The sequence below is a fragment of the Prosthecomicrobium sp. N25 genome (genome assembly GCF_037203705.1).
GTDB lineage: Bacteria > Pseudomonadota > Alphaproteobacteria > Rhizobiales > Ancalomicrobiaceae > Prosthecodimorpha.
In genome coordinates this window covers 1-92,498 of record NZ_JBBCAT010000007.1, presented here as the reverse complement: position 1 = coordinate 92,498, position 92,498 = coordinate 1, and the positions used below count along the sequence as shown (strand labels likewise).

Below are 92,498 nucleotides of genomic sequence, written 5' to 3'. Positions count from 1 at the left end.
CTCGGAGCCGACCGCTTCAGTCTTGCGAGAGAAGCTGACCCTCACCGGGCCGCCGAACCCTCAGATAACCACCCGAGAGCCCGGAAACAAGAGCGAAGTAAGCTGCCGCTCGGCAGCGCCCCCGCCCTCGTCGTTGGCCGCTATCTAGTCCCCCACCCCCGCCCCTGTCAACACGGCCTGTCAAAAATCTTTCACGCGGAAGGGGGAATGCCGGCCGGCAATCCGCGAAAATCTACGGGACTCCGGGAGATTTTGGCGACCGTCGGCCGCGTTCGCGCCGGGCCTCAGAACGGCCAGACCCAGAGGATCAGCGGCACGCCGGCGACCACGACCAGGACCGACAGCGGCAGGCCGAGCCGCCAGTAGTCGCCGAAGCGGTAACCGCCCGGGCCCATGACGAGCATGTTGCACTGGTGCCCGATCGGGGTCAGGAAGTCGCAGGCCGCCCCGAGGGCGATCGCCATCAGGTATGGATCGGGACTCTGCCCGAGGCGTTGCGCCAGGCCCGCGGCGATCGGCGCGGCGACCAGGACCGTGGCGGCGTTGTTGAGGAAGGGCGTGATCGCCATGGCGACGACCATCACAAGCGCCAGGGTCCCGGCCGGGGGCAGCAGACCCGCCGCCGCGGACAGCCAGCCGGCGATCACCTCGGTCGCCCCCGTGGTCCGCATGGCCTCGCTGACCGGGATGAGTGCCGCGAGCGTGACAAGCACCGGCCCGTCCAGCGCGTCGTAGGCCTCGCGCATGGTGATCGCCCGGATCGCCGCCATGGACAATGCGGCGCCGAAGAAGGCCACCGGCACGGGCAGGATCTTGGCCGCCATCAGGCCCATGAAGCCGGCCAGGATGAGGATCGGCAGGAGGCTCCGCCGGTTGTCGCCGATCTTGACGTCACGGCTCGCCAGCGGCAGGCAGCCGAGCTCGCCCAGGACCTCGGGCATGATCTTCAGGTTGCCCTTCAGGACGAGGACATCGCCGGCCCGCAGCTTCAGGGCCCTGAGCCGGGTCGCCACCGTCTCGTCGGACCGTCCGACCGCCAGGATCTCCAGCCCGAACCGCTCCGACAGCCGGACCTGCGCGGGCGACCAGTTCACCAGCATGGAGTTGCCGGTCACCACCGCCTCCATGACGCCGATGTCGTCCGGTTCGACGGCCGGGTCCGGCTTCTTCTCGGCCCGCGCGAGCTTCAGCCCGGCGGCCGCCACGAAGCGTTCGAGGTCGGTGGGCTCGCCCTCGAGGATCAGGCGGTCGCCCGGCCGGACCAACTGGGTCTTCGGGCTGCGGAAGCGCTTGTGCTCGTCGCGGATCAGCGCCGCGATCAGCACGTCCGGCCCTCCCGCCGCGGCCACCTCCTCGGCCGAGCGGCCGGCGAGCGGCCATCCCTCCGGGACGATGGCCTCCGTAGCGTAGCCCTTGAAGTTGAAGGCCGCGTCCATGCCGGCCGGGCCGCGCCGGTCGCGCGGCAGGAGCCGGTAGCCGACGATCAGGAAGGCGAGGCCCAGCACCGCGATCGGGAGGCCCACGGGCGTGAAGTCGAACATCCCGAAGGGCTGGCCGGTGATGTCGGCGCGGAGCTTGGAGACGATGATGTTGGGCGACGTGCCGACCAGCGTGACGATCCCGCCGAGGAGCGAGGCGAAGGACATCGGCATCAGGATCAGCGACAGCGACGTGCCGGTCCGCCGCGTGATCTGGATCGCCGGGGGTATGAGCATTGACAGCGCGCCGATGTTCTTCACCAGCGCGGACAGGACCATGACGGTGCCGGCGAGCGCCGCGATCTGCCCGCCCGGACGCTTCAGGCGCCCGCCGACGGCGGAGATCAGGAGATCGGCCACGCCCGACTTGGCGATCGCCGCGGAGGTGACGAGCGCCGAGGCGACGATCACGACGATGTCGTCCGAGAAGCCGCCGAAGGCCTTGTCGGCCGGCACGATGCCGGTCGCGAGGCCGGCCGCCAGCGCCAGGAGCGCCACCAGGTCGTACCGGATCCGTCCCCACACGAAGAGCGCCATCATGGCGGCCACGATGGCGAAGGCCGAGATCTGACCGAAGGTCAAGCGGGTCACCTGTTCAGCGCGAGGCGGGATCGACAAGAATGCCGCACCGGGCGAGAAGTTCCGGCCCGGTCCGGGATTCCGCGTGCGCAGGCCGCGCCGATTGACCTTTCGTTAACCTCGCATCGCTGAGATCGCCCGAGACGTCGCCGCGAAGGAGTCGCCGGAGGCGTCGGGGGGCCGATCGATGGAACACCGCAGCGTCGCAGAAGCAGGGGCCGCTCACGCGCCCGAGGCGATCGAAACCGCCTGCCTCCAGGCGCTCGTGGCAGCCCTTCTGGAGACCGACGATCTCTCCGACATGCTCGACCGGGTCGCCGACAGGGCTGTGGCCCAGCTCAGGGGCATCGCGGCCCTCGGCCGTGCGCAAGTGTGGGGCGACGAGGCCGTCCCGGACGCGGTCGAGACAGCCTGACCGCCTTGACCCACAGCCACGGCGAAACCGGCGGCCCGGGGCGTCGACCGCATGGGGCCGCCGCCCTGCCGGAGCGCTTCGCTCGCCACGCCTGCCTCGGGATCCTGGCCCTCGTCGTGACGGCGCTGGCGGCGTCCGCGGCTCTGGCCGCGAGCCCCGATCCGGCGGTCGAGGCCCGCGTCGAGGCTCTGCTCGCGCGCATGACGCTCGAGGAGAAGCTCGGCCAGCTCACGGTCGAGACCGACGAGGACCGCGACTTTCGCGTCCGCGTCACGGCCGGCCGGCTCGGCAACCTCATCGCCTTCAAGACCGCCACGGCCAATCGCGCCGCCGTCGCGCTCGCGGCCGCGGCGCCGACCCCGGTGCCGTTGCTGCGCGGTCTGGACGTGCTCCAGGGCTACCGGACGCAGTTCATGGTGCCGCTCGGCCAGGCCGCCACCTTCGACCCGGACCTGAACCGGCGCGCCGCCGAGGCCATCGCCCGGGAGGCCGCCGCCCAGGGCGTCAACTGGACCTATGCGCCGATGGTCGACATCGGCCGCGATCCGCGCTGGGGCCGCGTGGTGGAGGGAGCCGGCGAGGATCCTTTCCTCGGCGCCGCGATGGCGCGGGCGCGCGTGTCGGGCTACCGGGCCGGCGGGCTCGTGGCGACCGCCAAGCACTTCGCCGCCTACGGCGCCCCGCGCGCCGGGCTCGACTATGCGCCCGCCGACATGAGCGAGGCGACCCTGCGCGACGTCTACCTGCCGCCCTTCCGCGCCGCCGTCGAGGCCGGCGCCGGCGCCGTGATGCCGGCCCTCAGCGCCCTCAACGGGGTTCCCGCGAGTCTCGACCGCCGCCTTCTGGTCGACGTGCTCCGGGGCGAGTGGGGCTTCCGCGGGTTCGTCGTGTCCGACTGGGGCGCCATCGACCAGCTCGCCAATCACGGTATGGGCCGCGACGCGGCCGCCTTCGCGACCCGCGCCTTCCTGGCCGGCGTCGACATGGACATGGCCTCGCGGACCTATGTGGCGCGCCTGCCCGCGGCGGTGGCGGAGGGGCGGGTCGCCGAGGCCGCCATCGACGAGGCGGTGCGCCGGGTGCTGCGGGTCAAGCTGGAGGCGGGGCTCGACACGCGTCCGCTGCCGACGCCGGCGGAAGCGGAGACCCGCATGCTGCTCCCCGAGACCCGGGCCCTCGCGGTCGAGGTGGCCCGCCGGGGGATCGTGCTCCTGAAGAACGACGGCGACCGGCTGCCGCTCCGCGACATTGGCTCCCTCCTCGTCGTCGGCGGCATCGCGGACAGCCCGGGCGACCACGTGGGTCCCCACGCGGCCGAATGGCGGGCGGGCGAGGTCCATACGATCCGCCGCGCGCTCGAGGACCGGGCCGCCAAGGCAGGGCTCCGCTTCGAGTATCGCGCCGGCTGCGCCCCGGACTGTACCGACCGCGCCGGCTTCGAGGCCGCCGTCGAGGCCGCCCGGCGGGCGGACGTCGTCGTGGCGGTCCTGGGCGAACCCGGCGAGATCGCCGGCGAGGCGGCCTCGCGTGCCGACCTCGGCTTCCCCGGCCTCCAGCAGGACCTGCTCGACCGCCTGGTGGCGACCGGCAAGCCGGTGGTGCTGGTGATCGTCGCGGGCCGGCCGCTGACGGTCGCCAAGGCCTTCGCGGCCGTGCCCTCGGCCGTGATGGCCTGGTATCCGGGGAGCGTCGGATCGCTGGCGCTGGCCGAGATCCTGTTCGGCGACACGGCCCCCTCCGGCAAGCTGCCGATGACCTGGCCGCGGCATGTCGGCCAGATCCCGATCGCGCACGACGACCTCGCCACCGGCCGGCCGCCGACCGCCGGCGAGAAGTTCACCAGCAAGTATGTCGACATCGGCTGGCGGCCACAGTTCCCCTTCGGCCACGGCCTCTCCACCGCGCGCCTCGTCTACGGGCCTCCCTCCGTCGAGGCCGCCCGGGTCGCCATGGACGGGACCGTCGTGGTTTCGGTGCCCGTCCGCAACGAGGGGCCGCAGGCCGCCCGCGCCGTGGTGCAGGCCTATGTGCGCGACCTGGAGGCCTCGCGCGTCCGTCCGGGACGGCAGTTGAAGGGCTTCGCGGCCGTCGAGCTCGCCGCCGGAGAGGCCAGCACCGTCACGCTCCGGATCGCCGTCGGCGACCTCGGCTTCCACGACGAGACGGGAGACTACCGGGTGGAGCCCGGCCGGTTCCGGATCTTCGCCGGGCCGGACGCCGATGCCGAAGCCTCGGTCGACGTGGAGGCGGTCGGAGAGCCCGTGATCAGGCCGACGGCCCGCCGCACCGCGGCCGGCACGCCGTGATCGCGCGTCAGGGGATCGGCTCGACGCCCTCGGCCACCACTGCCCGGCCGTGGATGGCCTCCCGGTAGAAGATCACGAGCCCGCTTGCGACGATGACGAGGTTGCCGATGACGATCGGCCAGGTCGGCACGTCGCCCCAGACCAGCCAGCCGAGGATGCCCGCCCAGACGATCGCCGCGTACTGGAACGGGGCCAGCACGGACGCCGGGGTGCGCGCCAGCGCCATCGTGATGCAGATGAAGCAGGCGATCGCCACGATGCCGAGCAGGAACAGGAGCCCGAGGTCGACGAGACTCGGCGTGACCCAGCCGAAGGGGGCGGTCATCGAACCGATCAGCCCCGCTCCCGCGAACTGCCAGGCCACGAGCTGGAGCCAGTGGGTGTCCCGGAGGCGCCGCGTGACCGTCACGGCGAGTGCGTACATGACGGACCCGAACAGCGCGATCACCGCGTGGATCGAGAAGGCGGCGCTGGTCGGCTGCAGCGCGATGAGCACACCGATGAACCCGACGCTCACCGCCGCCCAGCGGAACGGCCCGACCGCCTCGCCGAGGAACGGCACCGACAGGGCCGTGATGATCAGCGGCGCGGCCATGTAGTAGGTCATCACGTCGGCGAGCGGCAGGTAGCGCGTGGAGTAGTAGAACGCGTAGGTGTCGGCCGCCATGAACAGGATGCGGGCGACCTGCAGGCCCATCTGGTCCCGCCGGACCAGCGAGGCACCGGCGGTCCAGATCAGCGGGGCGAGGATCAGCACCGCGCCGACCGTGCGCAGCAGCATGAGCTGCCCGACCGTGTACTCGGCGACGAGCCATTTGCCGAGCGCGTCGTTGAGCGCGAAGAAGAACACGCCGAGCGAATAGAGAAGGATGCCGGTCGTCGTCGAAGCCTGCTGCGCGCTGACCATGATGCGGGAAGGCTCCAGGGGAGATCGCGACGGATCTGCTCAAATCGAAGGCGGTTCCTATTCCAGATCCGCGGTCGGGCCGCAAGCGATGGGCCCGCAAAATGCTGGCGATGCCGAGTTTTTCCGGTGTCGGCCCACTTTGCGCCACCCCGGCGATGCGCTAGCTTCGGGCCGACCGGGCGTGTCCGCAGTTTCCCGAGGTACGGGGCGCGGGGCGCGCGGGCAGAGGCCGGCGCGCGCCGCCTCCGCCGCCGGACCAGGGAGGATGAGTAGTATGCAGAATCGTCGTGAACTCCTGATCGGCACTGCCGCCGCGGCCGGCGTCGCCGCGCTGCCCTTCACCGTCGGGCCGGCGGCGGCCCAGGGCGTCGCACTCAAGCTCTTCGTTCCCGCGGCCCCCGGCGGCGGCTGGGACCAGACCGCCCGCACCATGGAGCAGGTGCTCCGCGCCAACAACCAGGTCTCCTCCGTCCAGATCACCAACGTCGGCGGCGCCGGCGGCACGGTCGGGCTGCCCCAGTTCGTCAACCAGTGGAAGGGCCAGTCCGGTGCCCTGATGGTCGGCGGCATGGTCATGGTCGGGGCCATCATCGCCAACAAGTCTCCCGTGAAGCTGACGCAGACGATCCCGATCGCGCGGCTGACCGGCGAATCCCTCGCCGTCGTGGTCCCGGCCGCCTCGCCCTTCAAGACGGTCAAGGATCTCGTGGCGGCCCTGAAGGCCGACCCCGCCAAGGTTCCGATCGCGGGCGGCTCGGCCGGCGGCACGGACCACATTCTCGCGGGCCTGCTCGCCAAGTCGGTCGGCGTCGACCCCACCAAGGTCTCGTACGTCGCCTTCGCGGGCGGCGGCCCGGCGACTGCCGCCATCCTCGGCAATCAGGTGGCGGCCGGCATCTCGGGCTACGGCGAGTTCGCCGAGCAGATCAAGGCCGGCAAGATGCGCTGCCTCGCCATCTCGGCCGACGCGCGCGAGGAGGGCGTCGACGCCCCGACCCTCAAGGAGGGCGGCGTCGACCTCGTGCTCTTCAACTGGCGCGGCGTCTTCGCTCCTCCGGGCCTCTCGGCCCAGCAGGTCGCCGACATCACCAAGCTGGTCGAGGACATGACCAAGTCGGCCGCCTGGGCCGAGGCCTGCAAGGCCAAGGGCTGGGTGCAGATCACCCAGGTCGGCAAGGCCTACGAAGAGTACGTCGCCTCCGAGACGACGCGCATCGAGGGCATCCTGAAGGATCTCGGCCTCGCCTGAGGCCGGGTGGCCGGAGGCGGCACGCCCGCCTCCGGCCTTCGCATCCGACCGGGCCCTCGGGGAGGGCCGGGGTAGAGCCGGGGGGGCTCATGACCGACCGATCGACGGGGCCGTCGCCGGCCCGCATCGCGCTTGCCTGGGGCGAGGCCCTGATCGCGCTCGGCGTGATCGCGCTGGCGCTGCTCGCCTGGTGGCAGACGACCATCATCCCGGTCTCGCCCCTCTACGCCAAGGTCGGCCCGACGGTCGCCCCGCAGATCGGCGCCGCCGGGCTCTCGGTGTTCGGCCTCGCGCTCCTCTACGCGGCGATCCGCGGCGGCTGGCAGGCGGAGGAGGAGAAGGAGACGCCGACCGACCGCGCGGCGCTCGCCTGGGTGGTCGCCGGCCTCCTCGTCAACGTGGTCCTCATCGGCCCGGCCGGCTTCACCCTCGCGTCCGTGCTGATGTTCATGGCGATCGCCCGCGGCTTCGGCTCGAACAGGCCCGTCCGCGACGCCGGCATCGCGATCCTGTTCGCGCTCATCGCCTATTTCGGCTTCGCCCAGGCGCTCGGCATCGACATCGGCCGCGGTGTCGTCGAAAACGCCATCTTCTCCCTCTTCGGCGCGTCCACCTGAATCCCGCGAGGCCGGCATGGAGTCCTTCACGAACCTGATGGCGGGCTTCGCGGTCGCGCTGACGCCCGCGAACCTGCTCTGGAGCCTCGCCGGCGTCACGCTCGGCACCGCGATCGGCGTCCTGCCCGGGCTCGGACCGGGCCTGACCATCGCGCTCCTGCTGCCGATCACCTTCAAGGTCGACGCTACCGCCGCCTTCATCCTCTTCGCCGGCATCTACTACGGCGCCATGTACGGCGGCTCGACCACGTCGATCCTGCTCAACACGCCCGGCGAGAGCGCCACGATCGTGACCGCGCTGGAGGGCAACAAGATGGCCCGCGCGGGCCGCGGCGGCGCGGCGCTCGCCACAGCCGCCATCGGCTCCTTCGTGGCCGGCACGATCGGCACGATGGGAATCACGTTCCTCGCCCCCGTGGTGGTCGACTTCGCGCTCGCCTTCGGGCCGGCCGACTACTTCGCCCTGATGATCCTCGCCTTCGTCACCGTCTCGGCCGTGCTCGGCTCGTCGGCGGTGCGCGGCCTGACCGCCCTCTTCCTCGGGATTCTGCTCGGCTTCGTCGGCGTCGACCTGCAGACCGGCCAGCCGCGCTTCACCTTCGGCATCCCCGAACTGCTCGACGGCATCAACGTGATCGTCGTCGCGGTCGGCCTCTTCGCCGTCGGCGAGACCCTCTACATGGCGTCCCGGTACCGCTACGGGAAGGACGAGATCGTGCCCCTGCGCGGCTCGATCTGGATGACGCGGGATGAGTGGAAGCGCTCCTGGAAGCCGTGGATCCGCGGCACGATCCTGGGCTTCCCGATCGGCGCCATGCCGGCGGGCGGCGCCGAGATCCCGACCTTCCTCAGCTATTACCTCGAGCGCAAGCTGACGAAATACCCGGAGGAGTTCGGCAAGGGCGCCATCGAGGGCGTCGCCGGGCCGGAGGCCGCCAACAACGCCTCCACGGCGGGCGTTCTGGTCCCGATGCTGACGCTCGGCCTGCCCACCTCGGCCACCGCCGCGATCATGCTCTCCGCCTTCCAGAGCTACGGCATCAACCCGGGCCCGCTCCTCTTCCAGACCCAGCCGCAGCTGGTCTGGGGCCTGATCGCCTCGCTCTTCATCGGCAACACGATGCTCCTCGTGCTGAACCTGCCGATGATCGCCCTCTGGGTGAAGATGCTGAAGATCCCGGCGCCGCTGCTCTATGCCGGCGTGCTGGTCTTCGCGACCATCGGCACCTACGGGATCAGCCAGTCCCCGGTCGACCTCATCCTGCTCTACCTCGTCGGCGGCGCCGGCTACCTGATGCGGCGCTACGACTTCCCGACCGCGCCCGTGATCATCGGCATGATCCTCGGGCCGCTCGCCGAGCAGAACCTGCGCCAGGCCCTGACCATCTCGGCCGGCGACTGGTCGGTCTTCGTCTCGCGCCCCCTGTCCGCCTCGCTGCTCGCGCTGGCGGCGATCGCCGTGGTCGCCCCGCACCTCTACGAGCTGATGCGCCGGCCCCGGCCCGACAACGTGCCCGGCGACGCCTGACCGCGGCGGGCGGCCCGCGCGGCCGCCCGCCACGGTCGACCGAACTCACCAACAACAAAAGCGAGAGGAGATCCCCATGGCGGCCCCCTATGCCGGCGTCTTTCCCGTGGCGCCGACCCCGTTCCACGACAACGGCGACGTCGATCTCGACGGCATGCGCCGGGTGCTCGACTGCATGGTCGACCAGGGCGTCGACGGCCTCTGCATCTTGGCGAACTTCTCCGAGCAGTTCCTGCTGACCGACGAGGAGCGCAGCGCGCTGCTGACGCTGTCGCTGGAGCACGTCGCCGGCCGGGTGCCGGTGATCGTCACCTGCAGCCACTATTCCACCCGGATCGCCGCCGCCCGCGCCAAGGCCGCCGCCGAGGCCGGCGCCGCCATGATCATGCTGATGCCGCCCTACCACGGCGCCACCCTGCGGGCCGACGAGGGCCCGATGATCGAGCACTTCCAGCGCATCGGCGAGGCGGCCCGCATTCCCCTCATGCTGCAGGACGCGCCGCTGTCCGGCGTGGCGCTGTCCGTGCCCACGATCCTGCGCCTCGCCCAGGCGGTGCCGCTCCTCCAGTATTTCAAGATCGAGACGCCCGGCACCGCCGCCAAGCTGCGCGGACTGCTTGCCGCGGGCGGCGCCACCATCGTCGGCCCCTTCGACGGCGAGGAATCCATCACCTTGATGGCCGACCTCGACGCCGGCGCCACCGGCACCATGTCGAGCGCGCTCCTGCCCGACCTGATCCGTCCCGTGGTGGTCGCCCACCGCGAAGGGCGCCGCGCGGAGGCGATGGCGGCTTATGCCCGCATCCTGCCCCTGATCAACTTCGAGAACCGGCAGTGCGGCCTGCGCGCCTGCAAGACGGTCATGCAGGAGGGCGGCGTGATCCGGTCCGACGCGGTCCGCCATCCGCTTGAGCCGCTGCATCCGGCGACCCGCGCCGGCCTCCTGGAACTCGCCCGCGAGGTCGAGCCGCTGGCGCTGCGCTGGGGCCGCTGACGGTCGGCCGAGGGGGAGGGCCCCGGGGAACCGGAGGGCACCACCGGGCGTTGTCGACGCGGCCACGCCCGAGGCGCCCTCCGCGCCTATCCTGGAGCCCCGACCATGACCTTCGATTCCGGCGTCCTCGGTACCGACATCGTCCGCCGCGCGGTCGAGCCGTTCTCCGCGTGGCTCGGCCTCGGCCCCGCCGATCTCGCCCCTGCGGCGCCCGATCCGATCGAGGCCGGGGAGTTCGAACCCGGCGCCCGCGACGCCGTCCTGATGCGCTTCGTCGCCGAGGCCCGCAGCGCCGGCCTGCTCTGACCGCCCGATACCCGTTCACGAAGACCTAACCGGCTCGCCGGCTCTTCATGTCTGTCATGCCCGGGCTTGTCCCGGGCATCCAGGACGAGCGCTCGGTCTTTCGTGGCCTGGATTGCCGGGACGAGCCCAGCAATGACCGATCGAAAGGTAGGAACTTGGCGGGTCCGGTATCAGCCGTTCCCGTCCATGAAGCCGTCGCCGCGCGTGGCGCGTTCCCGGAGCAGCCGCGAGGGCTCCGAGCCCGGGCCGTCGGCGGCGGCCATAGCCTCCAGGCGGGCCAGGAGCACGGGGAGCCCCGTCCTGTCGGCCTGGAACATGGGCCCGCCCTTGTGGGCCGGGAAGCCGTAGCCGTTGATCATCACGAGGTCGATGTCGCTCGCCCGCACCGCGATGCCCTCCTCCAGGAGCCGCGCACCCTCGTTGGCCATGGCGGCGAGCAGGGTGGCGACGATCTCGTCGGCCGTGAAGCTGCGCGGAACGATGCCCTTCTCGGCCCGCGCGGCGGCGATCAGGGCCTCGGTCTCCGGGTCCACCTCCCGCTTGCCGTCCCGGTATGAATACCAACCCCGCCCGGTCTTCTGGCCGAAGCGGCCGGCCTCGCAGAGCCGGTCCGGGATCGCCACGTAGCGGGCGCGAGGGTCGCGGGTCGCGGCGGCGCGCTTGCGCTTGGCCCAGGCGATCTCCAGCCCGGCCATGTCGAAGACCGCGAAGGGCCCCATGGCGAAGCCCCAGGCCTCCAGGGCCGCGTCGACCGCCTGCGGCGACGCCCCGTCCTCGACCAGGAACTCGGCCTGCCGGCGATAGGCCGAGAAGACCCGGTTGCCGATGAAGCCCTCGCATACGCCGCAGACGATCGGCAGCTTGCCGAGCCTTCGGGCGACCGCGAGCCCGGTCGCCAGCACGTCCGGGGCCGTCCGGGCGCAGCGCACGACCTCGACGAGCCGCATCACGTTGGCGGGCGAGAAGAAATGGAGGCCGACCACCCGCTCCGGGTGCGCCGTCGCCGCCGCGATCGTGTCCGGGTCCAGGTAGCTCGTGTTCGTCGCCAGGATGCAGTCCGGCCGGACGATGCCGTCGAGCCGGACGAAGAGCTCCGTCTTGACCGCCAGGTCGTCGAAGACCGCCTCCACGACGAGGTCCGCCGCGGCGAGCGCGCCGGCCTCCGCGGTGACGTCCAGCCGCGCGAGCCGGTCCGCGCGCCCGGCCTCGTCGAGGCGGCCGGACTTCACGGCGCGGGCCAGGAGGCCGTCGATCCGCTCGCGCCCGCGCGCCGCGGCCTCCGCGGTCTGCTCGACCCCGATCACCCGGTAGCCAGCGTCGAGCGCCGCCACCGCGATGCCCGAGCCCATCAGCCCGGTGCCGACCACCCCGATTGTCTCGACCTTGCGCGGCGAAACCCCTTCCAGGCCGCTCACCTTCGCGGCGGCCCGCTCGGCGAAGAAGACGTGCCGGAGCGCCGCCGCCTCGGCGCTGTCGCGAAGGCGGACGAAGGTCGCCCGCTCCTCCGCCATCCCGTCGGCGAGCGGCAGCGTCCCGGCGAGCCGCACGACCCGGACGGCCTCGGCCGGCGCCGCCTGTCCGCGCGAGCGCGCCAGGGCCTTGGCGGCCGCAGCCTCGACGGCGTCCTCGGCCGCCGGGGGCACCGGCAGGCTGCCGGTCCGGCGCGGCGGCCGCCCCACCAGGTCGAGCGCCGCGCGGATCGCCTCCGCCTCGAGGTCTCCTTCGACCAACCGGTCCGCGATCCCGAGCGCCGCCGCCTCGGCGGCGCCGAGGATGCGCCCGGTGGCGATCATCTCCACCGCGGTCGGGATGCCGACGAGCCGCGGCAGGCGCTGCGTGCCGCCCGCGCCCGGGATGATGCCGAGCTTCACCTCCGGCAGGCCGAACCTGGCGCCGGGCACCGCCAGCCGCAGGTGGCAGGCCAGCGCGATCTCGCATCCGCCCCCGAGCGCGACCCCGTTCACGGCCGCCACCACCGGCTTCTCCAGGTCCTCGAGCGCGGCGAGCACCAGGGGCAGGGCGGGCTCGGCGGCCGGCTTGCCGAATTCCCGGATGTCGGCGCCGCCCACGAAGGCGGAGCCCGCTCCCCGGATCACCACCGCCCTCAAGGCGGCCTCTCCGGCCGCATGCCGCGCCGCCGCCAGGAGCCCGGCCCTGACCTCCGCGCCGCTCGCATTGACGGGCGGGTTGTCGATGGTGACGAGCAGCACGCCGTCCCGGATCGCGCCGCGGACGGTGGGCGAGAAGGCGATGGTGTCGGTCATGGGCGTCGATCCGGGCTCGCGGTCAGGTGCGTCGCGCCGGGTATCGGATGCCGCGGCGGCGCGGTCAACCGGCCCGGCCGGACGACGGACGGCGGGGGCCGGCCGTCAGCGGATCAGCGCGACGTTGCGCACCCCGGCGAGATGCAGCACCGCGCGGACCGACAGGAGCGCCACGACCACCACGGCCATGATGCAGACCGAGAAGGCGGCCGCCTGATTGTAGGCGCCCCGGTCGGAAAGCTGGAGGACCGACACGGCGGCCACCTGCGTCGAGGGCGTGATGAGGAAGATGACGGCCGACAGGGAGACCATGCTGCGCATGAAGTAGAAGACCGCGACGCCCAGCATGGTCGGCCAGAGGAGCGGGATCGTCACGCTGCGCAAGGTCTTCAGCACGCCCGCCCCGAGCGTCGTCGCCGCCTCGTCGAAGGACGAGGCGATTTGCTTGATGCTGGTCGAGACCACCAGGAAGCCCTGGGCGTGATTGTAGTAGACGTTCAGGATGACGATGATCGCGAAGGTGCCGTAGAGCGCGTTGAGCGGGGTCGAAGGGTCGTTGAAGACCAGGATGTAGCCGAGCCCGAGCACCATGCCGGGCACGGCGGCGGGCAGCACGGCCAGGAGCGCCAGCACGGGGGTCAGCGGCGTGCGGAACTTGTGCAGCACGATGGCGGCGAGGGAGGTCGCCACCACCCCCGCCATCGCGGCGAAGAGGCTGACCATGATCGAGTTCCAGATCGGCTCGGTGCCGTTCTGCACGTCGAACTCGTAGTGCTTCCAGGTCAGCGCCATGTTGTAGGGCCAGAGCGTCACGAAGCTCGCCCAGAACACGATGCCGATGACGGCCACGAAGGCCGAGGCGACCAGCACCGCGTAGGCCGTGAAGGCGAGGTCGCGCCCGAGGCTCGGCTCCACGACGAGCGGCTTGGAATGGGCGGTGACGAGCGCGAACTGGCGGCGCGTCAGCCATTTCTCCGCGAATTTCAGGATCGCGGCCGGGACCAGGAGGACGATCCCGATGACGGCGCCGCGCTCGAACTGCGCCTGACCGATCACCTGGTTGTAGACCTCGGTGGCGAGGACGTTGAAGTCGCCGCCGATGACCATGGGGTTGCCGAAGTCCGTCACGATGAGCGTCGTGCAGACGAAGACCGCGGCCACGATCCCGAACTTCGCGCCCGGCAGCGTGATGTCGCGGAACATCCTGAAGCCGGAGGCCCCGAGCGTGCGGGCGCTCTCGTAGAGCCGCTGGTCGGCGACCGCGAGGGCCGCGGAGAGGATCAGGAAGGCATACGGGAAGGCGTAGAGCACGTTGGCGACGATGACGCCGACCATGCCGTAGATGTCGAAGCCGAGCCCGAACTGCCGATTGACCAGCCCGTTGCGGCCGAGGAGCAGCAGGAGGCCCTGGCCCTGGACCAGGGATGGCGCGAAGAGCGGCAGCAGCGCGACGATGCGGAACACCGGCTTCAGCGGCACCGCCGTGCGCTGTAGCGCATAGGCGTAGCCGAAGGCGAGCACCACGGTGGCGGAGACCGAGATCCCGGCCATCACCAGCGTGTTCCAGAGCAGGTTCGCGAAGCGGCGGGTCCCGAAGGCGGCCGAGAAGTTGTCGAGGCCCCAGCCGGTCGGCGTCGACAGGGACCGGCCGAGGATCTGGACGACGGGGTAGAGGAAGAAGATCACCAGGGGCACCGCGACGGCGAGCGTCAGGAGCCAGATCACCGGCTTGTCGAAATCCGTCCGGGCTGGTGCGGCCGCCGGCTTCGCGTTCAAGGGAGCCTCGACGGCGCTCACCCGAGCACCCGCAGATGCTCGGCCGGCAGCCGCAGGCCGACCTTGGCGCCGACGGGCAGGATCTCGGGGCCGACCTGACGCTCGATCATGAGGGCCGGGGCAGGGCCCGGCCCCTCGGGCTGCACCATGTGGCGGACGATGTTGCCGAGGAAGATGGTCTCCGTGACGGTCCCGGACAGCCGGTTCTCGCCGGGAGCCTCGCCGGTCGCGAGTTCGATCTCCTCCGGCCGGATGCCGATCAGCCGGGATGCGCCCGCGCCCGCGACCGCGAGCGGCACGCCCGCGAAGACGGCGCGGCCGTCCGGCCGCCGCTCGGTCTCGATCAGGTTCATGCGGCCGATGAAGCCGGCCACGAAGGCGGTCGCGGGACGGGCGTAGAGCTCGGTCGGCGTGCCGATCTGCTCGATGCCGCCGTCGCGCATGACCACGACCGTGTCGGCCATGGTGAGCGCCTCCTCCTGGTCGTGGGTGACCATGATGGTGGTGATGCCGAGCCGGCGCTGCAGGGCCCGGATCTCGCCGCGCAGGTCCTCGCGGACCTTGGCGTCGAGAGCGGAGAGCGGCTCGTCGAGGAGGAGCAGCGCCGGGTCGATGGCGAGCGCCCGGGCCAGCGCCACACGCTGCTGCTGCCCGCCCGAGAGCTGGCTCGGCAGCTTGTGGGCCTGGTCGGACAGGTGCACCAGCTTCAGCATGGCCGTCGCGCGGTCGGCGATCTCGGCCTTGGGTCGGCCGCGGCATTCCAGGCCGTAGCCGACGTTGCGGGCGGCCGTCATGTTGGGGAAGAGCGAGTAGGACTGGAACACCATCCCGAAGTCGCGCAGCCGCGCCGGCACGGCCGACAGGTCGCGGCCGCCGAGGACGACGGACCCGGAATCCGCCGCCTCGAGCCCGGCGATCACGCGCAAGAGCGTCGTCTTCCCGCAGCCCGAGGGCCCCAGGAAGCAGAAGAAGTCGCCCGCCGGGATGTCGAGCGACACGCCCCTCAACGCCTGCACGGGCCCGAAGGTCTTCACGACGTCGCGGATGGCCAGGTCCATGGAGCGGTCTCGCAGCAGACGATCGAAGGCCCCGTGGGCGGGATCAGGCGGACCCGCCCGGTCCGGGCGCGGCCGGCCCGGGTCCGGGGAGGAGGCTGCGGCACGGTGGTGCCGCAGCGGCGGACGGAAGGCGCCGGGGGGAAGAGCCCCGGCCGGAGCCGGTCAGCGCTCCAGCTCCTTCTGCCACTTCGCCAGGATCGCCTGGCGGTTGGCGGCCGATGCCGCGAAGTCCATCTTCCACATCACCGAGGCGATGTCCGCCGGCATGCCGGCCTTGACGAACTTCTCGGGCATGGCGCCGCCCGGGATCGTCACGATCTCCTTCCAGTTGTAGTATTCCTTGACGGCGTTCGGGCTCAGCGTCCAGTCGAGGAAGCGCTTGGCGGCGTCCTTCTTCTTCGACCCGGCCACCAACGCGTTGGCCTCGAGCTCGTTGCCGGCACCCTCCGAGGGGATCACCATGGTGATCGGATAGCCCTCGGCGACGTTCTTGATGGCCCTGAGCGCGAAGGAGGCGCCGATCGCGAATTCGCCCGCGGAGGCCGAGTTGCAGGGCTTCGAGCCCGACTTGATGTATTGCGCGATGTTGGCGTCGAGGTCCTTCAGGTACTTCCAGCCGGCCTCCTCGCCCTTCATCTGCAGGATCGAGGCGATCTGCAGGTAGCCGGTGCCCGACGAGGCCGGGTTCGGCATCACGACCTCGCCCTTGTAGACCGGGTTCGTCAGGTCCGCCCAGGACTTCGGCATGGGCAGGTTCTTCTGCTTCAGCCGGTCGTTGTTGACGCAGAAGGCCGCCATGTAGCCCGTCACCGCGAACCACTTCCCGGCGGGGTCGCGGAACTGCTCCTTCACGGTCTCGATGGCCTTCGGCTTGTAGGGCTCGAGCAGCGCCAGGATGCGCGGGTCGACCATGTTGGTGACGGCCCAGCCCCACACCACGTCGTGCTGCGGATTGGCCGCCTCGGCCAGGATGCGCGCTGCGAGATCGCCGGTCGACAGGCGCAGGACCTTGACGTCGAGGTCGGGCATGTCCGCCTTGGCGACCTTCAGGAAGGCCGCGATCTCGTCCTCCTCGTAGGAGGTGTAGACCGTGATCGTCTCGGCCGAGGCGGCCCCGACCTGGACCAGGCCCAACGGCAGCGCGAGAAGGAGAGCGCGAGAGAGTCTTTCGGCGATGTTCATGTCCTGCCTCCCGGCGGTCCGTTCGACGGACCTGCCCCATGATGTTGTGACGATCCGGAGACTAGATCGCCACGGCGCGGCAGAGAAAGCCTTTTTCGCCAAGCCGGCTCACAGGGAGGCGGTTTTCAGGCCCGGTTGACCATGTGCCCGGCGAGCGCCTCGACCTGCGGCAGCACCAGGGCGGCGACTTCGCCGTCCGGCATGGTCTCCGCCCAGGCCTGCCGGAAGCAGGCGAGCCAGCCGTCCCGCTCCTCGGCCCCGATCGCGGCGACGAAGTGGCGGCGCCGCAGCATGGGCGCGCCGCGCCGCTCCACGAAGAGCGGCGGCCCGCCGAGCCAGCCGGTCAGGTACCAGAAGAGCTTCTCCTCGCTGCCCGCGAGCGACGGCGGATGGACGGCCCGGCACGCGGCCGCCTCCGGCAGCATTTCCATCAGCTCGTAGAAGCGCCGCGTGAACCGCCGGACGGCCGCCTCGCCGCCGAGGCGGTCGTAAAGGGAGGGGGCGGGATCCGGCTGCTCGGTCATCGTCGTCCTTTTCGCGTCACAGGGGCTCGGGGTGCGCCCGGCGCGGCACCATGCCCCGGCCGGTCCGGCCCGGCCAATCCGCAATCCCCCGGACCCTCGCTTGCCGCCCCGGATGCGGCTGTTATCGTGGGGGGATTTCGAACGCGGTGCCGGCATGCTTCATATCAGCACGAAGGTCGTTCTTCTCCTGCAGATCGTCGTGGTCGTCGGCCTGCCGCTCTTCATGTGGCGCTTCCTGCGGCTCGGCCGCCTGCTGCCGCTGCCGATCGTCCAGATCTTCGCCGGGGTCATCCTCGGCCCCTCCATCTGCGGCGCCCTCTTTCCCGCCGCCTTCGAGTTACTGTTCCGCAAGGAGGTGCTCGCCGGGGTCGACACCCTGGCGAACGTCGCCGTCGTGCTCTTCGTCTTCCTGGCCGGCTGCGAGGCCGACCGCACCATCATCCGCGGTGCCGCCGGCATGGTCCTGCGCATCGGCCTGACGGGCATCGCGGCGCCCTGGATCCTCGGCGGGCTCACGGCCTGGATCATGGTCACGCACGGGTTCGGGCCGGAGACCGCCGCGCGCCTCATCGGCCCCGGCGCCGACCCGACCCTCTACGCCGTCGCGTTCGGCCTGGCGATGTCGGTCACCGCCCTGCCGGTCCTCGTCGTCATCCTGCGCGAGCTCGGCTTCATCGAGAAGCCGATCGGCACCATCGCGCTCGCCATCGGGGGCCTCGACGACATGGTCCTGTGGGGCTCGATCGGCGTGCTCCTGCCCTTCGCGGCCGGCGGCGGCTACTGGGCCGCCCTGGCGCTGGCGATCGGCGGGGGCCTCGTCACCATCGCGTCGATGGCCCGGGTGGTCGCCCCCCTGCTCGAGCGCATGATCGCCCAGGAGGCACCCGAACGCTTCCTGATGTCGCTCGTGATCCTCAGCCTCTTCGCCTCCGCGGTGATCACCGAGGCGACGGGCCTGCATGCGGTGGTCGGCGCCTTCATCTGCGGCCTGCTGCTGCCGGAGAAGCTGCGCGAGCTTTCCGAGCATCGCTTCGACGTGCCGGTGAGCCTCCTGCTGCTCCCCTTCTTCTTCCTGTCGACCGGCCTCAAGACCACGTTCGACTTCGGGGACCCGACCATCTGGGCGGTCGTGGCGATCGCCTTCGTGGTCTGCATCGGCGGCAAGGTCGCGGGCATCACCGTGCCGTCCATCCTGAGCGGCCAGAGCCCCGCCTTCTCGCTGACCCTCGGCGTCCTGATGCAGTGCAAGGGGCTGATGGAAATCGTGGTCGTCACGGTCCTGTACCAGCGCGGTATCGTCGGCGAGCTCACCTTCTCGGCGCTCGTGCTCGTGGCGCTGATCTCCACCGTGATCACCGCCCCGCTCGCCCGTCTCTGCGTGCGCGTCTTCGGCGAGGCCGCGACCCAGACCGCCGAGGCCCGCGCCGCCGAGCCGGTCCCGGAGGCCGAGGGGCCCGAGGTGCTCGTCCCCTGCCTGGTGCTCGAGGACGGCGAGGTCCGCGCGCTGGGCAAGAGCGAGGTGGTGATCGGCCGCCATTCCGGCGACGACGTGAGCATCAAGGACGTGCGCGTGTCCCGCCACCACGCCCGGATCCGCGAGGCGGCACCGGGACGCTGGGAGATCCGCAACCTCACCGCGGACCGCTCCGAGCCGAATCCCATGCAGGTGAACGGCGTCGAGAAGGAGCGGGCCGAGATCCGCAACGGGGACCGGATCACCCTCGGCGGGGTCGGCTTCGTGTTCCGCCTGCCGCGCCACCGCGCGGTGGCCTGACCGTCCCCTTCAGCGGCGGCCGACGACCAGCGGCAGGACCGCGAAGACGAGCGGCAGCCCAAAGCCCGCAAGCCCCTCCGCCAGGCCGCCGCCCGTCCACTTGGCGAAGATCGACGTGCCCTCCAAGGCGCGCGTCACCGCGTCCTCCCCCGCCAGCAGCGCGGCGAGGGCGACGAGGCCCATGGCGGCCCGTTCGCCCCGGCCGAACGGCGGCGCACGGCGGGCGAGAAGGGCGCGCGCGGCGAGGAACGAGGCCCCGAGGATGAGTGGCGCGTCCGCGAGCAGGCCGATCGGCCGACCCCAGCGCGGCACGATCAGGAGTTCGCGCAGGGGCCCGAGCATCCAGCCGGCCGCGAAGGCGGCTGCGAAATAGAGGAGCCCCGCCCGGACGGCCCGCGCGGTCACGCCGGTCCCCGCGCCCCGCCCGCATCTTGCCGGTGCCGGCCCCGGCCCGCCCGTAGCACCGCCCGGGCGATCGGCCTCAGAGGTACCACGCCGCCGCCGGCGCGGCCGAAGAGCATGCGGTCGAGCGCCGCCAGCCCCGCGGCCGCGTCGCCGGCCGGCGTCACCCCGCGCAGGGCGAGGTAGCGGCGGGCCGCCTGGCGGAACCGCGGCGCGTCGCCCCGCCACGCGGCGATCCGGAGCGCCAGGGCGTCCGGATCCGGCAGCCATCGCGCCAGCCGGCCCGCCAGTTCGCGGCGCGACCGGAACCGCAGTCCCGGCAGGAGCAGCGCCGCCCCGCCCGCGAAGCCGAGCGCCAGCCCGAGGGGCACCGCGGCGCGGACCATCGGTCCGGGCTCCTGCGGTCCCGCCTCCGCGGCGGCGATGGCCGGGGCGATGCGCGCCGGGGCGAGTTCGAGGACGCGGGCCTGACGGGCGCCCGTATCGAACCAGGGGATGCGGACCGGCTGCAGGACGGCCGGCTCCGTGGTCATCGAGCGCACGCGCCAGCGCCAGCGGACGGTGGACACCGGACCCTGCGGGGTGAGCCGCATCACCCGCTCCTCGGGCTCCGGGAAGGCGACCACGCCCGGCGAGCGGAGGGTCGGAACCGGGGGCAGGAGCTCGGCGCTGACGCCCTCGGCCTCCAGCATCACGGTGCGCAGGGCCGTCTCGCCCGGCGGTAGCCGGTCCGGCGGCCGGTCCCACTGGTCGCTGACCTTGATCGACCGGGCCGGCAGCCACCAGCCCTGGGCGGCGGGCTTGGGCGCCACATCGATGGAGACGGCCTGCGTGGAGGCCGTGTGCTGGAAGCGCACGCCGTCCCGGCCCATGATGGTCAGCCGGTGCTGGAACGGCTCGACCGTCAGGCGCCCCGCCTTCTTGGGGAAGAGCGCCATGGTGCGCTCGTATCCCCGCATCTGCCGGCCGCTCACGGTGGTGGAGAACCAGCGATCCCGACCGAGTTGCATCCAGCCGAAGTCGGCGAGCGCCGGCTGGTCCAAGACTTCCAGCGTGATCGGCACGGCATAGTGCCCGCGCAGTTTCAGGAGCACCATCTCCTGCTCGTAGGGCGGGCCGGACACGACCTCGAAGGCGGCCTCGATTCCCGCGTCGTCCGGGTCGACCTCCTCGGCGCCCGCCCGCGGCGGCGCGGCGACGAGCGCGGCGACCAGGCAGGCCAGCATCGGAATCCCGCCGCCCAGCCTCACCATGGATCGCCCCCCGGCGGCACGGCGAGGCCCTTCTCGGCCCGCTGCTCCCGCTCAACCTGCAACCTGAGCTTCAGGAACCGTCCCGGATCGTCGGGCAGCGTCGCCAACCACTGCCGGCTCGCCACGATGGACTTGTTGTCGAAGGGCTTGTTGACCAGCGCCTGCCGGATCGCGGCCTGCTCGAAGGCCTTGGCGAGCGCCGCCGCGCCGCCGGAGCGCCCCGCGCCCTCGCTGTCGGTCGCCGACCCGCGCGCCTGCCCCTCGCCGGATTCGGTGGTGGCCTGCTCGGCCGCCCCCTTGCGCGCCGCCTTGGAGCCGCCGGGCGCCGTCGAGGCGGTGCCGGTCTCCCGGTCGCCCGCCATGCCGTCGCCGGTCGATTCCTCGCCCTCCTGGCCGGAATTCGGGTCGGCCCCGGTCGACTTCTTCTCCCGCGACGCCGAAGCGTTGGCGGCGCTGCCCCCGCCGCTCGGCGCGAGCGCCTCTGCCTCGACGAGCGCCTGCACGATCGCCCGGTTCACCCGCGCATCCTCGTCCGAGGGCCGGACCGCCAGGGCCTGGTCGTAGGCCACCACGGCCTCCTTGTAGGCGCCGGACCGCGCCAGGGCGTTGCCGCGGGCGAAGGCGGCCTGCGGCCCGGCGGCCCGGAAGGCCTCGACGGCCTCGCCGTAGCGCCCTGCCCGGTAGAGGGCCGTGCCGCGCCAGACGGGGTCCTCCAGCAGGCGGGCGGCCCCGTCGCCCCATCCGGCCGCCAGCGCGAGACGGCCGAACGGCTCCGGTCCGCCGAGCGCGACGGCCGTGCCGGCGGCGGCGACCGCCGCCAGAAGCACGAGCGCCGCCCTCATGCGCGCCTCCGGAACAGCATCAGCGCGGGCACGAGCGCGAGGACGAGCAGCAGGCGCCCGTAGTCCCGCCAGATCAGCACGGCGAAGCCGGTCTCGGCGAGCCGGCTCGCCCGCCGCCCTCCGACCGCGTCGGCGACCGGCCGCGGGTCGGCGATGTCCCCCGACGCGCCGCCGCCGGCGCGCGCCAGCGCCTCCAGGAGTCCCCGTCCCACCGAGGGCTCGGCGCCGCCGCTGGCCGCCACCGGGCTGCCCGGCACGGCGAGCGCGTGCACCCGGCCGCCACGGGCCGCGATCGCCTCGGCCTCGCGCAACGCCGCCGCCCCGAGCCCGCCGCCGTCGCCGACCAGAACCACGTCGCCGGCGATCACGTCCGCCTCCTCGAGGGTCCGGCGGGCGAGCGCGAGGGCCCGCTCCGGCCGGCTTCCCGGATCCGGCACGGTCTCGCCGTCCAGCACCGCGATGGTCGTGCCGAGCGACTCCGCGTCGGTGGTGAAGCTCGAGGCCACGTAGGCGTCGCCGGCGAAGACCACCAGCGCCACCGGCCGCGATCCCGCCTGCTCCGCCACGATCCGGGCCGCGGTCAGCGCCTCCGGGAGACGCCCGCCGGTCGCCACCGACCGCGACAGGTCGAGGGCGAGCACGACGCCGTCGAGGTTGCGGAAGGTGCCGTCGTCCGTTCGTTCCACGGCCGGGCCGGCGAGCGCCAGGGCGAGGAGCACCGCGGTCGCGGCGAGCGCGCGGTCGGCCCGCCCGGAGCCTGGCACGACCCGGCCCATGCGCTCCAGCGCCGCCCGGAGCGGGCCGTCGATCGCCGTCTCCCAACCGGCGAGCCCGAGGCCGCGCCGGCCGAACAGGGCCGCGACCGCGATCACGGCGGGGATCGCCAGCAGGAACCACGGGCGGAGCAGGGCGAAGCCGGCGGCCTCGATCATGCCCGCCTCCGGTCGATCATCAGGAGGAGCGCGAGCGCCAGGGCGAGGCCGGCCGGCCAGGGCCAGAGGTCGCGGTGCACCTCGGCGACGGGGGCGGCCGTGCGGCTCGTCTCCAGACGGTCGATGGCGGCGCCGACGGCCTTCAGGTCCTGGGTCGTCTTCACCCGGAACGCCTCCCCGCCGCTCGCCTCGGCCACCTGCCGGAGCGTGCCGGCATCGACCACGTCCGGGTCGCCGTCGCCCTCGCCGAGATCGCGGGGCCCGAGCGCGATGGTGTGGACCCGGATGCCGAGTTCGCGCGCCAGCCCGGCCGCCTCCATGGGCTTGACGGTGCCGGCGTTGTTGACGCCGTCGCTCATGAGGATGACGACCCGCGACGCCGCCGTCGACGGCTCCAGCCGCTTCAGCGCCAGGCCCAGCCCGTCACTGATCGCCGTCGACCGGCCCGCGATGCCGATCTCAGCCCCCTCGATGGCCCGCACCACCGCGGCGAGGTCGTGGGTCGGCGGCGCCGCCACGTAGGCCTGTTCGGCGAAGATCACCAGGCCGACCCGGTCGCCGCCGCGGCCGCGGACGAAGTCCGCCGCCACCGCCTTGACGGCGTCGAGCCGCCGGACCTGCCGGCCGTCGAGCAGGAAATCGCGCCGATCCATGCTGCCGGAGAGGTCGAGGGTGAGCAGGATGTCCCGACCCGAGGCGGGCAGGGCAGGGGCCGGCAGCACGGCGCGGGGCCCGGCGAGCGCCACGACCAGCGCCGCCCAAAGGAGCCAGGGGACGAGCCGCCGCCCGGCCGCCGCCAGCCCGCTGCCGCGCGCCTCGGCGAAGCCGGCCGCCACCGTCTCGGGCACGACCAGCGCCGCCGAGGCGCCGCGCGCCGGCGGCAGGAGTCGGGCCGCGAGAAGGGGCAGCGGCAGGAGTAGCAGCGCGAGCGGCGTCGCGAATCCGGTCATGCCGTCCCCCGGGTGTCCGCGGCTGGGGCGGGCCGGACGGGGATGTCTCCCCCGGCGGCCCGGCGGCCGGGGCCTACCCGCGGGATCCGCGGGGCCCGGGCGGCGAGCCGCCGGAGGGCGGCGTCCAGCCGGTCCGGGTCGATCCGGAGCCCCGGACGGTAGAGGTCCGCGAGCCCAGCCGCCTCGCCACGGGTGAAGACATCCGTGCCGAAGCGCCGGTCGAGGGCGGCGAGCCAGGCCTGGCCTTCCCCGGGCTCCAGGTCCTTCAGAAGCCGCACCTGCGCGAGGAGCCGCTCCTCGGCCGGCAGGCTCCGGGCCGCCGCGAGCCCCACACGGAGCCGCGCCCGCCAGTCCGGCGGGCGTCGGGCCAGGAGACGCGCCGCGCCGGCGAGGAGGAGCGCCGCCGCGAGCCCGAGGGAGAGCGCGGCCGCCCCGTCCGGCAGGGCGGCGGCCGGCTCGGCGTCCGGCGTCCGGATCTCGCGCAGGCCGGCGAGAAGGGTCCCGGGTTCAGACATCGAAGCCTCCGAGCGCCGTCGCGGTGACGTCCGGGGCCGCGGAGGCTTCCACCACCAGCCAGGGCACGCCGAGGCGGTCGAGCCGGCCGGTCCGCTCGGCGAGCGAGGCCAAGCCGCCCCCGTGCGGGCTCGTCCCGCCCCGAGGGCTCGTCCAGCCGCGCCGTCCCGCCGCCGTGGCATAGGGATAGCGTCCGGCGGGCGGCGCCGTCTCGAAGCCGTCCGCGATCAGCAGCACGGAGAGGCGCGCGCGACGCGCCAGCGCCGGCACCATCGTGTCGAAATGCTCACCCGGCCGGTCGAGCCCGGTGGCGAGGACGACCGACGCCCCCTTCGGTGCAACGGCCGCGGTCTGCTCCAGGATCCCGTCGAGCGGTGGGTCCATGGCGTCGGGCGCGGAAAGGGCCCGGCGCTGCGCCGCAGCCAGCCCGCCGACAACGGCCACCATGCCCCGGTCCCGCCCGCGCGCCGGGACGTAGGCCGGCTCCCCGGCCCCGAAGGCCGCGAGCCCGATCCGCGCCCCGCCGTCGACCGCCCGCCAGCCGACCATCGCCAGCGCCTCCGCGGCCGCCGCCGACCGGAAGGCGCGCCGGGTGCCCCACAGCATCGAGGGCCGGAGGTCCGCCACCAGGATGAGCGTGCGCTCCCGTTCGTCCCGGAAGGTGCGCACGTGCTGGATGCCGGTCCGCGCCGTCGTGTTGCGGTCGATGTGGCGCACGTCGTCGCCCTCGGCGTAGACGCGGATGTCGTCGGTCTCAAGCCCCCGGCCGCGCCGGCGGCTGACGAAGCCGCCCGGCCGCGCCGTCAGCCCGCTGGTCGTATCGCGCAGGCGGCGGACCATGTGCCGGAGCCTCAGGAGCGTCTCCGTGTCGGCCATCACGCCGGGGCTGGCGACCGCGTCCATGGGATCGCCTCAGAGCGGCCGGACGCGGTCAACGAGGCGCCGGACCAGCCCGCGCGCCGTCTCGCCCTCCGCCGCCGCCCGCCAGGTGAGGACCATCCGGTGGGCGAGCGCGTCGGCGGCGAGATCCGCCACGTCCTCCGGCACGGCGTGGTCCCGGCCGGCCAGGTAGGCCTTCGCCTTGGCGGCCAGCGCCAGCCCGATGGTGCCGCGCGGGCTCACCGGATGCTCGATCGCCTTGCGGACCTCCGGCGCGATCCCGTCCTCGCGCGTCGCGGTGACGAGGCGGACGATATAGTCCTTGAGCGCCGGGGCGAGATGGACCCGCATGGCCTGCTCGCGCGCCGCCGCCAGGTCGGAGGCCGCCAGCCGCGGCAGCGGGGCCTCGGCGTGCTCGGCCGTCTCCTTCTCGACGAGGTCGAGGATGCGCCGCTCGTCGTCCGCGCCGGGTAGCTCGACGAGGACATGCAGCAGGAAGCGGTCGAGCTGCGCCTCGGGCAGGGGGAACGTTCCCTCGTGCTCGATCGGGTTCTGGGTCGCGACCACCATGAAGGGTGTGGGGAGAGGGTAGGTCGTGCCGCCTGCCGTGACCTGACCTTCCGCCATCGCCTCGAGAAGCGCCGACTGGACCTTCGGGGGCGCCCTGTTGATCTCGTCGACCAGGATCAGCGAGTGGAACACCGGCCCCTCGACGAACTCGAAGACCCCACGGTCCGGCCGCCAGACCGGCGTGCCCGTGAGATCGGCGGGCATCAGGTCCGGGGTGCACTGGATGCGCGCGAAGGACACCTCGAGCCCGGAGGCGAGCCGCTTCACCGCCCGCGTCTTGGCGAGGCCCGGCGCGCCTTCCACCAGAACGTGGCCGCCCGCCACCAGTGCGACCAAGAGCCGCTCGACGAGATTGCCCCGGCCGATCAGCCCGGCGCCCAGTGACGCCGCGAGAGCCGCCATGCGGGACTGCGGATCGGGGCCGACGGGCGGCTCGATGTCCTTCATCGCGATCGTCACCAGCGCCTCCCGGGCCTTCCAGTTCAGTCCGGCTTTCCGCCGGATTGCGCGGCTTTCGCGACCGCGGGCCGGCCCCGCCGGGGCGCCGGTCCCGCCAGTATACGGAGGCGGGGCGGCTTTGCGAGTATCGGGTCCCGGACGGGACGCGCCGCACGCATGCGGGATGGCATCTGGATCGGCGAGCCTAGTTCGTGTTAGACAGGTCCGAGCTTGTCAGACAAATCCGCCGACCCAAAGGAGGCCGGCGCGGAGGAGACACATGGCCCTCATCCACGAAGACCGCCTCTTCCCGGCGGAGCCCGCCACGCGGGACCTGGCCCGCCGGCTCTACGCGACCGTCCGCGACCTGCCGATCGTCTCCCCGCACGGCCATACCGATCCGCGCTGGTACGCCGAGAACGAGCCCTTCCCGGACCCGGCGAAGCTCTTCGTGATCCCCGACCATTACGTCACGCGCATGCTCTACAGCCAGGGCGTTCCCCTCGAGGCCCTCGGCATTCCGACCCGCGACGGCAGCCCGACCGAGACCGATCCCCGCAAGATCTGGCGGCGCTTCGCGGAGAACTACTTCCTCTTCCGCGGCACGCCTTCGCGGATGTGGCTCGATCATTCCTTCGAGACGCTCTTCGGCCTGACGAAGCGGCTCTCCGCGGAGACCGCCGACCTCTACTACGACACCATCGCGGAGCATCTGGCCCGCCCGGACTACCGGCCGCGCGCCCTGTTCGAGCGCTTCAACATCGAAGTCATCGCCACGACCGAGAGCCCGCTCGACGACCTGCGCCACCACCGCGCCGTGCGCGAGTCCGGCTGGTCCGGCCGCGTGGTGACCGCCTACCGACCCGACCCGGTCTGCGACCCCGACTTCCCCGGCTTCGCCGAGAACCTGCGCGCCTTCGGGGAGATCGCCGGCGTCGACGTCGGCACCTGGACCGGATACCTGGAGGCGCACCGCCGCCGCCGCGCCTATTTCAAGAGCTTCGGCGCGACCTCGACCGATCACGGCCACCCCAGCGCCCAGACCGCCGATCTCTCCCGCGCAGAGGCCGAGGCCCTCTACGACCGCGTCCGCAAGGGCGGCGCCTCGGCGGCCGACGCCGAGCTGTTCCGCGCCCAGTGCCTGACCGAGATGGCCGGCATGAGCCTGGAGGACGGGCTCGTCATGCAGATCCACCCGGGCTCGCGCCGGAACCACAACCCGAAGGTCTTCGCCCGCTTCGGCGCCGACAAGGGCGCCGACATCCCGGGGCGCACCGACTACGTCTCCGCCCTGAAGCCGCTCCTCGACCGGTACGGCAACGAGGCGGCGCTGACCGTCATCCTGTTCACCCTCGACGAGACCAGCTATTCGCGCGAACTGGCGCCGCTCGCCGGGCACTATCCGTGCCTGAAGCTCGGCCCGGCCTGGTGGTTCTACGACAGCCCGGAGGGGATGCTGCGCTACCGCGAGCTGACCACCGAGACCGCCGGCTTCTACAACACGGTCGGGTTCAACGACGACACGCGCGCCTTCACGTCGATCCCGGCCCGCCACGACGTCGCCCGCCGGGTCGACTGCGCCTACCTGGCGAACCTGGTCACGACCCATCGGCTGGACGAGGACGAGGCCTTCACGGTCGCCCGCGACCTCGCCTACGACCTGGCCCGCAAGGCCTACAAGCTGGATTGACGCCCATGCGCCGAATCGGGATCGCCGTCGTCGGCCTCGGAGCCGCCGTCACGCCGCATGCCAGGAGCCTCGTCGACCTCGCCGACCGTGTCGACGTGGTCTGGGCCGCCTCGCGCTCCGAGGAGAAGACCCGGGCCTTCGCGGCCCGCTTCCCCTTCCCGGTCACGACCGACGTCGACGCCGCGATCGCCGATCCGCGCGTCGAGGCCGTCATGGTCCTGACCCCGCCCGCCGCCCATCTCGAGGTCGCCGGGAAGGCGTTCGCGGCCGGCCGGCACGTTCTCGTCGAGAAGCCGCTGGAGCTGACCACCGCCAAGGCCGAGCGGCTGGTCGCCGCCGGCCGCGCGGCCGGCAAGCGCCTCGCCGTCACGCTGCAGCACCGCTTCCGCCCCGCCTCGCGGCGCCTCGCGGTCCTCGTCGCCGACGGCAGCCTCGGGCCGATCGAGGCCGCGCTCGCGATCGTTCCCTGGTGGCGCCCGCAGGGCTACTACGACGAGCCGGGCCGCGGCACGCTCGCCCGCGACGGCGGCGGCGTGCTGCTGACCCAGGCGATCCACACGCTCGACCTGTTCCGGGCCCTGGTCGGCGGCGTCGAGCGGGTCGAGGCCGCCCAGGTCGCGACCACCGGCATCCACCGGATGGAGACGGAGGACTGGGCGAGCGCCCTGTTGCGGCTTCGGAACGGCGCGCCCGCCACGGTGATCGCCACCACGGCGGCCTATCCGGGCACGACGGAGCGCATCGAGATCCTGGCCCGCCACGGCTCCGCGCGCATCGAAGGCGGCAGCCTGACGGTCGCCTGGCACGACGGGCGCACCGAGGCGGTGAAGGACACGGCGGAGGTCGGTGCCGGCGCGGCCTTCATGGACTTCCCCAACGACGCGCATCGGGCGTTGCTCGCCGACTTCCTCGACGCCATCGAGGAGGACCGCGACCCGCTCGTCCCGGGCGAGGATGCGCTCGCCACGCAACAGCTCGTCGACGCCATCCTGGCCGCCGGCGCCCGGACGCGGAACGGCGCTTGACGGAAACCACCGACGGGCGGCATCACGGCGACGAGCCGTCGCTCCGAAGGAGGCCTGAGCGGATGATCGAGGTGGAACCCGGACTGAACCTCCGTTTTCCCCGGCGGAGCGCCGAGTTCCTGGAGGGCGTCGAGATCGGCATCCTGGCCGCGACCCTCGCCTCGGCCGGCGCCGACGTGGTGCGTCCGGTCGGCCGGACGGCCCTCGAGCAGGCGCGCGACCTGGCCGCCGGCCTCGGGTTCGCGGCGATCGAGCAGGCGGACCTCGGCGACCGCGTGCTCGTCTGCTTCACGAAGCGGAGACGCCGTCAGCATCTCCGCCTCGTCTCGTGCCCGGACTGAAGGATCGCCTCAGCGGTTGAAGCGGGTCCCGTCGGGCCGGAGCGCCGAGCGCTCGTCGTCGACCTCGACCTCGGTCTTGCGAACCGTGTCGGACACGCGCCGCTGCTCTTCCTGGACGTCCTTCCTCAGCGAGACCTCCTCGACCACGCGGGCGTCCTTGGAGACCACGGCCTCCTCGGCGCGTTCGCTGGCCTCGATGGTGCGCTCGCGGAACAGGTCCGCGGAGGCATCGGCCGGGCGATCGACGGGCCGGCGCTCGACCTGGACATGCTCGCTGCGCAGGCCGACCGAGGTCTCGACCGGCTCCTCGACCACGTAGCTGCGCACCCGCACGCGGCCGTGCTCCACGTCGCGCTTGCCGACCCGGAGCTCCTCCTGGATCACCGGGATCGAGTCCCGGTCGGTGCCGGAAATCGAATCCGCGCGGTCCGACCAGGCCGAGGTGCCGGTGCGTGTCGCGCCGGAGTCTGTCCCGAGGCCGGAGGTGCCGGACAGGCCCGTGGTTCCGCCCGCGCCCGCTCCGGTCCCGGTCCGATCGGCTTCGTAGGACGAACCGGACCAGGACGAGCCGGACCCGAGGCGGTCACCGCTCGCGGTGTCGCGGCCCGCATAGTCCCGGCCCGTCGGGTCGATGCCCGCGTAGGTACCGGTCCAGCCTTCGGAGCGCCACGTGGACGAACGCTCCTCCATGTCGACGGTGCCTTCGTCGTCCATGATGTCGAGCGCGGTGTCGTAGAGCGTGCCTTGCGTGGTGACGGTCAAGAGATAGCCGCCGCGGGAGAGGCCCTCCGCGTAGGTGTGCCGGTCCTCGTCGGGCAGGAACAGGTCCGCCAGGCTCTCCCAGAAGCCCGGCTCACGGTCGCGGGTGGTGTCGACGCTGGTCTCGGCCATGCCGGGGCGGGTGCCCTGCACGAGCCGCATGTCGGACTCCGCGATGCCCGCGCTGCGCAGGCGCGACATCGCCTCTTCGGCGTGGCTCATGCGGTCGTAGAAGGCCGTGAGCGTCCGGCGCCCCGACCCGGTTGTGGACTCCATCATGCTATCCTCCTGAAGTGTCCGGTTCCTCTCCCTCCCGCTCGATCACCGCCTTCTGGCGGCGCAGGCGGACGGGGACTTCCACGCGTTCACGGGACGTATGCCGGGTGATGCGGATCTCGCGCAGGAGCACGAGCTGCCGTTCGACCACGAGCCGCTCCTCGAAGATCGGGATGATGGTGGTGTCGCCTTCCGTCCGGACCTGCGGCACGGACGTCACGACTTCTCCAACCTCCGTCTCGGAGATCTCGACGGTCTCCCGGGCCAGATCCGCGCGTGCGATCTCCTCGGTGACGTCCGTTTCGGTCGAGACCCTGACCTTGCCGATCGTCCTGACGACCTTGTCGACCCGCATTTCTTCTTCGGCGACCGGAATCTTGACCGTAGCCTGCCGCCGTTCGTCCGAAGTGCCGTCGGTCTCGTCGCTCATGGGCCACCAACGTGAGCCACCGAGTCCGGTTCCTTGGCGAGCGCCGGCTCCGCAGTTTCTCCGATGTCCTTCGACCCTCGCCTGCGTCGGGTCGACGTGGCCCATGCGCCCGGCACGCGGGCCAGCCGGGCTGGACAGCGGCCGCCGCGCCTGCTGTTCTGGCCCGGGTCGGCCGCAGAAGCCGGCCGGGGAGGACCACGCATGCGCAGGAGCGCCCTCGTCACGGGGGGAACCCGCGGAATCGGCGAGGGGATCGTCCGCGCCCTGGCGGCCGATGGCTGGCGGGTGGTCGCCTGCGGGCTGACCGAGGCCGAGATCGCCGCCTTCCGGCCGGACCCGGCGGTCGAGACCCGGCGGCTCGACGTCACCGACCAGGCCTCCGCGGAGGCCGCGCTCGCCGGCCTCGAACGTCTCGACCTTCTCGTCAACTGCGCCGGGATCATCCAGCGCGGCGGCCGCGAGTTCGACATCGACGGCTTTCGCAACACCCTCGAGGTCAACCTGGTGGGCACGATGCGGATGTGCCTCGCGGCCCGCCCGCTGCTCGCCGCCGCCCGGGGATCGATCGTCAACACCGCCTCGATGCTGAGCTTCCAGGGCTCGCCCTTCGTGCCCGGCTACTCCGCCTCGAAGGGCGGCGTCGCGCAGTTGACCAGGAGCCTCGCCGCCGCCTGGGCCGCCGAGGGCATCCGGGTCAACGCCGTCGCGCCCGGCTGGATCGAGACCGATCTGACCCGTCCGCTGGTCGAGGACCCGGCCCGCTCGGCGCCGATCCTGGCCCGCACGCCCCTCGGCCGCTGGGGCCGCCCCGACGATCTCGGCGGGGTGGTGGTCTTCCTGGCCTCCGACGCGGCGCGTTTCATCACCGGCACCGTGCTGCCGGTCGACGGCGGCTATCTCGCCGTCTGACAAGGGAGTTGCCCATGACCGCCCCCGTGCCCCCCTCGAGCGACAAGTGGCTCCCCTACCGCCACCCGATGCCGAAGGAGTCTCCGCCCGAACTGGTCGTGCCCGACGTCATCCCGGAGGACGAGCGGATCTGGGTGCCGGTCGACGACAATGTCTGGTTCCGCCCTCTCTGCATGGTGGCGTCGCGCGGCTACTGGATGAACCTCCTGCGCGTCCGCCGCGCCGGCGTCCTGTCGCGCCACCGCCACCCCCAGCCCGTCCACGGCTATGTGATCCGCGGCGAATGGCGCTACCTCGAGCACGACTGGGTCGCCCGCGAGGGCTCCTACGTGTACGAGGCGCCGGGCGAGACGCACACGCTCGTGGTCGACCCGCATGTCGAGGAGATGATCACCCTCTTCCAGGTCAACGGCGCGATGATCTACGTCGATCCGGACGGCGCCTGCACGGGCTACGACGACGTCTTCACCCGCATCGACAAGTGCCGCCGGCACTACACGGCGGTCGGCCTCGGCGAGGGCTACATCGATCAGTTCATCCGCTGACCGGTGCCGCGGGATGCGGTCCTCCAGCGCATGGCGCTGCGGACCGGCCCTGATCCGCCGGCCGCCGCCTGATCTTTGTCAAGGTCTTTCCTGCCGGGCCGGCTAGGTTACATTCAATAATCGCCAGGGCTACGCTCCCGCAGCCCGCCCCTGTGCCGTTCCGGAGACCCGCATGCTGAACCGCCGTGTCCTCCTCGCTGGCCTGCTGGCTTTCGGCGCCGCTCCGGCTCGGGCCGCCGTCGGAAAGAAGCCGCTCGTGATCGTCGAGAAGGACCCGTCCTGCGGCTGCTGCAACGCTTGGGTCGAGCACCTGAGGGCGGCCGGCTTTCCGGTCCGCGTGATCGAGAACGACCGGCTCGAGCCGGTAAAGAAGGCGCGCGGGATTCCCCGGGATCTCTGGTCCTGCCACACGGCGGTGGTCGACGGCTACGTGATCGAGGGCCATGTCCCGGCCGCCGAGATCGAGCGCCTGCTCGCCGACCGCCCGAAGGCCGTCGGCCTCGCCGTCCCCGGCATGCCGATCGGATCGCCTGGGATGGAGGTGGCGAACATGGCCCCGGAGGCCTACGAGGTCGTCGCCTTCGGGCCTTCCGGCACCACGCCCTTCGCCCGCTATCTCGGCGACAAGCCCGTCTAGACCGGACGCACGAAGGTCCGACTTTCGTGTCGCCAGCATGAGGCTGCGCCTCCGTCTCAGGACAGGACGGCGCCGGGGCCGGGCAGGGGCGCGGGGGTGCGGTCGACCAGGCGATCGGCCACAGCGGCGCCGGTCCACATGGCCAAGAGGGTGACCCAGGCGACCGTCGCGAAGACGGCGGCGCCGGAGACGCCGGCCCCGACGGCGCAGCCACCCGCCAACATACCGCCGAAACCCATCATGACCGCGCCGGCGATCGAGCGGCGCATGGACTGGCCGTCGCGGAAGCCCTCGAGCTTCAGGTCGCCCCCGACGAGGCCGCCCAGGAGGGCGCCGAGGAAGACGCCCGGGACCAGCGCGGTGTCGAACTCGAGCCCGCGGCCGGGCGGGCTCAGCACGAACATCAGGGTGTTGGCCGACGGGCCCGTGAAGGAGAGGCTGCGGACCGGGGTCGGATCGAAGCTCGCGGCCGCCAGGCTGTCGGTGAAGACCCAGCCGGCCGCGACCGTCGCCCCCACGCCGACGGCGCCGAGCCATTCGGTCGCCGACAGGCGGCTTCGGACGGCGAAGAGGAGACCCGCGGCGAGCCACAGGAGGCCGACGAGGGCGGACCCGGACCGGTCGAGCCCGAGGGCCGCCGCGGCGTCCATGACGCCCGGGTCGTCGACGGTCCACAGTGCCGCGAGCCGGTCTCGCAGCGGCGAGAGGATGCCGCGCAGGGCGGCCTGGGCCGACACCGCGAAGACGAGGCCGGACAGCAGGGAACGCAAGTTGCCGGTGGCGCAGAGGACGAGCAGCCGGCTGGCGCAGCCGCGCGCCAGCACCATGCCGGCCCCGAACAGGGCTCCGCCGATGATGGCGCCGGACAGGCTGATGCGGCTGGTCAGCTGGCGGATGCCGCTCGTCCCGAGGAGCCCGAGCGCGAGGGCGGCCTGGGTCATGAGGACCGCGGTCGAAAAGGCCAGGAGCCAGACGGCGAGCCGGCGGCCGAAGTCGCCGCGAACGAAATCGAGCACGGCCGCCCGCAGGCAGAAGCGGCTGCGCTCGGCCGCGAAGCCGAACACCACGCCGAGGACGAGGGCACCGAGCGCGGCCGCGGGACCCTCGCCGATGCGCTCGACGAGCCAATCCAACGGCATGTCGATCTCCCGAACTTCTATATCAGAGAACGCGAATATAGTTCGGAGGCGGCGGCCGGGCCTTGATCGGCGTCAATCGGCGCGGTCAGGGCTGCGTGCGGCGGAAAACACGTGGGAAGGTGTCCCGCAGCGCGTCGGAGAGGCGGCCTTCCAGGACGAAGTAGATGCCGAGGCGCGCGCCGAGGAAGATGCCCGCCAGCGCGACGGGCCAGCTGAGGGCGAGCAGCGATCCGGCCGTCAGCCCTTGCCCGATGGTGCAGCCCCCGGCCGCGACACCGCCGAAGCCCATCAGGGCGGCCCCGAGCAGATGGCGGCGCATCTCGCGCGGGTCGTCGAAGGCCTCCCAGTGGAACTGCCGGCCCCGGACGGCCGCGAGGCCGGACCCGGCCACGACACCGAAGACGCTCGCCACGCCAAAGTCAGCGAGGCTGTCGGTGGCCGCGACAATCCCGAAGAGGGCCCGCGCGACCGGCCCGACGAAGGTCAGGCTCTGGGGTCTCGGTGTGGCGAACTCGTCGACCAGGACGCCCGTGGCCACCCAGCCGGCCACCACGCCCAGGCCGAGCGCCGCGCCGGCGCCGACGAGCCGCGGCGTGCGGGCGAGGCGCCGGTCGGAGAGGGCCCAGGCGGCGAGGCCGAGCAGCAGCGCCCCGGCCAGCGCCGGGCGCCCGAGCGGTCCGATGGCGGCCTGCGCCATGTCGGCGAGGTCTGCGCGCCGACCGTCCGGCAGGGGAACCTGGATGGCCTCGAGGGTGCCGATCCTGAAACCCGACAGGATGCCGCGCAGGCTCGCGTAGGCGACCGCGCCGAAGACGAGGATCACCACCAGGCTGCGCAGGTCGCCGCCGCCGAGCCGGACCAGGGAACCGATGCCGCAGGTGCCGATCAGCGACATGCCGATCCCGAACAGGAGGCCGCCGAGGGCGATCGAGAGGAGCGGCAGCGCGGCCGGCACGTAGGTGGTCGCCGCCGGATCGAGGAGGCCGGCGAGGACGAGCCCCTGGGTTCCCGCCAGCGCGATGGCGAGCCCGAGGGCGAAGACCTTGAGGCGGCGGGTGTCGCCCGCCGTCACCCAGTCCTCGATGGCGCCGAAGGTGCAGAGCCGGCCGCGCCGCAAGGCGAAGCCGCAGACCGCGCCGGTGGCGAAGCCGGAAAGTCCGACGGCCCATTCGGGGTGCACCATGGCGGGCGTCCTCCGGCGCCGGGCCAGCCGTCAGCGGCCCGCGGGCGCCTTCTCGGACCGGTCGAAGGCGGGGTGGCAGAAGATGGAGTAGACGAGGGCGATGACGCGCCGGACGTCGTCGTTGGCGAGGCTGTAGTAGATGGTGTTGCCGTCCCGGCGGGTGGTGACGAGCTCGTCCTCGCGCAGGCGGGCGAGCTGCTGGGAGATCGTCGGCTGGCGGAGCGACAGGATGCGCTCGAGGTCGGAGACGGAGCGCTCCTTCTCGGACAGGAGGCACAGGACGATCAGCCGGCTCTCGTGCGAGATCGCCTTCAGGAAATCGCTGGCGTCGCGGGCGCGCCGCATGAGCTGCTCGAGTTCCGGAGAGAACTCGGCGCCGCCCTCCAGCTCGCGCTCGATGCGTTCCGATACGATCCTGGTCATCGGGTCCTCGCGATCCTCCTCGCCTAGCCGGCGCCGCCGGCGTGCTTCCTCAGGAGCGAGCCGAGCAGGCCCCAGAACATGGACTCGTCAGCGTAGCCCGTGATGCGTCCGATCTCGCGGCCGTCGTCGACCAGGATGAAGGTCGGGGTGAACACGACCGGGCCGGCCAGGCTGAGGTCCTCCGGCATCCGGTCGAGATCGGCGCGGCGCAGGGGCGCGGTCCGCCCCTCGTCTGTCTTCGGGTAGACGGGCCCGACCTGGGCTCGCCAGCGCTCGCACCAGGCACAGCCGGTCCGCTCCACCATCAGGAGCTCGGCGGCTCTCGCCTCGGCACCCGCGAGAAGGAGCACCGCGGCGAACCCGATCATCGTCAGACGCACGTGCATGTGCTCGCCCCTGCGGCCCGGCATCCCGCGGCCCCTATCTTTATCATGGAAAGTGAATATAGTTGAGGATCGCGCGCGGCGCCAGTGTCGGCGGCGCCCGGCCGCGGTCAATCTCCCAGAGGACCCGATGGATTTCGACGTGTCCCTGCCCGCAGCCTTCGCGGCCGGCCTCGCGTCGTTCCTGTCGCCCTGCGTGCTGCCGCTGGTCCCGCCCTATCTGTGCTTCCTGGCCGGGATGGGCATGGAGCAACTCGCCGGTTCGGAGCGGGAGGGCACCGCGCGGCTGCGTCTCTTGACGGTCGCCGTCGCGTTCGTGCTCGGCTTCGGAACGGTGTTCGTCGCGCTCGGGGCCACCGCCAGTCAGGTGGGCCGGCTCCTGGCGGAGCACCTGCGTCTCCTCACCATCCTGTCGGGCGTCGCCGTGGGGGTGATGGGTCTGCATTTCCTCGGCGTGCTGCGCATCGGGCTGCTCCATCGCGAGGCCCGCCTGCAGGTGGATCGCAGGCCCGCGGGCCTCGCCGGGGCCTATCTGGTCGGCCTTGCCTTCGGGTTCGGGTGGACACCCTGCGTCGGGCCCGTGCTGACCACGATCCTGTTGGTCGCGGCCCAGTCGGACGGGGCCGCGAAGGGGGCGGGGCTGCTCGCCGTCTATGCCGCCGGGATCGGTCTGCCGTTCATGGCTGCCGCGGCCTTCGCGGGGCCGTTCCTGCGGCTCGCGGGGCGGTTCCGGCGGTACCTCGGCGTGGTCGAGAAGGCGACCGGCGGCGTGCTCGTGGTGACCGGCCTTCTCTTCGTGACCGGGAGCATGCCGACCGTCGGGCAGTGGCTCCTCGACACATTTCCCGCGCTCGGACGGATCGGCTGACAAGACAAAAGGGAGGACTTCGATGATTTCCCGCCGCCATCTTCTCGCCGCGACCGGCGCCACCGTCCTGGCCGGCCGGCCCGCTCCGGCCGGGGCCGCGCCCGTCCCGGACGAGTCCGGGCTCTACCAGCTGCCGTGGTTCCTGGAGAGCTTCCTCGACCTGTCGGAGGATCTCGCCCAGGCGACGCAGGACGGCAAGCGCTTCGCGGTCCTGTGGGGGCTGAAGGGATGCCCGTATTGCAAGGAGCTGCATACGGTGAACTTCGCCGACCCGGCCATCGAGGGCTACGTCCGGGATAATTTCGTCATCCTCCACCTCAACCACATCGGCGCGCGCGAGGTGACGGACTTCGACGGCGAGAGGCTCGGCGAGAAGGCCTTCGGGGAGAAGTATGCGGTCCGCTTCACGCCGACGGTCCAGTTCTTCCCCGAAGCCGCCGAGGGCCTGAAGGGCAAGGCTCCGCAGGTGCGCGAGGTCGCCCGCATTCCCGGCTACCTGAAGCCGGAGCCGTTCCTGGCGATGTTCAGGTTCGTCCGGGAGAAGGGCTACGAGGCCGGCAGCTTCCAGGACTGGCTGCGCAAGCGGGGGGCCTGAGCCCCCCGCTGCGGCGTGCGTCTACTTGTTGACCGGCGACTCCGGGTCGAACAGGGCCGCGACCGCGTCCTTGATCTGCGCCTCGCTCAGGAATTTCGACGGCCCGAAGCGGGGCATGTTCGAACAGGCCAGCGTCGTGTGCGAGTTGTAGATCTTCGCGTAGGCGTCCCGGGCGGCCGCGGCGGCGTAGCCCTTGGCCTTGCCGTAGCCGGTCAGGCTCGGGCCGAGGGTGCCGAAGCTGACCTCCTTCGGGTCCATCTGGTGGCACGCATAGCAGTTGCCGCCGTTCACCGTGTCGGGACCGTCGGAGAACTGGCCCCCGCGGCCGTTGTTGGCGAGCGCCAGGCCCTTCTTCCAGTCGCCGACGACCTTGCCGTCGGCAGGATAGACCACGCCCGCCGCGGCGGCGGCCTGGATCTTGGCGGCGACGTCCGGTGGCGGCGCATTGCGGTAGAGGTTGCAGAGCGCCTGGACCTCGTCGGTCTCCAGGCGGGTCTTCCACTCGTCGGGCTGCACCTTCGACCAGCTCGACTTCATCATGGCGGCGAGGGCCGCCGGCTCCGGATGAGTCTTGGCCTTGTCGTCCGCGACGGCGCCGGCGGCGATCGAGACGACGGCGGCGGCCGCGACGGCGGCGGCCGGGATGAGGCGTGTCTTCATGGCGTCGTCCTCAGCGCTTGATGGAGGGGACCAGGATCTCGCCGCCGTCGGCGCGGGCGACGAGGTACAGGGACAGCGCCGTCACGATGTCGGAGCCGTAGTCGACGGAAGGCAGCCGCTGCTGGCGGAAGCAGTCCCAGAGCCGGTTCTGCATGGTGCGCAAGGCCGTCTGCGACACGCGGTAGGTCGGCCAGGAGCCCATGGATTCCTGGGCCGTCTTGCCGGGCTTGGCGAAGTCCGGGAGGTTGGTGGTGCGGATGCGCAGGCCGGTCTCGCCGTGGCAGGTGGCGCAGGAGAAGTCCATCACGCCGGACCGGCGGAAGAACATGGCCTCGCCGGCCTCGAACATCTCCTTCTCTCGGGGATGCTTCAGCTGGGCCTCGTATTTCATCCCGCTCGACTTGTTGGCGACGTAGGCGGTCAGGTCCTCCAGGTCGGAGGCGACGCCGGGCCGGGAGAAGCGGCGTGCGACGACCTCCTTGGTGTCGAGGCCCTGGATCTTGTCCATGCACCACAGGAGCCGGACCTCCAGGTCCATGACCTTGTCGGCGTCGGCGAAGTAGCGCGGCAGGCGCGCGAAGGCGCCTTCCAGCTTGCCGGGTCCCTCGCCGAGATCGCAAGTCTCCAGGCTGGCGTCCTTCGTGCCGCGCTTGGTCGACCACAGGACCTCGCCCCGGTCGACGGCCAGGAAGCCCGGGTTCGACATCGGGTCGCTGATCATGTCGCGATAGCGCTGGATCTCCGCCTCGCTCGACCCGGCCTCCTGGGCCCGGCCCGCGCCGGACGGCATCAGGGCCACCGCCAGGGCCAGCGCCGCGGCGGTTCTCATCACGTGCTGCTTCATGCTTCCTCCCACGCCCCTCTGCCGAGGGCACCTCTTGCGGATATCCCGGGGAAGGCCGACCATCGCCCCCTGCGGCGGGCCCCGGAGACGGGGGCCGGCGGGAGGCTTTATGATCCCCCTTGAATATTCCGAAACCATCATATAGTTCTTGAACCGATTTGAAAAGCGCGTCTTTGGGCGGCGTCGGAAGCCCGGGAACGACGGCAACGGGAGGAGACCGGACATGGAGTTCAAGGAAGCGCGGTGGACACGCCGCCAGACTCTCGCCGCCGGGGCCATCGCGGCCTTCGCGGCCGCGCTCGCCCCCCGGCTGGCTCTCGCCACCGAGGCCGACGTCGCCGGAGAACTGAAGAAGCTCTATGGCGACAAGAGCTTCGCGGAGGGCCGCATCAAGCTCGACATTCCGCAGATCGCCGAGAACGGGCTGGTGGTGCCGCTCAACATCGACGTGGAAAGCCCCATGACGGAGGCGGACCATGTCAAGGCCGTGCATGTCTTCGCGGACGGCAACCCGCTGCCGCAGGTGCTGACCTACCAGTTCACGCCCGAGAGCGGGAAGGCCTCGGCGTCGACCCGCATCCGCCTCGCCCAGACGCAGAACGTGATCTGCGTCGCCGAGATGTCGGACGGCAAGCTCTTCACCGCCAAGGCGAACGTGAAGGTCACCATCGGCGGCTGCGGCGGCTGAAGGCGCGCCCGACGCGCCCCGTCACGATCGCAAGAGGCAAAGGACAAGACCATGACCACCAAAGCTCAGCCGCGCGTGCGCGTCCCGGCCCAGGCCAAGGCCGGCGAGATCATCGAGATCAAGAGCCTGATCTCCCACGAGATGGAATCCGGCCAGCGCAAGGACGCCGAGGGCAAGCAGATCCCGCGCAAGATCCTGAACACCTTCCAGGCGTCCTTCGACGGCAAGCCCTTCTTCACGGCGTCCTGGTTTCCGTCGATCTCGGCCAACCCCTACCAGTCGTTCTTCTTCAAGGCGACCCGGTCGGGCGAGTTCAAGTTCACCTGGCGCGACGACGACGGGTCCATCGCCGAGCATGTCGCCAAGCTGACGGTGGCCTGAGCCGCCGGCACCGATCCGCGGCGGCGGCGAGCCGCCGTCCCCCTCGCGAGCGGCCGCCCCGGCGTGCTGCGCCGATCCCGTCGAACGCCCGAGCCCCGCTCGCGGCGCAGCGCCCCCGTGCGTCCCGACCTCCGGGAGACCGAATCCAATGATCTCGCGTCGTGAATTCCTGCAGGCGGCTGCCGCCGCCTCGACCATCGCCGGGGCCTCCGGGCTCGGGCCGCTCGGGCGGGCGGCGGCGCAGCAGCGGCTCTCCCAGGCGGCGCTGACCGCCTTCGAGCCGCTCGGCAACGTCACCCTCCTGCATGTGACGGACATCCACGCCCAGCTGATGCCGCTTCACTTCCGCGAGCCGTCGGTCAACCTCGGGGTCGGGGAGGCCAACGGCCGGCCGCCGCACCTGACCGAGGCAGCGTTCCGGGCGTGGTTCAAGATCCCGGCCGGGAGCCCTGAGGCCTTCGCGCTGACCAGCGAGGACTTCGTCGCGCTCGCCCGGCAATATGGCCGGATGGGCGGCATGGACCGGGTCGCGGCGGTGGTGAAGCAGATCCGCGCGGAGCGGGGCGCGGACCGGACGCTGCTCCTCGACGGCGGCGACACCTGGCAGGGCAGCTGGACGGCGCTGCAGACCAAGGCCCAGGACATGGTCGAGGTCATGACCGCCCTCGGCACCGACGCCATGACGAGCCATTGGGAATTCACCTACGGCGAGGAGCGGGTGAAGGAGATCGTCGACGCGCTCCCCTTCGCGTTCCTGGCGCAGAACGTGCGCGACAACGAATGGCAGGAGAAGGTCTTCGAGGGCACGAAGATCTTCGAAAAGGGCGGCGCGAAGATCGCCGTCATCGGCCAGGCCTTCCCGCGCACGCCGATCGCCAATCCGCGCTGGATGATCCCGAAATGGGAGTTCGGCATCCGGGACGACGATCTGCAGAAGGAGGTCGACGCGGCGCGGGCGGCCGGGGCGGACGCGGTCATCGTGCTGTCCCACAACGGCTACGACGTCGACGTGAAGATGGCGGGCCGGGTCAGGGGCATCGACGTAATCCTGGCGGCGCACACGCACGACGCCATGCCGGGGGTCATGAAGGTCGGCGACACGATCCTGGTCGCCAGCGGCTCGCACGGGAAGTTCGTCTCGCGCCTCGACCTCGACTGCGGCGGCGGCAAGGTCCGGGGCTACCGGTACAAGCTGATCCCGATCTTCGCGGACGCGATCGCGCCCGATCCGGAGATGGCGGCGCTCGTCGCCCGGATCCGTGCGCCATACGGGGAGGTGCTCGGCCGCGAGCTGGGCCGGACCGAATCCCTGCTCTACCGGCGCGGCAACTTCAACGGCACCTTCGACGACCTGATCGCCCAGGCGATGCTCGCCGAGCGGGACGCCGAGATCGCGCTGTCGCCCGGGTTCCGGTGGGGCGGCACGCTGGTGCCGGGCGACGCGATCACGTTCGAGGCGCTCGCCAACGCCACCGCTATGACGTACCCGGCCTGCTACCGGACGGAGATGACCGGCGAGATGCTGAAGACGATCCTCGAGGACGTCGCCGACAACATCTTCCACCCTGACCCGTATTTCCAGGGCGGGGGCGACATGGTGCGGGTGGCCGGCATGGGATACCGCATCGACGTCGGCAGGCCGATGGGCAGCCGCATCTCGGAGCTGACACACCTCAAGTCCGGCCAGCCGATCGAGCCGTCGCGCAAGTACGTGGTCGCCGGCTGGGCGAGCGTGAACCAGGGCACCGAGGGGCCGCCGATCTGGGACGTGGTCGGGCGGCACATCGAGCGGGAGAGGACGATCCGCGTCGAGCCGAACCGGTCCGTCAAGGTCGTGGCGAGCTGAGCGGGAGGGGAACATGAGCGAGGGAGCGACCAAGGGCATGAGCCGCCGCGGACTGCTCGCGGGGCTCGGGGCCGGGGCGGTGGCGGCCGGCGCGGCCGGCGCCGCGCGGGCGGGGGGCACGCCGGATCCGGCGATCGTGGAGAAGCAGGACTGGCAGCAGTTCCTCGGCGACGGCGTGGCGTCCCGGCCCTACGGGAAGCCTTCCCGGTACGAGGCCCACGTGGTCAAGCGCGACGTCGAATGGCTGACCGCGGGCCGGGAATCCTCGGTCAACTTCACGCCGCTGCACGAACTCGACGGCATCATCACGCCGAACGGGCTCTGCTTCGAGCGCCACCACGCCGGCATCGCGGAGATCGATCCGGCGAAGCACCGGCTGATGATCAACGGCCTCGTCGAGAAGCCGCTCGTCTTCACCATGGACGACATCAGGCGGATGCCGCGCACCAACCGGATCCACTTCCTGGAATGCGCGGCCAATTCCGGCATGGAGTGGCGCGGCGCGCAGCTCAACGGATGCCAGTTCACCCACGGCATGATCCACAACGTGATGTACACGGGCGTGCCCCTGAAGGTCCTGCTCGACGAGGCGGGGCTGAGGCCCGCCGCGCGGTGGATCATGGTGGAGGGCGGTGACGCCTCGGCGATGAACCGCTCCATCCCGATCGAAAAGGCGCTCGACGACTGCCTGATCGCGTTCAAGATGAACGGCGAGGCGCTCCGGCCCGAGCAGGGCTACCCGCTCAGGATCGTGGTGCCGGGCTGGGAAGGCAACATGTGGGTGAAGTGGCTGCGTCGCATCGAAGTCGGCGACCAGCCCTGGCATGCGCGTGAGGAGACGTCGAAATACACCGACCTCCTCGCCGACGGCCGGTCGCGCCGCTTTACCTGGATCATGGACGCCAAGTCGGTGGTGACCAATCCCAGCCCGCAGGCGCCCCTCCGGTTCCGGGGACCGAACGTTCTCACGGGCATCGCGTGGTCAGGGCGGGGCGCGATCAAGCGCGTCGACGTCACCCTGGACGGGGGGCGGAACTGGCGGCCGGCCCGTCTCGACGGCCCGGTCCTGCCGCGGTCGGTCGCGCGCTTCTACGTCGACTTCGACTGGCAGGGGGAGGAGATGCTGGTCCAGTCCCGGGCGGTCGACGACACCGGCTACGTGCAGCCGACCAAGGCGGAGCTGCGCGCCGTGCGCGGCGTCAACTCGATCTACCACAACAACGGCATCCAGACCTGGCTGGTGCGGGGCAACGGGGAGACGGAGAATGTCGAGATTTCGTAGCGCCGCCGTCGCCGCCACGCTCGTCCTCCTGGCGGGCACGGGGGCCGAGGCCGGCAAGCTCGGGCTCGGCCGCGAGGCGCTGCCCGAGGAGGTCGCCGCCTGGGACATCGACGTGCGCCCGGACGGGCAGGGGCTGCCGCCCGGTCGGGGCTCCGTCAGGCAAGGCGAGGCGATCTTCCTGGAGAAATGCGCGATCTGCCACGGCGAATTCGGCGAGGGCGCCGGCCGCTGGCCGGTGCTGGCCGGCGGACAAGGCACGCTCAAGGGCGCGAGCCCGGAGAAGACGATCGGCAGCTTCTGGCCCTTCGCGTCCACCGTCTTCGACTACATCCGCCGGGCCATGCCGTTCGGCCAGGCGCAGTCGCTGACGGACGACGAGGTCTACGCCCTGACGGCGTTCCTGCTGTCGATGAACGACGTGGTCAAGGACGACTTCGTGCTCTCGCGAGAGACCTTCAGGTCGGTGAAGCTGCCCAACGAGGGCGCCTTCTACATGGACGACCGGGAGACCACCGAACGGAGCTTCTGGAAGGCCGATCCCTGCATGACGAACTGCAAGCAGACGGTCGAGATCGTCGGCCGGGCCCGGGTCATCGACGTGACGCCCGACGACAAGGACAAGAGCCTCAAGGTCGAGTAGATCTCGGGCGATCCGTCCTGCGGGGAGGAGCGGAGAGGAGGCCGATCCCGATGCGCAAGCCGGTCCTGGCGCGATTTCTCGGAGCCGCGGCGACGGGCGCGGTGCTCGCGGGCGAACCGGCGCTCGGGGGCGAGCCGGCCGTCGCCCCCCCGCGGAGCCCGATGGTTCGCTCGATCGAGGGCGATCCCGCGCTCGGCGAATATCTCTCGGGGGAATGCGTCACCTGCCATCAGCTCTCGGGCAACCAGGACGGCATCCCGTCGATCGTGGGGTGGCCCGCGGCCTGGATGGTGGAGGCCCTGACCGAGTTCAAGGCCCACAAGCGGCCGAACCCCACCATGCAGACCATCGCATCCCGCCTCTCCGACGAGGAGATCGCGGCGCTGGCAGTCTATTTCGAGAGCGTCATCAAGCACCCGCCGCGGTGAGGCCGACGCTCAGGCCGTCCGGGGCGCGAGCGCGTCCGCGGCGAGCCCGTAGACCACCACGGGCCGGCTGCGGCCGCGAACCTGCAAGGGGCCGAGGTCCTGCAACTCGCCCGGGCGCGCGCCCGCCGCCGTGGCCGCCGCATCGGAGAGCAGGATTTCCCGGTCGAGCGCCCGGGTGGCCGCCTCGATGCGGCTCGCCACGTTGACGGTGTCGCCGAGGATCGTGAACTCGAGCCGGTCCTCGTCGCCGATCACGCCGGAGAAGATCTCGCCGCGGTGGAGCCCGATGCCGATCCTCACCGGGTCCTCCGCGAGGTCCCGGTTCCAGTCCGCGATCCTGCGGCTGAGGTCGCGCGCGAAGGCGAGGGCCCGGGCGGCATCGTCGGCGAGCGGGAGCGGCGCGCCGAAGACGATCAGGGCACCGTCCCCGATATACTTGTCCACGATCCCGCCCGCGCCGGCGGCGGCCTCGGCGATCCGGCGACGGAAGCTGGTCAGGAAGCGGGACAGGGTGGCGGGGTCCATGCTCTCGGCGCGGGCCGTGAAGCCGCGGATGTCGACGAAGACCACGGTTGCGACGCCGCGCCGGCCGGTGCGCAGGCCGCCGTTCTCGTCGCGCGACAGGTCGGACGCGACCTCGCGCGGCAGGAAGCGCTCCAGCCGCGCCCGGCGGCGGGCGTCCTCGATGGCCCGGTGCACCAGCCGGGTGGCGCGGCGTCCCGAGACGGCGGCGACCACGCCGACCATGACCAGCATGATGGTCCGCGCCACCATGGAGATCGTGTCGAAGTAGCGGGCCGGCGGCGCCACGACGCCCGGGTCGGCGAAGAGCGAGGCGGCGAGCGAGAGGCCGATCACGACCGCGACCAGGAGCCCCACGGAGAAGAGGCGGACCGCGGCGTCGAGGCGCAGCGCACCCAGGGCGAGCGCGACCGGCAGGAAGAAGGAGGCCGGCACGGCGTAGACCATCGCGGGGGGCAAGCCGGCGGTGGTGGTGGAGAGCAGCAGGATCCCGGCGACCAGGATCATGTCGCCGGCCGCGAACAGGAAGGCGTAGGCGCGCCGCCAGCGCGCGGGGGTCGCCACCCACAGGGATGCGGCCCCCGCCGCCAGCATCAGGACGATGAAGGCGATCAGGACCGGGACGAGCCGGTGGGCCGCATCGGGGGGCGCGACGTCGAGGAGGTTGCGGGCGACCACGACCGTGGCGAGAAGGACGCCCGCCACGGAGAGGCGGACCCAGGCGATCAGCCGCTCGGCCTCGATCTCGTGCCCGCGCAGGAGGGACCGGACGGACTCGCCATTCTCGTTCAAGCCGGGTCTCCCTCGATGCGGACCTGCCGGTCCCGGCCGCTCAGAGCGCCGCGCGGGGGTCGCGGCGGGCGAGGCGGGCGAGCAGGTAGTCGACCTCCTGGCGGGCGGTCGCGCTCAGGGCCGCGCCGGGCTTGCGCTGGGCGTCGTGCGCGATGGCGCCGCGCTTCTGCAGCACGTATTTGCGCACCGCCAGTCCGATGCCCTGCTGCTGCTCGTAGCGGATCAGGGGCAGGTGGGCGTCGAAGAGGTCGTGCGCGGCGTCCCGCTCGCCGGCCCGCGCCAGGCGCACGGTATCGGCCAGCATGTCCGGGAAGGCGTAGCCGGTCATGGCGCCGTCGGCACCGCGGTCCATCTCGAAATCCAGGAAGAGGCCGCCGTTGCCGCACAGGATCGAGAGCGGACGCAGCCTGCCCTCGGCCTGCATGCGGCGCAGCGCCGAGATCTTCTCGAGCCCCGGCCAGTCCTCGTGCTTCAGCATCACGCAGGAGTCCGAAGCCATGACGATCCGGCGGATCACATCGGGCGTCATGACGACCGACAGGGTCAGCGGATAATCCTGCAGCACCCAGGGGATGTCTTCGCCGATGGCCTCCACGGCCTGGCCGAAATAGGTGACGATCTGGTCGTCGGTCCGCAGCGAGGGCGTCGGGGCGATCATCACGCCGGCCGCCCCGGCGTCCATGGAGGCGCGGGCGAGGGAGCGCATGGCGGCGAAGCCGGGGGCCGAGACCCCGACGATCACCGGCACGCCGGCCCGGGCGACGACCTGGCGGACGATCGCCAGCGATTCCTCCGGCTCCAGCTTCGGGGCCTCGCCCATGATGCCCAGGATGGTCAGCCCGGTGACGCCGCAGGCCTTGTAGAAGTCCGTCATGCGGTCGATCGACGGGCGGTCGAGGGCGCCGTCCGGGGTGAAGGGCGTGGCGGCGATGGCATAGACGCCGGCCGCGGTGTGGTCCAATCGCATTCCAGGCCTCCTCGGGAGACGGCATCCGCGTCCGCTCCCGGGAGAGGGTGCGCCGTCGGTTGCCCACCCTCTCGGCAGAATTCCGGGCTTGTCAATCGCGCCGGAGGCAGGGCGGCCCGGCGTGACCGGCGGAGGTGCGTGCGGCCGGCGACCGCGTCAGGCGCGCGGCATGCCCGTCGGGCGGGCCAGGCGGCGCTGCGCGGCGGTCCGGAACGGGGCGTTGGGCGCGCCGTAGCCGTCGTAGCCGCCCTGCCGCTCGACCACCTCGAAGAAGAGGCCGCCGCTCTGACTGCGGCTGTAGAGCTGCAGGAAGGTGCCGCGCGCGTCGCGGTCCATCATGATGCGCGCCGCCTTGAGGCGGGCCAGCAGGTCGGGGTCGAGGCCCAGGCGGGCGTCGAGGTCGTCGTAGTAGTTCGCCCCGAACTCGAGCACCTGGAAGCCGCGGCGGGCGAGCGCCTCGGCGGTGGCGAAGATGTCGCCGGTCGCGAAAGCAATGTGCTGCACGGCTGACCCGAAGCTCTCGGCGATGAAGCGGGCGGCCTGGGTGCGGCCCGTCTCGGCGCCGTTCAGGGTCACCCGGAGCGCCTTGCCGGGGGTCGCGACGGCCTGGCTGCGGACGAGCCCGTCGGGATCGGCGACGTCGACCATCGGAGACTTCCCGGCGTCGAAGATCGCCTGGTAGAAGAGCGCCCAGCTCAGCATCTCGCCGTACGGCATGGTCTGTCCGATGTGGTCGATCCGGGTCAGGCCGACGCCGGGGCGCGGGCCCGGGCGCTCGATGCGGAAATCCACCTCCCACAGGCGGCCGAGATCGGTGCGGCCGTCGACGAAGCGCAGGACGCTGCCGCCGACGCCGCGCACGCCGGGGATCTGGAGTTCGCCGGGCGCGATCGCCTGCTCGAAGGGTTCGGAGCCGAGGGCGACCGCGCGGGCCATGGCGGCGGCAGCGTCGCCGACCCTCAGCGCGATCTCGCTGACGGTCGTGCCGTGGGTCACGTAGGCCGAATGGGCGAAGCCGGTCGTCTCGGTGTTGACGAGCAGGTTGACATCGCCCTGGCGCCAGAGCGTGACGGCCTTCGACACGTGCCTGCCGGCGCGCTCGAAGCCGAGCGTGGCCAGGAGTTCCTCGAGCGGCGGGGCCTCGGCGGCGCTGGTGGCGAATTCGACGAACTCCACCGCCTCGACCCTGGAGGGGGCGGGGATCTGCGGGAGGGCGGAGGCCACCGCGGGCTCGGCGGTCCGCACGCGGTCCATCAGGTTGACCAGGGCGCGATGACCGTCGGTGGCGACCATGCGGGGCAGGGCGCTGCGGTACTGGTCGTTGAAGATCTCAAGGCTCCACGGCCCGTCGTAGCCCGTCGCCATGACGGCGCGCGTGAAGCCGACCACGTCGAGGTCGCCCTCCCCGGGCATATTGCGGAAGTGGCGGGACCAGTAGAGGAGGTCCATCTCGATGGCCGGGGCGTCGGCGAGCTGCAGGAAGAAGATGCGGTCGCCCGGGATGCGGCGGATCGTGTCGACCGGAATGCGGCGGGCGAGGCTGTGGAAGCTGTCGAGGATGAGGCCGACGGCGGGGTGGTCGGCGCGGCGGACGATCTCCCAGGCATCGCGGTGGTCGTCGACGATGCGGCCCCAGCAGAGCGCCTCGTAGCCGACCCTGAGGCCGCGCTTCGCGGCCCGCTCGCCGAGTTCGCGGAAGTCGGCCGCGGCCCGGTCGACGCCGCCTAGGGCCTCCGGATGCACGGAGGAGCAGACCAGCATCAGGTCCGTGCCGAGGTCCTGCATGAGGTCGAACTTGCGCTCCGCCCGGGCGAAGGCGCGCGTGCGGTGGGGCTCGGGCAGGCCCTCGAAGTCGCGGAAGGGCTGGAACAGCAGGATCTCCAGGCCGTGGTCGCGGACCATGGCGCCGACTTCGCGGGGGGTGAGGTCGGAGGCGATGAAATCCTGCTCGAAGATCTCGATGCCGTCGAAGCCGGCGGCCGCGATGGCCTTCAGCTTGTCGCGGAAGTCGCCCGCGATCGACACGGTGGCGGTGGATGTCTTCATGCGACGTCTCCTCCTCGCGTCGACGCGCCCGCGCCCGGTCGGAACGCCGGCGGGCCTAAAGGCTGGCGAAGTGGCGGAGCATGCGCTCCGCATCGGGCTCGAGGCCGGTGAACAGGCGGAACGCGCCGACGGCCTGGAAGACCGCCATGCCGCCGCCCGAGAGCGTCCGGCAGCCGGTCCGGCGGGCCACGCGCAGGAGTTCGGTCTCGAGGGGGAAGTAGACCACGTCGGCGACCCAGAGGTCCGACCGCAGGAGATCGGCGGGGACGACCATGCCGGGATACTTCGCCATGCCGACCGGGGTGGTGTTGACGAGGCCGTCGGCGGCGCGGACCGCCTCGGCGACCGGCGGGCCGGCGAGGGCGCGGCCCCGGCCGAAGCGGTTGCACAGGTCGTCGGCGAGCCGGGCCGCGCGGTCCCGGTCCTGGTCGATGATGGCCACCTCGCCGGCCCCGAGGGTCAGGAGGGCATGCGCGACCGCGGAGCCGGCCCCGCCGGCGCCGAACTGGACCACCCGGCGGCGCGGGGCGTCGGGAAGCTCCCGACGGAAGCTCTCCGCGAAGCCCCACCAGTCGGTGTTGTGGCCGACGCGGCGGCCATCGCGCAGCACCACCGTGTTGACGGCGCCGAGCGCCGCGGCCTCCGGCGAGAGCTCGTCGAGGAGCGGGATCACGGACTGCTTGCAGGGGTGGGTGATGTTGAGCCCCTGGAAGCCCATGCGGCCGGCGGCCGTGAGGAGGTCCGGCAGGGCTGCGGCATCGAGACCGAGCCCCTCGAGGTCGATGAGCTTGTAGATGTAGCGCAGGCCCTGTTCGGCCCCCTCGCGCTCGTGCATGGCGGGCGTTCGCGAAGCCTGGATGGCGGCGCCGATCAGGCCGACCAGCACGGAAGGGCCGAGGATGGGGCCCGGCGACGGGGGCCTGGCGGGGTCGGTCGGCACGGACGGGTCTCCCTGTGGCGGGCCGATCATAGACGGAAGGGCCGCGGGGCGACCAGCCGGGTCGGTGGGCCGGGAGGCTCCCGGTCGAGTGCGGGCAGGGAAGCGGCGCGGATCGGCGGACGAGAGGGTGGCGGATGCGCATCGACGCGATGAACTGGATGCAGGTCGAGGCCTATCTCGCGGCGGACGACCGCTGCGTCGTGCCGCTCGGCTCCACGGAGCAGCACGCGCAGCTCAGCCTCGCGGTCGATTCCATCCTCTCCGAGCGGGTGGCGGTCGAGGCCGCGGAGCCGCTCGGGGTGCCCGTCTTCCCGGTGCAGGCCTACGGGGTGACGCCCTCGTTCCTCGCCTATCCCGGAACGGTGTCGCTGCGGCTTTCGACCTACGCGGCGCTGATCCGGGACGTGCTCGACAGCCTGCGGCGGGCCGGCTTCAGGCGCATCCTGTTCTGCAACGGGCACGGCGGCAACGCGCCGGCGCAGACGGTCTGCCTGGAATGGATGGGCGACAACCCGGGCACCTCCGTGCGCTTCCACAACTGGTGGAACGCGCCCCGGACCTTCGCGAAGGTGCAGGCGATCGATCCGGTCGCGTCGCACGCCTCCTGGATGGAGAACTTCCCCTGGACGCGGCTGCCCAACATCCGGGGGCCCGAGCACCGGAAGCCCATGACCGACCTGGACTTCATGCGCGTGCAAGGGCCGGAGGGCGTGCGGGCCCTGCTGGGCGACGGGAATTTCGGTGGGCTCTACCAGCGCAGCGACGAGGACATGCTGGCGATCTGGGCGGTGGCGGTGGAGGAGACGCGGGCGCTGATCGAGGGTCCCTGGGCATGATCGCCCGGCGCGCGGGGCCGGCGCGGCCTATTTCGAGTCGAGCCGGGTGACGCCGTCGAAGACGGCCGGCGGCGAGATGGCGAAGGTGCGGCAGCGTTCCTCGTAGAGCGCGTAGAGGCCCGAGAGGCCCGGCAGGCCGGTCCGGGCCAGGGCGGCGGCCGCCTCGGCGGCGGGCAGGAAGCGTCCGGCGCGATAGTCGTCGAGGAGCGCCGCGTGAGCGGTCCTGGCGGCCGCGAAGGCGGCGGAGGCGGCGAACTCCTCGTCGCCGACGAGCGTGAAGAGGCGCGAGACGGCGGTGCGGCCCTTCACCTGGGTGAGGTCGACCTCGATCCAGGCGTAGCCGGGCGCCAGCGCGGCCGTGCGCTCGTCGGCGAGGACGGGGACCCGGTAGGCGCGGGTGGCGCCCTCGAGGCGGGAGGCGAGGTTCACGGTGTCGCCCATGGCGGAGTAGTCGAAATGCTGGGCCGACCCGAAATTGCCGACGCTGCAGGGCCCGGTCGCGAGCCCGATCCCCGCGCGGACCTCGACGAAGGTGCGGCCCTTGGCGGCGGCCTCCCCGCGGAGCACGTCGTTGAAGGCCTTGAGGGCCTCGAACATGCCGAGCACCGCCTCGGCGGCGTGGCGGGCATGGTCGCGGTCGTCGAGCGGGGCGTTCCAGAAGGCGACGATCGCATCCCCGATGTACTTGTCGATGGTGCCGCTCGACTTCAGCACCAGGTCGGTCATCGGCGTGAAGTAGCGGTTCATGAAGCTCGTCAGTTCCTGCGGGTCCATCGGCTCCGTGATGGTGGTGAAGTTGCGCAGGTCGCTGAACATGACCGTCAGGGTCCGCTCCTCGCCGCCGAGCACCAGCCTGTCGGGGTCGGACACCAGGCGTTCGATCACGGCGGGGGAGACGAAGCGGCCGAAGGCCTCGCGCACCCATTTGCGCTGGCGCTGCTCCGACCAGTAGAGCGCGATGGTGCCGGACAGGTAGACGGCGCTCGCCGGCAGCCAGGGGGCGATCGGATCGAGGAGCAGGCCCTGCCGGTCGAAGGCGAGCCAGCTCGCGGCGAAGATGCCGAGGGTGGCGGCGCCGCCGATCAGCGCGCCGCCGACGGGACCCGCCCGCGCAAGGAGCAGGGCGAGGGCGATGGCGAGGACGACGCCGGCCGCCCGTTCGGCGCCCGGGGCCCAGTCGGGTCGCACCAGCCGAATGCCGGCGAGCAGGTTCTCGATGATCTGCGCATGGACGTCGACGCCCGGGACCGCGGCGTCGAGAGGGGTCGCGCGCATGTCCAGGAGGCCCGCGGCGCTGGTCCCGACCAGCACCACGCGGCCCTCGAGTTCGCGGGCGTCGTAGTCGTCCGAGACCACGCGCCAGAAGGGGATGAAGAGCCGCGGGTCGGACTTGCGGTAGCGGACGCGCAGGTCGCCGTTGGCCCCGGTCTCGGCGTCGATGGCGCCGATCCGGACCGCGGTGACGCCGGTCCTGGCGCCGAAGCCCGTCTCGCCCGACGCGTTCGAGCCCTTGATCACGAAGGTCGAGGCACCCTGGGCGATGCGCAGGCTCTCGGCCGCCAGGCTCGGGACGAGCTGGGTCCCGCGCCGCACGAAGAGGGGCACGCGGCGGACGATCTGGTCCTGGTCGGGCAGCCAGTTGACGGCGCCGAAGCCGGCCGCCGCGGCGGTTAGGGCCGGGATCGGCAGCAGGGCGCCCTCGAAGGCGGGAATGAAGGGGCGGGGGTCGTCGCCCGCGAACGCGAAGCCGGCGCGCTCCGGGATCTCGGCCGGGCCGGTCGCGGTCTGGGTCAGGACCACGCCCATCACCACCGGCGCCGCCGCGATCGCATCGGCGAAGGCCGCGTCCGGGCCCGGGTCGTCCGCGAGCGCCTGCCTTAGGGCTTCCCGGCCCGGGCCCTCGGGGACGCGCTTGAGGAGCGCGTCGCCCGCGGTCCGATCCGGCTCCGCGAAGGCGATGTCGAAGGCGATCACGGCCGCGCCGGCATCCAGAACCTTGCGCACCATCCGGGCCATCTCGCTGCGCGGCCAGGGCCATTGGCCGAGGGTCGCGATGGAGACGTCGTCGATGTCGACGATCCGGACGGGCATCTCGGGATCGGGGGTGCGGGGCCGCAGCACCTGGTAGACGTCGAAGAGATCGGTGCGCGCGCGCTCGATGACGGAGACCTGTCCCCAGACCAGACCCAGAGCGACGAGGCCGGCCGCCGAAACCGCGAGCGAATAGATGGCGCGCAAGGAAATGCCCCGTTCCGGCGCGCAGGGGCAGACCGGCACGCCGGCTCCACGCTGCCCGCCCGTGCTGAAATGTCAAGCGGTCCGCCGGACCGGGCGGCGGCGTCGACAAGAACCTTCCCTGCGGTCAATTCCGCGTCATCGGCCGCAACCGGAACGAAAAAGGCGCAGGTCCAGCTCTCCGGAGGGCTTCGAAAGTTGCATGCAATCTGATATCTTAATGAGTGGTGAAGGGTCGGGGCCGGGGCTGGCCTTCGATTTGAGCAAGGATTGGGCCGTGCGGCATCTCCGGCGCGGCGAAAGCTGTCGTCCCCGCATTTTGGCGACTCCCCCCTGTCGATCGTCTGGAGGCGCATCCATGGCATTCCTTTATCGCGTTCTGGCCACGGGCCTCCTGATCGCGCTCGGCGCCAGCCTCGGCAACGGCGCGCAGGCGATCGAGGCGAGCGGCACCACGGTGGCGGTCAACCCGGCGGCCGCGGCCCAGGGCAGCACCGGCCGCCGGATCCTCAAGGTGGACGGCCCGGTCTTCATGGGCGACAAGGTGCAGACGGGGCCGCAGGGCGAGGCCCAGATCGAATTCCGCGACAACACCAAGCTGGTGGTCGGCCAGAACTCGTTCCTCACCATCGATGCCTTCGTGTTCAACGACGACAATTCGGCCCGCAACATCACGGTCAATGCCGGCAAGGGCGTGTTCCGGTTCATCACGGGCACGAGCGAGCACCAAGCCTATTCCATCAAGACTCCGACGGCGACCATCGGCGTGCGCGGCACGCGGTTCGACTTCGCGGTCGGGCAGGGCGGCGAACTGACCCTGGCGCTCTTCGACGGCGCCGTGAAGCTCTGCTCCCAGGGGAAGTGCGAGATGGTGGTCGGCACCTGCGCGATCGCCCTGGTGCCGTCGCGCGGTAAGGTCGAGAAGGTGGCGGCCGAGGAGACCCGGCAGAAGCTGATCGCCCAGCGGCTTCCCTACGTCGTCTCGCAGGCCTCGCTGGCCGCCCGGTTCCGGGTCGACGCGAGCGGATGCCGCGGCAGCCGGGATGCCCGCGTCGCGCCGAGCCGCGGGCAGGTCGCGGCGTCGACGCCCAAGGTGGCGGCGGCCCGGGCGGCCGCGGTCGGGGGCGGCGGGACCGTCGATCCGGGCCCGCGCGGCGGCGGTGGCAAGGACAAGGGCGGCAAGGGCGGCGGCGAATCCGGCGGCGGCGAAGGCAGCGGCACCGGCGGGACCGGCGGCACGGGCGGAACGTCCGGCGGCGGCACCGGCGGCAGCGGCGGCGGCGGTGGCGCCGAGGGCGGCGGCGGCACGGGCGGCGGCGGCGGCACGGGCGGCAGCACCGGCGGCACCGGCGGGACGCGGGGAACGCGTGGCGGCGGCGAGGGCGGCCGGGGCGGCGGCTGACGGTCGGAAGGGCCTCACGGCCCGGCCGTCAGTCGGTCCGATTGCAGAAGCTGGCGTTGCCGAGCCCCGTCCCGACGGACGGGACGGCCCAGGACTCGACATCCTTCATCGCGGGACCTCTCGGACAATCCCTGCAGGACGGAGTCGTCGTGAAGAACGATGGCCGGCTCCGCGCCGCCGAGGCGGGCGGAGAACTCGCGCGGCAGGTTGAAGCGCGTGCTCGACCGGTTGCCGGGGAGGTTCTGGGCGCCGCGGTCGATGGAGAGTCCAGCTCGATCACGCCCGGGCAGACCCCGTCACGGACGGCAGGCGGCGTCCGCCGTGCTGCGCCAGGATCCCCTCCGGCCCGACCTTGCTGGCGTCCACTGGACGTCCTCCCCCCGCAAACACGCGGGAACCAACGCGTAAGGGGGACGGGAGGGCCGTTCTGCGGCCCGGCACCGGCGCCCGCGGGGGCGGCGAAGCGCGGGCGGGGGCCGAGATGACTTTTGCCTCACAGGTTTACCGAGATGGCGGAAAGGACTCTCTCCTAGGCCCCGCAAAATGCTAGGGTCCTGGACAATCAACCATGCATTAACCATCTGCGGCTCGAAACCATTTCCCCTCCACGTTCCGCTCCCGGGTTTCCGCCTGGAGCGGCCACCCGGACAGTCAGGCAACGATGCAAGTCGGCCAACCGAATCCGATGGGCAGGGCCCGTCCCCTCGCCTTCCTCCGGACCCGGCTCGTCCTCGGCCTGGGCGCGATCAGCATCGCGGTCAACATGCTGTATCTCACCGGCTCGCTCTTCATGCTGGAGATCTACGACCGCGTGATCCCGAGCCGGAGCGTGCCCACGCTGATCGGCCTCTGCGTGATCGCCGGCGTGCTCTACGCGTTCCAGGGCCTGCTCGACGCCTGCCGGGGCCGGGCTCTCGTGCGCATCGGCACCGCCTTCGACGCCACGCTCGCCCCGAAGGTTTTCAGGGCGATCGGCCGCGCGTCGATGAGCGGACAGAACTCGGCCGACGGGCTGATGCCCTTGCGCGACCTGGAGACCGTCCGGGGCTTCATCTCGGGGTCCGGGCCGCTCGCCTTCTTCGACCTTCCCTGGATCCCGGTCTACATCGTCATCTGCTACGCCTTCCATCCGCTGATCGGCTTTCTGGTCGTGTTCGGCGCGGTCCTGCTCGGGGGCCTCGCGCTCGCCTCGGAGCTCCTCGGCCGCGGGCCCGCCCGCAAGGCGGCGGGCCAGGCCTCGCAGCGGATCGTCCAGGCCGAGGCCATGCGGCGCAACGCCGAGGTGGCGCTCGTGCTCGGCATGCGCTCCCGCCTGCTCGCCCGCTGGGAGAAGGGCAACCGCGACTACCGCGAGGCGCACCAGCGCGCCGCCGACCTGACCATGGACCTCGGCAGCATCTCGAAGGTCGTGCGCTACGGGCTGCAGTCCGCCGTGCTGGCGCTCGGCGCCTGGCTGGTCATCGAGCAGCACGTGACGGGCGGCATCATGATCGCGGCGTCGATCCTGACCTCCCGGGCGCTCGCGCCGGTCGAGCTGGCGATCGCCAACTGGAAGAACTTCGTCAACTCCCGGCAGGCCTGGGAGCGCCTTTCCACGGTGCTCGCCCGCGTGCCCGAGGCCGATCCGCCCATGGCGCTGCCGGCGCCGACGCAGGGCATCGCGGCCTCCGCCCTCGTCGGCGGGCCGCCCGCCTCCCAGCGGATCGCGGTCGCGGACGTCACCTTTGCGCTCCGGGCCGGGCAGGGCCTCGGCATCATCGGGCCGAGCGGTTCGGGCAAGTCCTCGCTCGTGCGCCTGCTGGTCGGCGTCTGGACGCCGCTGCGGGGCAAGGTGCGGATCGACGGCGCGGCACTCGACCAGTGGGACGGGGATTCGCTCGGCCGCCACATCGGCTACCTGCCGCAGGACGTCGAGCTCTTCTCCGGCACGGTGGCGGAAAACATCGCCCGCTTCGACCCGCAGGCGAAGCCGGAGGCCGTCGTGGCGGCCGCCAAGGCGGCTGGCGTGCACAACCTGGTCCTCACCCTGCCGCTCGGCTACCAGACGCCGATCGGGGAGGGGGGCGCGGTGCTGTCCGCCGGGCAGAGGCAGCGGGTGGCGCTGGCGCGGGCGCTCTACGGCGACCCCTTCCTGGTCGTGCTCGACGAGCCGAACTCCAACCTGGACTCCGAAGGCGAGCAGGCGCTGACCGAGGCGATCCTCGGGGTGCGAGCCCGTGGCGGCGTCTGCATCGTGGTGGCGCACAGGCCGCGGGCGCTCGCCGCCGTCGACCTGGTCATGACCATGAGCGAGGGCCGCATGGTGGCGTTCGGGCCGAAGGAGGAGGTGCTCGCCAAGGTGCTGGCCCCGGCGCCCTCGCCGGTCGCCCGTCCCGCCGCCGCGGCCGGGGCTGGTAGCGGGATCGTCGCCGCCGGCGCCGCGGGTCCGTCGGCCGCGGCTGCCGCGGCCGCCGATCAGAACCGGTCCTTCGTGGTCCATCGGGGAAACAAGTGATGGTCGCTCTCTCACCCGAGGCCGCCGGTGCCGGACTGGGCGATGACGCGCAGCGTGCGCTCCGCTCCGTCTCGCGCCACCTCTCCCTCGGCGGCGTCTTCGTGGTCCTGCTGTTCGGGTTCGCGGGCGGCTGGGCCGCGACCACGGAGTTCTCCGGCGCGGTCATCGCGCCTGGCACGCTCGTGGTCGACAGCAGCGTCAAGAAGGTGCAGCACCCGGTCGGCGGCGTCGTCGGCGAACTCAGGGTGCGCGACGGCGACCGCGTGCAGTCCGGCGAGATTCTGATCCGTCTCGACGAGACGGTGACGCGCGCCAACCTGTCGATCGTCACCAAGAGCCTGGACGAGCTCTATGCGCGTCTCGCGCGGCTCGAGGCCGAGCGCGACGGAGCGCACGAGGTCGTGTTCCCCCCGGAGCTGACGTCCCGCGCCGACCAGCCCGAGATCCAGCGCCTCATGGCCGCAGAGAGCGGGCTTTTCCGGCTCCGGGCGGTGGCGCGCGACGGCCTCAAGGCGCAGCTCTCCGAGCGGGTCGCCCAGCTCAAGGAGGAGATCTCCGGCCTCACCTTCCAGATCGACGCCAAGCAGATCGAGCTCAACCTGATCGACGTCGAGCTGCAGGGGGTCAACGAGCTCTACAAGCAGAAGCTCACCACGCTCGCCCGGGTCAACCAGCTCGAACGCAACGTGGCGCAGCTCAAGGGCGACCGCGGCCGCCTCATCTCGGCGACCGCGCAGACAAAGGGCAAGATCGTCGAGACCGAGCTGCAGATCCTGCAGGTCGACCAGGATCTCCGCGGCGAGGTGGCCAAGGAGATGCGCGAGATCCAGGCGAAGATCGCCGAACTCGTCGAGCGCAAGGTCGCCGCCGAGGACCAGCTGAAGCGCATCGAACTGCGCGCGCCGCAGGACGGCGTGGTGCACCAACTGTCGATCCACACGGTCGGCGGGGTCATCGGCCCGGGCGAGCAGATCATGCTGATCGTGCCGGACTCGGACCGGTTGACCATCGAGGCCCGGATCGCGCCGCAGAACATCGACGACGTCCGGGTGGGCCAGGCCGCGACCCTGAAGTTCTCGGCCTTCAACGCGCGCACGACGCCGGAGGTGCAGGGCGAAGTGCAGCGGGTCTCGCCGGACCTGTCGGTCGACCAACGGACCGGTGCGGGATACTACACGGCGCGCATCTCGATCCTGCCGGACCGGCGCGTCGAGACCCTTCGCCTGATCCCGGGCATGCCGGTGGAGACCTTCATCCAGACCGCGCCGCGCACGGTCCTCTCCTACTTCACCAAGCCGCTGACCGACCAGCTGTTCAAGGCCTTCCGGGAGAAGTGATCAGTCGACATAGGCGAGGTCGCGCCCCGTTCCGGGGTCGCTCAGCCATTCGAGCTCGTCGGAGGGCACGACGATCGCGCCATAGGCCTCCACCCGATTGCGGCCGTTTGCCTTGGCGGCGTAGAGGGCCGCGTCGGCCTGGACCAGCATGGCTTCCACGGAGCCCGCGCGCGACAATTCCTGCACGCCGAAGCTCGCCGACACCACGATGGTCAGCCCGTCGTGCTGGACCGGCGTCCGCGCGACGGCCTCCCTCAGGCGTTCGGCGGTCTCCCAGCCGGCCTCGAGGCCGCAGCCGGGAAGGAGGATCATGAACTCCTCCCCGCCGACGCGGCCGATCTGGTCGTCGCGGCGGATCTCCGCCGACATGGTCTCGGCCACGGCGCGCAGGACGGCGTCGCCGCCGGCGTGCCCGTGGCTGTCGTTGACGTGCTTGAAATGGTCGAGGTCCATGGCGACCACGCAGAGCGGCTCGTCGTTCGAGGCGGCCCTCCGGCCGGCTTCCCGGGCCGCGAGGTCGAGCCCGCGGCGGTTGAGCGCGCCGGTGAGTTCGTCGACCATGGAGATGCGGCGGAGCTCGGATTCCAGGATGCGGCGGGCCTGGATCTCGGCGGCCAGCTCGGCCCGCGCGGTCTCGGCGCTGCGCTTCTCGACCTCGAGCTGGATGAGCGCGTCGTGGACCGCGGTGGTGTCGCTGAAGACGAGCAGGAAGCCGTCGCCGAGCGGAGCGGCCTTGACGTTGAACCAGCGGTAGGAGGCGGTGTCGAAATAATCGAAGTCGTCGGTCGTGCGCGCGACCATGACCCTCAGGTAGCGCTTCCAGACGCCCTTGGCGACGAGAGTCGGGTAGATGCCGAGCAGGCTCTTATTGACCACGTCGGCGGCGCGGCGGCCCGTGAAGGTTTCCGCCTTCGGGTTCATGGTGCTGACGCTCGCGTCGACGATCTCGCCGGTCGTGTTTCGGATCGCCTGGAAGGTGACGATCCCGACGGGGCTCGCCAGCATCACGGCGTTGAGGAGATCCTTCAGCATCTCCCGGGGGCGCGCCATGATGGCGAGGCGTAGGCTTCCGTCCTCGGCCAGGACCGGCAGGACCAGGCGCTCCCAGTGGTGCACCTCCACGGCGTAGCTCGCCCGGTGGACGGCGAGGGCGGGGCGGCGCTTGCGCACCACGAGGTCGTAGAGCTTGTTGAGGACCCCGCGGACGTCCGGCTCGAGGGTGCGGGTGGTCTGGCCGGTCATGTCGATGCCGAAGGCCGCCGCGACGGCCTCGCCGAAATAGTCGTAGTAGAACTCCTCGTCGGAGAGCGGGCGCAGGATGACCCAATAGTCGGGTCCGCCGGTCGCCCGCCGGGCCCAGAGGTCGGCGAGGCGGGGGAGGCGGTCTCCATCGGCGAGTGAGGTCCAGAGCATGTAGCAGAGGCGAGCCTCCGCACTCATGTCCCGGGTGTCCAGGTCGTCCAGAAAGGTCTCGCAGTACATGGGTCGAAACTCTCCCCCGCCTGGAGAGCTTCGCCTGCAAAAGTAAAAATTCCGAAGTCCACGGCCCCTGGACGGGCTCCAGATGATAAAAAATCCGAAGGCGGTCGGCGGAAGCGCCTCAGAGTTCGAAGCGGACCGGCTGGGCGCCCTGCCACAGGCAGGCCTTGCCGAGCGCCGGAAGGTTCTCGAGGCCGGAGGTGAGGGTGATGAAGTGGTTGCCCGCGAGTTGGCCCATCTTGCTGGCGAAGTGGACGCCCCCGTAGGCGAGCAGGATCTCGGTCTCCGAGATGCCGCCCGGATACAGGATGATCTGGCCGGGGGACGGATAACTCGTGTGGTTCTCGTAGCCGACGCCGAAATCGAGGTCGCCGAGCGGGACCCAGACTCCCTCGCCGCTCCAGCGAACGTGCACCAGCTTGCTCTCGAAGGGCATGTGCTTCTCGAAGGCCGCGACCGTCTTGGGCGCGAGGGCGCGTTCGAACCTGGCCTCGAAGCGGAAGGGGCCGGCATGGACGATGAGATCGGGCACGGAAGCGGTCTCCAGGGAGCGAGGGACGGTCGCCGCAGGGCGTAGCTCACGACGGGGCGGACGGCAAGCCGGCGGCCAGTCAGCAGAAGTCGAAGTCGCAGCCCTCGTCGGCCTGCAGCACGCTGCGCAGGTAGAGAGCCCGATAGCCGCGGGCCGGCTCGGAGAGGTGCGCGGGAGGGCTCCAGAGCGCCGCGCGCGCGGCCAGCTCCGCCTCGTCGACGAGGAGGTCGATGCGGCGGGCGGGAACGTCGAGACGGATCCGGTCGCCGGTGCGCACGAGGGCGAGCGGGGAGCCGAGGGCGGCCTCCGGGGTGACGTGCAGCACGATGGTGCCGAAGGCCGTGCCGCTCATCCGGGCGTCCGAGATGCGGACCATGTCCTTCACGCCCGCGCGGGCGAGCTTCTGCGGGATCGGCAGGTAGCCGGCCTCGGGCATGCCGGGCGCGCCTTTCGGGCCGGCGTTGCGGAGCACGAGCACGTCGTCGGCGGTCACGTCCAGGTCGGGATCGTCGATGCGGGCGACGAGGTCCGGCACGCTGTCGAACACGACCGCCCGGCCTTCGTGGACGAGGAGGCCGGGGGTGGCGGCGGCGTGCTTGATGACCGCGCCGCCGGGCGCCAGCGTCCCGCGCAGGACCGCCATGCCGCCGTCCGGGCGAACCGGGTCGGCGCGCGAGCGGATGATGGTCTGGCGGGTGTCCTCGACGGGGGTCCCGGCGATCTCGCCGATGGTCAGGCCGGCGACCGTCGGCGCCCCGAGGGCCAGGTGCTCGCGCAGTTCCCGGAGAAGGCGGGGAACGCCGCCGGCCCAGTGGAAGTGCTCCATGTAGTGCGAGCCGCTCGGCTTCAGGTCGACCAGGACCGGCACCTCGCGGCCGATGCGGTCGAAGGTCTCGAGGTCGAGCGACAGGCCGCGGCGGCGGGCGATGGCGGCGAGGTGGACGAGGCCGTTGGTCGAGCCGCCGATCGCCTGCAGCACCACCATGGCGTTGCGGAACGCCGCCTCGGTGAGGAGGTCGGATGGCCGGGGGCCGCCGGCGGCCAGGGCTACGGCGCGCCGGCCGCTCGCCTCGGCGGCCCGGATGCGGTCGGCGTGGGTGGCCGGGATCGAGCCGCTGTGGGGCAGGGCGAGGCCGAGCGCCTCGGCGAGGCAGCCCATGGTGCTCGCCGTGCCCATGACCATGCAGGTGCCCTCGGTGGGGGCGAGGCGGCCGGAGACGGTCTCGATCTCGTCGGCGCCGAGGCGGCCGGCGCGGTGCTCGCCCCAGAGCCGGCGGCAGTCCGTGCAGGCGCCGAGCACCTCGCCCTTGTGGTGGCCGACCAGCATCGGGCCGGTGATCAGCTGGATCGCGGGCAGGTCGACGCTGGCGGCGGCCATCAGCTGGGCCGGCACGGTCTTGTCGCAGCCGCCGACGAGGACGACGGCGTCCATGGGCTGGGCGCGGATCATCTCCTCGGTGTCGAGCGCCATCAGGTTGCGAAGGTACATGCTGGTCGGGTCGGCGAAGGACTCGTGGATCGAGATGGTCGGGAACTCCATCGGGAGCCCGCCGGCCAGGAGGACGCCGCGCTTCACCGCCTCGATCAGGCGGGGCACGTTGCCGTGGCAGGGGTTGTAGTCGCTGAAGGTGTTGGTGATGCCGACGATGGGGCGGTCGAGCGCGTCGTCCGAGAAGCCGGCGGCCTTGATGAAGGCCTTGCGCAGGAAGAGCGAGAAGCCCGGATCGCCGTAGGAGGTCAGTCCCTTGCGCAAGCCCTTCGCCATGCCGTCCCCCTCCTGGCGCCGCCGAACGACATCGATAGGCGTCCGGCCGCGGCGAGACAAGGGCGCAGGGCAGGCGCTTCGCGGAGGCGATCCGAGCCGCTAAGCTCGGGCACGACCAGGAGGTGACCGGCATGATGCTGATCGGGCAATACGACTCCCCCTTCGTGCGGCGCGTCGGGATCGCGCTCCGGCTCGCGGGGCTCGACTTCGAGCACAAGCCCTGGTCGACCTTCGGGGACGCCGACAAGGTGCGTCAGTACAACCCGCTCGGGCGGGTCCCGGCGCTCGTGCTCGACGACGGCGACGTGCTGATCGAGAGCCATGCCATCCTGGACTGGCTGGACGGGTCGGTGCCGGCGGGCCGGGCGCTCTTCCCGCGGGAGGAGCCGCTGCGGCGCCGGGCCCTCAAGGTCGCGGCGCTCGGCACCGGCATCGCCGACAAGGCGGTGTCGCTCTTTTACGAGAGACGGCTGCACGACCCGGCCTCAGAGGTCTGGGTGCAGCGTTGCCGGGCCCAAATCCTGGGCGCCATGGCGACGCTCGAGGACGACCGCGGGGCGCGGCGGACGCGGTGGTGGTTCGGAGAGGCGATCGGTCACGCCGACATCGCGGTCGCGGCGGCGCTGCGCTTCGTACGCGAGGCCCATCCCGGGCTGGTCGACTGGTCGGTCTTCCCCGAACTCGACGAGCACTGCGGCCGTGCCGAGGCCCTGCCCGTGTTCCAGGAGATCCAGCAGCCCTTCATCCCGCCGACGTGAGGCAGCCGTCAGGCCGTGCGCGCCTCGGCGACGCGACGGTCGATCTCGGCCCGGAGCGCCGGGTCGAGGCCGAGCTTGCCGGCGAGTTCGGCCAGGTAGGCGATCTCGGAATTCTTGTCGGGCGCGATCGCGAGGCAGGAGGCGGCGTAGATCTGGGTGGCGATCTCCGGGGAGGTGGCGCCGGCCACGACCTTCTCGATGTCGAGGGGCGAGGACATCTCGGCCTCCAGGAAGGCGCTCGCCTCCGGGTCGATGCCCGCCTCCGCGGCCTTGCCCGCGATGGTGCGGTACTCCTTCGGGTCGATGATGCCGTCCGCCTTGGCGGCGGCGATCATGGCGACGATGAGGGTCCGGGCGAGCGCCTGCTGGTCGGACTCGGGCAGGGCGGCCGGCGCGTCGGGGCCGGTGCCGGCGGCGCCGGGCTGGCTCGCCTGCCAGTTCTGGTAGGCCTTCCAGGCGAGGCCCCCGACGGCGGCGAGGGTGCCGAGCTTCAGCCCGGCGCCGGCCACGCTGCGGCCCGTCTTCGTGCCGACCAGCAGGCCCAGAAGGCCGCCCGCCGCGCCGGCGATCAGGGTCTCGGCATTGCCCTTGACGTAGTCCTGGGCGCGGTCGACCGCCTCGTTGCCGAAGACGTCGGTCGCCCCGCGGCGCGCCGCGTCGAGGCCGCGGCCGAGCACCTGGTCGGCGCGCTGCGCGCCCTCGGGGCCGACGAGCGCATCCAGCAGCTTCTTGGCGTCGAACATGTGAGCCTCCCTGTGCGCCTCGGGCGGGCGCGCTTGGGCGAAGCTTCGCATTCACGACAGGCTAGGGGAAGAGCGTGAGAAACCTCAGCCCCGGGCGAGGGCCGCCGCCTCGCGGGCGAGGGTCTCGATCCGGCCCCAGTCGCGCGCCTTGACGGCGTCGGCCGGCACCACCCAGGAGCCGCCGACGCACATGACGTTCGGCAGGGCGAGGTATTTCGGCGCCTTCTCGAGCGTGACGCCGCCCGTCGGGCAGAACTTCACCTGCGGCAGGGGCGAGGCCAGGGCTTTCAGGTATTCGGCGCCGCCGGCCGGCTCGGCGGGGAAGAACTTCATGCGGCGGTAGCCGCGCTCCATCAGGGTCATGGCCTCCCCGGCCGTGGCGACGCCCGGGAGCAGGGGGGCGCGCGCGGAGGCGGCCGCATCCATCAGCCGCGGGGAGGCGCCGGGGGAGACCAGGAAGTTGGCCCCCGCCGAGACCGCCGCTTCCATCTGACCGGCGTCCAAGACCGTGCCGGCCCCGACGACGGCGCCCTCGATGGTGCGGCAAGCGCGGATGCAGTCGAGGGCGGCGGGGGTGCGCAGGGTGATCTCCAGGGCCGGCAGGCCGCCGGCCACGAGGGCGCGGCCGATCGCGACGGCGCTCTCCGGATCCTCGAAGACGAGGACCGGAATCACGGGGGCGCGGGCCACGATGGCGTCGAGGGTGGCGATGTCCTGGGTCATGCCAGCCGGGATAGCCGATCGGGGCCGCGGAGGGAACCCTTTTCACCGGCCGGGCCCGGGACTAGACAGAGACTCGTGTCCTTCGCTCCCGTCCTGGCCTCCTGGCTCACCAGCTTCCTGCCCGGCCGCGAGGCCCACTTCGTCGTGGTGCCGCGGCTGAGGCTCGTCTACGCGCGGGTGCCGAAGGTGGCCAACACGGCGGTGCGCAGCCTGCTCGCGGATCATGTCGACCGGACCGCCGGTCCCGCGCCGCCGCCCAACAAGGACAGCTTCTGGCGGGGTGACGGGGCGGTGGACGGCCGCATCGTGTCGGGGGCGGAGGTGCTCGGACGCTACGGCGACCATCTCTGCTTCACGATCGTGCGCGATCCGTTCGACCGGCTGGTCTCCTGCTGGTCGGACATGATCGCCCGGCCGGCCGCGATCCTGCCCAATCTAGACCGGCTCGGCTTCCGGCGCGGGATGGAGTTCGGCGACTTCGTCGAGCGGGTCGCGCGCATCCCGGACCGGGCGGCGGACCTGCATTTCCGCAGCCAGGCCTCGATCGTCTCGGCGCGCGGGCGCGTCGTGCCGAGCCTCGTCGGGCGGATGGAGACGATCGGCACGGACTGGGAGCGGGTGAGGGCGGCGGTGCTCGAGCGGACGGGGACCGATCTCGGATCGCTGCCGCAGAAGAACGTCCGCCGGCGCGACCGGTCGGACGTGCAGCGCCTCTTCGCCGACGGTCGCCTGGTCGACCGGGTGCGCGTCCGCTACGCCGACGACTTCCGCCTCTTCTACCCCGGACGGGAGGCGCCCGAGCCCGCCGGCGAGGCCGGTCCGACGGTCGCGTGAGGGGGCGGCCCCGATCCGTCAAGCACCGGGAATAACCTGCTGATTCGAAATCGCACCGGCGCCGCACGGTTTCGGGCCGCGTGCGGCCGGAGACTTGCCGGCTATTTGATTTCGGCCTGTCTGGACAGCCGTTTCGTCATCTGGAATGATCCCCGACGGGAACCGATCCGCAGTCCTTGCTGTTTCGGATGCGTTCGGGTTTCGCTGCGCCGGCGCGACGGTTTCGCGCGCTACCGCCGGTCTCGGCCCGGTCGCCTGGAGTTCCACCATGTCCGCGCCGACCCTCGTGCTCGTCGACCTGCTCGGCGCCTCGGCGCTCCTCCTGTGGGGGCTCCGGACGGTGAAGTCGGGCGTCTCGGCGGCGTTCGGCGACCGGCTCCGGCACGGGCTGGCCCTTTGGACGCGTCGACGGATCGGGGCGCTCCTGGCCGGCATCGGGGTGACGCTGGCGCTGCAGTCGAGCACCGCGACCGCGCTCATCGCCGGGGCCTTCGCGGGGCGCGACATCCTCTCCGGCGCGAGCGCGCAGGCGGTCATGCTGGGCGCCAATATCGGCACGGCGATCGTCGCCAAGGTGCTGGCGGTCGGCTTGGAGGGGCTCGCGCCCTTCCTGGTGTTCGCCGGGGTCGTGGCGGCCACTGGCGGCAGCGGGCGCCGTCGCGGGCTCGGGCAGGCGATCGTCGGCCTCGGGCTGATGCTCCTCGCCCTGCGGCTCCTCGGCACCGCCACCGAGCCCCTGCGCCACTCCGAGGTGATCCGCAGCGTGCTCGGCGCGCTCGCCGAGGCGCCGGTCCTCGCCTTCCTGTCCGGCGGCATCCTGGCCTTCCTGGCGTCGTCGAGCCTGGCGGTCGTGCTCCTCGTCCTGTCCATGGCGACGGCCGGCGGCCTGGAGCCGCCGCTGGTGCTGGCTTTGGTGCTGGGCGCCAACGTGGGCGGCGCGGTTCCGCCTGTCGTGGCGACCCTCGGGCAGAGCGCGGCGGCGCGGCGGCTGACCATCGGCAACCTGGGGACCAGGGCGGCGGGCGCGCTGGTGCTCCTGCCGCTGCTCGGGCCGGCCACGGACGCGATCCTGGCCGTCACGGGCCAGCCAGAGCGGCTGGCGGTCGACGCGCACCTCGCCTTCAGCCTGGCCCTGACCGTCGTCGCGTGGCCCTTCATCGGCGCCATCGCGCGCGCCACCGCGAGCCTCGTGCCGGAGCCGCCCGCCTCGCGGTCGGGGCCGCGCTACCTGGACGACACGGTGCTCGACACGCCGGCCGCCGCGCTCGGCTGCGCGGCGCGCGAGACCTTGCGCGTCGGCGACCTCGTGGAATCCATGCTGGTGCGCAGCTTCGAGGCGTTCCGGGTCGACGACGCGGACCTCCTCGAGGACATCGCCCGGCTCGACGACGAGGTCGACCGGCTGCAGCAGGCCGTCAAGCTGTACATCGCCCGGCTCGACCCGGAGTCGCTCGACGAGGCCGGTCAGGCGCGTGCGGCGGAGATCATCGACTACGTGGTCAACCTCGAGCATATCGGCGACATCGTCGAAAAGGGGCTCGCCGGCGCGGTTTCGAAGAAGATCCGCAACGGCCTGCAGCTCTCGACGGACGGGTCGGCGGAGATCGTCGCCCTGCACGAGGCGACCCTCGACAACTTCCGGCGCGCCCAGAGCCTCTTCGTCAGCCGCGACCTGGCGCTCGCCCGCAGCCTCTTCGCCGCCAAGGTGGAGATCCGCCGTCTCGAGAAGGTGTCGGCGGAGCGCCATTTCGAGCGGCTTCGCGCCGGGCGCCTGGAAAGCCTCCGGACGAGTTCGCTCCACCTCGACATCCTGCGCGACCTGAAGCGCATCAACGCCCATGTGGCCTCGGTGGCGCAGCCGATCCTGGACGCGCACGGGGACCTGACGGCGAGCCGCCTGCGCGACAGCGGGGCACCGCCGGGCCCGGCCGCGCCGAACGCCGCCTGAGCGGCGGCGAGAGACGGCGAAGAGCGCGAAGGCGGACCCGGCCGCCGTCGCCAAGGCCGGACACGACGCCGCGGTGCAGTGCAGCGACCATGTTCCCGCCCCCCTTTTCGGCCAAGCTCCAGGCGGCTCACCGGCGTCATGCCGGCGAGCGCCCTGGCGTCGCTGTCGGGATCACGTGAGACGGAGTTTCGTCCGGAACCTGACGGGAACGGAAGGGGGCTGTTGTTCGTTGTCAAGCATCGTCTCATATAGAGGCATCGCCGTGGGGGCGTTCAGTGTGCGTGACCGGCGGATCCCGCCGGCAGCCGAAGAAGAAGAAGGACATCGGCTCATGAGATCCATCGCTCTCACCATGGCGGCGGCCGCCGTCGTCGTCTTCGCCGCGGGGCCCGCCTCGGCCCAGCGGGAAAGGGACGACATGAAGTTGCCGCAGATGGACAGGAACGATTCCGGCGGCGGACGGAACATCGACCGGGGGTCCGGGAACGTCGATCGCGGCAACGAACGGTCCTTCGACCGCGGCAACGACAACCGCGGCTTCCGCGAGCCTCAGCAGCGCGACAACGATGTCCGCCGGTCCATGCGCGACGGCGTCGACGGGCGACAGCCCACCGTGGAGCGGCGCATCCAGCGCGACCGCGAGGACAACGACCGCCGCGTCCAGCGCGACACCGACACCCGGCGCACCATGCGCGAAAGCGAAGACCGTCGGACCCAGCGGGAGCTGGAGGATCAGCGCCGCCGCGCCGAGCGGGACCGTGACCGGAACCGCAACCGGGACGTGGTGATCCGCGACCGCGATCACCATGACCGGGATCGCGACCATCGGCGTTGGAAGCGCTGGCGGCCGGGCCTCTCCTACGACGTCGTGGTCCTGCCGGCCTACTGGTACGGATCGGAGATCGGCTGGTGCCATTTCCATCGCTATCCGGGCCCGGGCATGCGGTTCCACCGCAACGTGCAGTGCCATGTGCACGGGGCCTGGCGGGATCCGAGCATCGCCTATGTGGCGGTGTACTGACCGGCCTTGCGAGCCCATGGACGAGACCGAGGGGCCCCGCCAAACCGGCGGGGTCTTTCGCGTCAGGGGAAGGGCAAAGGGACGGTCCGGGCAGGCGGTCAACAGCACAGGATGCCGGGCACCGCCGCGAAGGCCGCCTCGGCCCCGAGCGGGCGGCTGCGGCATGGCGCAACAGCGGGACGGCTGCATGTCCGGCTGAGAGCAGCCTCGCGAGCGCGGCGGAGCCGATCAGCCCCGAGGCGTCGGGTAGCAGGATCTTCAAGAATGCTCTCCAGGTTGGACGGGGTCGGCTCGACTGTCGGCGTGAGGAACCGGGGGCGGGCCGGGCGGGTTCCCATGCAGGAGCCTCGGCGGTCAGGCTCTTGAAAGCTCGGGCCGGACGACCATCTCCTAACGGTACGGCCGGGGCGCATCCATCCACGAAAAGGCATTTCCAGGATCCATGGATACCGATCGGACGCTCGATCTCACCCCCCGTTCCGCCGCCGCCGAACTCCCCCCGGTCGCGGTGCCGCGCGCGCAGGCGTCCGGCCGCCTCGCCGCCATCGTCAACGGGCTCGAGAGCGACCGGATTCCCCTCGGCGAGATCGTCGACCGGATGGGCCAGGCCGGCTTCGGGCTGGCGCTCCTGCTCATCACGCTGATCGTGCTCATTCCCATCCCGGGCCCGCTCGGCATGGTGTTCGGCACGGTCATCGTGTTCCTGTCGCTGCAACTTCTGACCGGCGCGCGCCGACTCTGGCTGCCCGGCTTCATGCGCCGCGCGCAGATCCCGATGCCGACGCTCCGGCGCTTCCTCGACCGCGTCCTGCCCTGGCTCGCCTGGCTGGAGCTCCGGCTGAAGCCGCGGCGCTGGACGCCCCTGTCCGGGCGGACCGCGCGGATCGTGCTGGTCCTGCCGCTCGCCGCGCTCGGGGCCGCGATCACCCTGCCGATCCCGCTCGGCAACTTCATGCCGGCGCTCGCCCTCATGGTCTTCGCGCTCGGGCTCATCGCGCGCGACGGGCTCGCCATCGTGATCGGCTCGCTCCTCACCGTCCTGGCGCTCGCCTGGACGGCCGCGCTGGTCTTCGCCGGCGCCGAGATCCTCGACTTCGCCTTCGGGTGGCTCCGGTCATGACCCTGCAGGCCGGACATCCGCGCCGGCCGCGGCGGGCGCTGCTGCTCGTCAACCCGATGAGCCGGGGCGGTGCCGGGCCGCTGACGGACGCCCTGGAGCGGCTCGACGAGGCCGGCGTGCAGCTCGTCTCCGTGCGCACGCGTTCGCCGACGGAAGTGACCCCGGTGATCCGGGAATGCCGGGGCGACGTCGAGGCGGTGATCGCGGCGGGGGGCGACGGCACCCTCAACGCCGCGGCCCAGGGGCTCGTCGAAACGGGGCTGCCGCTCGGCATCCTGCCGGTCGGCACGGCCAACGACCTCGCGCGCACGCTCGGGCTGCCCACTGACCTCGCCGCCGCCGCCGCGGTGATCGCGGGCGGTCATGCGCGGGCCATCGACGTGGGCGACGTCAACGGCCATCTCTTCTTCAACGTGGCGAGCCTCGGCCTCAGCGCGGAACTCGCCGGAACGCTGACGCGCGAACACAAGCGGCGCTGGGGCCGGCTCTCCTACGCGATCGCGGCGGCGCGGGTGCTCCTTCGCGCGCGGCCCTTCACGGCGGAGATCGTCGACCAGGACGGGTCGAAGACGGTGAAGACGCTGCAGATCGCGGTCGGCAACGGGCGCTACTACGGTGGCGGCAACGCGGTGGCCGAGGAGGCACGCATCGACGACCACCATCTCGACCTCTACAGCCTGGAATTCTCGGCCGTCTGGAAGCTGGCCCTGCTCGCCCGCGGCTTCCGGGCCGGGCGGCACGGGCTGTGGAGCGAGGTGCGCACGGCGCGCGACACCAACTTCGAGATCCGCACCCGCAAGCCGCGGCCGATCAACACGGACGGGGAGCTCGTCACCTTCACGCCGGCCCGGTTCCGGGTGCATCCGGGGGCCGTGACGGTCTTCACCCCGGCCGAGCCCGCGACGGCGGGGCTCGGCGCGGCGGCGGCCGTGGCGAGCCGGGTTTCCTGACGGCGCCGGGCCGCGCTACAGAGGGGCATGACCCCGATCCGCATCGACGACCCTGACGATCCGCGCATCGCCGCCTTCCGAGACATCCGCGAGCGAGACATGGTCGGCCGCGAAGGGCTCTTCGTGGCGGAGGGCGAGGTCGTCCTGCGGGTGCTGGCGCGGGCCGCGGAGGTCGAGCCGGTGTCGGTGCTCATCGCCGAGAACCGGGCGGCGGGACTTCGGGACGTGCTGGAGGCTCTCGACGGCGTTCCGGTGCATGTCGCGCCCCAGCCGGTGCTCGAGAGGATCGCGGGCTTCCCGCTGCACCGGGGCATCCTGGCTCTGGGGCGGCGCCGGGCGACGCACGAGGGCGGCGCGCTCCTGGCCGGGCTCTCCGGGCCGGCGGTCGTGCTCGTCCTCTGCGGGATCGCAAACCACGACAACATGGGCGGGATCTTCCGGAACGCGGCGGCCTTCGGCGCGGCGGCGGTCCTGGTCGACGCCGACTGCTGCGACCCGCTCTACCGCAAGGCGATCCGGGTCTCGGTCGGCGGCGCGCTCCTGGTGCCGACGGCGCGGCTCGGGCGCGGGCAGGATCCGCTCGCGCTCGTGGAGGCGGCGGGCTTCCGGGCTGCGGCGCTGTCGCCGGGCGGGGAGACCGACGTGGCCGACTGGCGGCCGCCGGCCCGTGTGGCGCTGTTCCTGGGAGCGGAAGGGCCCGGGCTCGCGCCGGACCTGATGGCGCGGATGACGACGCTCCGCATCCCCATGGCGGGCGGCTTCGACAGCCTCAACGTGGCGACGACGTCCGGCATCGTGCTGCATCACGCGACCCGTCGGCGGGCCTGAACGGGTGGAGAGCTTTCACGGAAACGGCCCCGCCGAGGGGCGGGGCCGCTGCCTATCGGATGCCGCGCGGGCGCGGTCAGGTGTTGCGCGAGCCGCTGCCCGGGTTGTTCACCTTCGGGCGCCAGTCGTCGCCGAGCTCGGTCGAGCCGGAGGCGGACTGGGTGCCGGTCTTCGGCGTCGAGGTGACGCCGCCGGACGTGCCCGCGCCGGAGGGGCCGGCGCCCGAGGAGCCGGTCGGGCCGGAGCCCGTGGTCGACGAGCCGGGCGAGGCGGAGCCCGTCGTGGAGGCGCTGGTGGTGCCGGTCCGCGGCGCGCCCGTTCCTCCCGTCTGGCCGTACTGGCCGGCCGAGCTCCCGGACGTCGGCGAGGAGGAACCGGCGGTGCCGGATCCGGTCCGCGGCTGGCCGGACTGGCCCGGTTGCCCGGACGGCTCCGAGCCGGCGCCCACCATGCTGTCCATGGTCGAGGCCACCTTCTCGCCGACCGACGAGATCGTCTCCTCGGCCCGTTCGGCCCAGTCGGACGCGGTCTCGCGCGCCGCCTGCCGGGCCCTCTCGGCCTGTTCGGCGGCGACGTCCATGGCCTGGTCGCGCAGGCGGTCGGCGGTCTCGCCGAAGAGGCGGTTCTCGGCCCGGGTGTTGGGCAGGGCAGCGCCGAGGGCGGCGCCGACCGCGAGGCCGATGGCGCCCATGATCAGCGGCTGCTCCTCCATGACGTGCTGCAGGTTCGAGCCCATGCGGCCGGCCTGGCGGCCGACGCGACGGGCCGCGTAGCGACCGCTCTCGGCCCACTCGCCGGCCATGTCGGTGGCCGAGCCGGCGTACTCGCCCGCCTGGCCCGCCATGCCGCCGGCCCGGTCGGCGACCATGTGCGCGCCGTCCGAGAGGCCGCGAGCGGTGCCGACGACCGCATCCCGGACCGCGCCGGCGACGCCCGTGACGGCGTCATAGGCCGTCGAGACGATCGAGGCCGCGCCGGAGGCGGTCGACGAGGCGACGTCATAGGCCGTCGACGCGACCGTGCCGACGCCGGAGGCCGTCGCGGTAGCGGCATCGGCGGCCATGCGGGCGCCGGAGGCGATCCCCGAAGCCGCGCCGGAGACGGCCGAGCCGGCCCCGGAGACGGCGGACCGCACGCCGGAGCCGACCCCGCCCATGGCCGCGCCGGCCGCGTGCATGGCCGAGCCGGCGGTGTCCATGGCCGAGCCCATCATGCCGCCCATGCCGGAGCCCTGGGCGTCCTGGTAGGAGCGCGGGCCGGGCGTCGCCCAGCGTTCGTGCTCGGAGCCGGCGTAGCTGCCCACGTAACCGGGCTGGGCCGCGCCGCGGCGCTCGCCGGCCATGAGCCAGGCGATGCCGGCGCCGATCAGCATGACCGGCAGGGGGTTGTCGCGGACCGTGCGGCCGAGGTTGCGGGTGAAGTCGCCGCCGCCCGAGCCGCGGGCGTAGTCCATCAGCTGGTCGACGACCTGGCCGGGGGACATGCGGTCCCGCAGCTCGTCGAGGGTCTCGCGGACCCGGTAGCGGGTGTCCTCGACCTCGCGCTCGATTTCGTCGGAAGACTTCGAGCGGCTGCCGTTGGTGCGGCCCCGCATGGCCGCCTCGTCGATATTGCTCATCGGACCTGCTCCTTGACCACGGCCGCATCGCGCTGCAGCTGCTCGGTCGTCCTAACGGGGGTGAGGTTGGTGGCCTTCATTTCGTTCTTGCCGCGGTTCAGCATGAGGTAGCCGCCGGCGCCGACCAGGATCGCGACGATGAGGAAGCCCCATCGCGGATCGAGGCCTGCGTAGTCGAGCCAAGCCACGACCGCGTGCAGGAAGAAGAGCAGCGCCGCCAGCAGCAGCACGCCGCCGACGCCGACCTGGGCGGCGCCTCCGGCGAACTGGCCCGCCTTCTCGGTCATCTCCGTCTTGGCGAGCTGGATCTCCTTGCGGAACAGCGTCGACATCTGATCGACGAGATCGCCGAAGAGGTCGATCACGGACCTTTGGGTGTCCATGGGTCAGTCCTCCTTGGGCGGCGTCTTGCCCGAGCCGAGCGGGCCCGTGCCGGTGGGATCGCCGCCGGAGCGGTTCTCGGTTCCGGTGCGCAGGCCGTTGGCGGCGCTGGTCGCCCCCGTCGAGCCCGGCGTGCCGGTGCTTCCGGTTCCGGTCGAGCCGGAGAGGCCGGTCCTGCCGCCGGCGGAACCGCTCGAGCCGTGGCCCGTGCCGCCCGTCGTGCTGCCGGAGCCGCCGATGCCGGAGGTGCTGGCGCCGAGGCCGGATGAGCCGCTGCCGGACGATCCGCCGGTCATCGAGCCCGTGCCGGAACTGCCCGTACCGGAGCCAAGCCCGGAGCCGGTGGACCCGGACGAGCCGGTGCCGTGGCCGAGGCTGTCGAGGTGGCGGCTGTGCTCGGTGGCGCCGGAGCCGGTGGTGCCGCCGAGGGTGGTGGAGCCGGCGCCGATGCCGGCGCCGGTCGTCGAAGCGCCCGCGGTGCGGCCGGCGGAGCCCATGCCGCCGGTCGACGAGCCGCCCGTGGAGGACCCGCCGCGGCCGACGCCGCTCTCGTGGCCGTAGCCCGAGCCGCCCGGCGAGGAACCGCTGCGCGCGCCGTAGGTCTCGGTCGAGGACCCGCCCATACCACCGCGGCCCGCGCCGCTGTCGCGGCCGGCGTAGCTGTCGTTGCGGGCGCCGTAGCGGCGGTTCTCGTTGGAGGACATGCCGCCCGTATAATCGGAGCTGCCGCCCATGCCGCGATGCATGCCCGCGGACGGGCTGCGGCCGTAGTCGGTCTCGCCGTAGCCGGAGCGTCCGGCGGAACCCTGGCCGTAGGAGCCCTGGCCGCGGCCCATCTCGCTCATCCGGCGGTCGTGACGCGCGGTGCTCGACAGGAAGCGCGAGACCGCGAAGCCGGCGGCGAGCGTCATGCCGAAGAAGGCGAGAGGCTCGCGGCGGGCGAAGTCGTCGACGTCGCGGATGAGGCCGCGCAGGCCGCGGTTCTTCATCGAGTCGGCGAAGTCGTCGACGGCCTGGGCGGCGTCGCGGGCGTAGCTCGCGAGCTCGGGGGACGTGCGCTCCAGCTCGTCGGCCGCCTTGTGGACGGCGCGGGTCGCATGATGCACCGTCTCGGCGCCCGACTGGATGTAGTCGCGGGCATACTCGTCCGCCTTGCGGGTGGCCGCGTCGGCGTATTCGCTGCCCTTCTGGTAGGCCGTGTCGGCGAGTTCGCTCGCCTTCTGGCGGGCGGCCTCGGACATGGTGCCGAGATCCTCGCGCATGTCTTTGCTGACGGAGGCGAGCCTCTCGTCGGCGCCGGTGCCGGACGTGCGTCCGGTCGCATCCCGCGCGGCCGACCCGGGGTCGTGGCGGTTGCCCATTGAAGTGTCCATCTTGGATTCCTCCCTCGCGCAGGAGACCTGCTGTCGGTCCGGAAAAGGTGTGAAGCCGGCCGGTCCTTCCGCTTGGGGGATCGGCAGAAAGCGCGACCGGTGCCGATAAAGCGAACCCGTCTCAGGCGCGATTGTTCCGAGGCGCCGCGGGGTTCCGCGCCGGTTCCTGCAAGGCCGGGGCGGTCAGGTCCGGCCGAGGGTGAGCCAGGTGGGGTCGAACCACAGGTCGGCGGGCCCGTCATAGGGCAGGCGCGTGATGTCCCAGTGGCGGATGAAGGGGGCGTAGGCACGCCAGACCGCCCCGCCGCCGCCGATGTAGACGCAGCGGCCGCGGTGGCGGGCGATCGTCTCGGCCGGGTCCATGTGGGAGCGGATGCCGATGATGGTCCGCTCCGCATAGGCCTCGGCCGGGATGGACGCCATGGTGCGCGGGCCGACCAGCAGCACGGCCCCGCGGGTCGCGGCCCAGAAGCGCTCCACGTCGGCGCGGTATTCGGGACCCGTCTCGCCCTCCCAGGGCATGTGGCCGTCGAGGCCGAGTTGGCCCCGCCTGCCGATGGCGCACATCGCTCGCACGTCCGACATCGCCCGTACTCCCTCGCCTCGCGCGACCGTGATCAGAGGAACCCGCGAGCCGGCCGGTAAGTTCAGCGGCGGCCCATGACGAACCGGAGCGTGACGACGATGACCGAGACCTCACCGCGCCGGCTCCTGGCGACGCTCCTCCTCGCGGTGGCCGTGCTCCTGCCGGCCGGCCAGGGGGTGCGGGCGCAGGGCGAGCCGGCGGCCGAGAGCGGCGACCAGCAGGGCCGCCGCGGCGGTCCCGGGCCGGGCGCCCAGGCGCGCGTCGCCGCCGAGCCGGTGCCCGGGGAGCTGCCGGCCGCCTCGACCACGACCCATCGGGTCGGGGACCTGACCTTCACGGCGGTGGCCGGCGCGATCCGGCTCACGGAGGAGCGCGGAACGGTCCTGGCGGACATTGCCCAGACAACCTACCGGGTCGACGGCGCCGACCCGCGGCGACGGCCCGTCACCTTCGTGGTCAACGGGGGGCCGGGGGCCTCCTCGGCCTGGCTGCAGTTCGGCGCGCTCGGACCCTGGCGCCTGCCCCTCGACCGCGCCGCCGTGCCGCCGTCGACGCCGCCCGACCTCGCCCCCAACCCGGAGACCTGGCTGCCCTTCACGGATCTCGTCTTCCTCGACCCGGTCGGCACCGGCTACAGCCGCCTTGTCGCCACCGGCGACGACGTCCGGCGGACGTTCTTCTCCATCGACGGCGACATCGAGATGCTGGCCGCCACGATCAGGCGCTGGGTGGAGGAGAACCGGCGCGAAGCCTCGCCGAAATTCTTCGTGGGCGAGAGCTACGGCGGCTTCCGCGGCCCGCTCCTCGCCCGCAAGCTGGCGAACGATCACGGGATCGGGCTGAAGGGGCTCGTGCTGGTTTCGCCCGTCCTCGATTTCCGCATGCGCGACGGCCGCAACCCGATCGCGGCGGCGGCGACCTTCCCCAGCATGGTGGCGGCGGCGCGGGCGCTCGACCCGGCGCTCGGCGATCCGGGCGACCTGGCGGCCGTGGAGCGCTACGCCACAGGGGACTACCTGGCGGATCTGCTCCGCGGCCCGCGCGACAGCACGGCCCGGAACCGCCTGGCCGCCGAAGTGGCGCGGCTGACCGGGCTCGACCCGGCACTGGTGGCGCGGCAGGGCGGGCGGATCGACGCGGGCACCTTCGTGAGCGAGGTCGAGCGCCGGTCGGGCCGGATCGCGAGCCTCTACGACGCGACCGCGCTCGGCCTCGACCCCTCGCCCTTCGACGAGGGCCACGGTTCCGATCCGGTGCTCGACGCCTTGCGGGCTCCCCTGACCTCGGCCGCGCGCGAGCTCTATGCGGGTCGGCTGAACTGGCCGGTGCGGCGGCGATACGAGGTGCTGTCCAACCAGGTCAACCGGCAGTGGGATTGGGGACGGCCCCTCGGGGCGCCGCAATCGGCCTCCGCGCTCGCCGAGGCCCTGGCGGCCGACCCGACCCTGACCGTGACGGTGGTGCACGGCCGCGCCGACCTGGTGACTCCCTACATGGCGAGCAGGCTGGTGCTCGACCAGATCGCGGTCCCTGAGGTCGGCCAGCGTTTGCGCCTGGAGGTCTATCCCGGCGGACACATGTTCTACTTCGACGCCGGCGCGCGGGCGGCGTTCCGGGACGCGGGGCGGCGGGTCATCGAGGGCCCCTGACCCGCGTCGCGCCGGCGGCCGGCGGCTCGTGCCCGGTCTCAGGAACAAGCCGGCCGGGGCCACGTTCCGGTCCAGGGCGACATCCGGGGAGCAGGTGGGATGGCCGGGCGGGAGCGCGAACGGCGCGAGATGGTCGAGCGGCAGCTCGTCGGGCGCGGCATCCGCGACCCTGGGGTGCTCGAGGTGTTCCGAGCGGTCCCGCGCGAGGCCTTCGTGCCCGCCGCAATGGCCGAGGCCGCCTATCGGGACGGGCCGCTGGAAATCGGCGAGGGGCAGACGATCTCGCAGCCCTTCGTGGTGGCGCTGATGATGGAGAGCGCCCGGATCGGCCCGCGGGACAGCCTGCTGGAGGTCGGGGCCGGGTCCGGCTATGCGGCCGCGATCGCGTCGCGGCTCGCCGGCCGGGTGGTCTCGATCGAGCGCATCCCGAGCCTCGCCGCCGTGGCGCGGGCGAACCTCTCGGCGGCCGGGATCGAGGGCGTCACGATCGTGGAGGGCGACGGCTCGACGCCGCCCGGGGCGGAGGCCTTCGACGTGATCCTGGTCGCCGCCGCGGGGCCTCGGGTTCCCGAGGCGCTCGCGGCGCGGCTGGCGCCCGGAGGGCGGCTTGTCATGCCGGTCGGTCCTGGCCGGGACGAGCAGGTTCTGCTGCGCGTCACCCGGCAGGGCGACGGGCGACTCCTCGAGGAGGCGATCGACCGCGTGTCCTTCGTGCCGCTGATCGGGCGGGAGGCCTGGCCGGAGCGCTGACGCCCGACCCGGCCTCCGGGGTCCGCGTCACGGCGTGGCGGGGGCGGCCGGGCGGGACCGCGCGCGGGCGACGAGCCAGTCGCGGATGGTGGCGATTTCCTTCTCCTGCGCGGCGATGATCTCCTCGGCGAGCTTGCGGACGGCCGGGTCCTTGCCGTGCTCCAGCACGGCCTCGGCCATCTCCACCGCGCCGCGGTGGTGGGCCATCATGCCGCGCATGAAGTCCTCGTCCGGATCGCCGCTGGCGGGCTGGTTCATGCCCTGGTGCATGCGCTCGTTGGCGAGCGCCATGGCGCGCTCGTAGGGCGAAAGCGCGACGCGGTCCTGTCCGCCCATCCCCATCATGCCCCCGCCCATGCCTTGCATGCCCATGCCCCGCATGCCCATGCCCTGCATCCCCATGCCGCCCATGCCCATGCCGCCGCCCATGCCGCCGCCCATGCGGCCCATCCCCATGCCGCCCATACGGCCCATGCCCATACCCATACCGCCACCCATCCCGGGGTGGTGCATCATGCCGTGCATCGGCATGTCGCGCATGCCGGAGTGGGGCATGCGGCCTTCGTCCCTGTCGCCTCCCATGCCCATCATGCCGCCGCCGGCCATGCCGCACATGGAGCACATCCCGCCGGGGCCGCCCTGCATGCGCTCGCGGCCGGCCATCCCGGGCATGTTCATGCCTCCAGGCATGTTCATGCCGCCGCCCATGCCGGGCATCCCCATGCCCCGCATCCCCATGCCGCCCATGCCCGTTCCGGGGGCGGGCTCGGCCGCGCCTGGTTGCGGCATGCCGGGGCGGTCCTCGGCCATGCGGTCGGTCCCCATCCGGTTCGCGCCGGCGCCCATGCCGTTCATGGGCGGCACCGGCGACGGCTGCATGCCCGCCGCGGGCGGACCGCCCGCGTCCGGAGTCGCGCCGGGCTGCTTCGGCTCGGCCGCGGTGCCGGCGCCGGTCGGGGCGCCGCCAGGGTGATGAAGCTCGTGGTCCGCGGCCGGCGGTGGGGCCTGCTGGGCCTGCGACGGGCCGGCGGCAAGGACGAGGCTCGCCAGAAGGAGCGAGGGAACGGTGATCCTGTCGAGCGTCATGGCTGTCTCCTGCGGGGCCCGCGTGGCCGGTCCGGAACCGGCCGCGGGGGCATCAGGTTCCGAATTTCCGGCTCACACTAATATTATAGCGCAGGACGAGCCGGCGGGCTTACGAAAGCTGACGAGGCCGGAGGGCGCGGGACGGGACTGCCGCCGGGCGGACCTTCAGAACTCCCCGTGCGGATCGGCGCCCACGAAGGCGATGCGCAGCATGTTGGTGGAGCCGGGGGTGCCGAAGGGGACGCCGCCGGAGATGATGATGCGCTGGCCGGGGCGGGCGAAGCCCTCCTGGAAGGCGATGCGGGTGGCGCGCGCCACCATGTCGTCGACGTCGTGGGCGTCCTCGGAGATGACGCTGTGCAGGCCCCAGACCAGGGTCAGCCGGCGCGCCATGTCGGGGTCCGGCGAGAGGGCGATCAGGGGCGGGAAGGGCCGCTCGCGGGCGATCCTGAGGCCGGTCGACCCCGACATGGTGAAGCACACGATGGCGGCGAGGTTGAGGGTCTCGCCGATCTGGCGGGCGGCGGCCGAGATGGCGTCGGCCCCCGTCGCCTCCGGCTCGGCGCGCTGGGCGGCGACGATGCCCCGGTAGGTCGGGTCCTTCTCGACCTCCTGGGCGATCGAATCCATCATGGCGACGGCCTCGACCGGGTACTTGCCGGCCGCGGATTCGGCGGAAAGCATGATCGCGTCGGCGCCCTCGAAGACGGCGATCGAGACGTCGGAAACCTCCGCGCGGGTCGGCACCGGCGAGGAGATCATGCTCTCCAGCATCTGGGTGGCGACGACGACCGGCTTGCCGGCGCGCCGGCAGGCGCGGGTCATCTGCTTCTGCAGGCCCGGGACGCGTTCGACCGGCATCTCCACGCCGAGGTCGCCGCGCGCCACCATGACGGCGTCGGAGAGCTCGACGATCTCGGCGAGGCGATCGATCGCCTGCGGCTTCTCGATCTTGGCCATCAGGCCGACCCGGTTGCGGGTCACCTTGCGGGCCTCGGCGAGGTCCTCCGGGCGCTGCACGAAGGAGAGGGCGATCCAGTCGACCCCGGTCTTGAGCGCGGCGTCGAGGTCGGCGCGGTCCTTCTCGGTCATCGCCCCGATCGGGATCGTGGTGTCGGGCAGGCTGACGCCCTTGCGGTCGGAGACGCGCCCGGCGACCTCCACGACCGTGTGGACGGCCCGCTCGCCGTCCTTGGAGACGCAGCGCAGGCGGACCTTGCCGTCGTCGACCAGGAGGCGGTGGCCGGGTTCGACGGCACTCAGGATCTCCGGGTGGGGCAGGTGCACGCGCGTGGCGTCGCCCGGCGCGAGGTCGGAATCGAGCGTGAAGGATTCGCCGGCCTTCAGGTCGTAGCCGCCGGCCGCGAAGGACCCGAGCCGGAGCTTCGGACCCTGCAGGTCGGCCAGGATGCCGATCGGCCTGCCGACCGCGCGCTCGGTGTCGCGGATCATCGCCACGAGCTCGGCGAGTCGGGCATGGTTGGTGTGGCTCATGTTGATGCGGAAGACATCGGCGCCGGCGCGGAAGAGCTTCTCGATCGTCTCCCGGTTGCCCGAGGCGGGGCCGAGCGTCGCCACGATCTTCACACGTCTCTTCCGGCGCATCGTTCCCGTCCTTCCCTGGCCCGGCCCGCGGGCGCGCCAGGGTGCGCCCGGGACGGGAGAACCTCCGGCCCGCCCGCATCCTGCGGCGGCGCGGGTGTCCAGCGCATGGTGAACGGTTCCCCCGCGCCTGTCTTGCGGCAGGACCCGGCGTTCGCGCAAGGGCTTGCAGGCGTGGGGCGAACGACTGCGGCGCCGCGCCGCGATCCGGCGGGGCGCGCTACTGGCCGGCCGCGGCGCCGAGGCCCGCGCGGCCGGGCTCGGTCAGCTGGACCGTCCAGCTGCGCTGTTCGCCGGTGTCGATCTCGAAGAAGCCCGTGCGCTCGAAGCCGCGCTTGATGCAGTCCTCGATGCCCTTGATGGTGAAGGTCTTTTCCTGGGTGCACATGAACGAGCGCCCGCTCCACTCGCCGCCCCGGTCGTAGTCGATCGCATAGATGTAGTAGTAGCGGGAGACCAGCGGCCCGGAGAGCAGGGTCTCACAGGTCGAGGCGGGGAGGTTCCACCAGCCCTCGGTCGTCCAGGCGGCCTCGTCCTTGTAGCCGACCGCGATTCCGATCCGGCTCGAGGTCTTGTTGCAGATGCGCAGATCCGCGGCGGCTTCGGTGGCGGTGGCGAGGGCCGCGGCGGCGAGGACTCCCAGTCCGGTCGCGGTCGCGGCGATGGCCCCTCGAACGCGCCGCAGGGGCCGCAGACCTGTGTCGTTCTTCGACTTCATCGCATCCGTATCGGAATGGGCCTGACTTCGGCGGCGCGAGCCACGAAGCGCGGCCATGGCGATTGCGGGTGCGGAGAATGCACGCCCGGCGGAACCGTGTCCAGCCAGCCGCCACCCCCCGTCGGCGAGCGGTTAGGAATGCTCCGAGAAATGCGGCAGGAAAGGGGCCGGCCGGGCACAAAGCGCTGACTCGGCCGTCCTCACCCCTCGCGCGGCCGCGCCACCCAGATGCCGACGAGGATGCCGGCGCCGCCGAGGAGCTCCCAGGTGCCGAGCGTCTCGCCGAACAGCAGGTAGCCGAAGACGGCCGCCGCCAGGGCCTCCATGAAGATGACCAGCGACGAGAAGGCCGCCGACAGGTGGCCGAGCGCGTAGGCGAGGAGGCCCTGGCCGCCGACGTGGCTGACCCAGGCCATCAGCAGGAGCGCGACGACGCCTGAGAGGCCGGCGGGCAGCCAGGCGTTCTCGGCGACGGCCGCCACGAGGCCGAGCACCGCGGCGGTCACGATGGTCGAGCGGTAGAGGACGAGGCCCGGCCGCGCCTCGCGGCGGGCGACCCGCATGGCCAGGAAGTAGAGCCCGAAGAAGAGCGAGGTGCCGACCCCGTAGAGGTCGCCGACGAAACGGGAGGGGTCGAGCAGCGAGCTCGCGCCGATCAGGAGCCCGGCGCCGGCGACGCAGAGGGCGAGGCCGGCGAGCATCGGCCGCGTGACCGGCTCGCCGATGAAGAGGCTCGAGAAGGCCATCACCCAGACGGGCGCCATGGTGGCGAGGAGCGTGGCGTTGGCGATCGTGGTCTTGAGCACCGAGAGGTGCCAGAAAAAGAGATCGCCGGCGAAGAAGAGGCCGGTCAGCACGATCGCCCGCGTCCAGCCGGGGTCGGGCCGCGTGTCGCCGCCGCGTTCGAGCGAGGCCCAGAGGGCGAGGAGGGGCAGGGCCAGGAAGACGCGGTAGAAGGCGCTCGTGAAGGGTCCGACCTCGGCCCAGCGGACGAAGGCCGGCGAGATCGCCATGGCGACGGCACCGAGCACGAGGGCGGCGACGGCGACGAGCACGGTGCGGGACCGGGCGGCAGTGTCGGGGACGGTGGTCATGGAGGTCCTGCAGGCGGCACCGCGGGCCGGGGCTGGCGGTCGGGGCGGGGGCTCACTATCATCCCGCCGACCTCGCGCCCATGGTTTTCTTCATGCCGCCATCCCCGCCTTCGTCCGTGACGGAGGACGCCTACGAGATCATCCCCGGCGATCCCGCCGCCGGCCTCGTGATCCTCGCCGACCACGCCACCAACCGGATCCCGGCCGAGTACGACGCGCTCGGGCTGCCGGCGGAGCAACTCGGCCGGCACATCGCCTACGACATCGGGATCGCCTGGATGACGCGCCGGCTCGCGGCCCTGACCGGGGCGCCGGCGGTGCTGTCGCGCTTCTCGCGGCTCCTGATCGACCCCAACCGGGGCGACGACGACCCGACGCTGGTCATGCGCCTGTCGGACGGCGCGATCGTGCCCGGCAACGCGCGCATCGGGCCGGAGGAGCGGGAGGCCCGCATCGCCCGGTTCTGGCGGCCCTACGACGAAGCCATCGGACGGACCGTCGAGGCGTCGCTCGCCAGCGGGACGGTGCCGACGATCCTGTCGCTGCACAGTTTCACGCCGGTCTGGCGCGGGCGGCCGCGGCCGTGGCACTGCGGGGTGCTGTGGGACCGCGATCCGCGCCTGCCGCACCTGCTGCTCGCGGCCCTCGGCGAGGATCCGGCGCTCGTCGTCGGCGACAACGAGCCCTATAGCGGGATCCTGAAGGGCGACACCATGTATCGGCATGCGACCCGGCGCGGGCTCGCCCATGCGATCCTGGAGGTCCGGCAGGACCTGATCGCCGACCAGGCGGACGCGGAGGCCTGGGCGGCGCGCGTGGCACGGATCTGGGACGGGCTCGCGGGTCGCGCCGAACTGCACCGGATCGAGAGGCACGGGTCCTGGAGCGGCCCGGTCGAGTGACAGCAAAGGAGGCCGCGATGGCCGAACTGGACGAGAAGACCCGCACCGAACTCGAGGCCGCCGCGTTCCGGCGGCTCGTCGATCACCTCAACGGCCGCCCGGACGTGCAGAACATCGACCTCATGAACCTTGCCGGCTTCTGCCGCAATTGCCTCTCGAACTGGTATCGGGAGGCGGCCGAGGCGCGCGGACTGCCGATGACCAAGGACGAGAGCAGGGTGGCGATCTACGGCATGCCGTACGAGGAGTGGAAGGCCAGGCACCAGGGTTCGGCCAGCGCCGAGCAACTCGCCGCCTTCGACAAGAACCGGCCGCAGCACTGAGGGGCGGCCGCCCGGGAGGGGTCCATGGAGGGGCGGAGCTGCGGCAGCTGCACGCTGTGCTGCAAGCTGATGGGCGTGCGCGAGATGGACAAGGGCCGGGGCCAATGGTGCCCCGAGTGCCTGAAGGGGACCGGCTGCCGCATCTACGCGACGCGCCCGCAAAGCTGCCGCGACTTCGCCTGCGCGTGGCTGGAGGCGCCGCCCGGCCCCGCCCGGCAGGCGCTCGGGGACGCGCTCCGGCCGGACCGTTGCCGCGTCATCTTCCTGCCGGGCGAGACCGGCTCCGGGCTCTGCGCCGAGACAGACCCGGCCACCCCGACCGCCTGGCAGCGGCCGGACATCCTCGCCATCCTGCAGCGCACCGCGGCGCGCGGCCAGAAGGCCCTGGCCAGGGCCGGCGCGCGGCGCTGGATCGTGGCGCCGGACGGGACCTTTTCGGAGCTGCCGCCTGCGTCCGATTCGGTCGGATGACCGTGGCGGCGGCGCCGCTGTCGCGTGCGGCGCGATGCCGTCCCCGTTCTCCACAGGGGCCTGGGGTTGCGGGGGCGCGGCGACTTGACCCTCGGCGCGCCGGAGGCTTCACTCCCGCGCCGCCAGACCGCCCTGCCCGAAGGAGAGCCCCTTGTCATCACCCGCCGGCTTCGCCGCCGACCAGCTGAAGTCCTTCGTCGAGCGCATCGAGCGGCTCGAGGAGGAGAAGCAGACGATCCAGGACGACATCAAGGACGTCTATGCCGAGGCCAAGGGGACGGGCTTCGACGTCAAGATCCTCCGGCAGGTGATTCGAATCCGCAAGCAGGACAAGTCCGAGCGGGAGGAACAGGAGGCCGTCCTCGACCTCTACCTGCAGGCGCTCGGCATGAGCTTCGGCGGCGGGCCGGAAGAGGAGTGAGGCCGGCCACGGCCGCATTCCCCTGCGGAACAGGATCGGCATTTCTGACTTCTTAGGAGTTGCCGGTGTACCGTCCGTCGTGGCCACTTTTGCCGTGACACGGACATTTCCCGCATGAAAGCCTCCCTGGTCGACCTGGCACGCGAAAACTCGAGCGAGAAGCGCCGCGAACTCCTGCAGGAGGTCTCCGACCTCTTCGTGGAGGGCGCGGAGGCGCATTCGGACCGGGAAACGATGCTGTTCGGCGACGTTCTCGGCAAGCTGCTCGACCAGGCGCCCCTGGACGACAGGGTGACGGTCTCGTCCAAGGTGGCGGCCCTCGTCCAGACCCCGCGCGAACTGGCCCTGCAGCTGGCCAACGACGACTCCGCCGTGGCCGCGCCGGTGCTGCGCCATTCGCCGGTCCTCACCGATTCGGACCTGGTCGACCTGGCGAAGCGCAAGAGCCTGGATCACCTGCAGGCCATCTCGCAGCGTGCCACGCTGTCCGAGGCGGTCACGGACGTGCTGGTCGACCGGGGCGATTCCGCCGTCCTCAACACGGTCACCCGCAACCTGGGCGCCCGCTTCTCGGATCAGGGTTTCGAGACACTGGCGGCGAAGTCGGAAGGGGACAACGACCTCGGCGAAGCCTTGTCGTTCCGGGCCGACATGCCGCCCGGCGTGGCGCAGGGGCTCGTCGCCCGCCTCAACCCGGCGGCGCGCCAGCGGCTCGAGCACCTGATGAGCCAGAACTGGGATGCGGTCGACGAGATCATCGACCAGGCCCGCCGGGAGATGGAGGGCTCGCGGACGGACCATCGCCGCAGCCGGCTGGAGAGCAAGGTGATGGTCGCCGACGTGCGCGAGGGCAAGCGCAGCGTCAACGACGTGCTCGACCAGCTGATCATGAAGAAGCGGATCCTGGACGCCGCCTACGTGCTGTCGGAGCTCGCCTCGGTACCCGAGGCGCACGTCAACAACGTGCTGCACAAGGTCAACCCCACCGGCATCGCGGTGGTGTGCCGCAGCCTCGACATCGCGGAGACGACCTACGACCGGCTGACCCGGGTGCGCTGCGAGAAGCTAAAGCTCAACGCCGCGCAGGTCGAACCGATGGTGCGGGATTACCGCGCGCTCGACAAGGCGACGGCGGAGCGCGCCATCCGGTTCCACAAGGTCCGTTCCACGGTCTCGCGGGTCGGCTGAGCCTCAGGGCAGACCCAGCGAGGCGCGGGTCAGGCGGCCCATGGTGGCGATCAGCACATAGGCCTGGTAGTCGCGCTCGAACCCGGCCAGGACGCGGCCGATCTGGGCGGAGACCAGTTCCTCCTGGGCATCGAGTTCGTCCATGACGGTGCGCTGGCCGGCAGCCGCCTCCTTGCGGACGCCGAAGACGGCTGCGGCGGCCGCCTTCACCTGCCGGTCGAGCCGCTCGATGCGGCGGATCGCGGCCCGGTGGCGCTCGAAGCTCGCCTCCGCGGCGGCGCTGACGCCGACCTTGGTGTCGATCGCCTCGTAGCGCTTCTGGCTCGCGACCGCCTTGGCCTCCTCGATGCGGGGGAGGAGCCCGGGGGTGACGAGGGGGATGCGCACGCCGAGGCGGACGCGGACGTCCTCGCGCCGCGCGATGGCCGACGAGTACTGGTACTGGTCGAGCCGCGAGATCTCGAGGTTCACGGTCGGGGCGAGGTCGCTCGCCGCGGATTTTGCCGCGAAGGCGGCGGCGTCCGCGGTCAGGGCCGCGGCCAGGAGCTTGGGGTTGGCATCCCGGGCGCCGGCAACGGCTTCGCCGGCGGACCGCGGCAGCAGGGCGGTGGGGACCGTCGGCTTGTTCAGGGCCTCGGGCTTCGCGCCGGTCATCTTCTCGAAGTCGACACGGCTGGCGGCGAGCTCGCCGCGGGCGCGCTCCAGATCCGCCTTGGCGAGTTCCAGGCGGGACTCCGCCTGCGCGATGTCGGTCTTCGTCGTTTCGCCTCCGCCGAAGCGGGCGCGGGCGGAGGCGACGATGCCGGCGACGAGCTCGACGTTGCGCTGGCGCAGGGCGACGACCTCGCGGTCGCGGACGACCGCCAGGTAGGCGGCGGCGGCATCGAGCAGCACGGACTGCTCGGTGTCGGTCAGGAGGTGGCGGCCGGCACGCTCGGCCGCCTTGGCGCGGTCGAGATCGTTCATCCGCTTCATGCCGTCGAAGATCGGCTGGGTCAGGGTTATGCCGGCGCTGTAGGGCTCCGTCGGGCCGGTCGGCTGGGCCGGCCGCACGTAGGTCTCGCCGTGCAGGGTTCGGTCGATGGAGGCGGTGACGGTCGGCAGGAAGGCCGATCGCGCGGCGTTCACGCCCTCCACGGCCGCCTTCTGCCGCTCCATGTCGGCCTTCAGCCGCGCGCTCTCCCGCATCGCGGCCGCGAGCGCGTCGTCGAGGTTGTCGGCCGCCGCCGGCGAGGCCGCCAGGACGACCGCCCACACCGCCAGGGCGGCGCGCGACCATCGGCGCATCGTGGAATGGGAGGCTCGGGCTCGGCGCATGCGACCTTGTCTCGCCGGCGGGGGGCGCCGGGATCTCGCCGAGTATCGATTTGTTAAGGTTAACGCTTCGTAAAGGCGGGGCAAACCGGGTCGCGCCGGGTCAGCGTTCCGAGAAGGCGAGGTCGACGGACCGGAAAATCGGCTTCAGGAGATAGCGCAGGACGGACTTCTCGCCGGTGACGATCTCGGCGCGGGCGACCATGCCGGGGAGGATCTGATGGGTCTCCCGGCCCCGCGTCACGGTGGTGTGGGAGAGGGAGAGGGTCGCCTTGTAGAACGGGACACCCTTGTCGTTGGTGAAGGTGGTCGGGGAGATGTCGACGACGGTGCCCTGGATCGGTCCGAAGGCCTCCGGGTCGAAGGCCGTCAGCTTGATGCGGGCGGGGTGGCCGATGCGGACGTAGCCGGAATCCTGCGGATCGAGCCGGGTCTCGACCAGCAGCCGTCCGTCGAGGGGGACGATGTGGGCGGCAGGCTCCCCGGGCTTCAGCACGTCGCCGGGCGACTTCGGCACGAGGTCCTGGACGATGCCGCGCACGGGGGCCCGCACGAAAAGACGATCGACGCGGTCGCGGGTCTTGGCGATCATCTGCTCGACCTCGGCGAGTTCCGCCGTGGTCTTGGCGAGCTCGGTCGACCACTCGACGTGCTTGGTCGCCTCCGCCTCGGCGCGCTGGCTCTTCGCCTCGGCGACCGCGCCGCGGCCCGCCGTGATCTGGCCCTCGACCTGGGCCATGCGGGCGCGCACCTGTTCCACCTGGACCTGGGCGTCCAGGTAGGCATTGCGGGACGCGTAGCCCTCGCGCATGAGTTGCTCGCGCAGCCGCAGGCGCTCGGCATTGGCGGCGAGCTGGGTCTGCAGGCTCTTCAGCTCGGATTCGGCGGCGGCCAGGGTGGCGCTGCGCTGGACGACGCGGCTGTCATGCGTCTCGGTGATCTTGGCGAGCGCGTCGCGTTCCCGGCGGTAGAGGGCCGTGTTCTCGACCACCGCCGAATCCGTGGCGGCCCCGGCGGCCTCGAAATCCGGAGCCGTCCCGGCGAGGAGGGCCTTCAGCCGGATGACGGCGGCGAGATGGCCGGCGCGGCGGGCGGCGAGCTGCCCCAGGTCGCTGGACGCGGCCGTCGGTTCCATGCGCAGGATCGGCTGGTCGGCCTCCACCACGGTGCCGGCCTTGACCAGGACCGCCGCCACGATGCCGCCCTCCAGATGGTGGACCGGCAGGGTCGACCCCTCCGGTACGACCTGGCCCTCGGCGACCGACAGCTCCTTGATGGGCGCGACGGCGAACAGGACGAGGAGAATGCCGACCGCGGAGGTGACGCTGATCATCAGGCCGCGAAAGAGCGCAGGCCATCGTCCCGCCTCGATCTCCAAAGGGAGCGCGAGGTGGTCGACGGCGGGGCGGTCGATCGGGAAAAGGACCCGCTTCGCCGAGAGGAGAGCGTCTGCTGTTGCCAAGTCAAGCGCCCGCGTTCGGATGCGGCCTGTTCACGCTGCGGCAATCATCCTGCAGCTTGGTAAACAGGGCCTTGACGATCGCCGCTTTTTTGCTGCTGTGCGGAAGGTTCCGGGCGGCCGTCGGCGACGATGAGGCCGCGTTCAAGGCGGATCACCCGGTCGCAGGCGCGCATGTGGCTCGGCCGGTTGGTCACCAAGATCACGGTCGCCTTGCCGCGCAGCTCGTTCAGCCGCGCCACGAAGGCGGCGTCGCCGTCGCGGTCGAGGTAGGCGCCGGGGTCGTCGAAGAGGTAGATCGACGGATCGCGCACGTAGGCGCGGGCGAGCGCCAGGCGGGTCAGCGTGCCTTCCGAGAAATCCTGCAGGCGCGAGGTCCGGATGCGGGTCTCCAGACCGTCAGGGAAGCGGCTCTCGATATCCTCGATGCCGGCCGCCCGGAGGGCCTCGATCAGGCGGGCCTCGTCGGCGGCGGGGTCCGACATGCGCAGGTTCTGGGCGAGGGTGCCGAAGAAGAAGACCGGGTCCTGGGGCACGTAGCCGATGCCGACGCGGGTCTCGCCGGGATCGAGCTGCTGCAGGTTCAGCCCGTCCAGGTAGATGGTGCCCGCCGCGGCGGGGTAGAAGCCGAGGATCACCTTCAGGAGCGTCGACTTGCCCGAGCCCGCCGGCCCGCTGATGGCGACGATCTGGCCCGCGGGGATCACCAGCGAGACGTTGCGAAGGGCCGGCTCGGCGCGACCCGGATAGCGGTACGCGACCCCGTCGAGCAACATGCGGCCGCGGAAGGACCGGCTGAGGACGGGCGTGCGGGCCGGGTTCCGCTCGGCGGCCAGACGCATGAGGAGATTGACCTGCCGAATGGAGTCGGCGAACTGGCCGAGGTTGTTGATGGCCAGGAAGGCCGTCTGCAGCGGGGCCAGCAGGCGCCAGATGAGCATCATCACGGCGATCAGGCCGCCGAGCGACAGGTTCCCCTCCATGACCAGGATCGAGCCGACCGCGAGCGTGCCGACGCCGGCCAGCTGGGACAGCGACTGGGTGGCGGCCTGCAGGGCGCTGTCGAAGAACTGGGCGCGGAACTTGTTGAGGATCGCGTCGCGCGCGATCGAGCCGTAGCGGGCGGCCCAGAGCCGCTCCGCGCCGAGGTGCCGGATCGTGTCGATCTTGGAGAGGCTTTCGACCAGGAAGGTCTGGCTGCGGGAGACCGCGGTCCCGGTCGCGGCCACGTTGCGGCGCGTGACCGGGATCGTGATGGTGGCGAGCACGCCGAAGAGGACGACGAGGCCGATCGGGATCAGGACGAAGAGGCCCCCGACGAGCCCCAGCGCGGTCAGGAAGATGATCGTGAAGGGGAGGTCCAGCAGGGCGTTGACGAGGTGCCCGGTGAAGAACATCCGGATCCCCTCGAACTGCCGGAAGCGGGAGATCTGGGACGCCACCGAGGACTGCTCGACCATCTGGATGGGCAGCAGCAGCACCTTCTCGAAGGCCGCGTTGGCGAGCGCCGCGTGGAAGCGTGCGCCCACGTAGGCGACCAGCCCGGCACGCATGTGGCGCAGGTGGAACTCGAAGGCGACCAGGAAGGAGATCGCGGCGCAGAAATAGACAAGACTCTCGAGAGCCTGCGTGGAGATGACGTGGTTGTAGACGTTGGCCACGTAGACCGGGGTCGTCATGGCGAGAAGGTTGGTCAGGAAAGTCAGGGCGACGACCGCGGCGATCGGGCGCTTGACGTGCCACATCGCATTCCAGAACCAGGTGCCGCGAATGCCCTTCTGCGGTTCCTGGTCGGCGGAGGCCGGGTTGACGAGCGTGACGGTCTCCAGGCGCGAAGTCGGCGGTTCGTAACGGTAGGACGCGGTGGTGCCGTCGTAGACGAGGAAGCCGTTCTCCGGATCGCGGGCGAGCAGGACGGCCGGCCCCTCGTCTCGCTCCAGGAGCGCCGGCAGGCTCTCGTGCGCGAGGCGGGCGAGCGGAAGCCTCGCCCGGCGGGTGCGGTAGCCGAGCCGGTAGAGCACAGCGCAGAACTCGCCGAGGTCGGCGACCGGCTCGAGATGGGGCATCACCTCGAACAGGCGCCGATGGTCGCCCGGCCAGCCGAGCGTCTCCAGGAGGGGGCGCAGGCAGGCTTCCAGCGGCGTGCGCGGGGCGTGTTCGGGGGCCAGCCGCGGTCGCGCCTCGAAAACCTGCGCGAGCAGGTGCTGGAGGCCGCGCACCCCCTCGGCCGTCCCGCCGGTCCCGATGGGTGCGGCCGGCCCGGCGCCGTCGCCCGGCCCCGTCTGCGACGGCCCGCTCATGGGCTCGTCTCCGGCCGGGACGCGGGCGGAACGGCGGGCGGGGTCGCGGGTGCGCCCGGAGGCGGCGGGGCGGGACGCTCCACGCGCGCCAGCCGGCCTGCCTCGCAGTGCCAGATCTCGGTGGCGGCGGCGGCGTAGGACGGCCGGCTCGAGGTCATCAGCACCGTGACGTGGCCGGCCAGCCGGGCGATCGATTCGATGAGGCGCTTGTCCGCCTCCGTGTCCAGGAAGGCCTGCGGCTCGTCGAGGATCAGGAGGCGCGGTCCGAGGGCGAGCGCCCGGGCGATCGACAGGCGCTTCAGGAAGCCGAGCGGCAGGGTCTCGGAGATGCCTTCGCCGAGGCGGGTGTCGTAGCCGAGCGGCAGGCGGTCGATTTCCTTCTCGAGGTCGATCAGGCGCGTGGCGCGACGGACCTGGTCGGGGGTGGGGCCGCCGCCGAAGAGCGTCAGATTCTCCAGGATCGAGCCGCGGAAGAAGCTCGGGTTCTGCGGGACCAGGACCACGGCGCCGACCCGGGTCGCCCGGAACGCCTGGGCGTCGATCCCCCCGACCGTGGCGGTCCCGACGTGCGGTGTCGTCTCGCCGGCCGCCAGGCGCAGGAGGTTGCTCTTGCCGCTCCCGTCCGGGCCCACGAGCAGCGCGACGGCGCCCGCCTCGACCGCCCAGTCCAGGTTCTCGAAGAGCGTTCCGCTGGCCGTCGTGAGAGACACGGAGCGGAACGCGACCGCGACCGGGCCGTCGGCCTCGTCCTGTTCCACGAGGGCCGGACGCTGCAGGGCGAAGACCTGCTCGATGCTCTCCAGGCCCAGGCGCATCTTCTGCACCTCGTTCCAGAGCGAGGCGGCGCCGAGAATCGGCTGGATGACCCGGCCGGACAGGAGCGTGCAGGCGGAGAGCATGCCGATGGTCAGCCGGCCGTCCACGGCGAGCCAGGCGCCGAAGGTGACCATCGCGATCATGGTGACGTTGCCGAGGGTCGTGACGGTCGATTCGGCCAGCAGGGCGGCCTCGATGGAGCGGTAGTCGATCTGGGCCGCGCTCGCCTGCAGCCGCTCGAAGCGGCGCAGCATCAGGGCCTCCATGGCGAGGCCCTTCAGGGTGGTGATGCCGGACAGGCTGTCGGAGATGAAGTCGTAGATCTTGGCGTCCTGCTGGTCGCGGCTCTCGAGCATCGCCTTGAGGGTGCGGCCGAGCCGCATGGTGACGACCGCGAAGACGAGCAGGACCGCGAGGGCCACCACGACCAGCCAGCCGCCGATCATGGCGATCATGACCAGGAAGATCCCCACGAAGGGCAGGTCCAGCACGAGAAGCCGGGACCGTCCCCCGAAGAAGTCGCCGAGCCGCTGGACGGAGCTCATCATCTGCATCAGCCGCGCAGGCGGATGGGCGGCGTGCAACTCGCGCGGGGCGAAGAGGATGCGCGAATAGGCCTCGATCATGGAGACCTGGCTGAAGCGCGCCGCCGACCAGGCCACCACGTAGCCGCGCCCCACCCGCAGGCCCGCCTCGATCAGGGCCACCACGAAGAGGGCGACCACCAGGGCCAGCAAGGTCTCGGTCGAGCGGTGCGGGATGATGCGGTCGTAGACCTGCAGGATCCCGAGCGGCATGGCCAGCCCGAGGATGTTGATGGCCACGGAGGCGAGGACGACGCTCGTCGGCAGGCCGAGGAACTGGGTCTGCGGCAGGCCCAGGCGGTCGAGCTCCGCCCGGCCGATCCCGAACTGGGCCGGCAGCGACGTTCGGCGCTCCCCGATCTCTGCCGTGCTCATCCGACCTGCAACGCCCCTTGCCGACCCGATCCGGCGGCTCCGCAGCGGATCCCGCCTTCCTGCGGGCATTGTGACGCCGAGGGGTTTGCGAACCGTTAACCATCTGCGCGCACTGACCGTTAAGCACGGATTCGAGAAGGGGTACGGCAGGTTCCCGCAGGGGGCGTGTCGGGTATTCGATTCAAGCTTTCGTTACCGCGGGGCGTGAGGGTCGAACGGGGTATCGGGTCTTCCCGACAGCACCCCCCGTCCCCGACTGCCGGATTCCTCGTGATGAGCAAATCGCCCGCTTCCGCACCGCCCGCCGCCGCCGCACCGGCCGCGAGCGTCGCAGCCTCGCACGAGGACGAGCTCGCCCGGCGGGTGAAGGAGTTCCTGCTGGCGGAGACGCCGGTCGAGCGCAGCGACATCGTCAATGCGAACCTGCATTTCGGTTCGAAGGGCCCGGACGGCATCGCGGATGCGATACCCGCAGGGTCGCCAGGCGGGGCCGGCGCGTCCCCGACGAGCCCTCAGGACGTCGCGGCCCTGCCCGGGCACGGCCCTTCGGGCATGGCGCAAGGCCGGCACGCCACGGGGCTCGGGGATCCCGAGACGACCCCGCCCCCAGCCGCGACGCCCTCCGGCCATTCCGACCCCGCCACCGCGGGACACGCGGGCAGGGCGGGCGCGGCCATGGCGCCGGAGTCCTCCCTGACCGCCGCCGCCGCCGGCAGCGAACCGGGCACGCCCATCCCGGTCGCGTCGGCCACGCCGGCCGTCGCCCCCGGCCTGGCACCCGCCGCGATGCCGGCCGGGCCGGGCACCGCGGAGGCCGCCCCACCCTCCGCCCCGCCGCCCAACGCCGCGCCGACCGACATGACGCTCGACCGCACCGGAACCGTCGCGGAGACGGCCGGCACCGGCGCCGCGGTCGCCACCGTGTCGGTGCAGGACCCGGACGGGGCGGACGGCTTCACCTTCTCGCTGGTGGACGATGCCGGCGGCCGCTTCACCATCGACCCCGCGACCGGCGCCATCGCGGTGGCGCCCGGCGCCGTCCTCGACCACGAGACCGAGCCCAGCCTGTCGATCACGGTCCGGGTCACGGACAGCGCCGGCCACCAGTTCACCCGCAGCTTCACGATCGCGGTCGAGGACCGCAACGACGAGACCCCGAGCGACATCGTCGTGACCGGCGGCACGATCGCGGAGAACAGTGCGGGCGGGGCGGTGGTTGCTACGCTCTCAACGGTCGACGCCGATACCGGGGAGACCTTCACCTACAGCCTTGCCGGCACGGATGCCGCGAGCTTCGTGGTCGTCGGCAACGAGATCCGAGTCGCGCCCGGGGCGGTGCTCGACTTCGAGGCGGGGGGCACGCGGACCTTCGACCTGACGGTCACGGACGCGGCCGGGCACAGCCGGACCGAGACGGTCACGGTCGACCTGACCGACGTCAACGACAACGGGCCGAGCGACATCCTGGTCTCGGGCGGCACCATCGCCGAGAACAGCGCCGGCGGCAC

86 protein-coding genes are annotated in these 92,498 nt (G+C 72.2%); 41 read left to right on the top strand and 45 right to left on the bottom strand.

From position 1 onward, the window contains the following. Positions 1-284: 284 nt before the first annotated feature. Positions 285-2,060 (bottom strand): SLC13 family permease, encoded by a 1,776-nt coding sequence (locus tag WBG79_RS27425; RefSeq protein WP_443147526.1) that lies wholly within the window; start codon positions 2,058-2,060, stop codon positions 285-287. 184 nt (positions 2,061-2,244) lie between these two features. Between WBG79_RS27425 and WBG79_RS27420 the strand changes: the two genes are divergently transcribed. Together WBG79_RS27420 and WBG79_RS27415 are read left to right on the top strand one after the other, a co-directional pair. Next, a complete protein-coding gene (locus WBG79_RS27420) occupies positions 2,245-2,472 on the top strand; it encodes a hypothetical protein (RefSeq protein WP_337360441.1) in 228 nt (75 codons plus the stop codon). Positions 2,473-2,477: 5 nt separating this feature from the next. Continuing rightward, the gene (locus WBG79_RS27415) at positions 2,478-4,778 is read left to right on the top strand and encodes a glycoside hydrolase family 3 N-terminal domain-containing protein (RefSeq protein WP_337360440.1); all 2,301 of its coding nucleotides are present in this window, start codon (positions 2,478-2,480) and stop codon (positions 4,776-4,778) included. Positions 4,779-4,785: 7 nt separating this feature from the next. On the opposite strand, the gene WBG79_RS27410 is transcribed toward WBG79_RS27415, so the two are convergent. Continuing rightward, the gene (locus WBG79_RS27410; RefSeq protein WP_337360439.1) at positions 4,786-5,685 is read right to left on the bottom strand and encodes a DMT family transporter; all 900 of its coding nucleotides are present in this window, start codon (positions 5,683-5,685) and stop codon (positions 4,786-4,788) included. A 274-nt stretch (positions 5,686-5,959) separates the two neighbouring features. Between WBG79_RS27410 and WBG79_RS27405 the strand changes: the two genes are divergently transcribed. The 5 genes from WBG79_RS27405 to WBG79_RS27385 all read left to right on the top strand — a co-directional run bounded on the left by WBG79_RS27405 (position 5,960) and on the right by WBG79_RS27385 (position 10,379). Then, complete coding sequence (locus WBG79_RS27405) at positions 5,960-6,934, top strand: Bug family tripartite tricarboxylate transporter substrate binding protein (protein WP_337360438.1); 975 nt, start codon at positions 5,960-5,962, stop codon at positions 6,932-6,934. 89 nt (positions 6,935-7,023) lie between these two features. Next, positions 7,024-7,551 carry a tripartite tricarboxylate transporter TctB family protein gene (locus WBG79_RS27400; protein WP_337360437.1) on the top strand — a complete coding sequence of 176 codons (528 nt, stop codon included), beginning with the start codon at positions 7,024-7,026 and terminating at the stop codon, positions 7,549-7,551. Between the two features lie 16 nt (positions 7,552-7,567). Next, on the top strand, positions 7,568-9,079 hold the full coding sequence (locus WBG79_RS27395) for a tripartite tricarboxylate transporter permease (protein WP_337360436.1): 1,512 nt from the start codon (positions 7,568-7,570) through the stop codon (positions 9,077-9,079). 76 nt (positions 9,080-9,155) lie between these two features. After that, positions 9,156-10,073: a dihydrodipicolinate synthase family protein gene (locus WBG79_RS27390; protein WP_337360435.1), complete on the top strand. Its 918-nt coding sequence runs from the start codon at positions 9,156-9,158 to the stop codon at positions 10,071-10,073. A 105-nt stretch (positions 10,074-10,178) separates the two neighbouring features. Next, on the top strand, positions 10,179-10,379 hold the full coding sequence (locus tag WBG79_RS27385; protein ID WP_337360434.1) for a hypothetical protein: 201 nt from the start codon (positions 10,179-10,181) through the stop codon (positions 10,377-10,379). Between the two features lie 170 nt (positions 10,380-10,549). Here WBG79_RS27385 and WBG79_RS27380 read toward each other — a convergent pair whose 3' ends face one another. The 5 genes from WBG79_RS27380 to WBG79_RS27360 form a co-directional block, all read right to left on the bottom strand. Beyond that, positions 10,550-12,643 carry a 3-hydroxyacyl-CoA dehydrogenase NAD-binding domain-containing protein gene (locus WBG79_RS27380; RefSeq protein WP_337360433.1) on the bottom strand — a complete coding sequence of 698 codons (2,094 nt, stop codon included), beginning with the start codon at positions 12,641-12,643 and terminating at the stop codon, positions 10,550-10,552. Positions 12,644-12,748: 105 nt separating this feature from the next. Then, positions 12,749-14,419, bottom strand: a complete 1,671-nt coding sequence (locus WBG79_RS27375; RefSeq protein WP_337360432.1) for an ABC transporter permease subunit — start codon at positions 14,417-14,419, stop codon at positions 12,749-12,751. 17 nt (positions 14,420-14,436) lie between these two features. Further along, positions 14,437-15,477, bottom strand: a complete 1,041-nt coding sequence (locus tag WBG79_RS27370; protein ID WP_337360431.1) for an ABC transporter ATP-binding protein — start codon at positions 15,475-15,477, stop codon at positions 14,437-14,439. A gap of 162 nt (positions 15,478-15,639) precedes the next feature. After that, the gene (locus WBG79_RS27365; RefSeq protein ID WP_337360430.1) at positions 15,640-16,659 is read right to left on the bottom strand and encodes an ABC transporter substrate-binding protein; all 1,020 of its coding nucleotides are present in this window, start codon (positions 16,657-16,659) and stop codon (positions 15,640-15,642) included. Positions 16,660-16,784: 125 nt separating this feature from the next. Next, positions 16,785-17,183 (bottom strand): group II truncated hemoglobin, encoded by a 399-nt coding sequence (locus WBG79_RS27360; protein WP_337360429.1) that lies wholly within the window; start codon positions 17,181-17,183, stop codon positions 16,785-16,787. A gap of 154 nt (positions 17,184-17,337) precedes the next feature. Here WBG79_RS27360 and WBG79_RS27355 point away from each other — a divergent pair, with 154 nt between their 5' ends. Further along, a complete protein-coding gene (locus tag WBG79_RS27355; protein ID WP_337360428.1) occupies positions 17,338-18,957 on the top strand; it encodes a cation:proton antiporter domain-containing protein in 1,620 nt (539 codons plus the stop codon). A 9-nt stretch (positions 18,958-18,966) separates the two neighbouring features. Here WBG79_RS27355 and WBG79_RS27350 read toward each other — a convergent pair whose 3' ends face one another. Genes WBG79_RS27350 through WBG79_RS27315 form a run of 8 tightly spaced genes read right to left on the bottom strand, consistent with a single transcriptional unit; the run spans position 18,967 to position 25,700 of the window. Further along, a complete protein-coding gene (locus WBG79_RS27350; RefSeq protein WP_337360427.1) occupies positions 18,967-19,362 on the bottom strand; it encodes a hypothetical protein in 396 nt (131 codons plus the stop codon). Continuing rightward, a complete protein-coding gene (locus tag WBG79_RS27345; RefSeq protein ID WP_337360426.1) occupies positions 19,359-20,612 on the bottom strand; it encodes a hypothetical protein in 1,254 nt (417 codons plus the stop codon). The genes WBG79_RS27350 and WBG79_RS27345 overlap by 4 nt, the downstream gene beginning before the upstream one ends. Further along, on the bottom strand, positions 20,606-21,454 hold the full coding sequence (locus tag WBG79_RS27340; protein WP_337360425.1) for a tetratricopeptide repeat protein: 849 nt from the start codon (positions 21,452-21,454) through the stop codon (positions 20,606-20,608). Before WBG79_RS27340 ends, WBG79_RS27345 begins: the two co-directional genes overlap by 7 nt. Next, complete coding sequence (locus tag WBG79_RS27335; RefSeq protein WP_337360424.1) at positions 21,451-22,386, bottom strand: VWA domain-containing protein; 936 nt, start codon at positions 22,384-22,386, stop codon at positions 21,451-21,453. The genes WBG79_RS27340 and WBG79_RS27335 overlap by 4 nt, the downstream gene beginning before the upstream one ends. Further along, complete coding sequence (locus tag WBG79_RS27330; protein ID WP_337360423.1) at positions 22,383-23,336, bottom strand: VWA domain-containing protein; 954 nt, start codon at positions 23,334-23,336, stop codon at positions 22,383-22,385. The genes WBG79_RS27335 and WBG79_RS27330 overlap by 4 nt, the downstream gene beginning before the upstream one ends. Then, positions 23,333-23,851: a hypothetical protein gene (locus WBG79_RS27325; protein WP_337360422.1), complete on the bottom strand. Its 519-nt coding sequence runs from the start codon at positions 23,849-23,851 to the stop codon at positions 23,333-23,335. Before WBG79_RS27325 ends, WBG79_RS27330 begins: the two co-directional genes overlap by 4 nt. Next, positions 23,844-24,752 carry a DUF58 domain-containing protein gene (locus WBG79_RS27320; protein WP_337360421.1) on the bottom strand — a complete coding sequence of 303 codons (909 nt, stop codon included), beginning with the start codon at positions 24,750-24,752 and terminating at the stop codon, positions 23,844-23,846. Before WBG79_RS27320 ends, WBG79_RS27325 begins: the two co-directional genes overlap by 8 nt. Before the next feature lie 9 nt (positions 24,753-24,761). Beyond that, the gene (locus WBG79_RS27315) at positions 24,762-25,700 is read right to left on the bottom strand and encodes an AAA family ATPase (protein ID WP_337360442.1); all 939 of its coding nucleotides are present in this window, start codon (positions 25,698-25,700) and stop codon (positions 24,762-24,764) included. A 316-nt stretch (positions 25,701-26,016) separates the two neighbouring features. On the opposite strand from WBG79_RS27315, the gene uxaC reads away from it, so the two are divergent. The 3 genes from uxaC to WBG79_RS27300 all read left to right on the top strand — a co-directional run bounded on the left by uxaC (position 26,017) and on the right by WBG79_RS27300 (position 28,792). Beyond that, positions 26,017-27,426 carry a glucuronate isomerase gene (gene uxaC, locus WBG79_RS27310; RefSeq protein ID WP_337360420.1) on the top strand — a complete coding sequence of 470 codons (1,410 nt, stop codon included), beginning with the start codon at positions 26,017-26,019 and terminating at the stop codon, positions 27,424-27,426. A gap of 5 nt (positions 27,427-27,431) precedes the next feature. After that, positions 27,432-28,451: a Gfo/Idh/MocA family protein gene (locus WBG79_RS27305; RefSeq protein WP_337360419.1), complete on the top strand. Its 1,020-nt coding sequence runs from the start codon at positions 27,432-27,434 to the stop codon at positions 28,449-28,451. Positions 28,452-28,513: 62 nt separating this feature from the next. Further along, positions 28,514-28,792: a hypothetical protein gene (locus WBG79_RS27300; protein WP_337360418.1), complete on the top strand. Its 279-nt coding sequence runs from the start codon at positions 28,514-28,516 to the stop codon at positions 28,790-28,792. Between the two features lie 9 nt (positions 28,793-28,801). Here WBG79_RS27300 and WBG79_RS27295 read toward each other — a convergent pair whose 3' ends face one another. Further along, a complete protein-coding gene (locus WBG79_RS27295) occupies positions 28,802-29,830 on the bottom strand; it encodes a YsnF/AvaK domain-containing protein (RefSeq protein WP_337360417.1) in 1,029 nt (342 codons plus the stop codon). A gap of 1 nt (position 29,831) precedes the next feature. Further along, positions 29,832-30,257 carry a DUF2382 domain-containing protein gene (locus WBG79_RS27290; RefSeq protein ID WP_337360416.1) on the bottom strand — a complete coding sequence of 142 codons (426 nt, stop codon included), beginning with the start codon at positions 30,255-30,257 and terminating at the stop codon, positions 29,832-29,834. Positions 30,258-30,458: 201 nt separating this feature from the next. Between WBG79_RS27290 and WBG79_RS27285 the strand changes: the two genes are divergently transcribed. The 3 genes from WBG79_RS27285 (at position 30,459) to WBG79_RS27275 (ending at position 32,348) form a co-directional block, all read left to right on the top strand. Then, positions 30,459-31,166 (top strand): SDR family NAD(P)-dependent oxidoreductase, encoded by a 708-nt coding sequence (locus WBG79_RS27285; protein WP_337360415.1) that lies wholly within the window; start codon positions 30,459-30,461, stop codon positions 31,164-31,166. Positions 31,167-31,180: 14 nt separating this feature from the next. Further along, positions 31,181-31,711 carry a 2,4'-dihydroxyacetophenone dioxygenase family protein gene (locus WBG79_RS27280; RefSeq protein WP_337360414.1) on the top strand — a complete coding sequence of 177 codons (531 nt, stop codon included), beginning with the start codon at positions 31,181-31,183 and terminating at the stop codon, positions 31,709-31,711. Between the two features lie 172 nt (positions 31,712-31,883). Beyond that, positions 31,884-32,348 (top strand): DUF411 domain-containing protein, encoded by a 465-nt coding sequence (locus WBG79_RS27275; protein ID WP_337360413.1) that lies wholly within the window; start codon positions 31,884-31,886, stop codon positions 32,346-32,348. A gap of 56 nt (positions 32,349-32,404) precedes the next feature. Here WBG79_RS27275 and WBG79_RS27270 read toward each other — a convergent pair whose 3' ends face one another. The 4 genes from WBG79_RS27270 to WBG79_RS27255 form a co-directional block, all read right to left on the bottom strand. Then, positions 32,405-33,487, bottom strand: coding sequence for a YeeE/YedE family protein (locus WBG79_RS27270; RefSeq protein WP_337360412.1), 1,083 nt, complete (start codon positions 33,485-33,487; stop codon positions 32,405-32,407). Positions 33,488-33,572: 85 nt separating this feature from the next. Next, positions 33,573-34,670 (bottom strand): YeeE/YedE family protein, encoded by a 1,098-nt coding sequence (locus WBG79_RS27265; protein WP_337360411.1) that lies wholly within the window; start codon positions 34,668-34,670, stop codon positions 33,573-33,575. A gap of 30 nt (positions 34,671-34,700) precedes the next feature. Beyond that, complete coding sequence (locus WBG79_RS27260) at positions 34,701-35,093, bottom strand: ArsR/SmtB family transcription factor (RefSeq protein WP_337360410.1); 393 nt, start codon at positions 35,091-35,093, stop codon at positions 34,701-34,703. A 23-nt stretch (positions 35,094-35,116) separates the two neighbouring features. Next, a complete protein-coding gene (locus tag WBG79_RS27255) occupies positions 35,117-35,503 on the bottom strand; it encodes a hypothetical protein (protein ID WP_337360409.1) in 387 nt (128 codons plus the stop codon). Between the two features lie 103 nt (positions 35,504-35,606). On the opposite strand from WBG79_RS27255, the gene WBG79_RS27250 reads away from it, so the two are divergent. Both WBG79_RS27250 and WBG79_RS27245 read left to right on the top strand, forming a co-directional pair. Further along, positions 35,607-36,344 (top strand): cytochrome c biogenesis CcdA family protein, encoded by a 738-nt coding sequence (locus WBG79_RS27250; RefSeq protein ID WP_337360408.1) that lies wholly within the window; start codon positions 35,607-35,609, stop codon positions 36,342-36,344. Positions 36,345-36,366: 22 nt separating this feature from the next. Then, a complete protein-coding gene (locus WBG79_RS27245; RefSeq protein ID WP_337360407.1) occupies positions 36,367-36,939 on the top strand; it encodes a thioredoxin family protein in 573 nt (190 codons plus the stop codon). A gap of 21 nt (positions 36,940-36,960) precedes the next feature. Here the strand turns inward: WBG79_RS27245 and soxX are convergent, their stop codons facing one another. Further along, the gene (gene soxX, locus WBG79_RS27240) at positions 36,961-37,599 is read right to left on the bottom strand and encodes a sulfur oxidation c-type cytochrome SoxX (RefSeq protein WP_337360406.1); all 639 of its coding nucleotides are present in this window, start codon (positions 37,597-37,599) and stop codon (positions 36,961-36,963) included. Between the two features lie 10 nt (positions 37,600-37,609). Further along, positions 37,610-38,443: a sulfur oxidation c-type cytochrome SoxA gene (gene soxA, locus WBG79_RS27235; protein WP_337360405.1), complete on the bottom strand. Its 834-nt coding sequence runs from the start codon at positions 38,441-38,443 to the stop codon at positions 37,610-37,612. Between the two features lie 223 nt (positions 38,444-38,666). Between soxA and soxY the strand changes: the two genes are divergently transcribed. From soxY to WBG79_RS27205, 6 genes are all read left to right on the top strand, one after another. Then, the gene (gene soxY / locus WBG79_RS27230; protein ID WP_337360404.1) at positions 38,667-39,131 is read left to right on the top strand and encodes a thiosulfate oxidation carrier protein SoxY; all 465 of its coding nucleotides are present in this window, start codon (positions 38,667-38,669) and stop codon (positions 39,129-39,131) included. Between the two features lie 51 nt (positions 39,132-39,182). Next, positions 39,183-39,512 (top strand): thiosulfate oxidation carrier complex protein SoxZ, encoded by a 330-nt coding sequence (gene soxZ / locus WBG79_RS27225; protein WP_337360403.1) that lies wholly within the window; start codon positions 39,183-39,185, stop codon positions 39,510-39,512. 148 nt (positions 39,513-39,660) lie between these two features. After that, entirely contained in the window at positions 39,661-41,358 is a 1,698-nt protein-coding gene (gene soxB, locus WBG79_RS27220; protein ID WP_337360402.1) for a thiosulfohydrolase SoxB, read from the top strand. Positions 41,359-41,371: 13 nt separating this feature from the next. After that, positions 41,372-42,640 carry a sulfite dehydrogenase gene (gene soxC / locus WBG79_RS27215; RefSeq protein ID WP_337360401.1) on the top strand — a complete coding sequence of 423 codons (1,269 nt, stop codon included), beginning with the start codon at positions 41,372-41,374 and terminating at the stop codon, positions 42,638-42,640. Further along, positions 42,624-43,280 (top strand): c-type cytochrome, encoded by a 657-nt coding sequence (locus WBG79_RS27210; RefSeq protein ID WP_337360400.1) that lies wholly within the window; start codon positions 42,624-42,626, stop codon positions 43,278-43,280. The genes soxC and WBG79_RS27210 overlap by 17 nt, the downstream gene beginning before the upstream one ends. A 50-nt stretch (positions 43,281-43,330) precedes the next feature. Next, positions 43,331-43,708 (top strand): c-type cytochrome, encoded by a 378-nt coding sequence (locus WBG79_RS27205; protein ID WP_337360399.1) that lies wholly within the window; start codon positions 43,331-43,333, stop codon positions 43,706-43,708. 9 nt (positions 43,709-43,717) lie between these two features. Here WBG79_RS27205 and WBG79_RS27200 read toward each other — a convergent pair whose 3' ends face one another. The 4 genes from WBG79_RS27200 to WBG79_RS27185 all read right to left on the bottom strand — a co-directional run bounded on the left by WBG79_RS27200 (position 43,718) and on the right by WBG79_RS27185 (position 48,975). Continuing rightward, positions 43,718-45,022: an adenylate/guanylate cyclase domain-containing protein gene (locus tag WBG79_RS27200; protein ID WP_337360398.1), complete on the bottom strand. Its 1,305-nt coding sequence runs from the start codon at positions 45,020-45,022 to the stop codon at positions 43,718-43,720. Between the two features lie 40 nt (positions 45,023-45,062). Beyond that, positions 45,063-45,989, bottom strand: coding sequence for a dihydrodipicolinate synthase family protein (locus WBG79_RS27195; protein ID WP_337360397.1), 927 nt, complete (start codon positions 45,987-45,989; stop codon positions 45,063-45,065). 156 nt (positions 45,990-46,145) lie between these two features. Continuing rightward, entirely contained in the window at positions 46,146-48,035 is a 1,890-nt protein-coding gene (locus WBG79_RS27190) for a bifunctional sugar phosphate isomerase/epimerase/4-hydroxyphenylpyruvate dioxygenase family protein (RefSeq protein ID WP_337360396.1), read from the bottom strand. 55 nt (positions 48,036-48,090) lie between these two features. Continuing rightward, positions 48,091-48,975: a shikimate dehydrogenase gene (locus tag WBG79_RS27185; RefSeq protein WP_337360395.1), complete on the bottom strand. Its 885-nt coding sequence runs from the start codon at positions 48,973-48,975 to the stop codon at positions 48,091-48,093. Between the two features lie 134 nt (positions 48,976-49,109). Here WBG79_RS27185 and WBG79_RS27180 point away from each other — a divergent pair, with 134 nt between their 5' ends. Then, positions 49,110-49,811, top strand: coding sequence for a creatininase family protein (locus WBG79_RS27180; RefSeq protein ID WP_337360394.1), 702 nt, complete (start codon positions 49,110-49,112; stop codon positions 49,809-49,811). A gap of 27 nt (positions 49,812-49,838) precedes the next feature. On the opposite strand, the gene WBG79_RS27175 is transcribed toward WBG79_RS27180, so the two are convergent. After that, a complete protein-coding gene (locus WBG79_RS27175) occupies positions 49,839-52,049 on the bottom strand; it encodes a CHASE2 domain-containing protein (protein ID WP_337360393.1) in 2,211 nt (736 codons plus the stop codon). A gap of 355 nt (positions 52,050-52,404) precedes the next feature. Here WBG79_RS27175 and WBG79_RS27170 point away from each other — a divergent pair, with 355 nt between their 5' ends. The 3 genes from WBG79_RS27170 (at position 52,405) to WBG79_RS27160 (ending at position 57,279) form a co-directional block, all read left to right on the top strand. Further along, positions 52,405-53,448, top strand: a complete 1,044-nt coding sequence (locus WBG79_RS27170) for a FecR family protein (RefSeq protein WP_337360392.1) — start codon at positions 52,405-52,407, stop codon at positions 53,446-53,448. Positions 53,449-54,133: 685 nt separating this feature from the next. Next, positions 54,134-55,942: a type I secretion system permease/ATPase gene (locus tag WBG79_RS27165; protein WP_337360391.1), complete on the top strand. Its 1,809-nt coding sequence runs from the start codon at positions 54,134-54,136 to the stop codon at positions 55,940-55,942. Further along, positions 55,942-57,279, top strand: a complete 1,338-nt coding sequence (locus WBG79_RS27160; RefSeq protein ID WP_337360390.1) for an HlyD family type I secretion periplasmic adaptor subunit — start codon at positions 55,942-55,944, stop codon at positions 57,277-57,279. The genes WBG79_RS27165 and WBG79_RS27160 overlap by 1 nt, the downstream gene beginning before the upstream one ends. Here WBG79_RS27160 and WBG79_RS27155 read toward each other — a convergent pair whose 3' ends face one another. The 3 genes from WBG79_RS27155 to WBG79_RS27145 form a co-directional block, all read right to left on the bottom strand. Beyond that, on the bottom strand, positions 57,280-58,761 hold the full coding sequence (locus tag WBG79_RS27155) for a sensor domain-containing diguanylate cyclase (protein ID WP_337360389.1): 1,482 nt from the start codon (positions 58,759-58,761) through the stop codon (positions 57,280-57,282). 118 nt (positions 58,762-58,879) lie between these two features. Beyond that, positions 58,880-59,290, bottom strand: coding sequence for a DUF3830 family protein (locus WBG79_RS27150; protein WP_337360388.1), 411 nt, complete (start codon positions 59,288-59,290; stop codon positions 58,880-58,882). 79 nt (positions 59,291-59,369) lie between these two features. Next, entirely contained in the window at positions 59,370-61,055 is a 1,686-nt protein-coding gene (locus WBG79_RS27145) for an IlvD/Edd family dehydratase (RefSeq protein WP_337360387.1), read from the bottom strand. A 131-nt stretch (positions 61,056-61,186) separates the two neighbouring features. On the opposite strand from WBG79_RS27145, the gene WBG79_RS27140 reads away from it, so the two are divergent. After that, the gene (locus tag WBG79_RS27140; RefSeq protein ID WP_337360386.1) at positions 61,187-61,813 is read left to right on the top strand and encodes a glutathione S-transferase family protein; all 627 of its coding nucleotides are present in this window, start codon (positions 61,187-61,189) and stop codon (positions 61,811-61,813) included. Between the two features lie 8 nt (positions 61,814-61,821). Here WBG79_RS27140 and WBG79_RS27135 read toward each other — a convergent pair whose 3' ends face one another. Together WBG79_RS27135 and eda are read right to left on the bottom strand one after the other, a co-directional pair. Continuing rightward, a complete protein-coding gene (locus tag WBG79_RS27135; RefSeq protein ID WP_337360385.1) occupies positions 61,822-62,556 on the bottom strand; it encodes a tellurite resistance TerB family protein in 735 nt (244 codons plus the stop codon). A gap of 84 nt (positions 62,557-62,640) precedes the next feature. Next, positions 62,641-63,279, bottom strand: coding sequence for a bifunctional 4-hydroxy-2-oxoglutarate aldolase/2-dehydro-3-deoxy-phosphogluconate aldolase (gene eda / locus WBG79_RS27130; RefSeq protein WP_337360384.1), 639 nt, complete (start codon positions 63,277-63,279; stop codon positions 62,641-62,643). 75 nt (positions 63,280-63,354) lie between these two features. Here eda and WBG79_RS27125 point away from each other — a divergent pair, with 75 nt between their 5' ends. The 6 genes from WBG79_RS27125 (at position 63,355) to WBG79_RS27100 (ending at position 69,980) form a co-directional block, all read left to right on the top strand. Continuing rightward, positions 63,355-64,113 (top strand): sulfotransferase family 2 domain-containing protein, encoded by a 759-nt coding sequence (locus WBG79_RS27125; protein WP_337360383.1) that lies wholly within the window; start codon positions 63,355-63,357, stop codon positions 64,111-64,113. Between the two features lie 268 nt (positions 64,114-64,381). Then, complete coding sequence (locus WBG79_RS27120) at positions 64,382-66,061, top strand: Na/Pi cotransporter family protein (RefSeq protein ID WP_337360382.1); 1,680 nt, start codon at positions 64,382-64,384, stop codon at positions 66,059-66,061. 331 nt (positions 66,062-66,392) lie between these two features. Beyond that, a complete protein-coding gene (locus tag WBG79_RS27115; protein ID WP_337360381.1) occupies positions 66,393-67,082 on the top strand; it encodes a hypothetical protein in 690 nt (229 codons plus the stop codon). 442 nt (positions 67,083-67,524) lie between these two features. Then, on the top strand, positions 67,525-68,202 hold the full coding sequence (locus tag WBG79_RS27110) for an exopolysaccharide biosynthesis protein (protein WP_337360380.1): 678 nt from the start codon (positions 67,525-67,527) through the stop codon (positions 68,200-68,202). After that, positions 68,199-69,152: a lipid kinase gene (locus WBG79_RS27105; protein WP_337360379.1), complete on the top strand. Its 954-nt coding sequence runs from the start codon at positions 68,199-68,201 to the stop codon at positions 69,150-69,152. Before WBG79_RS27110 ends, WBG79_RS27105 begins: the two co-directional genes overlap by 4 nt. A gap of 27 nt (positions 69,153-69,179) precedes the next feature. Then, positions 69,180-69,980, top strand: coding sequence for a TrmH family RNA methyltransferase (locus tag WBG79_RS27100; protein WP_337360378.1), 801 nt, complete (start codon positions 69,180-69,182; stop codon positions 69,978-69,980). A 76-nt stretch (positions 69,981-70,056) separates the two neighbouring features. On the opposite strand, the gene WBG79_RS27095 is transcribed toward WBG79_RS27100, so the two are convergent. The 4 genes from WBG79_RS27095 to WBG79_RS27080 form a co-directional block, all read right to left on the bottom strand. After that, entirely contained in the window at positions 70,057-71,598 is a 1,542-nt protein-coding gene (locus tag WBG79_RS27095) for a DUF3618 domain-containing protein (RefSeq protein WP_337360377.1), read from the bottom strand. Next, positions 71,595-71,981: a phage holin family protein gene (locus tag WBG79_RS27090; protein WP_337360376.1), complete on the bottom strand. Its 387-nt coding sequence runs from the start codon at positions 71,979-71,981 to the stop codon at positions 71,595-71,597. The genes WBG79_RS27095 and WBG79_RS27090 overlap by 4 nt, the downstream gene beginning before the upstream one ends. Positions 71,982-71,984: 3 nt before the next feature. Beyond that, complete coding sequence (locus tag WBG79_RS27085) at positions 71,985-73,352, bottom strand: YtxH domain-containing protein (protein ID WP_337360375.1); 1,368 nt, start codon at positions 73,350-73,352, stop codon at positions 71,985-71,987. Between the two features lie 183 nt (positions 73,353-73,535). After that, entirely contained in the window at positions 73,536-73,937 is a 402-nt protein-coding gene (locus WBG79_RS27080) for a dihydrofolate reductase (RefSeq protein WP_337360374.1), read from the bottom strand. Between the two features lie 99 nt (positions 73,938-74,036). Here WBG79_RS27080 and WBG79_RS27075 point away from each other — a divergent pair, with 99 nt between their 5' ends. Together WBG79_RS27075 and WBG79_RS27070 are read left to right on the top strand one after the other, a co-directional pair. Next, entirely contained in the window at positions 74,037-75,587 is a 1,551-nt protein-coding gene (locus WBG79_RS27075) for a S10 family peptidase (RefSeq protein WP_337360373.1), read from the top strand. A gap of 99 nt (positions 75,588-75,686) precedes the next feature. Then, a complete protein-coding gene (locus WBG79_RS27070) occupies positions 75,687-76,337 on the top strand; it encodes a protein-L-isoaspartate(D-aspartate) O-methyltransferase (protein WP_337360372.1) in 651 nt (216 codons plus the stop codon). 27 nt (positions 76,338-76,364) lie between these two features. On the opposite strand, the gene copM is transcribed toward WBG79_RS27070, so the two are convergent. The 4 genes from copM to WBG79_RS27050 form a co-directional block, all read right to left on the bottom strand. After that, the gene (gene copM, locus WBG79_RS27065) at positions 76,365-77,423 is read right to left on the bottom strand and encodes a CopM family metallochaperone (RefSeq protein ID WP_337360371.1); all 1,059 of its coding nucleotides are present in this window, start codon (positions 77,421-77,423) and stop codon (positions 76,365-76,367) included. 165 nt (positions 77,424-77,588) lie between these two features. Further along, positions 77,589-79,028: a pyruvate kinase gene (gene pyk, locus WBG79_RS27060; RefSeq protein WP_337360370.1), complete on the bottom strand. Its 1,440-nt coding sequence runs from the start codon at positions 79,026-79,028 to the stop codon at positions 77,589-77,591. A gap of 217 nt (positions 79,029-79,245) precedes the next feature. After that, a complete protein-coding gene (locus WBG79_RS27055; RefSeq protein ID WP_337360369.1) occupies positions 79,246-79,743 on the bottom strand; it encodes a DUF1036 domain-containing protein in 498 nt (165 codons plus the stop codon). A gap of 200 nt (positions 79,744-79,943) precedes the next feature. Then, positions 79,944-80,837: a DMT family transporter gene (locus tag WBG79_RS27050; protein WP_337360368.1), complete on the bottom strand. Its 894-nt coding sequence runs from the start codon at positions 80,835-80,837 to the stop codon at positions 79,944-79,946. Positions 80,838-80,917: 80 nt separating this feature from the next. On the opposite strand from WBG79_RS27050, the gene WBG79_RS27045 reads away from it, so the two are divergent. The 5 genes from WBG79_RS27045 (at position 80,918) to WBG79_RS27025 (ending at position 84,142) form a co-directional block, all read left to right on the top strand. Then, complete coding sequence (locus WBG79_RS27045) at positions 80,918-81,739, top strand: N-formylglutamate amidohydrolase (protein WP_337360367.1); 822 nt, start codon at positions 80,918-80,920, stop codon at positions 81,737-81,739. A 17-nt stretch (positions 81,740-81,756) separates the two neighbouring features. Further along, positions 81,757-82,062 (top strand): DUF1244 domain-containing protein, encoded by a 306-nt coding sequence (locus tag WBG79_RS27040; RefSeq protein ID WP_337360366.1) that lies wholly within the window; start codon positions 81,757-81,759, stop codon positions 82,060-82,062. Positions 82,063-82,086: 24 nt separating this feature from the next. Beyond that, positions 82,087-82,533, top strand: a complete 447-nt coding sequence (locus WBG79_RS27035) for a hypothetical protein (RefSeq protein WP_337360365.1) — start codon at positions 82,087-82,089, stop codon at positions 82,531-82,533. A 151-nt stretch (positions 82,534-82,684) separates the two neighbouring features. Next, the gene (locus WBG79_RS27030) at positions 82,685-82,954 is read left to right on the top strand and encodes a DUF2312 domain-containing protein (RefSeq protein WP_337360364.1); all 270 of its coding nucleotides are present in this window, start codon (positions 82,685-82,687) and stop codon (positions 82,952-82,954) included. Between the two features lie 114 nt (positions 82,955-83,068). After that, positions 83,069-84,142, top strand: a complete 1,074-nt coding sequence (locus WBG79_RS27025) for a DUF2336 domain-containing protein (protein WP_337360363.1) — start codon at positions 83,069-83,071, stop codon at positions 84,140-84,142. Positions 84,143-84,145: 3 nt separating this feature from the next. Here WBG79_RS27025 and WBG79_RS27020 read toward each other — a convergent pair whose 3' ends face one another. The 4 genes from WBG79_RS27020 to WBG79_RS27005 form a co-directional block, all read right to left on the bottom strand. Further along, the gene (locus tag WBG79_RS27020; protein ID WP_337360362.1) at positions 84,146-85,459 is read right to left on the bottom strand and encodes a TolC family outer membrane protein; all 1,314 of its coding nucleotides are present in this window, start codon (positions 85,457-85,459) and stop codon (positions 84,146-84,148) included. 100 nt (positions 85,460-85,559) lie between these two features. Next, entirely contained in the window at positions 85,560-86,918 is a 1,359-nt protein-coding gene (locus WBG79_RS27015) for an HlyD family type I secretion periplasmic adaptor subunit (protein WP_337360361.1), read from the bottom strand. A gap of 44 nt (positions 86,919-86,962) precedes the next feature. Then, positions 86,963-89,215 (bottom strand): peptidase domain-containing ABC transporter, encoded by a 2,253-nt coding sequence (locus tag WBG79_RS27010; protein WP_337360360.1) that lies wholly within the window; start codon positions 89,213-89,215, stop codon positions 86,963-86,965. Beyond that, complete coding sequence (locus WBG79_RS27005) at positions 89,212-90,990, bottom strand: ABC transporter transmembrane domain-containing protein (protein WP_337360359.1); 1,779 nt, start codon at positions 90,988-90,990, stop codon at positions 89,212-89,214. Before WBG79_RS27005 ends, WBG79_RS27010 begins: the two co-directional genes overlap by 4 nt. Positions 90,991-91,263: 273 nt before the next feature. Here WBG79_RS27005 and WBG79_RS27000 point away from each other — a divergent pair. Further along, positions 91,264-92,498, top strand: a 1,235-nt coding sequence (locus WBG79_RS27000; RefSeq protein WP_337360358.1) for a cadherin domain-containing protein, incomplete at its 3' end; no start/stop codon positions are given.

Coding starts and splice junctions, on each gene's coding strand:
- WBG79_RS27400 (WP_337360437.1), top strand. CDS start 7,024: ATGACCGACCGATCGACGGGGCCGTCGCCGGCCCGCATCGCGCTTGCC.
- WBG79_RS27345 (WP_337360426.1), bottom strand. CDS start 20,612: ATGGTGAGGCTGGGCGGCGGGATTCCGATGCTGGCCTGCCTGGTCGCC.
- WBG79_RS27410 (WP_337360439.1), bottom strand. CDS start 5,685: ATGGTCAGCGCGCAGCAGGCTTCGACGACGACCGGCATCCTTCTCTAT.
- WBG79_RS27155 (WP_337360389.1), bottom strand. CDS start 58,761: ATGTACTGCGAGACCTTTCTGGACGACCTGGACACCCGGGACATGAGT.
- WBG79_RS27120 (WP_337360382.1), top strand. CDS start 64,382: ATGTCCGCGCCGACCCTCGTGCTCGTCGACCTGCTCGGCGCCTCGGCG.
- WBG79_RS27365 (WP_337360430.1), bottom strand. CDS start 16,659: ATGAACATCGCCGAAAGACTCTCTCGCGCTCTCCTTCTCGCGCTGCCG.
- WBG79_RS27205 (WP_337360399.1), top strand. CDS start 43,331: ATGCGCAAGCCGGTCCTGGCGCGATTTCTCGGAGCCGCGGCGACGGGC.
- WBG79_RS27180 (WP_337360394.1), top strand. CDS start 49,110: ATGCGCATCGACGCGATGAACTGGATGCAGGTCGAGGCCTATCTCGCG.
- WBG79_RS27040 (WP_337360366.1), top strand. CDS start 81,757: ATGGCCGAACTGGACGAGAAGACCCGCACCGAACTCGAGGCCGCCGCG.
- WBG79_RS27320 (WP_337360421.1), bottom strand. CDS start 24,752: ATGGACGCGGTCGCCAGCCCCGGCGTGATGGCCGACACGGAGACGCTC.
- WBG79_RS27260 (WP_337360410.1), bottom strand. CDS start 35,093: ATGACCAGGATCGTATCGGAACGCATCGAGCGCGAGCTGGAGGGCGGC.
- WBG79_RS27275 (WP_337360413.1), top strand. CDS start 31,884: ATGCTGAACCGCCGTGTCCTCCTCGCTGGCCTGCTGGCTTTCGGCGCC.
- WBG79_RS27085 (WP_337360375.1), bottom strand. CDS start 73,352: ATGGACACTTCAATGGGCAACCGCCACGACCCCGGGTCGGCCGCGCGG.
- WBG79_RS27420 (WP_337360441.1), top strand. CDS start 2,245: ATGGAACACCGCAGCGTCGCAGAAGCAGGGGCCGCTCACGCGCCCGAG.
- WBG79_RS27005 (WP_337360359.1), bottom strand. CDS start 90,990: ATGAGCACGGCAGAGATCGGGGAGCGCCGAACGTCGCTGCCGGCCCAG.
- pyk (WP_337360370.1), bottom strand. CDS start 79,028: ATGCGCCGGAAGAGACGTGTGAAGATCGTGGCGACGCTCGGCCCCGCC.
- WBG79_RS27035 (WP_337360365.1), top strand. CDS start 82,087: ATGGAGGGGCGGAGCTGCGGCAGCTGCACGCTGTGCTGCAAGCTGATG.
- WBG79_RS27380 (WP_337360433.1), bottom strand. CDS start 12,643: ATGACCGACACCATCGCCTTCTCGCCCACCGTCCGCGGCGCGATCCGG.
- WBG79_RS27080 (WP_337360374.1), bottom strand. CDS start 73,937: ATGTCGGACGTGCGAGCGATGTGCGCCATCGGCAGGCGGGGCCAACTC.
- WBG79_RS27405 (WP_337360438.1), top strand. CDS start 5,960: ATGCAGAATCGTCGTGAACTCCTGATCGGCACTGCCGCCGCGGCCGGC.
- WBG79_RS27335 (WP_337360424.1), bottom strand. CDS start 22,386: ATGATCGAGGCCGCCGGCTTCGCCCTGCTCCGCCCGTGGTTCCTGCTG.
- WBG79_RS27305 (WP_337360419.1), top strand. CDS start 27,432: ATGCGCCGAATCGGGATCGCCGTCGTCGGCCTCGGAGCCGCCGTCACG.
- WBG79_RS27135 (WP_337360385.1), bottom strand. CDS start 62,556: ATGTTCGACGCCAAGAAGCTGCTGGATGCGCTCGTCGGCCCCGAGGGC.
- WBG79_RS27095 (WP_337360377.1), bottom strand. CDS start 71,598: ATGAGCAATATCGACGAGGCGGCCATGCGGGGCCGCACCAACGGCAGC.
- WBG79_RS27105 (WP_337360379.1), top strand. CDS start 68,199: ATGACCCTGCAGGCCGGACATCCGCGCCGGCCGCGGCGGGCGCTGCTG.
- WBG79_RS27165 (WP_337360391.1), top strand. CDS start 54,134: ATGGGCAGGGCCCGTCCCCTCGCCTTCCTCCGGACCCGGCTCGTCCTC.
- WBG79_RS27285 (WP_337360415.1), top strand. CDS start 30,459: ATGCGCAGGAGCGCCCTCGTCACGGGGGGAACCCGCGGAATCGGCGAG.
- soxA (WP_337360405.1), bottom strand. CDS start 38,443: ATGAAGCAGCACGTGATGAGAACCGCCGCGGCGCTGGCCCTGGCGGTG.
- WBG79_RS27255 (WP_337360409.1), bottom strand. CDS start 35,503: ATGCCGGGCCGCAGGGGCGAGCACATGCACGTGCGTCTGACGATGATC.
- WBG79_RS27010 (WP_337360360.1), bottom strand. CDS start 89,215: ATGAGCGGGCCGTCGCAGACGGGGCCGGGCGACGGCGCCGGGCCGGCC.
- WBG79_RS27115 (WP_337360381.1), top strand. CDS start 66,393: ATGAGATCCATCGCTCTCACCATGGCGGCGGCCGCCGTCGTCGTCTTC.
- WBG79_RS27210 (WP_337360400.1), top strand. CDS start 42,624: ATGTCGAGATTTCGTAGCGCCGCCGTCGCCGCCACGCTCGTCCTCCTG.
- WBG79_RS27360 (WP_337360429.1), bottom strand. CDS start 17,183: ATGACCGAGCAGCCGGATCCCGCCCCCTCCCTTTACGACCGCCTCGGC.
- WBG79_RS27140 (WP_337360386.1), top strand. CDS start 61,187: ATGATGCTGATCGGGCAATACGACTCCCCCTTCGTGCGGCGCGTCGGG.
- WBG79_RS27070 (WP_337360372.1), top strand. CDS start 75,687: ATGGCCGGGCGGGAGCGCGAACGGCGCGAGATGGTCGAGCGGCAGCTC.
- WBG79_RS27295 (WP_337360417.1), bottom strand. CDS start 29,830: ATGATGGAGTCCACAACCGGGTCGGGGCGCCGGACGCTCACGGCCTTC.
- soxX (WP_337360406.1), bottom strand. CDS start 37,599: ATGAAGACACGCCTCATCCCGGCCGCCGCCGTCGCGGCCGCCGCCGTC.
- soxZ (WP_337360403.1), top strand. CDS start 39,183: ATGACCACCAAAGCTCAGCCGCGCGTGCGCGTCCCGGCCCAGGCCAAG.
- WBG79_RS27325 (WP_337360422.1), bottom strand. CDS start 23,851: ATGTCTGAACCCGGGACCCTTCTCGCCGGCCTGCGCGAGATCCGGACG.
- copM (WP_337360371.1), bottom strand. CDS start 77,423: ATGACGCTCGACAGGATCACCGTTCCCTCGCTCCTTCTGGCGAGCCTC.
- WBG79_RS27280 (WP_337360414.1), top strand. CDS start 31,181: ATGACCGCCCCCGTGCCCCCCTCGAGCGACAAGTGGCTCCCCTACCGC.
- WBG79_RS27110 (WP_337360380.1), top strand. CDS start 67,525: ATGGATACCGATCGGACGCTCGATCTCACCCCCCGTTCCGCCGCCGCC.
- WBG79_RS27090 (WP_337360376.1), bottom strand. CDS start 71,981: ATGGACACCCAAAGGTCCGTGATCGACCTCTTCGGCGATCTCGTCGAT.
- WBG79_RS27330 (WP_337360423.1), bottom strand. CDS start 23,336: ATGACCGGATTCGCGACGCCGCTCGCGCTGCTACTCCTGCCGCTGCCC.
- soxB (WP_337360402.1), top strand. CDS start 39,661: ATGATCTCGCGTCGTGAATTCCTGCAGGCGGCTGCCGCCGCCTCGACC.
- WBG79_RS27075 (WP_337360373.1), top strand. CDS start 74,037: ATGACCGAGACCTCACCGCGCCGGCTCCTGGCGACGCTCCTCCTCGCG.
- WBG79_RS27355 (WP_337360428.1), top strand. CDS start 17,338: ATGCTTCATATCAGCACGAAGGTCGTTCTTCTCCTGCAGATCGTCGTG.
- soxC (WP_337360401.1), top strand. CDS start 41,372: ATGAGCGAGGGAGCGACCAAGGGCATGAGCCGCCGCGGACTGCTCGCG.
- WBG79_RS27100 (WP_337360378.1), top strand. CDS start 69,180: ATGACCCCGATCCGCATCGACGACCCTGACGATCCGCGCATCGCCGCC.
- WBG79_RS27390 (WP_337360435.1), top strand. CDS start 9,156: ATGGCGGCCCCCTATGCCGGCGTCTTTCCCGTGGCGCCGACCCCGTTC.
- WBG79_RS27055 (WP_337360369.1), bottom strand. CDS start 79,743: ATGAAGTCGAAGAACGACACAGGTCTGCGGCCCCTGCGGCGCGTTCGA.
- WBG79_RS27385 (WP_337360434.1), top strand. CDS start 10,179: ATGACCTTCGATTCCGGCGTCCTCGGTACCGACATCGTCCGCCGCGCG.
- WBG79_RS27395 (WP_337360436.1), top strand. CDS start 7,568: ATGGAGTCCTTCACGAACCTGATGGCGGGCTTCGCGGTCGCGCTGACG.
- WBG79_RS27265 (WP_337360411.1), bottom strand. CDS start 34,670: ATGGTGCACCCCGAATGGGCCGTCGGACTTTCCGGCTTCGCCACCGGC.
- WBG79_RS27290 (WP_337360416.1), bottom strand. CDS start 30,257: ATGAGCGACGAGACCGACGGCACTTCGGACGAACGGCGGCAGGCTACG.
- WBG79_RS27340 (WP_337360425.1), bottom strand. CDS start 21,454: ATGAGGGCGGCGCTCGTGCTTCTGGCGGCGGTCGCCGCCGCCGGCACG.
- WBG79_RS27050 (WP_337360368.1), bottom strand. CDS start 80,837: ATGACCACCGTCCCCGACACTGCCGCCCGGTCCCGCACCGTGCTCGTC.
- WBG79_RS27195 (WP_337360397.1), bottom strand. CDS start 45,989: ATGCGATTGGACCACACCGCGGCCGGCGTCTATGCCATCGCCGCCACG.
- WBG79_RS27245 (WP_337360407.1), top strand. CDS start 36,367: ATGATTTCCCGCCGCCATCTTCTCGCCGCGACCGGCGCCACCGTCCTG.
- WBG79_RS27300 (WP_337360418.1), top strand. CDS start 28,514: ATGATCGAGGTGGAACCCGGACTGAACCTCCGTTTTCCCCGGCGGAGC.
- WBG79_RS27025 (WP_337360363.1), top strand. CDS start 83,069: ATGAAAGCCTCCCTGGTCGACCTGGCACGCGAAAACTCGAGCGAGAAG.
- uxaC (WP_337360420.1), top strand. CDS start 26,017: ATGGCCCTCATCCACGAAGACCGCCTCTTCCCGGCGGAGCCCGCCACG.
- eda (WP_337360384.1), bottom strand. CDS start 63,279: ATGACCCAGGACATCGCCACCCTCGACGCCATCGTGGCCCGCGCCCCC.
- WBG79_RS27045 (WP_337360367.1), top strand. CDS start 80,918: ATGGTTTTCTTCATGCCGCCATCCCCGCCTTCGTCCGTGACGGAGGAC.
- WBG79_RS27370 (WP_337360431.1), bottom strand. CDS start 15,477: ATGGACCTGGCCATCCGCGACGTCGTGAAGACCTTCGGGCCCGTGCAG.
- WBG79_RS27270 (WP_337360412.1), bottom strand. CDS start 33,487: ATGCCGTTGGATTGGCTCGTCGAGCGCATCGGCGAGGGTCCCGCGGCC.
- WBG79_RS27190 (WP_337360396.1), bottom strand. CDS start 48,035: ATGAAGACATCCACCGCCACCGTGTCGATCGCGGGCGACTTCCGCGAC.
- soxY (WP_337360404.1), top strand. CDS start 38,667: ATGGAGTTCAAGGAAGCGCGGTGGACACGCCGCCAGACTCTCGCCGCC.
- WBG79_RS27315 (WP_337360442.1), bottom strand. CDS start 25,700: ATGGCGGCTCTCGCGGCGTCACTGGGCGCCGGGCTGATCGGCCGGGGC.
- WBG79_RS27145 (WP_337360387.1), bottom strand. CDS start 61,055: ATGGCGAAGGGCTTGCGCAAGGGACTGACCTCCTACGGCGATCCGGGC.
- WBG79_RS27020 (WP_337360362.1), bottom strand. CDS start 85,459: ATGCGCCGAGCCCGAGCCTCCCATTCCACGATGCGCCGATGGTCGCGC.
- WBG79_RS27160 (WP_337360390.1), top strand. CDS start 55,942: ATGGTCGCTCTCTCACCCGAGGCCGCCGGTGCCGGACTGGGCGATGAC.
- WBG79_RS27250 (WP_337360408.1), top strand. CDS start 35,607: ATGGATTTCGACGTGTCCCTGCCCGCAGCCTTCGCGGCCGGCCTCGCG.
- WBG79_RS27170 (WP_337360392.1), top strand. CDS start 52,405: ATGGCATTCCTTTATCGCGTTCTGGCCACGGGCCTCCTGATCGCGCTC.